This window comes from Chryseobacterium candidae (assembly GCF_004916905.1).
In the GTDB taxonomy this organism is placed as follows: domain Bacteria; phylum Bacteroidota; class Bacteroidia; order Flavobacteriales; family Weeksellaceae; genus Chryseobacterium; species Chryseobacterium candidae.
The window spans coordinates 1-115,343 of record NZ_SDLV01000012.1; the positions used below are offsets into that span (position 1 = coordinate 1).

Genomic DNA, 115,343 nt, shown 5'->3' on the forward strand with positions numbered 1-115,343 from the left:
CAAGTATAATATCCGGGGCTGGATGACCCAGATTAATGATCCTGCCAACTTAGGAAGTGACCTTTTTGGATATAAGATCAATTATAATAAAGTAGAAGGGTTGGAAATTCCTAATGCAGATTATCCAAATCAAAAAGTAAAGCCGAGATACAACGGAAATATAGCTGAAGTATCCTGGAAAACCCTTACAGAAGATAATGAACCCTTAAAAAGATATGGCTACGCATATGATGGTTTAAACAGACTTACAGGTGGTTTTTATCAGAAAGATACAAACCCTTATGCAAAAGAATACAATGAGCTTCTGGCTTATGACATGAATGGAAATATCCTGAATCTGGTTAGAACTCAAGGGTTGCTTCCAGGAAGTAACACCACTTTAATGATTGATAATCTGAAGTACGATTATGCAGGAAATAAATTGGTTAAAGTTACAGATCAGCAGCAGAATTCCTCGGGATATCCTTATTCCTTAACTCCCAATATTATAGGTTATGATAATGATACCGTAGATGGAAATGGAAATATGATCAGCCATCCTGATAAAGGTATTTCATCAATTCAATATAATTACCTAAATTTACCTAAACAGATTACCCAAAGCTCAAAAGTGACCCAATACACTTACAGAGCAGATGGAGTAAAAGTAAAGAAGCTCTTTGGAGATCTGGAGACCCATTATCTGGATGGATTTCAATATAAAACTACGAAACAATCAGAATCATCAGATAGTGGAATAGGTGTTATTGATGATCCTGATGCACCAGCTGAAATAAAGTTAAGGATAATTCCTAACTCAGAAGGATATTATGATGCATTGCTGAATCAGTATATTTATAATTACACAGATCATTTAGGAAATGTAAGATTAAGTTATACCGATACCAATAAAGATGGAGTGATACAGCCAAGGCAATATTTCCAGAGTCAATGTGAAGATATTCCATGGGATCCTTTTAATCCACCCAGCTGTATCAGCATTTGGAAACCAGGAGAAATTGTAGAAGTAAATAATTATTATCCTTTCGGATTATTGCATAATTATACAGCCACAACGCAGAATGCTTATCAGTATAAGTACAACGGTAAAGAGCTGCAAGAGACTGGAAACTATGACTATGGAGCCCGCCAATACATGCCAGACATTGGAAGATGGAGCGTAATTGATCCGATGGCAGAACAATATAGAAGATGGTCGCCTTATAATTATACCGTAAATAATCCTATAAGGTTTACTGATCCCGATGGAATGCAAATTGCTCCTGGTAGTCAAGAACAATGGGATAAACACAAAAAAGATATACAAGATAAAAAAGCAGGATTAGAAAGTGAAAAGGCGGGATTAGCTCAGAAAGCCAAAGATGAAGGATGGAGTCAAAAAAAATTAGCGAGACAAGAAAATAGATTGTCAGAAAAGATATCAAGTTTAGGAGGATCACTAGATAATATGGGTGTACTTGAGGAAAGTGATAACGTATATGCATTAGAAAATTCTAATGGAGAAAATGGAAAAACTTATTATGACTCTAATACTGGGAATATAAATCTTAGTTTTGATGGTAGTACAAGCGAGTTTGTTCATGAAATGACTCATGGATATCAATTTGAAACAGGTTCGTTAGTCCTATATAAAGATGGCTATAGTGCTGGAACTCTTAATAATGAAACAGGTTCATACAAAGCCCAATTTGCATATGATCCCACCAATTTTAACTTTGTTAAAAGAAATACATCCGTATTTGAAAACAATAGAATACAAGATATGTCTGAAATTACAAATAATTGGGTAAGAACTATGCCAAGTGGCTTGTATAGTAATCATCCTAATACACAAGTTACTTTGTCTACCACTAGGGAAGCTTTATTAAAAGCTTTCCCAAAAGGAAATTTACCCCAAAATTATTCTATCATGAATGATCCAAGCGTTGTTATACCTAAAAGATTTTCAAAATGAGAAAAATGATTAATTTATTAATGGTAATATCTTTTGTAAGTTGTACTTCCAAGAGTGTAATGATTCCTATAAATCTTAAAGGTAACTATAGGTATGTTGATAACAAGCAATTCATAAAAATAGAAATATTTGATAGTAATAAAATCACAATAGAAAGAAAAGTAGAAGCCAACAGGGTTAAATGTTTAGGGAATTTTGAAATTATTTCTGATAAAAAAATTAAAGTCAATTGTATGGATGAAAGAGAAGGACACGAAACAAATAGTATTAATGATTTTGTTCCATTAAGATTTAATATTAAAAATGAAATAATTTATTTAGGCTTGAATACTATCGAATACCAAAATCTAATACTAACAAAAAAATAATTTGTAAGTTATCTCCTTTGCTGTTTGTAGCATATTACAGTTTAAAACAATACTATGGTAAAAAAGGATTTTAAATTTTATACAGATTATCATCAATTTTTTATTGAAGACTTCAGCAATGAGGATAAAGGCAGTTCAGCTTCTACTGATTTTTGGAATGAAAAATCTTTTAAAGAAAAACTTGCTTTAACAAACGGAATTATTGGAGTTGGGGTAGAAAGTTATGGTAATGAGATTAAAGGAGAAATTGAAATATTAGAAAAGCCAAATAATAATATTGATTATGACAAATATGACCATATTGTAGAAGGAGGAATCAATATTCAATCTGGCGAAATACAAATATTAAATTGTCCTGATAGTCATTTAGAATTGTCTTTAAAAGTATAAGTACAATGGAAAGGAGCTGCAGGAAACGGGAATGTATGATTACGGCGCAAGGTTCTATATGCCGGATTTAGGAAGATGGGGTGTTGTAGATCCGCTTGCTGAAACATCAAGAAGATGGAGCACTTACACTTATGCATTTAATAATCCTTTGAGGTTTATTGATCCAGATGGTATGCAAAACTATGATATAACATTTGGGAAAAGTGTTTCTGCTGATACACAAAATAAAATTGTAAGTGATTTAGAAAAAGAAACAGGATTGAAATTATCTGTTGGTGATAATGGGAAACTGAGTTACAAAGAATCTTCTGATATGGGAGGAAGTAAAACAGCTCGTGATATGTTGAAAGGCGCTATTGATAATCATAGAACTGACTATCAGATTAATTCAGACAACACTAAAGGATCTTCAATCGAACCCACAGGAGCACGAGGTGAAACAATAGATGGCGTGTATGGTTCAACAGTAACATATGACTTAAATATTAATACTGACCAAGTAAATAAATTTATAGCAGGAACAAGTGAGGCATTAAATCCTCTAACGATGGGATATGGAATGACTACTCTTCACGAAGTAAGCCATGTATATAATAATCTTAACGATCAGGATGTGATTTATGGTGCGCCAGGTCCAAATGAAAAAGTTATAAATACAATTAGAAGAGAATTAGATGCTTCCGGACAATTTACTCAACCATTTGGTCAAAGAGAATCATATAGCCCGACAGATATTCTACGTAATGGTAAGCCCTATAATTTTACGCCTTTTGAAAGAAGTATCATGGATGGTAATTTTAAAAAAATCGATGTGAAGAAAAACCTTTTTATGCTAACTCCAAAAACCAAATAATGAAATATTTAATTATTTTATCTGTATGTATTAGTTTTTCAATGTATGGACAATGTGCATGTGAAAGATATGAAAAAGGGATTGAATACATAAAACAGGATTTTATAAATAAGGGTACAGAAAAGTATTATAAAGATCTTTTAAATCCTGGAGCTTATGGAATCTCTATTTATGAAAGTTTTTTTCCTCTATATAAGTCTGATAGTTATTTTAATTGGTTAAATATTGAAAAAACTAACCCATATAAAAAAAGTAAGTGTTTATCTAAAGTAAATAAAAAAAATTGGGGAAAATTTTGGAAGTCACAAGACTACTATAAAAGCCAAAATGTATTTACAAAAGATAAATTTAAAGGGCCATCTCATATAGCAGTTTTTACTAAATTGAGAAATGATTCTTTAAGAGTTGATGTCATATCCAACTCACATAATGGCTTAAAGTATTGTGGTAGTGTTAATAAATATTTATTGATTTTTGATAAACAAGATAGTATTAAAGAAGCTAAAACATGGACAGCTCATTATGAATGTTTGTAATGATTTTTAATAAACAACCACTGCCTTAGCAGTGGTTTTCTTGTTCTGTTTTGTATATGGAAACAGAACAATAGAAATAAATCTTTGGGATAATGTTTAGGTATAGAATAAAAGGGCTGAATTTTTTATATTTGTGGTACTGAATAAAAAATCATGATGGAAAAGCTAAAGAGTTTACGAAAACAGCGGGGCTACACCCAGGAATATATGTCCAAGATCATATCCACGGATGTATCCAATTACAGCCGTAAAGAAAGCGGTGATGTAAGGATTTATGATGATGAATGGGAGAAGCTGGCCAAGGCTTTAGACGTTCCGGTAGAAGAAATCAAAGAAGAAAAACCTTCCAGTATTGTTCAGAATAATGATAATCTGACCTTCAATGATAACTCCGGAAACTATAATTATTACTGTAGTATTCCCAATCATATTTTAGATAACCTGAATGATTATATTGCCCTGCTGAAAAAGCAGAATGAAGCTTTAGAAGAAGAAAATAAGAAGCTAAAGCCCAATAAAAGAAATTAAACGTTGTCCCAAGCTGCCGCACGAATCCTTTCGTGTGGTAGTATTTTAACAATTAGTTATATTTATCAATACAAAGATCACCTAGGAAATGTCCGTGTGAGCTTTGCCAAAAACAGCACAGGCGTTCTTGAAATTGTAGACAGTAATGATTATTACCCATTCGGTATGAATCATTTAAAAACAGGAAGTGCTTATTTTGGACAGGATAGTTTTAAAAAGTACAAGTACAACGGCAAAGAACTCCAAGAAACTGGCGCTTATGACTTCGGAGCCCGCCAATACTTACCTGATATTGCTCGTTGGGTTGTACCAGATCCACTTTCTGAAAAACATCCTGATTTAAATCCAATGATGTACGCTAATAATAATCCAATAAGATTTGTAGATCCAGATGGAATGGATTGGGTTGAAGCGGCGAATGGAGATATTACTTGGCGAGATGATGTAACAGCTAAAAACCATAAAGATAAGGGAGTACTTCAAAAAGGTGAAACATATAGAGGAACTTACTATGAACGCACTAAAACCTGGGACAATAAAAAGCATAAAGGACTTGTATTAGAAAGTTATCATACATATGGAAAAATGAGTTATTCTGCAGCAAAAGAAATGAGTGTTGAGATAGATGGAGAAATGAGAAACTCTAAAATTGGCGATGTGGATGTAAAGTTAAATGTAACATTTGAGAATGGGAAAACAAAAACATTAGGTTCTTATGATGGTGTTGCAGGAGGTTTTGGAAATGGCGCACCAGAAAATGGGGAGTATACTGTGGATAGTTATCAAGACAGAAGTCCAAATGGATGGTATAACAAAGGAATGAATCGGGACGGAGTCGGATTTAGTTTTAATCTTAATCCACAATTTAGTACAGGTAGAAGTTTATTAAGAATACATCCTGATGGAAATAATGAGGGAACTTTAGGCTGCATCGGAATGTCTGGGGATAAAATTGTTCTAACTAATTTTAGAGATACTCTAAGAAGTATGATAAAAACAGGAGGTCCAGTACCTGTAAATATTAATATTCAGAATAATCCAAATAATAATGGAAAAAGTGGAACGAAAATACCAAATGTTAATGAATAGTCTTTTGTTATTATTTTTTCTGTTTTTTAGTTGTCATCAATCAGAAAAAAAGATACAAGGAAAGATAGAAAATGAAACTGTTATTACAGAGAATTTTTCTAAACCAGATTTTAAAGTGAATCAATTACAATTAAGAGAAGAAAGTTCTATAAATAATTTTTATCCTCAAAATGTAAGATTATTAAATAACTTAAGATATTCTCCTGTGATTGCTTTTACAGATAAAGAAAAAAAAGAATATTTACTTGCCTATCAATATGAGGGAGATGTGAAGAATAGTTTTAGTTGCTTCGAGGTAGGATATTTAAAAGATGACTCAAAACTTGAGAAAGACGTTACAGAAACTAAATACGATAATTTTAAGACAGAATCAGGACTGAAATTAGGAATGACTTTAGAGGAAATAACCAATATAAAAGGTAGTAACTATAAAGTTGAAAAAAAATCTAACGAACAAATTATCAGATATACGATTAAAAATGCTGATGATCCCAAAATAAAACAATATGAAATGCCTCCGTATTTTATGGAATTTTATTTAAAAGATAACAAGCCGTATAAAATTATATTTGGTTTTGAATATCCCTAAAATAAACCCCAAGCTGCCGCACGAATCCTTTCGTGTGGTAGTATTTTAACAATTAGTTATATTTATCAATACAAAGATCACCTAGGAAATGTCCGTGTGAGCTTTGCCAAAAACAGCACAGGCGTTCTTGAAATTGTAGACAGTAATGATTATTACCCATTCGGTATGAATCATTTAAAAACAGGAAGTGCTTATTTTGGACAGGATAGTTTTAAAAAGTACAAGTACAACGGCAAGGAGCTGCAGGAGACGGGAATGTATGATTATGGGGCGAGGATGTATATGCCAGATATTGGAAGGTGGGGTGTATTAGACAATTACAGTGAAAAGTATTTTTCTATTTCTCCATATACTTACGTAGCTAATAACGCTGTTAAATTTATTGATATAAATGGGGAATGGATATATATTAATGATCAGGATGGAACTCAGTACAGATATCATAATAATGCAACACAACATAAAGTAGATGGGAAATGGACAAATGTAGATGCAAATACAAATTTGTCAGATTATGTTGTACAGACTGTCGCAGGGTTAAGTCATTTAGACAAAAATACCTCTATAGGAAATACAATGATTGATTATTTTGATCAGGCACAAGGTACAGATGGAAAAGTAAGAGATATACACTTTAATTATACAACTGGAGAATCACAAATTAAACATGGTGTTAGTAATATTGTTGAACTAAATACATCTCCACATGGTTTATGGACAACATCAGGAATAAATACTGAAAATTCACCTTTATATGCAACTATTGCACATGAAATGGGACATGTTTATGGATACTTTGCTTTAGGAGAAAGGGCAGTCCCAGATGAAAGGTTTGGAAATACAACTGCTGAAATTTATGGGACACATGTCGAAAATATTGTGAGAGCTGAAACAGGGCTTCCGCTGAGAACTCACTATAAAACAATTATAGATGGGGTTGGGAAAAAATTTCCTAGTGAAGGTAGTAGATTAATTGATAGCGCTGGAAGCAGTATATACTATGATTCAAATAGAAGTCAAATAACTCCTATTCCAAGTGTTGATAACGTGCTTAAGGCCAATAAAAAAATATTACAAAACAGGTATAATTATTATGGAGCAGCTGCATACTTTCACTATCAAAGATTTAGAAATAGATCACATTAATATAAATCATAACCAATGAAAAACTATATTTTATTGTGCATAATGCTATTTACTAGCTGTTTATCACAAAGTAAAAGCTCGTTAAAAGAAATAAATCAAAATTTACTCAATAATAACGATGTTTCTTTTAATAGTTCTTATTTAAATTCCAAAGAAAATGAGGGAATGAAAAATGCTTTAACAAAATTTAGATTGTTAGGAATAGAATCTTGTAATATAAATCCTGAAAAAAAATATTCACGTATTTATATTGAAGATGGATTTCATTATGAAGAAGGATTTTACAACGGGATTATTATTTTCGATAATAAAGATGTTTGTGAGATAACAAATAGCCCTTACAAATTGGGAATTGATAGTCTTTCGTACAAAAAAGTAAAAAATGGCAATTTTATATTTTATACGAAAAAAAAATCAATAGAAGACTTTAAAAAGAACAATTTGAATGAATATTATAGATATCAATTAGTAATAGAAAATAAGGTAGATGAATTGAAAAAATGTTTGGAAGTTGATGAGCTTACCCCAAAACCAATTATTTTTACCAAAAATTATTATATCATTGGTAAACAGATTAATAGCTATGGAACTGTCAAGATAAATTATAATGATATTAAAGATGGTGTAAAAGATATTCCTTATTTTAAAAAAGAAAATCAAAAAAGATTTATGGACTGTATTGGAAATCTAAATATTAAGTTTGAGTAAATATTTTTGTTAGCATACCCCGGCGCGAGCATGCTGTTCGTGTCCACTCTAGTATATAAACAACCCTTGGATTCCCCTGCTGCTCAAAATCGGGAGACTTTGAGCTAGCCAAATAAAAACAAAACCACTGCAATTGCGGTGGTTTTATTCTTTTATCCTGTAAAACCGTTATATTTACCAATACAGAGATCACCTTGGGAATGCCAGGGTAAGCTTTTCCAAAAACAGCGAAGGTGTTCTTGAAGTTACAGATACCAACAATTATTATCCATTTGGATTGAATCATATTGAAGGGATGCTTAGCAGTTCTAATTTTGGAGGGTATTATAGTTATAAGTATCAGTCACAGGAATTACAGGAAACTGGTTTTTACTCGTTTAAATGGAGAAATTATATGCCTGATGTGGGAAGGTTTTTCAATATTGATCCTTTGAGTGAAAAATATGCTTATCAAAGTCATTATAATTTTTCTGAGAACAGGGTTGTGAACGCAAGGGAACTAGAAGGCCTTGAAGCGGTTCCTATAAATGGAAATGAATGTGATATCCAATGGAAGGTTAAAATAAATAATAATTTGGGGGCAGATTACAGTAAAACCTTATTAAGTGATACCTCCAAAATATTAAGTCAGAATGGTGTAACTATTAATGTTGTAGAAGATGCGAATGCAACTTTTACTGTTAATTTGGAGAATCCTAAAGTTGATTTGAAAAATATGCAATTAATTAATGGGGAATCAGCAATGGATGGAGACACTTATGGTGGAGCAGTTACCTCTAAAGATAGTCCAAGAACTTTGGCTCACGAATTAGGACATAAAGCAGGACAAGACCATATTTTTGATGATACCAGCAAAGTTCCTAATACTGCTGAAAATAAAGATAATTTAATGAATTCTGGTGGAAATACTAATGAAAGTCTTCAAAGTACAACAGGAACCAAACTTCAGGAAGTACAATCTAATGACATGAAAAGTCATATTAATACAGTTTATCAGAATACACAGAAAATAATAAATAATGAAAAAAATAATAATAAGACGAATTAATATTTTGTTTTTTCTCTCAGGATTTTTGTTTGTTTCTTGTCAAACAAAAATCGTCACAAATTTCGATAAATATGAAAATTTGTCAGTAGATGATAAAAAAGGAGTTAGTCAATATATAGAAGAAGCAAAAAAATCTATTTCCAAACGAGATGATGAGATAATTCTACTGTTTCAATATAACTGTTTTTTCAATGAAACATTAACTATAAATAATAAGTTTGTAGAAAGCTTTCCTAAGCAAGAAAACACTATTCATTATGGACAAAAACAAATTCATTTTCCTAAAAATATGGGTAATATAAAAATTACCCAATCAGATGGTAAAAAAATTACTATTCCTCAAAAAGAAGGTTATGATTATATCACTGTTTGCTATTACAAAAAAGAAGATAAATTTTTCATTCATTATTATGATTTTCCAAAATTATCAATTGTTGAATAGAGTATAAAAATTATAAAATCCCTCTCTTTTTCGAGGGGTTGTGTTACTTATGGGTAACGGTTCAGATTTGGAGTTTTTATCCCTTCGGGATGAACCACCTGAAACCGGATGAATCTGCTTATATTGAAATGGGAAGTTATGTGAATTACAAGTTCTTAGGGGAAGAGTTGCAAGAGACGGGAATGTATGATTACGGAGCCAGATTCTATATGCCGGATGTAGCAAGGTGGCTTTCTGTGGATCCTTTAGCGGAGAAAATGCGTCGTCATAGTCCTTATAACTATGCGTTTGATAATCCTGTAAGGTTCATCGACCCAGACGGAAGACAAGCAGATGATTGGCGAAACAAAAATGGACAGTTAGTTTATGACCCCAAAGCTAACGATGGAAAAGGAGCGTATACAAAGTTTGCTACTGATAAAGACAAAGCATATGGAGATGGTTTGAAAAATTCAGGTAATACAGGTGCCACGCAATTTGATCAATTAGTAACTTCAAAGTTACCAACTACTGTAGAATATAGTAACGAAAACCACCCTTTTTCAATGGGAGAGACGCATCCAATTGAGAAAGATGGCAAACTTGTAGGTTTTGAGATTACAATATATGAGGGATCTAGTGAAGATGCATTTAAAAATCCAGACAAAGTTTTAAATTCTGACGAAGCAGATAATGTGAAGAAGGGAAATTTAAGTGCTTTTGATATATCAACTTCAACTTTTGGTCATGAGATTGCCCATGCAAATGAAAAAAACCATCAACTACTTAAGAAACAGGGAGAAACTGGTATTATTGACCCTAAAAATAACAGCGAAACAACGCCAACAGTTATAGGAAAACAGATTCTTAAAGAATTGAGAGATAATAAAATTAAAAATAAATAATTATGAATAAGTACTTTATTATTGTTTTACTTTTTTTAGTTACTTGTTGTAAATCTCAAAGTATCACCACGTTTTCTCAATTAGAAAATAATATTAGAGAAACACTTTTTCAAAAAGGTTATATATCACAAAATGAGTATTCTCAAAAAAAAGGTTTTACTATTTATGGAACTTATCAAAGAAAAGTTGATGAAAAAAAGTTACGAAATGGTATATATGATCTTTATTTAGGAAATCATAGTCCTCAATTCAAATTTATTTACGAGCGAAATAAAATTATTTTTTTAGATATTTATTCTTTCAAGAATTTTTTAGAATCAATGAGAACACAAATGGTTTATTTATTTGAACAAAGATATTGTAGAGAAATTATTGTTGATTATGTAAAGAGATTGATTAGAACACATTACAGTTTTAATAGAAATCCAAGAGATCTGTTTAATAAAAATTGTGAATTTCGAGAAAAAAGAATACCAAGTACATTTTATTTAAATGAAATTAAGAGTAAAATTATTACCGAAATTGCGCAGAAAGAGGATTTAAAAGAAGAAAATTTGCAACTTGAAAAAATTGAAAACATTGCAGTTAGCGAGTTAAGTGTATATTTTGGTATTAATGAGAAAGAAAAATTGGAAGAAGGAATTTATAGTTATGTTAATATAAATTCTAGTGTTTCTAATAATAGTTATTTTATCCTAAATGGAAATGATATTAAGTTTTTGAAAATGGATTCAGATGAATCATTCATTAAATCAATTCAAGAAATAATTTTATTTGGAGAAGATAAAAATATATGTTCTGAAAAAACTATTTGGTGTATTGAACAATTATTTTCAAATTATATGGAAAACTCTTGTCTTTCTAAAGTTACGAAAGATTTGCCGTAAACAATTTCCTGCTGCGCAAAGTCTCCCGACTTTGAGCTGGCCAAATAAAAACAAAACCACTGCAATTGCGGTGGTTTTATTCTTTTATCCTGTAAAACCGCTATATTTACCAGTACAGAGATCACCTTGGGAATGCAAGGATAAGCTTTGCCAAAAACAGCGAAGGTGTTCTTGAAGTTACATATACCAACAATTATTATCTATTTGGGTTAAATCATATTGAAGGAATGCTTAGTAGTTCTAATTTTGGAGGGTATTATAGTTACAAGTATAATGGAAAGGAACTGCAAGAGACGGGAATGTATGATTATGGCGCGAGAATGTATATGCCGGATATCGGGAGATGGGGTGTGGTGGATCCGCTTGCTGAAACATCAAGAAGATGGAGCACTTACACTTATGCATTTAATAATCCTTTGAGGTTTATTGATCCAGATGGTATGCAAAACTATGATATAACATTTGGGAAAAGTGTTTCTGCTGATACACAAAATAAAATTGTAAGTGATTTAGAAAAAGAAACTGGTTTGACTTTATCTGTAGGAAGTGATGGTAAACTTTCTTATGCCGAGACAGAAAATATGGGAGGAAGTGAAACTGCTCGTAATATGTTAAAAGGAGCTATAGATAATCACAGAACTGATTACCAAGTTAATTCGGATAATACACGAGGTTCTTCTATACAAGAAATTGGAGGCAGGGGAGAAAAAGTTGATGGAGTCGCGGGATATACACATGTTTATGATTTAAATATAAATACGGATCAAATAGATAATTTTATTAAAGGAACTAGTGCAGCTTTAAATCCTTTAACTATGGGTTATGGGATGATTACTCTTCATGAAGTTAGCCATAAGTATAATAATTTAATCGACGGTTCTGTTGGTAGTGACGGAACAGAATATCAAGCTTCAACCATATATGGTATACAAGGAGATAATGTTAAAAAGATGAATATTATTAGAACTGAATTGGATGCTTCTAGTTCTAGTGGGACGTTGCCATTTGGTCAACGAAAATCTTATTCTCCATTAGATGTAAGGGGAGTTAATTTTTATCCATTTAGTGACAGTTCGAAGACATTAGGACCTTCTAAAGTCGATCCTAAGAAAGACTTGTATATTAAAACTCCTCGAAAATAACAAACATAATAGAGAATGAAAGCATTACAAATACTAATATCTTCTATAATTATTATCACTTCTATCAGTTGTAATTCTACGTCAAAAGTTAGATATAATGCAGCATATAAAATAGTAAGTAAAGATTTTCTTAGTAAAGAAGCTTCTTTAAAAGAATTTGGAAAAGATATTTCAGGGTTATATATTTATGATTCAATTTATCCAAATCCTTTAAACGAGAAAGATTATAGCAATATTTATAAAAACATTTTATCCGATAAAGAAGAAATAAAACCATTAGGAAAAGATAAAAATCTGGAAGATTTATCTGATCAAAATTTAAATAATAACTGGGAATTAAGTAAACCATTTAATACCGTGTTCAAGAATATTGTTCAATATAATGAAATCCCAAATGGACCTTTAAATGCAGCTATATTTTCCGAAATTAAGGATAATCAATTAAGGGTGGATGTTGTTCCTTTTTTTGTGGGAAAGCCTAGATATTGCGGATCAATTATCAAATACTATTTTAAATTTGATAAAACTAAAATAATTAATAGTAAGAAATGGAAAGATCACTATGAGTGTTGGTGATAAAGAAAACCCCGCTCCCGCACGATTGTATCGTGTGGCAGATAAAAAAACAACCCTTGCAAAATTGCGAGGGTTTTATGTTTTATAAAGCAGTCGCATTTTTATTAAAATAAGTTTTTAAATTTTTGGTAGTAAGTATAAGTATTTGATCTGCCATTTTAAAGATCATTGATTGAGCTTCCCCCATTAAGCAGGTTTCTTAAAATCCGGTTTATCCTCAAAAGTAACTTCTTAAGAAATAATGCTTTTATAGTTTTTAATCAGATTAAACAGCTTTTAAACATCAGGCCTATAAAAATACTGGGCTTCTGTTCCCTGATATTGACTTAACTCCACAATGGAGGCTTGATTTTGTGCCCACAGCAGAAGGATTTTACAGTTTCACAGAAAACCGTTATATTTACCAGTACAGAGATCACCTTGGGAATGCCAGGATAAGCTTTGCCAAAAACAGCGAAGGGGTTCTTGAAGTCACAGATACCAACAATTATTATCCATTTGGATTGAATCATATTGAAGGGATGCTTAGTAGTTCTAATTTTGGAGGGTATTACAGTTATAAGTACAATGGTAAGGAGCTTCAAGAGACAGGAATGTATGATTACGGAGCCAGATTCTATATGCCGGATATTGGAAGATGGGGTGTGGTAGATCCAAAGGGAGCTGAGTTTCCAGGTTGGTCACCATATAGTTATAGTCTTAATAATCCTATTCGATTTATTGATCCTGATGGAATGGCGCCAAATGATATTGTATTTATTAATAATCGAGGTGTAGAAGTCCATCGTATTAAAAGTGACACTCAATTTAAAACATATATACAAGAATCTACAAATGCAAGTAATAACCCTGCCCAAAGCACTGCAGGCTGGAAGTCAGTTCCTATGCCTAATATAATTCAACATAGACCACAGTCTAATGAAGATGTATCTGGCGCAACTTATCAGGAAAACGACTATCAAATTGCAGCAAGAACAGGCTATTTTAACCAGGCTAAAAATTCTGGACAATTAAATTTAGTAACCGAAGGAGGTAATCCTATTCCAACTGAGGCTACAAAGGGAATTCCTGACTTAGACCCTACTTTAGTTAAAGCTGTTACAATTCAAGAATCGAATGCAGGTACAACAGGTATTACAGATATTATGCAGGCTAATGTTCCTGGAGATTGGTCTAAGATGAAAAGCAGTTACCAATTAACTAAAGGTGAAAAAACAAGCGAAACAAACTCTTTGTATGCGGGAACCAGAGTATTAGCTACAAAAGGATTTAAAGGAGGAGTTTCAGTTGATTCAAAAACAGGAAAAGCTACCTATAAATTTCAAGGATGGGCAAAAGCTGTAGAAGCATATAATGGTGGTGGAACAGCAGGTTATCAAAAAAGTGTCTTACAAATGCAACAAGAATCTAAAAAACCTAAACCCTCAGATTATTAAAATATGAAAAGATTTTTTTTGAGTTTAATTGTAATTTTATTTACGAGTTGTAATAAGTCAGATTTACAGCAGAATAGTAAAAATAAAGTTATTGAAACCAAGTTGGACTATTATGAACGTTGTAGAATATTAGTTTTAGAACAAAATACTCTTAATCAGGATTTTGGATTTACAAAAAAAGGAAAAGAAATTGATGAACAAGTAGTCACATATTTGGGGAATATCATCACCTCTAAAAAAGATACTCTAAAAATTTTAAACTCTGTTCATTACACAGGTGTTTATGATGACTCGAAGAGAGGAAGTGGACAAGTGTATATTTATACTGTACATAATAAGCTTTTAGGCTTTTATAATTTAGGTTCTGCAGATGCAGTACCTAGCAATATTGAGAATAAAGAGTTGATTTTTAAATACAACAATGAGAGTTGTAATCAAACTACCAAAATAAGTTTGAAAGATAGTATTCCAAGACAAATATTTATACAATGTACAAAAGAAGGCGGAGATATATATAATTTAGAAACTGTTCATAACTAAAGAAATCCCGCTCATTTGGACTGCCCCCAAAAAGTGTCTAACTTTTTTGGGGCAGTCGTATTTTGCGAGAACTTTGTTTTATAGCGCAGCTACATTTTTATTAAAGAAGTCTTTATATTTTAAATGGTAAATAGTTTTCGCTTACTTTTGAAGGATTTTACAGTTTCACAGAAAACCGTTATATTTACCAGTACAGAGATCACCTTGGGAATGCCAGGGTAAGCTTTGCCAAAAACAGCGAAGGGGGTTCTTGAAATAACTGATACCAACAATTATTATCCATTTGGATTAAATCATATTGAAGGGATGCTTAGTAGTTCTAATTTTGGAGGGTATTACAGTTACAAGTACAACGGCAAGGAATTGCAAGAGACGGGAATGTATGATTATGGCGCGAGATTTTATATGCCGGATATCGGGAGATTTGGAACTTTGGATAGATTTAGTGAGAAATTCCCAGCTAATTCGGTTTATAGTTATGCTTCAAATAATCCAATTTTATTTATTGATAAAAATGGAGATTATGCAGTATCCGTCCATTATGACATTACCTATAAGCAAATGTTAAAATTGGGATATTCAAAAAGTAGAGCTGATTTAATAGCTCATTACTCAAGCACATATGCGGATCACCCTAGTTCAAATGTTCATTTTGTTGATGGGACACTCCATCTTAAAAACGGAAGTGGCACAGCCTATAGAGCAGGAGTAGGGATAAATTATAATATAACAGCAAGATCACAAGACGAAGCCAATAGTAAATGGCATTCAATGATGAGTGATCAAGAGGCAGAGGATGGAATGACTGAATATCAAGCAATGTCAAGAGGTCTAAGTTTTGGTTGGGATAATATATTCGCATATGCAAATTCATCAGATGATTCAAAAATCGGAAATCTAGGACAAGGTTTACACGCATTACAAGATGCTATAGCGCATAAAGGCGCAAAAACAGATGATCATTTAGGGTTTAATGTGTCATCGGTTAAAAAACTAACAAAAGATATGTATGGATCAACCCAAGAAGCTGCACTCCTAACTAAATCCGCTCTTATTGTTGTAGGGGTTATTAGAGGAGAGAAAGCGGATTTTAAAAAAGGAGAAACTCTGGATTTTCGAGGTATGTCTAAAAATCAGTTCAATCAGTTTGTACAAGCTTTATTGAAACAAGGATTTCAAGGAACAATTAAAAATCAATAAAATGAAAATAGTCTTGGGTATTTTACAATTTGTTTGTATTGCTTCTTTTTTAATTTTTGTCTTTTATCTATTAATGGTACTTGGAAGTAGTCACAAAATTCCACTTCAAACGTATCTTAAAATAATAATTGCAATTGTGATTTCTATAGCTCTTTATTTATATATTCGTTATATTAAAAGAAAAGATTAATAAACAATAAACCCTCGCATTTGCGAGGGTTTATTGTTTTATAGTGCAGCTACATTTTTATTAAAGAAATCTTTAAATTTTTTGGTGGTAAGCATTTTATCAATGATTTTAAAGACGGTGCTTTTATCTTCTTCGTCGAGCTGTTGAATGAGTTCCATTTGTTCGAGAGTCGATTTATCTTCAATTATAATCTCTTTAGGAATTATATTTTCATTGTAATTAATGATCTGATCTGTGGTAAGATTAAAAAGTTTAGCCCCCCCGCTCCCGCACGATTGCATCGTGTGGTGAAGTTATAATTATAAAACCACTGCTCCAGCAGTGGTTTTTATCTTTTATCTCTTACTTTTCAAGCAGCTTTTCCAGCCTGCTCATCATTTCATCCTTTTCCTTCAGCATACGTTCATACAAAGCAATTTTTTCTTCGTGAAGTTGGATAATTTTATCAATAGGATTGATATTTTGTACTTCAATTCTATTATTAAACATTGCATTATCTGAAAATGTGCAGGAAATTAGATTCACAGCCTGTTCCTCATCAAAATTCTGAAAAGCTTCTACAGGAATTTTCAGTACTTCGGATATTTTTTCCAGCAGCTGGTTTTCAATGGTTTCCTTTTGTTCAAGTAAAGAAATTTTCTTTTGGTTCCAGTCTTCGCCCAGATCCATCGCCAATGCTTCCTGCTTGATGCCCAGCATTTCTCTGAAACGTTTTACATTTCTTCCCTGATGTATTTTGTAGTCCATTCTTTAATCAATTTGTGAAGACTCAAAGATAATACATTCTGTAAAGTAAAAGTTAAAAAATATCCGGTAAAATATCCTGTTATACCTGTTAAAGTGCCGGGAACTGGTGTATCAACTGTCTTCAGCAGCTTCGGAAGTGTTTTCGGCTGCTATAGAAAGTGTCTGCAGCTGCTCATTAATTGGTTATAGCCATTTCGTAAACTGCCTGAAGCCATTTAAGAAATGCCTTCACACACTTTGGTAAGTATCTCCGGGCACTTTATCAAATAGGTATAGCTATTTTGCAACCGCCTCAAACGTTTTCATAACCTCCTACAGCCTTTTACTCAAGCAGCTGGAGACCGTTTTAGAACACCCTTCAACCCCTTCGGAAAAGCCTTCAACCCCTTTCTGAACAGTCTCCATACCGTTCTATAAGTCCCTGTCACGCCGTATCCAAGTAGTCGGAGACCGTTATGTAACACCTTTTAGCCCCTTATATAACCGGGTATAGCCCCTTACCCAAGGGGGTAGAGGGAGTTGGTGAAGGGGGTAACTCCATTCTCAATAATTGGATCTGGTGAATGAAAACAGATCAGTTTAAAATATTTTAATTTCCTAACTTTGTAAGAATCAATAATAATCAAATAAATATGTCAATTACCGGCGAAGATCAAATGATCGGAATGCAAAAAGTAAGTGAAGCCGTTGCCTATACGCTGAAGAAAATGATGGATTATGCTGAACCCGGCATCACCACAAAAGATCTTGATGAGTATGGGGCCAAAATTCTTGAAGGTTTCGGGGCAAAATCAGCACCTTATCTGACCTATGGATTCCCGGGCTGGACTTGCATCAGCGTAGATAATGAATTCTGCCATGGTATTCCCACAGATCAAAGGATTTTGAAAGAAGGAGATCTGATTAATATTGATGTTTCTGCAGAGTTGGACGGATATTGGGCAGATAATGGAGGTTCTTTCGTGATCGGAGAAGATATTCACGGACATCAAAAATTGGTGGAAGCCTCCAAAGATATCCTGAGAAAAGCTATAGACAACATAAAAGGCGGCGTAAAAATATCAGATATAGGACACTTAATGGAAACAGAAGCAAAGAAAAAAGGTCTTAAAGTCATTAAGAACCTTGCAGGCCATGGAGTAGGAAGAAGTTTACATGAGCAGCCTGATGAATTACTGAACTACAGAAACCGCTATGATTCCAGACGTTTTAAGAAAAACTCTGTGGTGGCTATTGAAACTTTTATTTCCACGGATTCCAATCTTGCAGTAGAATTAAATGACGGCTGGACTATGGTAGGCAATAAAGGCGGTTACATGGCCCAGCACGAGCATACCATTGTAATCACCGATGGAAAGCCAATCATTTTAACCGAAATGAACGGAATCCTGAATTAATTTTATTCAATCCTTTGTAAAGGCAGATATGAATAATCAGGATACCTGATCTTATTGGTCATTCTATTGCTGAAAATTCTTTGATTTTCTTACATTTTACAATGAAAATCCTTATCTCCCTGTTTTAAACACAAAATAATTAGTAGTTTTTTTATTGATGAAGCTTCATCTGATCAGATGGTCGATTCCCTACTTGTTATTTCTTGCCTAAATTCTTACTGTTAAAAACTTTACGTTTATGATCTGTCAAAAAAAATCATAATCACAGATCGATTTTCCCCATTTTTTGAAAATTTTCAATCACTGTCTCATTGATTAAACGGTTGAAAAAGTAGGGTTTTAACTTGCTAAACAGCAAATACTTTGTTATATTTATAGAATAAAATCACCTCACAAACTATTTGTTATGAAAAAAATTCTTTTAATCCTGTTAGGAATCATTGTTATTCTGGCTGCTTTAGTATTGATCAAAACTTACACCTATCCGTTTAAGAAAAATAATACCGGGGCAGGCGAGGGCTGGAAACCGGTAAAAAATGATTCTGCAGTCATGAGATTTTCAGGAGGAATAAAAGTGCCAACCGTTTCTACAGGGAGTTTGGGGGAATTCGACTATGCGCCGTTTGAACAGTTCAAATCCTATTTAAAAACCTCTTATCCATTAGTCTATCAGAATACCGAAAATGTTGAAGTCAATCAATATGGCTTGGTGTTCAGGCTTAAAGGAAGTAATCCTGCGCTGGAACCCATTTTATTCCTTTCCCATATGGATGTTGTGCCTCCCGGAGATGCTGATATAAAGAACAATGAAGAAAATGTATTCCGCCCGGATGATAAACCGCTGGAGCCTGTTTCAAAAGTTGCTGAAGACTGGGATTTTGCCCCTTTTTCAGGAGCAGTTGCCAATGGAAGAATCTATGGAAGAGGCGCGATAGACATGAAAGGAATGTTATTCTCTCTAATGGAATCCATGAATTCTATGATTAAAAATAAACAGACTCCACAACGTGATATTTATCTTGCATTCGGTTTTGATGAAGAAGTGGGCGGAAAAAAAGGAGCAATGCAGATTGCAGATTATTTTAAGAAAAAAGGATTGAAGTTCGATGCCGTTTATGATGAAGGCGGATTAATTATGAGAAAAGGAAATGTAGCAGGCATAGACAGAGATGTAGCGGTAGTAGGATGTGCTGAAAAAGGGTTTCTTTCTGCGAAAATAAAAGTAAAAGGTTTGGGCGGGCACTCATCAATGCCTCCTATGGAAAGCGCTATCGGAAAAGCAGCTGTTATCATGCAGCGTCTGGAAGATCATCAGATGAAGCCTGTCATCACCCCTTTAATCAAAGAATTTTTTAATAATATTGGAGGTGAAATGCCTTTTACCACCAGAATGGCACTGGCCAATCAATGGCTTTTAAAACCGGTATTGATCTCCCAGCTTACCAAAAGCAATACAACCAATGCTTTGGTAAGAACCACAACAGCTTTAACGATGATGAAGGGAAGTGACGGTACCAATGTACTTTCTCCCGAAGTGGAATTTGTTGTCAATTTCAGATTACTTCCAGGAAATTCGGTGAAAGATGTAAGAGACCATATTGCTAAAGCCACTGAAGGTTTTGATGTTGAAGTAGAAGAAATTGACAATACCAGGGAAGCCTCTGCTATTTCTCCAACCAATACCAAAGCTTTTAAAATAATAGAAGCCGGCGTGAAAGAAATTCATCCCGGAGCCATTGTTACCCCTTATCTTACTATGGCTGGAACAGATGCCGGTAAATATGAAATTGTAAGCAAAAATGTCTATAGATTCATGCCGATCAAGATCAACACTGCCGAACAACAGAGCATTCACAGCACCAATGAATACCTTAGCATTGAAAACTATCTGAAGATGATTCACTACTTTGAGTACATCATGAAGAATTACGACAGGTAAAAGTCAATAGTGAATGGTCAATCCGCTGCGCTTGTGAATTTTAATGTAAGTTCGTATATTATTAAACGCAGTGTTCGCAAAGCTTTCTATGATGTTAAATTTCTTTCGATCGCAGAGGCGTTTCACTCAGCAATGTATACAGTAAGTTCTTGGCTGAACGAATTGCCTTTGCGGACAAAATATAAACGTTATCCAAAAAACTTTGCGAACCTTAGCGTTAATAATGATTGACTATTGATTTTGCATAGCAAAAATTGACTATTGACTTAACAATCTTTCAAATCTTTTCACAAAAAATATAATATGTCAGGTTTTTAATACACATGCCTATTATTAAACGCAGCGTTCGCAAAGCTTTCTATGATGTTAAATTTCTTTCGATCGCAGAGTCGTTTCACTTAGCAATGTATACACTAAGTTCTTGGCTGAACGAAGTGCCCTTGCGAACAAAATATAAACGTTATCCAACAAACCTTGCGAACCTTAGTGTTAACAATGATTGACGATTGACTTAACAATCTTTCAAATCTTTTCACAAAAAATATAATATGTCAGGTTTTTAATACACATGCCTATTATTAAACGCAACGTTCGCAAAGCTTTCTATGATGTTTAATTTCTTTCGATCGCAGAGTCGTTTCACTTAGCAATGTATACACTAAGTTCTTGGCTGAACGAAGTGCCCTTGCGAACAAAATATAAACGTTATCCAACAAACCTTGCGAACCTTAGTGTTAACAATGATTGACGATTGACTTTGCATAGCAAAAATTGACTATTGACTTAACAATCTTTCAAATCTTTTCACAAAAAATATAATATGTCAGGTTTTTAATACACATGCCTATTATTAAACGCAGCGTTCGCAAAGCTTTCTATGATGTTAAATTTCTTTCGATCGCAGAGGCGTTTCACTCAGCAATGTATAAGCTAAGATCCTAGCTGAACGAATTGCCTTTGCGTACAAAATATAAACGTTATCCAACAAACCTTGCGAACCTTAGCGTTAACAATGATTGACGATTGACTTTGCGAAGCAAAAATTGACCATTCACGAACTAAACATCAAAAAACTTTCACAAAAAATATATTGCGTCAAGTTTTGTCGCATTACGCATATAGCTTTGTCATATCAAAATTACAGAGCTATGGAATTACCATTTTACTTAAACTTTAACGACTTTGAAAGTAATTATTACGATAACCTTGAAAAATGGTTTGAAGAATATCATAATACCAGCGAAACAGATTATCTGAAAGCGCTTGCTGAGCTTTACAGGCCCTATGTGTATTATAACTTTGCAGATGATATGCTAAAGCCGGATGCCTCCATTGAAGTGAAAGACTGCTTTTTCCCCTATCATGAAAAAATCGGGATCTCTTTCTGTATTGATAGTGAAAACGGAATTTCCCCATCCAAAGGAATGAATCAGGTATTTGAATTTAAAAATATTTCCATGATGGAGTATGCCCAGCATATTCTGGATAAGATCAATAAATTTTGTTCAAAAAATGCCCACGCTCTGGATGGCCACAAAAATATTCAGGATTATATTAATAATTACACCATTATTACTTCAATGGAAGGTGTAGGGTATTGTATCAGCTACAACCGCCATCAGAAAGCCATTCCTTTTTTGAAGGCATATCTTCCCTACTATGGTCAGACCGTGAATATGGCGGTATACAGAGACTTTCTTTTTTCTGTTGTTCAGATTGCAGAATTTATAGACCAGAAACTGAAAACAGTACACGCTTTTAAACAGACTATTTATGCACGCTCTAGAGCGGAAGCGAAATTCAACGTACAGTTGAGCCGTCAGTTTCTCACATTGTGCAACTAAAATTTTACACCAAACATTCATACTTAATTATATTGCCGAAAACTTATGTTTTTCAACCCAAGATCCCGGTCAGTAATGAACGGGATCTTGTATTAAAAGCTTATAAATAATTACATTATTATACTACCTGCTTTTTCTATAAGGAATATTCCATATCAGATCAGCGGCCAGATAATGAACACCTCCATGATGAATACTTCTGCTGCCTCTGATGAGGTCATCCATATATCCTATATCTACGATAAAAGGAGAGTTGGAAATCGTAAACATATAATAAGCAGCAACACGTATTTCACGATATCCAAACGAACTCCACTCAGCATCCTGCTCATTGAGATGGCTTATAGAAAACAGGGCTTCTGCAGTTAAGGCCAGTTTCTGATTATTTTTAGGAGATAAGTTATAGGTAAGCTGACTTTTGATACGTGTTCTGAATTGAAAATCTTCCTCTGCTTGATGAAATTCTGCATCAAAAAACTTCCTGAATTCCTGCCGTATAGTACTTTTAAGTTTCCATTTCCGGCCAGGATCAAAAGTATAGGCATATCTTCCATACATTCTGAATTCCTGTTCCGTATTTTCCTTAGCATAAGGAGCTGTATTTTCATACTGTGGCTGACGGCGGTAACTTAAAGCATAGCTGTACTGCTGGTGTGGAGCAAAGGAATGATAAACTTCATGATTTAAAACAATGATCGCTTGCTTCGAAAACAGATTATGATCATCCGGACTGCTTTTTCTCCCGATGGCTACATAGCTCAAAGCCTGTTTTTTACCCAAAGAGTCAAGTTGCTGTTTCACTCCGAAGGCTTCCCAGAACGCGTTTTTGGCATCTCCCAATCCAGGTGGGCTGATCTGTGCTTTTATCGATGTTCCTATACATCCCAATAAAAATAATGCTGCAAAAAATTTCTTCATGCTCAATAGTATGGATAGCTGTTTTACTGTTAATTTTAAATGAATTCGAAACCATGAAACGGATAAGGATACTGTTGATACGCAGAGAGAATAGTTTGTGATAGCAAAATTAGAAGCTTTGTTCATAGAATGTTTATTCAAAATCTTATAATACTGTTTAAAAACAAGACAAAGGAAAGCTCTGATTTTGGATAGAATTAGGAATAAAATCTTCTATAGGAAAAATGAAGGGTTGCAATAATATATTAATTGTGGATAAAGTGTGAATAACTCCTTAGTAATTTGTGGAAAAGTCCTTTTGTAGTTTTGGGGGTTGTTGTGTAATTGTTTGATTTTCTATGGTATATGTGCAAAAAAATAAATTGCCACAATATAAATACTGTGGCAAAATGGTTTATGGACTTGGTTTATTTACCTGTTAATTCTGTCTTACTCCGCACATGGCATCCCATGTTGTCCAGAAGTGAGCATTGATAGCTCCGATAGGAGGATTTGTACTGTCTGCAACAATTCCTACCATAGAAGCACAGTTGGAGTTACAGCCTATTTCATTATGACTTCCGGCCTGAGGTGGGATCTGGCGCCATGTACCGGTAGAACCGCTTAATAATTCTACTTTAATTTCAAAGATACCCGAAAGATTGGGAGTCTGAATCTGTTTGGTAGGATTTTCACTTGAGATGAAATCACTCCAGTCTCCCTGTGAAAAAGTTACACGCCATGTAGAAATCATTTTAGAAGTATCGTTTTGTGGGGAAAGATACACCCAGAATTGCGCTCCGTTTCCTAGAACCAACTGGCCTGAAGAATTTGCATTTACACTTGTTGATGTCATATTGATTTGTTTTTTAGGTGATTAGATTATATTTCAAAGTAACGAAGAACAAATAATATACTGTAGCGTATAAATTACCAATTATTAAACTGGGTATAAATACTTATGGAATTGAATGTAGAATAAACCGCGAATCTTAATCACAAAAAAAGCCTGTGCTAATCATTAGCACAGGCTTTGGTTTCTTGCAGAGAGGAAGGGATTCGAACCCTCGATACAGTTACCCGTATACTACCTTTCCAGGGTAGCTCCTTCAACCACTCGGACACCTCTCTTTTTGAGATTGCAAAAATAGTGTATTTTCTGGAATATCCAAATTATTCTTACAATTTAATCTGTAATTTCTCCACAAAGGCTTCTGGTGAAATTATCAGCAAAGCTTCCGGAGTAACTTGGATTATCAATTAAGTGCATGGCTTTGGTGATCGCTGTTTCCGCTGTCATGTCTCTTCCGCTGATGGCTCCGATCCTGGAGAAGATATTACTGTTTTCATACTTTCCGAATGAGATGCCTCCTGAAATACACTGACTTACCACCACAATTTCGGTTCCATTATCCCGGATTTCCTGAAGGGTTTCCTGCGTTTTGGCACTGCTGAAAATGGTTCCTGAACCAAAAACCTGAAGGATTAGAACCTTCATTTTAGGGATTTCTTTGAAGTGGCTTAGATGCATACCTGGGAAAATTCTCCAGAATAAAATATCCTCAGAAATATGTTCATCCACATGAAATTCCACCTCCGGATCACAACGGAACAGGTTATCTTTGATAATATTCAGATGAACTCCGGACTGTCCAAGAATAGGGTAATTCGGGCTTGAATAGGCATCAAAATACTCCGCAGAATATTTCAACGTTCTGTTTCCTCTTAATAATTTGTACTCAAAGTAAACGGCAACCTCCTGAATCACTGCTTCGTCATTTTCATAAAGGCTGGCATAATAAAGGCTGGTAAGAAGATTTTCCTTGGCGTCTGTTCTCAGGTCACCAATAGGAAGTTGGGAGCCTGTCATAATCACAGGTTTTCTTAATCCTTTTAGCATGAAACTTAATGCTGATGCAGTATAAGACATGGTATCTGTTCCGTGAAGGATCAGGAAGCCGTCATAATCATCATAATTTTTTTGAATATAATTGGCGATTACTTTCCATTCTTCAGGCCCCATATCCGAAGAGTCCAGTGGCTTGGCAAAAGGATGAACAAAAACCTCACATTCCATGAGCTTCATTTCAGGCATTTTTTCAAATATATTACCAAAATCAAAAGCACGGAGACTTCCGGTTTCGTAATCTTTTTCCATTCCGATGGTTCCACCGGTATAGATGAGCAGGACTTTTCGCTTCATGTACTGTTTTTAATTAAGAATTGGAGCCCGATTAGGGTTCATAGGTCAAAATTACGTTAATTTGCAAAGATTTGAAAATGAATGAAACGCTTATCGTAAAATTTTGTGAAAATATGATGATATTTGCTGGCGTTTCACAGGGCTATTGAAAAAATAACTAAATGCGGATGAAAGACTTAACGCAAACTTATGAATATTTAAAACAGTTTTTAACCGAAGAAAGACTCGCTAAAATTGAACATTTTTCTCAGGAGAGTTCAGACTTTGTACTTCCGGTAGTAGAAGATGTCTATCAGTTCAGAAATGCAGCAGCCATCGTACGTTCTGTGGAGGCCTGCGGTTTTCATAAAGTAGTGGCTTTGCAGGAAGAATACAGTTTTGAACCCAATCTTCGGGTAACAAAAGGCGCCGATACCTGGGTTGAGGTGGAAAAACTTCCCCGAAATATGGAATCCTTCCAAAATATTAAAGACAGAGGATACAAGATAGTAGCTGTTTCTCTGGAAAATAATGCTAAAATGTTACCTGAATATGAAATTACAGAACCTATTGCTCTGGTTTTCGGAACTGAAATGGAAGGAGTTTCCCAGGAAATTTTAGATTTTGCAGATGAAACACTTGCTATTCCGATGTATGGCTTTACAAGAAGCTTCAACGTTTCTGTAGCCGCATCAATTTGCATGTATGAATTGAAGCAAAAACTGATCAGGTCTGATATTGAGTATAAATTAAATGAGGAAAAACTTTTGAGGATGAAAATCCTTTGGGCTGTGAATTCCATGAGAAGTGGACAGCAGATTTTTGAAAAATACCTGCGCGAAAATAATATTGACTGGAAATAATGTCAGAAAATAAAGAAGAGAAGGTTGATAAGCCTTCTCTTTCTTGTTTATATCATATTATAATAATTCCATGCCGCTACAAAGACACCGGCTGTCTCTGTTCTGAGCCTTTGATTTCCCAGAGATACTGCTCTTACTTTATGTTCTGCCAGAAATGCAATTTCCTTTTCTGAAAAATCACCCTCAGGACCTATTAGAAATATAACCTGTTGCAGTTGAGGGATATTTTTAAGATCAATTCTTTCCAGATTCTCATGGCAGTGTGCTACAAATGTGTGTTCCTGATCAATATTTTTCAGAAAATCACTTAGCTTTACAGCGTCATTGATCACCGGAAAATGAAATCTCAGGCTTTGCTTGGATGCTGCGATCACTTGTTTTCTGATTTTATCGATGTTGATGTTTTTACGCTCCGTTTTCTCAGTGATAATAATGCTTATTTCTGAGATACCCATTTCCACTGCTTTTTCCACAAAGAATTCGATTCTGTCAATATTCTTGGTAGGAGCAATCGCAATATGAAGTTTAGGATTGAATTCCGGCAGATTTTCTTTGATCTCAGAAATTTCAATTCCGGCTTTCTTGCCTTCTATCATAAGTTTTCCGGAAGCCAGTTTTCCATTGCCGTCTGTTACATGAATATCTTCTCCATCTCTCATGCGAAGAACTTTTACGATATGCTGTTGTTCTTCATCGTTGATGATGACTTTTTGATCTGTTATTTCTCCGTAAAATAATTTCATATATCCTGACTTATAAATGCAACTCCTGTTTTGATGGTTGTGTAAATGTCTGTATCACATTCCCGGTAAGAACACATGTATATTTCTTCTATCCAGGTATTATTAATAAATATCAGATTTAAATATTCCTGTTTTCTCAGATTATTTTTGATCGATAAATAATCTCCTTCCTTTGGAGTATAGGGAAAACTAAAAAGATGTTCAGAATTGATTAATTGTAACACTTCATCTTTGATATCCTGAATATATCCTGTTTCTGAACTGGATGGAAAATAATCTAAAGAAATTTCCGGGTTTTCATTTTTTCCTGTAATGGTTTCTAATATCCAGTAATATTTTGAATTCTTTTTAGAATGCGTTCCAAGCACTTTTTCTTCTAAGAGTATTTTCATAAATCGTATTTTGCCGTTGCGGAAGTTCTTAAATCTGTAAATTCTCCCCGCTCAAACTTCAGTTTTGCCACCATGGCAATCATGGCTGCATTATCTGTTGTATATTCAAACTTTGGAATATAAATATCCCAGCCCAGTCTTTCTCTGTTATCTTCCATTGCTTTTCTGAGTGCAGAGTTGGCAGATACACCTCCTGCAATCGCTACCTGATTTACATTGAGATCTTTGGCTGCTTTTTCAAGCTTATTCATCAGGATTTCAATAATAGATTTCTGTACCGAAGCACAAAGGTCATTAAGATTTTCCTTGATGAAATCCGGATTTTTTCTGACTTCTTTCTGAATGAAATATAAAACGGAAGTTTTAATACCGCTGAAAGAATAATCGTAATTTTCCAGCTTTGGTTTGTTGAACTTAAAAGCATCGGGATTCCCTTCTTTGGCAAGCCTGTCGATAATAGGTCCTGCAGGATAATCAAGGTCAAAAATCTTTCCGATTTTATCAAAAGCTTCTCCTGCGGCATCATCTATGGTTTTTCCGATAATTTCCATATCAAAATAATCTTTTACCAATACAATCATGGTATGTCCGCCGCTTACAGTAAGGCATAAAAAAGGAAAGGTAGGCGGCACAGGATTTGCATCTTCGATGAAATGGGCCAGAATGTGGGCTTGAAGGTGATTTACCTCAATTAAAGGTACATTCAGGCTCATAGCCAAAGACTTAGCAAATGATGTTCCTACAAGAAGAGATCCTAAAAGTCCCGGTCCGCGAGTAAATCCTATAGCAGAGATCGCATTTTGTTGTATATTTGCTTTGGAAAAAGATTTTTCAACAACGGGAATAATATTTTGCTGATGGGCTCGTGAAGCCAATTCAGGGACAACGCCGCCATATTCTTTGTGAATGGCCTGGTTCGCGGCAATGTTTGAAAGAATAGAATTTCCCTTGATGATAGCTGCTGAGGTGTCGTCACAGGACGATTCAATACCTAAAATTATAGAGTCGCTCATAATAATGGCAAAGTTAGAGAATAATAACGAGAATGAGAATAAAAAATCAGTAGCTGAAAACCTAGGGGATCAGGTACAGAAAACTGTTGAAAATGTAGAGGGAAAAGTACGGGAAACAATAAAAGAAGCATCTGAGCTGGCTTCAGATGCCATACATCATCCTGTAGAAACAGCTGAAGAGTTTGGGAAACAGGCTGTAAAAGATGTTACCAGCTACACATGGTGGGCGAAACTTCTCTTGATTCTCTTCTGGCTGGGTATTTTCCTTGTAGGTGGAATACTTATTGCCATCAATCTGCCGGTAACGAAAAAATGGGCCGCTGATCAGGCTCTTAAGCTTGTTAACAATGATTTTAAATCTGATTTTTCTACAGAAAGTGTAGAGGTAAATTACTTCGGTAATGTCACGATAAAAGGGTTAAAAGTAAAAGATTATAAAGGATTTAATTTTATTACAGCCAGTGAATTTCGTGCTGATTCAGACTGGATGTCTCTGGCGGTGAATGCCATTTCAGGAAACAGCAATTCTTTAAGTTTTAATTCTCTGGCTCTTGTGAATGCCGATGTAAAGGTGATTACTTATAAAGGGGACAGTATATCCAATTTTGTCAGATTTGTTGACCTCTTCGACGACGGGAAGAAAAGAGACCCTAAGAAACCTCCTTTTCAACTGAATTCCAGAATTCAGATCATTGATTCCAAAGTTTCCATCATTAATGAAAACTCTCCCGGAGAGCAGGGAAAATGGCTTACTGCAACTAAATTCAACCTAAAAGCACCCAACGTAAAAGTTAACGGACCGAATGTTTCGGCATTAATTAATAATATGTCATTTGTAACTTCAAGGTGGGGGAAATCTCATTTTGTAGATACTTTTTCAACAGAACTGTCTCTAACGAAGCAGTTTTTGTCGTTAAAAGACCTTACGCTGAATACGGATCATACCTTGCTTCAGGGAGATATCAAATTTAATCTTCATGACGGATCCTGGGCCGATTTTGCAGACAAAGTACGCTGGGATATGAATATCAAACAGGGAAGTCAGTTAAGCGGCTATGATATCAGTTATTTTGTAACCAACTGGGATAATATCAAACCCTTCAATCTTTCCGGGGTTATGACTGGTCCTTTGAATAAATTCCATCTGGAAAACTTTCTGATCAGAAATCCTGACGTTAATATTGCCACAAAAACGATGAAGGTAGACAATCTGCTGAAAGGAAATTTTGCTATTGAAACAAAAGATCTTTCCACAGATTTTACGTATAAGGATTTAAAAGCTATGATGCCTTCATTCATCTCCACAAAGATGAAGAACTTTGCAGATGATTTCGGAAAACTGAAATATAATGGAACGGCAAAAGTAAATCCGGATCAGATTTACGTAGACAATGGAAATCTGATGACGGGAATCGGACAGGCGAAAATTTCCAAGCTTACTCTAACAGGCTACAGTACTGCAATGCCAAAATATTCCGGTTATCTTGATGTTAAAGACCTTAATACCTCTGTCATTACAAAGAATAAAGCAGTAGGTTTAATTTCCGGTAAATTTGACCTTAACGGACAAAGCTTTGATGTTAATACCATGCGTCTGACGACAAAATCACAGATTACAAGTGTTGAAATCATGGATAAAACGATCAATAATCTGTATCTGGATGGTTTATTGGATCATAAAAAATATAACGGACTCATCACTGTTAATGATGAACAGGCAAAAGCTACAGTGAAAGGATTGATAGATTTCAGTACTTCGAGAATCGCTATGGATGTGAATGCAGATGTCACTTATCTGAACATGAATTACTTCACCAACAAACCTGGTACTCAGGTGGTAAGTGGCCAGATAGAAGGTAAAATGGCGATGTCTTCTATCAACGATCTTACGGTGGATGTGAATGCCAATAACCTTCACTTTGCTACAGCCACCCAAAAATACAATATTCCGAATGCCAAGTTAAAAACATTTATAGAAGCGGGCGGCCGCGTGATTGATGTAGATGCTCCGGGAGCAGCCACAGGCAAGATCTCGGGAAAATACAATCTTGCAGATCTTGCAGGAATGGTAGAAAATGGAGTAGGGAAAATATTAGTAGGACCGCCGCCAAGAAAATTGTATCGTGGGCAGAACTTTGCGTTGAAGTTTGATGTCCAGCAGGGATTGGTAAATTATTTCTTACCTGAATTGAGACTGAATCAAGGAGCTCTTGTAGAAGGAGAATATGACGGGAACTCAAACAATCTGGTTCTGAATCTCGATGCAGCGTCTTTAAAATATATTATGACTAAGGAGGAAGAAATTACAGATGCTGATCAGGCACTGGCATCTTCCAATCCTGATTATAAAATTAATGACCGTAAGAATGTAAGCAGAGATAGTGCAATGGTAGATAGTGTTAAAATTAGAATTAACACAGCAGACCTTAATCAGCAATTGTACGCTAAGATCAATAGAGTCATTTATAATAAAAATGTGATCAAAGATTTTGAGCTTAAAGGAAATAATGAAAACGGAAATACCCTTCATTTAGCCACTGTATTTAAGCATGGAAGTCCTGATGATGAGATTAATGAAAAGCTTAAGGAATATGCCATCAATGTAGATCAGTCTACGGATGCCGCTGGTGATTATGTATTCAGGTTTGAACCTACGGAGGTAAAATTCAATGAAGTTACCTGGGCGATAGATACAAGTCCTGAACTGAATCACTCCATTACCTACAGAAAGAAAACCGGTGATTTTGATATCAGGAATCTGAGGGTTTATTCTGATAAAAGTGCTCTATTTATTAAAGAAGCACAGTTTAAATCAGCAAAAGACTTTTACATAGATGCGGATATTAATGATTTTGCAGTGGAAAAACTTCTGGACATGCAATCCGGAGGAAATACAATGGACATTAAAGGTCTTGCCAACGGAAGTGTTAAGATTAAAATGGATAAAAGCACGTTGCAGCCACTGGTAGATCTTAATATTGATGAAATTAAGATGAATGGCAATGATATGGGGGATATCTCTATTTCTGCCACCAATGGATTCTCATTGAACGTGTATGATATTGATGTGAAAGTTCATTCTGCCGGAGTACTTGGAAACAACAGCCTTAATCTGACAGGAACGGTTAATAATAATACCTCTTCGCCGATTATTGATCTTACTGCAGAAATGCGTGATTTTGACCTGGCATTTACACAGCAGTTTGTGCAGACTATTTTTGGCAACCTTCGTGGAAAAGCAACAGGAGATCTTAAAATCAATGGAAAGCTTAACAATCTTGATTATAGCGGAGATATTGCTCTAAAAGATTTTGGATTAAAACTTTTGTTTACCGGAGTAGATTATTCATTTGATGATACTGTGATTCAGCTTACCAAAGGACTTGCGATCCTCAATAATGTTGAAGTACACGACGGAAGAACCAATTCCAAAGGGAATATCTCCGGGGCAATTCAGTTTGAAACCCTTTCTTCAATGGGGGTGTCTCTCGTAATGAGAGCAGACAACCTGCTGATGCTGAATACCACACAAAAAGATTTTGATCTCTTTTGGGGAAGAGTGTACGGGCAGGGAGATCTTTACGTAGACGGACCTGTTTCGGGATTAAGTATAACAACTCCTAATATGAAGGCACTTAACGGAAGTACCTTTACCTTTAATTCCAGTTCTACTTCCAATGTAGAAGAATTTAAAATGCTGAGATTCCTGAAAGAAGGAAAAGATGGGTTGATTACCCTGGAGGAAAAGAAAAAAACGGGAGCCAATATGAACATTGACTTCAATCTGGCTGTTGATAAAGGAACTACTGTAAATGTACTGGTAGGAGATGATGTAGGGAATATTACGGTAAAAGGATCTGCTGATCCGTTGAGGTTCCATATGAACAGACAGGGCAATATAGCCATGAACGGTACCTATAAAGTAGATAACGGAACATTTGTTTCTAAGGCTATTCTTAATAAGACATTCCAGATTGAAAGAAACAGCAGTATCAGATGGGATGGTGATGCAATGAAGCCTATGCTGGATATTAATGCCAACTATGTCAGAATGGTATCCAATGCAGGAGAATATCTAAGTATGGGAAAACTACAGCCCATCAGTATATTGCTGCAGGCTCATATTACCCAATCGCTGGTAGACCCTCAGATTGATCTTAATGTAACGGCAATGGATGTATCCAGCCAGGTGAGAGAAACACTGGCCGCGAAAATGAGCCAGGAAGGAGAGAAGGTTCTCCAGTTCGGATCTGTATTGCTATTGAGTACCTTTAACGTATCCAATACAGGTGGATTTGATGTAAATGTGGGAAATGTAGCAGAATCTTCCGGATATAATATGCTTTTGAAACAGCTGGGATCTGTTCTTAATACAATGAGTAACGAATTCCAGATAGACCTTAATTATGTAAAAGGAGATCAGAACTCTAATTTTGGAGACAGAGCCAATGCCGGTGTGAGTGTAGCGCTTTCGCCAAGAGTCAATATCAAGACTGGTTTGGGTATTCCATTATCAAAAACAGATGGGGCACAGAATAATTATCTTTCCACGGAAGGATCTGTAGAATATGATCTGTCTAAAAAGAATGACGGTTCTTTGGTAATACGTGCGTATTCCAAACCTACAAACATCGGAATGGTGAGTACAAACGGTTCTGCTAATCAAGCTTATGGCGGAGGGGTAGTGTGGAGTAAAAGCTTCAATTCTTTGTTTAAAAAGAAGAAAAAAGACAAAAAAACTTCAGATGCAAAAGGTGAAATAAAAACAGATTCAATAAAATCGAATGGTAAATAATTAGAATATTTTAATGATTTTTATCATCTGTGTTAATTATTGTTAATATTTGATATATATTTTTTAGTTAAATTATTTTTCGTAAATTTGCAAAAAATACATAGATTTTTTAAAGAAATTGTAATTTAACTAATATGAACTATCAACTGGACGAAATAGACAAGAAGATTCTTGATTTCTTAGTAGAAAACACAAGAATGCCTTTTACTGAAATTGCAAAGCAGATGGATGTTTCTGCTGGAACAATTCACGTAAGAGTGAAAAAGATGGAAGATGCAGGTATTATTTTGGGATCATCTCTTAACATTGATTATGGTAAGCTGGATTATCACTTTACAGCTTTCATAGGTATCCTTTTGACAAAATCCAACCGTACTCAGGAAGTATTGAAAGAATTGTCAACTATCCCTAACGTAATAGAGGCTAGCGTTATTTCAGGAAAATATAATATTTTCTGTAAAGTAAGAGCTAAGAATACTGATGATGCTAAAAGAATTATTTACCAGATCGACGATATTCAGGATGTAATGAGAACTGAAAGTATGATCTCTATGGAGGAATTCTTAAGTGACAAAAACAGACTGATCAACGCAATCTCTGTGTAAGTCAAATTTTAAACGAATAATTATAAAAGAACTTATGAAATCTCTCATAAGTTCTTTATTTTTGTAGATATGGAAGAATACAGCTATTTTGACGAAGATCCGAAAAAAGGATGGGGATTTATACTGGCGTTTGCGGCCTTAATGTTGTTTACTATAATGGGACTTGGAATAGATGTGGATGAATATCTGCAGCATGAATACCTTCAGATTCCGAGGTGGTACTTCTATGTGATTTTTTCCATTGATGTACTGATGATGATAGGGCTGGTGCTGATGTTCTTCTACAGAAAGGCAGGAATTTTTATGTTTCCGGCTTTACTGGTGCTGCATTTTTTTATGCACAATTACTTCCTGTCTACATTTCTGTATACGGATGTTACCAATCTTTTCCTGTTTACAGGTTTCGGAATGCTTGCCATTATCCCGAAATGGAAGTTTTTTAAGTAAAGCTTAATTAGAATAATATAACAAACCGCTTTTAAATTTAATTTAAAAGCGGTTCTCAATTAACAAGGGCAATGAAAAAAAAAATTATCTGAGTTCAAGAGCATGGAAAATTTCTTGTTTTAAAGGATTTTCAGACCAGTCATCCCACAAGCCTGTATAGGGATTATAGCCGCATTTCAGAGGTTTTGATATATTCAGTCCTTCTTTGTTTTTTAGAGAGTTTTCAGTATATGCCCGGCAGTCTGTGCAGATGTAACGGAACTCACAGTCTTTACATATTTCAATTTGGTCTTTAGTGAGGTTCCAGTATTTTCTGAAATCAGGGTGATTGATAGCTTCTTCAAGGTTTTGTTGATAGATATTTCCAAAGCTCTCATTCATCAGCGGACAGTTTTTGATGTTGCCCTTTTTATCAATACCTATCTTTTTATACAGGCAGGAATTATGGTTAACGGCTTCTATCACTTTATTAATATTGGTATTGAAGTACTTCAGTTCCACTTTTCCACATGCAGATATCTTCAGATCATCTTTCACAAAATGTAATGAGAATCTATATTCATCTTTAGCTTTGAAAGGAGGTTTCGAACAATTGAAAAAAATGAGACGGTATATTCTGACTGTATTTTGTTGAAGAGCCTGTATAAAAGATAGGTTGACTTCCTGGTGAAATGGTGAGAAAATTTCTATTCCTGATAAAACTGAGGTTTTAAAAGTTTTGTCAATTTCTATGAATTCCTTTACTGTTAATGGTTTCAGACTGTAAATGACCAAATGCTTAATCCCAAGATTTTCTATTGACGGATATATTGTCTTTATAAGCTCAATATCTTCCATTTCGATAAAGAGATTAGTGATAGCATTGGCTTCATGATGTTCATAAGAGAGAGGTGGAAAATTTCTGTCCCAATCATTTTCGGTAATAAATCCGTATTCTTTTTCTAAAAGTAAATTCATATACTGCTGAAAAATTTCTTTGGATTCATAATCATATTCAGACAATACTTCGTCTATAGATTTTATTTTTAATTCTTCTATAATATCATAAAATTCTAAAGGATATAATTCGGATGTATTTCTTTGCAGATCAGAAATGAGTATTCTGCCTGCACCTCTTGTTATTAAGATATTGCTGAATAAATTGAAATGCTTCATAGTAATCTTATAAGTGACTTTGTAGGTTTTATTCTCATTAAAAAATCAGTTTGATATTCTATAGAGGTAACATAATTAATCTTATGGCTATCTTGTATTTCAACTGAAGCATCTCTAAAGTTTTCTATATACTTTAGAATAAGAGGAAGCTTATTTTTTTCTTTGAATTTCTTTTTCATAAGTATTCTGCTATTTCTTTTTCAAGTAAATAATTACAAATTGCAGATAATCCTAAAAACTGACCAACAGGGTTTATTTCTAAGAAGTAAAAATCATTTTTGTTTTTTATAAAATCAAGTGAGCCACAGTTTATATTGAGTTGTTGCATAAGGGTATGTATTTTTTCTTCAATCTCTTTGGGAAGGTTATATCTAACATTCCGATTGGGCATCTCATGATTATATTTTCTATGATCGATTTGGGTTTTCTTATCATTTTGAGAAAAAATGGCAGTAGCCCATATTTTACCATCAAGATAAAAGGCTCGTACTTCAAAATCTTTTTCAATCATCTCCTGAAAAAAGGTAATAAAGAAATTTTCCTTTTCCTTTTCTATAACAAGTGAAGTATACAAAATGCCTTCAGAAAAATTATCAACTGATTTTAATATTATATTTTCAGCAATAGATTTTGTAATAGTCTTATTCACAATTAGCTGATCTGTGTTTTCTGCCAAGTAGTATTCCGGGACTTTCAAGCCTGCTTTTTTTGCCTGTTCAAGTACTAAAAGTTTATTCAAATGACTGTTGCTTTGCTTATTAATATGTTTTTTTGTCTCAAGCGTTTTTATAACATAATCTTCAAGCCAATATTGAGTTTCATTCATATAAGCATTAATCGAAGGGTTATCATATTCTTTTCTTATAAATTGTAGTCCTCCTCTTCGATACCAAACACTGGTAATATCATCAATAAAAAAACTATGTCTTTGACTTTTCAAAAAGATTCTTTTTTGATATTCTTTTATTTCAAAAATTTCATCTTCATGTATACGAATAAAGGCTTTACCTAATGCTTTGAGCCACTTAATAACTTCATTTGTTGTTGTTTCCTGATTGGTAGAAAGAATAAGAATCATTTTTTCTTAATTTTATCTTTTCTGATTTTAGATGAATGCTTTATACTAGGAAGTCCAATACTTTTTCGGTTGCGGTTAATCCGAACAGAATCCTCGTTATTGTTCCTTAAGCTGTATCGTACAGCAGTATTTCTATAGTAGTCATATGTGTCGGACATTAAGGCATATTCTTGAGGAGAACAATTGCCTGATTTTACATATTCGAATAATTTTTTTCTGAATTCAGGATATTTTTTTGAGCCAATCATATGGCTCAACAACGTAGGCATAGCAATGAAAATGTCATTGTTTCCTAATCTGCCTATTTTTTGTCCATCAGGAAATCCATAATGTTCAAATGTCCAGAAAAAAAGATCTGCATTTTTTTCAATGTTCTTATTTACAAGGGCTATATTTTCTGGTCTTCCCTCCTGGTCACGGATCATAGCAATACTAAAGGAGTCTATTAGTCTTTTATTCAGACTCTTTTTCCAGTCGACTACTTTTTGGTCTGCTTCCAGACTATCTATCCCATATTTCTTGCAAAGCGGATAAAGCTTTTTATATTCATTAGGATAGGGAGCTACCAATATAATAAGTTTATAAAGACTCTTTTTTCCACCAAAGTTTTTGTGATACTGATCTGCAAGCTTAATATAGGTTTTATATTCTTCAGTAAGCTCCTGGTTTTTAGGTTCATACTTCTGAAATAATTTTTTGAATTTTTTTATGGCTTGTGCAGGTTTATTAGCCATTCTGTAAATACTGTCAATTTCATTTACTCTGTTGTAATAAGTAATGTAGTTCACTTCCCGGTTTTTGCAAGATAATAAAGAGGTCAAAATAAATAATAGGATATAGTAAGTATATTGTTTCATATGCCTATAAAGAAAATTAACTTGAAGAATGAAAAAGGAGGGCAGAGCCCTCCATACATTAGTCTACTGACTGTGTTGGATTGCACACAGTAATTCTACCTATATATGTGCCTCCTGGGCTTGTATAGGTATCATATTCTTCACAGCCTTCTCCAACGGAAACGTTAGATTTAACATTATAGCTGCCTCCTTGAATTGTTTTAAGATCTTTCAGTTTCTTGTTTTCCAAAGAAGAGAAATCTCTCTTCATTCCTTTTAATTTTTTCATGTTGGTAATTTTGTTGTTTATGTTATTCATTTGTGTTAAATAAACCCTGGCTTAGGGCGGATAATTCTACCTATTTATCATGCACTGTACACTTGCACTTTAAATTTTAAGAATGTATTTCATCAACGTTGATGGGATAAAACTATAAATATTTACATCACTTATATGGGATAAAATGTGTAATTTTTTTGTTTTTTTCAGTTTGCTTTTTTATGTGTACAATTGTACAGATTGCACTTATGCTTATATAAAAGAATTTTAATAAAAAATGAATTCTTTTAAAATTATAAGAGCCTTATAGATATACTAAAAAAATGAATTTGTAACAAGTGAAATAGAAACTGAATTATTTTCTATTGTGCAAAATACTTAATCAACTTGAGTATGTGTAAGAATTGCATACAGAGCAAATAGGATCACAATTTATATATGAATTTGCATATAAAAAATACAAAAAAATGATTGCCGAATTCTTTGTGAAAACTTATGAATCCCTACAAAGAAAATTTAAGTTTTGATACTTTTTCATTCCAAATCCATCAAAAGTCCTAAAATAAGATAGCCATAATCATGAAATTGAACAGCCTTTATAAGAAGATAATGTGCTGAATCAAAAGGATAAAGGTAATTTTACCACCCATTTTAAAAAAGAAAAGAAGTATGAATTTTGAAATTGTGAAACAACAGATTGAATATGCAGCCAGAAAAGCTTTTTTAGAAGTGTATGAAAAACATGGGGCAGAGGGAGTTTACAGTTTTGCTCTGTACAGCGATGAGGGAGCAATGACGGTTTGTCCTGCTGCCAATACATTGAAAGTAATGGAGAATGCAGATGAGGACGATGCTCTTTATTTTAAATATGAACCGGCAGAATGGACTTACGAAATGGTAGAAGCCAATAGAGAATTTGATCTGATCTGCACTCAACTGAGAGAAGAACTTAAGAAACACGATGACGATGATCTGTGGTTTGATGGCTTTCAGGCTAAGTTATATTCTACCTGCATTGAAGTGTTGGAAAAGCTTAAAAATGAGAACTTTTTTACCGGGATCACAGGAAAAGATATTTTCCTGATTTTCACGGTTTCAGATTATGAATTTGAGAAGAAGGATCTTAAAGATCTTATCATCAGACTTAATGATAATGAATACAAAAGTGAATATCTGAACTGGATGGCTACCTGGGGCAATTAAAAATATGAAGAATTAAAAAAACACTTCAAATATATAGATATGAAGCCCGGTAAAATAATTGCCTCAGAAGCCTCTTATAAAAGTAATGACCCTAATGAAATTATTAACTCCAATATTTCTGTTGTAAATCTTTTACTTGAATAAAGGAATTGAACAGCATGATATGTCTGATGATTCAATCACCAGCTATTGGGATATCATACCACTCATAAAAACGGAATTTTTCACAGTTTGTCTGGAATTCCGGCTGGTCAGCAGAGTTCTATAAAATCATCAAAGAAGGATTAAAGAAATTAATGCACCCAAACATCTTGAATTGTTTTTGTCATAATCTTTAAAAGTGGAAAATCTGAAAGATGGTGTGCTGAAACCTTTTGGAAAAAGAATATTCGGACCAGAAGAGGCTATGCGTAAAAAAAAAGTCCGGCGGTTTCGGAGGAAAACGCCGGATTTTTTTTATATAAAAGACTTATATTAAGCTAAAATTTTCTTTACAGCTTCTTTTACTGCAGCAGCATCAATTTTATACTTCTTCATCAATTCTGCCGGTGTGGCAGACTCTCCGAAAGTATCATTTACCGCTACAAACTCCTGTCTTGTAGGTCTTTTTCTTGCAAGCATACCCGCAACAGATTCTCCTAAACCACCAAGGTAGTTATGTTCTTCAGCTGTTACAATTTTACCCGTTTTTTCAACAGATTTTAAAATGATCTCTTCATCAAGAGGTTTGATCGTGTGAATGTTGATAACCTCACATGAAATACCTTCTTTTTCAAGCTCATCAGCAGCTACAAGAGATTCCCATACAAGGTGTCCTGTCGCAACAATCGTTACATCAGTACCTTCCTGAAGCATAATTCCTTTTCCAATTTCGAAAGGCATATCTTCAGGGATGAATACAGGAACTACCGGTCTTCCGAATCTTAAATATACAGGACCTTCAAAATCTGCAATCGCAAGAGTCGCAGCTTTAGTCTGGTTGTAGTCACAAGTATTGATTACTGTCATTCCAGGAAGCATTTTCATCATACCGATATCTTCAAGAACCTGGTGAGTAGCTCCATCCTCTCCCAAAGTAAGACCCGCGTGAGATGCACAGATTTTTACATTTTTATTAGAATAAGCGATAGACTGACGGATCTGGTCATATACTCTTGAAGTAGAGAAGTTAGCGAAAGTTCCTGTAAAAGGAATTTTTCCTGTGATACTAAGACCAGCCGCAATTCCCATCATGTTTGCTTCTGCAATACCAATCTGAAAGAATCTTTCCGGAGCCTTCTCAATGAATTTCTCCATCTTCAAAGAACCGATAAGGTCTGCGCAAAGTGCTACTACATTAGGATTTTTGTCAGCCAGTTCAGCTAATCCTGCCCCGAATCCTGAACGAGTATCCTTTTTTTCTGTATATGTATATTTCATTTTTATTTTATTAATAGAGAGGTTAAGATATTAGTAATCAGCCGGAGCTTCTAGGTATAATTGCTTGAATGCTGTTTCCAACTGTTCGTCATTAGGAGCTTTACCATGCCATGCATGAGATCCCATCATATAATCAACTCCGTAACCCATTTCTGTATGAAGAAGAATGGCTACCGGTTTTCCTTTTCCGGTTTCTGTTTTTGCCTTCTCAAGGATTGCAATCACAGCTTCAAGATCATTACCATTTTTTTCTTCCAGAACAATCCATCCGAATGCTTCCAGTTTAGCATGAAGATTTCCCAAGCTTAATACATCATCTGTATCACCATCAATCTGGCGACCGTTATAGTCAATTGTAGAAATGATATTATCCACTTTTTTGGCAGCTGCATACATCAATGCTTCCCAGATCTGACCTTCCTGAAGCTCACCGTCTCCGTGAAGAGAGTAAACAAGAGACTGATCACCATCCAGCTTTTTTCCATCAGCCACTCCCAGAGCTACAGAAAGTCCTTGTCCAAGAGATCCTGATGCGATTCTGATTCCCGGAAGTCCTTCATGAGTAGTTGGATGCCCTTGTAATCTTGAATCTAATTTTCTGAAAGTACTCAGTTCTTCCACAGGGAAGAAACCAAATCTTGCTAAAGTAGAGTAGAATACCGGAGAAATGTGTCCGTTTGATAGATAAAAATGATCTTCATTTTTGCCTTCCATTGTGAAAGGAAGTTTATAGTTCATCACTCTGCCATAAAGGGCTGTGAAGAATTCTGTACAACCTAAGCTTCCACCAGGGTGTCCTGAATTTACAGCATGAACCATTCTTAAAATGTCTCTTCTGATCTGCGTAGTAAGAGTTTTTAACTCTTCAATACTTTTACTCATTATATCTGATTTATTTGCATGCGAATTTACAATTTTTTGCCGGCTTACGGAAATACAAAAATCCGGATATAAAAACCCGGATTGGATATGATCTGATAATTTTTCTGCCTTTAACAGCCTTTATGATGTTTTTCTTCTCTCTACCAGAGCTCATAAGTTTTGTTTCTGCAGCTTTTTCAGCCTCAACCTTTGGCTTAAAGACTTTAAACGGTTCTATTCATAATGTTGATACTTCAAATTTTCCTGAGTATTGATGTCTGTAAATGTGAATGAAGAGTAAGATATTTTTTTCATGGTTTTTTAATTTCTTTTTCTTTATTTTTTGATTGTGTTTATATCATTCGGATCAAAGATAACTACAATACAAAAGTCTATAAAACCGGTTATTTTAATAAAGAAGAGTTGCGTATTGAGCTGAATGCTTTGTGGTAGCTTAATTGTTGGTTTTTTGCTACGGAATATCATTTTTTTTTGAATTTTAGTATGTAATATTTGATAAAATTAACTAATTTTATAATTCAATAGCGTTTGAATTATAAATCTTTAACTAATTATTCTTTAGCTTTTGGCTCTAAGGATTAAATTAATAAAAATTACATACCATTATATATGAAAATTAAACAACTATTTTATTTAGGGATATTTATTATATCCGTTTCCTTGGGAAAAGCACAGGATTTTTTTACGGTGATTAATGAAAGATCTATTAAAGCTGAACCTAAAAACAGAACCGTACAACCGGAAAAGTCACTCACCTATACATTGGATGTGGCGGGAATGAAAAGTTATTTTAATTCAGTTCCGGAATTGAAAGACAGTGATCGTAAAGATAATGCCCCGATTATTGTGCTACCAATGCCTGACGGTACGAAAGCAAAGTTCAGAATCTGGAAATCTTCCGTGATGGCTCCGGGATTAGCCAGCCAGTTTCCTCAGATTGTTACTTTTACAGGACAGGGAATTGATGACAGATATGCTACTCTAAAACTTGATTTTACAGAATTGGGCTTTCATGCGCAGATAAAATCTATAGTAGCTGGTGATTCTTATATAGATCCTTATGCAAAACAGGATATCAATAATTATATCATTTACAAAAAAAGTGATTTGATTGATAAAAATCCGAGATCATGTGGAGTAAAAGATGAATATGATACCCCAGCCGGAAAAAAAAACGCTCAGAAAACCACAGCTCCAAGCGTAGGAACGCAAATTAGAGTTTTCAGACTAGCGGTGGCTTGTACAGGAGAATATGCGGTAGCAGCAACAGGTTCAGCTACACCTACTGTTGCGCAGACCCTTTCCGCCATTGTAACATCAGTAAACAGAGTAAATGGAGTATATGAACAGGAAGTAGCTTCAAGATTGATATTAGTTGATAACGAAGCCAATGTAGTCTTTACCAATGCAGCTACAGATCCATTTAACGGAAATAATAACGCCGGAACATTAATTAACGAAAGCCAGACTCAGATTGATTTACTGATAGGAAATGCCAATTATGATATTGGTCATACCTTCAGTACCGGAGGTGGCGGATTGGCTGGATTGGGAGTAATCTGTAACAACTCCAATAAAGGAAGAGGAATTACCGGTTCTCCTAATCCAGTGGGAGATCCATATGATATTGATTATGTTGCCCATGAGGTGGGACATCAGTTTGGAGGTCCTCATACTTTTAATGCTGTTACAGGCAGTTGTAATGGAAACCGTAGTGCAGCCAATGCAGTAGAGCCAGGAAGTGGAATTACCATTATGGCGTATGCAGGAATCTGTGGAAGTACTAATAATTTAGCTGCTAACAGTATTCCTACGTTCCATACCAAATCATACCAATCTATTACGACAAAAGTTCAGTCAACAACATGTCAGGTAACACTTCCCAGCAACAATTTCGCTCCTACAGTAAATGCGGGAGGTGATTATACCATTCCTAAAAGCACACCGTTCAGATTAGAAGGATCTGCTGCGGATATTGATAACAATCCACTTACTTACAGCTGGGAACAGAATGATACAGGACCGGCAGGTGACTGGAATGCTCCAACATTAAATGCTCCTCTTTTCAGATCATATGTACCTGTAACCGTTCCTTACAGATATTTTCCAAAACTTACCGATGTAATCAATGGTACTGTTTCCAAAGGAGAGGTTAGACCATCTTATGCAAGAACGATGGAGTTCAGGCTGACTGTAAGAGATAATAATGCGGGTTGTGCTGGGGTAGCCAATGATGATGCTATTATTACCGTTGATGGAAATTCCGGACCTTTTAATGTCACTGCGCCTGCAACGGCAGTAAACTGGGCGGGTAATTCAACGCAAACAGTAACATGGGATGTAGCCAATACAACTGCATTTCCTGTGAATGCTGCTACTGTCAATATTTATCTTTCAACAGATGGCGGTCTTACATATCCTACCCTGATTCTGGCTTCTACTCCCAATGACGGTTCTGAAGCTGTTACTATTCCAAACGTAAATACTACACAGGCCAGAATTATGGTGGCGGCAGAAACGAATGTTTTCTACAACATTAATCCAATCAACTTTACCATCACTCAGACATTGGGCGTTAATGAGGCCGCGGCCAATAAAGAGGTGTTTGTAGTATATCCTAATCCAAGCAAAGGACTTCTGAATGTGAAATTTACCAATTCAAATGAAGTGTATGATATTACAGTTTACGACGTAAGCGGTAAATTAGTGTTCACTCAGGCTAATAATAAATTGAATCATGATAAGACAGGTACTTTTGACTTGTCGCACCTTGTTCAGGGAGATTATCTGATTAAGGTTAAATCTAAGAATCTGGAGAAAACAATCAAATGGATTAAAGAATAATCTATTTCATTTGATCAAAGTAAAAAAGACTGCCTTCAATTGAAAGCAGTCTTTTTTATTTGAATTGAAACCCATGGGGAAATCTGGTTTTTGGGGGCTTTTCAGAAAATACAAGCTTAAAAGATTTTAATGATTAATGTGAATTAATGGATAATTATTTTTCGAATCGTAGTATTTGCTATATTTTATGTTGATTATAGAGGTTTTTGCTTGTAAAATACTGTTATTCATTGTGTTATGATTTTTATTCTTATATTTAAATTTTTTAAAACATTATCATATGAAAATTGAAAAATTATTTTATTTAGGGATATTCATTTTATCAATTTCTCTAGGAAAAGCTCAGGATTTCTTTACTGAAATCAGTGAACGTACACTTAAAACAGAATTTAAAAGCAGAACGGTACAGCCCGAAAAATTTCTTACCTATAAGTTGGATGTAGCTGGCTTGAAAAGCTATCTGGCTTCAATTCCGGAGCTGAGAGATAATGAACGTAAAGATAATGCCCCAATTATTGTTTTGCCAATGTCTGATGGAACTAAAGCTAAATTCAGAATATGGAAATCCTCAGTAATGGCTCCGGAGTTAGCCGGTAAGTTTCCCCAAATTATCACGCTGACAGGGCAGGGTGTAGATGATCAATATGCTACTATAAAACTCGATTTTACAGAGTTAGGATTCCACGCTCAGATAAAATCAATAGTATCAGAAGATACTTACATTGATCCTTACGCAAAACAGGATATCAATAATTATATCATTTACAAAACAGGTGATTTAATTGATAAAAAGCAAAGAGGCTGTGGATCAAAAGATGAGAATTTTAAATCAGGAAAAAAAAACGTCCAAAAAACAATAGTTCCAGGCGTAGGAAATCAAATTAGGATTTTTCGGTTAGCGGTAGCCTGTACGCACGAATATGCAGAAGCAGCAACAGGATCAGCTGCTCCTACTATTGCACAAACTTTGTCTGCTATTGTAACAACTGTAAACAGGGTAAATGGAGTATACGAACAAGAGGTTGCTGTAAGATTGATCCTCATTCCTACTGAAAACAATATTATATTTGTAAGTAATACAAATGATCCTTTCACAGGAAATGATGATGCAGATATACTAATTGATGAAAGTCAAACGGTAATCGACTCAATAATAGGAACAGCTAATTATGAAATAGGACATACCTTTAGTACCGGAGGTGGTGGATTAGCTGGTTCGGGTATATGTGATTCTTCATACAAGGCCAACGGAATTACCGGTTCACAAAACCCAGTGGGTGATCCTTACGATATTGATTATGTAGCCCATGAAATGGGACACCAGTTTGGGGCTCCGCATACTTTTAATGCAACAACAGAAAGCTGTGGAGGAGGAAATCGTGAGGCTTCCCATGCTGTAGAACCCGGAAGTGGAATTACGATTATGGCATATGCCGGGATTTGTGGAAGTACCAATGATTTAGGCTCTAATAGTATTCCTATTTTTCATACGAACTCGTTTGAATCCATTACTTCAGAAGTTCAGTCTCTCACATGTCAAGTGACAACAGCAGTGGCTAATACTGCGCCTGCTGTTAATGCAGGAAATGATTATACAATCCCAAAAGGAACCCCATTTAAGTTAACAGGCTCTGCAACAGATACTGAAAATAATCCACTTACCTATTGCTGGGAGCAGAATGATGCAGGGCCGGCAGGGGACTGGAATACGCCATCAGGAAATGCTGCTATATTCAGATCATTTATGCCTGTAACCGTTCCTTACAGATATTTCCCGAAACTTACCGATGTAATCAATGGTACTGTTTCCAAAGGAGAGGTTAGACCATCTTATGCAAGAACGATGGAGTTCAGGCTGACTGTAAGAGATAATAATGCGGGTTGTGCAGGAGTAGCCAATGATGATGCTGTTATTACTGTTGATGGAAATTCGGGGCCTTTTAACGTAACTGCACCTGCTACAGCCGTAAACTGGATAGGTAATTCTACTCAGACAGTAACATGGAATGTAGCCAATACAACTGCATCTCCGGTGAATGCAGCTACTGTTAATATTTACCTTTCCACAGACGGTGGTCTTACGTATCCTATCCTGATCCTGGCTTCCACTCCAAATGATGGTTCTGAGACAATCACTATTCCAAACGTAAATACTACACAGGCCAGAATTATGGTGGCGGCAGAAACGAACGTCTTCTATAATATTAATCCTGTTAACTTCACTATCACTCAGACATTGGGTGTGAACGAGACTGCTGCCAATAAAGATGTGTTTGTAGTATATCCTAATCCAAGTAAAGGATTACTGAATGTGAAATTCACCAGTTCAAATGAAGTATATGATATTACAGTATACGACGTAAGCGGCAAATTAGTATTCACTCAGGCAAATAATAAATTGAATCATGATAAGAAAGGTACTTTTGACTTATCTCATTTGGTTAAAGGCGACTATCTGATCAAGGTTAAATCTAAGAATTTGGAGAAAACAATTAAGTGGATTAAAGAATAATCTGTTTCAATTGATTCCCATCAAAAGAAAAGGCTGTCTTCATTGAAAACAGCCTTTTTTATGCTTTATAAAGTATTAAACGACTTTTAAATGTTGTTTGTTTTTTACCAGCCACAGACCGATGAAGGTCAGCAATCCGTTAAGAACAATCAGTTCTACACCAATTTTATAATCTGTATAAGTGGTAACAGCAAGATTGATTAAATACGTCAGGATTGGGGCTAAAATAGTCACCGCAAGAATTGAATATTTTCTTGAAATCTGGAACTTTGTGAAAATTCCAAAGGCGAAAAGCCCTAAAAGCGGTCCATAGGTATATCCTGCAATTTCCATGATCAGATACACAATAGATTTATCATTCAATGCTTTGAAAACCATGATCAGGATGAAGAAAACGACAGTGAATGTTAAATGTACTTTCATACGGAGACGTTTCTTCTCTTTTTCAGTTTTGGTTTTATCCTCATTAAGGTTTAATAGATCTACACAATATGAACTAGTTACAGCAGTTAAAGCTCCGTCTGCAGACGGAAATAAAGCAGAAATTAATCCAATAATGAAAATAACAGAAATAGCCATAGGGAAGTAACCCTGAAGTGATAAAGCCGGGAAAAGATCGTCTCCCATTACGTTTTTAATGTTTCCGGCAGTATCTTTAAATCCGAAAATATTTGTGACTGTTTCACCGTTTATAGTTCTATATTCTGCACCATGCTGCAGTGCAAAAAGGTATAACAATCCTCCCAGAAATAAGAATGCAAGATTCACAATAAGAAGCGTCCCCGCAAAGGTCAGCATGTTTTTCTTTGAATTCTTAAGGTTGTCCACAGATATATTTTTCTGCATCATTTCCTGATCTAATCCTGTCATAGCAATGGTAATGAAAATTCCACCCAGAATTGTTTTCAGGAAAAAAGTTTTGGAATTAGGATCAAAATTGATGAAATGAGTGTAATTTTTCTGTTCCAGAATGGTATACGCTTCCCCAAACGATAGATTCAGATTGGATAAAATATAAACAATACATGCTACAAGACTGATGATCATAAAAGAAGTCTGCAGCGTATCTGTAATAACGATGGTCTTTACACCGCCTTCAAAAGTGTACAGAAGTACCATTAACAGAAGTACAAGAGAAGTTACCCAGAATGGGACTCCCAATCCTTCAAGTAAAAATATCTGTAAAACATTCACTACCAGATATAATCTTGCGGTAGCTCCAATGGCTCTTGAAATAATAAAAAAGATAGAACCTATTTTATGCGCCTCCACATTGAATCTTTTTCCCAGATACGTGTAAATAGACGTCAGGTTCATCTTATAATAGAGTGGGAGCAATATTGCTGCAACAATAAAATATCCGATGAAGAAACCGATCACCATCATATAGTACTCAAAACCTCCGTAAATATATTCTGAGCCGGTCATTTTTCCGACTGTTCCCGGAACGGAAATAAAAGTAACCCCGCTTAAGCTGGTTCCTATCATACCGAATGCTACGAGCCACCATTTACTCTTTTTGTTACCGATAAAAAAAGACTGGTTGTCCGAATTCCGGCTGGTGAAATAAGAAATCACCAAAAGACCGATAAAATAGACGAAAACAAATAACAAAAGGATAGTTCCTGGATTCATTCTTGATTTTTAAATTTTAGCAAATATATAAAAAAGATCAGTCGTGGCTCATGAATTTAAAATCCTGTTCATTTCATAACAGATTGCAATTGTTAATTTGCTTTCAGTCAATGTTTTTTATTAAAAATACAACCCTTCCAGAGACTGTTCTGAAAGGGTTGTATTGTAAGGGTGTAATACAGTGACTAATTCACTAAAACATCCTGAAGTTCCTCACTTTTCTGAAAACTTGCTTTAGCAAAAGGGCAGAGGGGAATAATTTTCTTATTATTTTTTCTGGCAAAATCTACCGCAGCCAGAAGCATTTCCTTGCCCACACCTTTTCCGTTGTAGGCTTCTTCCACCTCGGTGTGGTCTATAATAAATCTTTCTTCTCCGGCCCAGGTATACGTCATCATTCCTGCGCGTCTTCCATCTGTGAAAGCTTCAAAACTTCCGTGTTTTTCGTCGTTGTTTTGTTTTACTTCGATCATGTTATGAGAATTTAGTTAGTATTTCTATGTCGTTGGTTAATATTTTATGAACAGGGCATGCGTCCGCAATAGTGTGCAGTCTTTTCAGCTGCTCATCATCCAGAACACCTTCAAAACTGATGTCTCTTTTGAATACGGCTCTTTTTGTTAATGGAAAATTTTCAAGCTCTACTTCAACATGAATGTTTTCCACGTCCCATTCTTTTCTTTCAATATACATTCTCAAGGTAGCTGCTGTACAGCTTGCCAGTGATGTAGCCAGGATTTCCATAGGATTAAGACCTTTGTTCTGTCCGCCTTTATCAATCGGTTCATCCGTAATGATTGTATTTTCGCCAGCTGTTACTTCTGTATAATATTTTGTTTTTCCCAGACTTGCTTTTACGGTTATCGCCATTATTTTTCTGTATTGAATTTATAACTTAATGCACCGGAAGGGCATAAGTCGATCTGATTTTTAAGTTCTTCGGGATTGGCGTTTTCTGCTTTTATCCAGGGTCTTTCTTTAGGATTGTAGACTTTCGGAAGTGTTTTTACGCATATGGCAGAGTGAGTACATTTCTTAGGCTGCCAGATGACGGTAATGTTACCGTTAGGATATTCGTGTGTTTCCATATCAATTTTCTTTTAATATTTTTTCAATTCTTCGGTCCGGAATCAGCCATATAAGAGCCACGATATAATAAAAACCTATGGCAATATAAGGATAAAAAAATGAAGTTGCGATTCCAAGGACATAAAATATAATGGAGATATACTCTTTATATTTCGAATGAATAGCTTCTTTCAGCTTTGATTCTTCACCTTCAAACCTGATGATGCTATGTTCCAGAATCGTATAAGCAATAGCCGACATAATGAGACCGATACCATAGACCGCAACAGGATTTTTTGCAAAACCGGTAGCCCCGATCCATTCCGTAGCAACAGGCATCAGAGAAAGCCAGAACAGAAGGTGAAGATTAGCCCAAAGGACGGCTCCATTTACTTTCTTTACCGTCTGAAACAGGTGATGATGATTGTTCCAGTAGATTCCTACATAAATAAAACTGAAAATATAGGCCAGAAACTTAGGAAGGAGAGGTTTGAGGTCTGCCCAGCTGTTTCCTTCCGGTACTTTAAGTTCAAGTACCATAATAGTGATGATAATAGCAAGAACACCGTCACTGAAAGCCTCAAGTCTTCCTTTAGTCATTCGTTTTAACTTGATTTTTAAAATTTTGTATTTTACTTTTCAGATCATTCAGCATATCGGGGTTGATCACACCGCTTTCCAAATCGAAATTTTCGTAAAATTTAGGCAGTGAAAAAGTATCCTTGATGTCTGCTGCAAACTGAGGGAAAAATGTTTTGGCCGTATTCATTACATTTCCGCCGCCATAACCTCCGGGAGAGGTGCTCATCAGCAGCATGGGCTTGTTCTGGAATACTTTTACATTAATCCTCGAAGACCAGTCAAAGACATTTTTAAATGCGGCGCTGTAAGAACGGTTGTGTTCCGCCAGCGAGCAGATGATCACATCACATTCCTCAATAGCTTTTAAAAACTGGTGGGCTTCCTCCGGAAAACCCTTCTTTTCAAGGTCTACAGAGAATACTGGCATGGTGAAATCGTTGAGGTCGATCAGATTGATTTCCTCATCCTGAAAATCTTTCAGAACAAATTTTACCAGTTCCCTGTTGATAGAAGTGGAAGACGTACTTCCGGCAAATGCTAATATTTTCATGTTAATCTGAGCTGAAATTATTTTCTGTTTAAAATAGCCTTTGGAAGCGGAACATATTCGTTTTCATCACCCGGAACCAAAGGAAATGCTTCGTGATTCTGGTCATTCCAGTTTACTTTTGCCTTTTCAATTAATTCTTTATCAGAGTTAACAAAATTCCAGAATATAAAACGCTCTTCATCAAATGGTTCACCACCGAAAAGATATACCGTTCCGTTTTCACTCATCTCAAATTCGCAAAGTTTGGTATCTTTGGCGATCATCAGCTGTTTTGAACCATAAGAATTTCCATCAGTAGTTACGGTTCCATCCAGAACATACATAGCTGCTTCTCCGTAAAGATCTTTCCCGATGCTTATTTTCTTCGCCTCTTTTGTCTTGATTTCAAGGAAAAATAATTTGCTGTGCACCGGAACCGCAGACGTTCTTCCAAAAGCTTCGCCGGCAATTAATTTATACTGAATACCATCTTCTTCCCAAACCGGAATTTCATCCGCTTCAATATGATGAAAAGTAGGTTCAGACTGCTCAAGATGCTTCGGAAGACCTACCCAGATCTGAAAACCGTGAAGTCTTTTATCACTGTGTCTTAAATATTCAGGCGTTCTTTCTGAATGTACAACTCCTTTTCCGGCAGTCATCCAGTTAACAGCACCCGGTTTTATTTCTATAGCACTTCCGATACTGTCTCTGTGAAAGATGGAACCTTCCAGCAGGTAAGTTAATGTAGATAATCCGATATGCGGGTGTGGCGGAACATCAAGATTCTGATAATCTTTCAATTCTGAAGGGCCCATATGGTCTATAAACACGAAAGGGCCAACCGCTCTTTTCTCACGGAAAGGAAGAAGTCTTCCTACCAGGAAATTTCCGATATCTGCTGCTTTTTCTTCAATAATAAGTCCAATATTTGACATGGTAATGTGATACTTTTTAAGATATTGTTTTTTTAATCAATTGATGAGTTCTGATGAAGATTTAAAGTTTATCATAGCCTTCAAATTTCTCATCCACGATGCGTTTCCATTCAGGATGTTTTTTGATAAAAGCGAAAACATAAGGACAGAATGGAAGAAGCTTTTTTCCGTTTTCTTCAATATAATTCAATGTTTTCTCTACTACCGCAGCAGCTGCACCTGTTCCGGCCAGTTCCGGTTCTGCTTCTGTATGTACTAAAGAAATCTGGTGCATGGTTTCACGGTAATCAATAAATGCATAATGCCCGTTGAATTCTATTTCAAATCTTTTTTCGGCTTTTACAAGAGGTATATTTTCAAATTCTGGTTTCATAATATTTGTACTAAAAATGCTATGTTTCCTATATAGAAGGAAATTGCGTATTAAAACAATTAAACCTTACAGGTTCATAAAACCTATAAGGTTTGTCATTATATAAAGTTAATAAAAAAAGGAATAATCAAAGATTAAGATAAATTTAATTCTTTTTAATCTTCCAGGTATCCGAATTTTCCGGTATTAAAATCCTCGAAAGCCTGCATGATTTCTTCTCTGGAATTCATCACAAAAGGACCATGAGGATAAATAGGTTCATTGATAGGCTCTCCGCTGATGATTAAAACAACAGCATCTTCTTCTTTTGCTTCGATAGTGAATGTTTCGCCTTCATTTTTAAATAATACAAAATGATCCGATTTAGCGGTTTCTTCTCCATTAATGATAATACTTCCTTCAATTACCAAAGCTGCAGTATTGAAATGGGCAGGGAAATTAAATTCCGCTTTTCCTCCTGTCTTAAGCTTTGCATTCATCATGTGGAGCGGAGTAAAAGTGCTTGCAGGTCCTTTATGACCATTATATTCTCCGGCAATTACCTCTACGTAGCCATTTTCACCCAGATCAACTTTTTCCATTGCAGCGTTTTCTATAGCCTGGTATTTTGGGCAGCTCATTTTATCCTTTGCCGGAAGATTCACCCAAAGCTGAACCATCTGAAAGATTCCTCCTTCTTTTGCCCATTCTGTTTCATGGTATTCTTTGTGAAGAACTCCTTTGGCTGCTGTCATCCATTGAACATCACCTTCACCGATAATACCGCCGCCGCCAGCACTGTCATGGTGTTCTACCTTTCCGCTATAGGCTATGGTTACCGTTTCAAAACCTCTGTGAGGATGCACTCCGACACCTCTCGGCCTGTCTGATCCGTTGAAATGAAATTTTGAATTGTAATCCAGCATAATAAACGGATCCATTCTTTTCATATCCAATCCAGATATTCCAGGAATGAAATTATGAACCCTGAATCCGTCGCCTACAAAGTGTGCAGGTCTTGGAGATACTACGATTTCTATTTTTTTAGTTGCCATCACATTGTTGATTTATGTAAACAAAATTACCATTGTTATATGCGAAAAGCATTGATCTGTGTTAAGTTCGTAGGGGAGTAAAATATGAAAAGTAAAAGGTCGGATTGGGGGCTATTCTTCCTTAGATTTCATATTCTTTCCATCCGAAATATGCAGTCTTCTGAAAACAAATCCGGACAAAATTGTCAGTATTCCTACCGTGAGAAAGGTTAACCGGAATGCGTTGTGAATTTCTCCTTTAATCAGATCTGTATTTTCAAATAGTTTTAAAACAATCAGTCCAAAGGCAATTCCGAAACCGATGGCTAATTGCTGATTAACGGAAATTAATGAGTTTCCGCTGCTGGTCTGAAAATTTCGAAGATCAGCAATAGAAATGGTGTTCATGGAGGTGAACTGTATCGAGTTGAAAAAGCCTAACACCGCAATAATGGGAACAAACCAGTATAGGGAAGTATGAATGTTCGGAATGGCGAGAAGACATATTAATGTTCCGATGATAAATGTATTCACCATTAAAGTCTGACGGTAGCCATATTTATCTAAAATTTTTATAACAGAGGATTTTCCGAAGATGGCCGTTAAAGCCATGGGAGCAATGATCCAGCCCGAAGTTACTGCAGACTGTTTATAGGCAACCTGAATCATCAGCGGAAGCAATAACGGAACAGAGCTGATTCCCAATCGGGTGGCCAGGTTTCCTACAATACCCACACGGAAAGTTCTTACCTGAAAAAGATTTAATGGGAAAATAGGATTTCCTCCTCTTTTTGCATGTTTGTAATAATAGTACAGAAACAGAAATCCCATGATAAACACCAGTAAGACCGGTGTAATATTCTGCATGTCTCCAAAGAGTTCCAATGAGACAGAAAGCAGGAGGGAAGCAGCTGCAAAAATCAGAAAACCTTTTAAATCAAAATCAACATCATCGGATTTGTAATTGGGCATGAATTTCAATCCTAAAATAATTCCTAAAAAACCAATTGGAATATTGATCAGAAAGATCCAGTGCCAGGAAAGATAATCTACCATATAACCTCCTACTAATGGACCGAGTACAGGACCGATAAGTGCCGGGATGATAGCGAAATTCATGGCTTTGAGCAGTTCATTTTTGTCAAATGTTTTGATCAATGCCAGTTTTCCTACAGGAGTCATCAGGCTTCCTCCAACTCCCTGAACAACTCTTGAAATAACCAAATGGGTGAGATTTTGAGAAAGGGAACAAAATAGTGAGCCTAAACTGAAGAGGATTAATGAAAAGATAAATACTTTTTTTGTTCCAAACCGGTCTGCCAGAAATCCACTGGCGGGCATAAAAACGGCTAATGTCAGAACATAGCTGATGATGGCGTTCTGCATGTTAAGCGGAGACTCTTTCAGGTCTTTAGCAATAGCAGGCAGGGAAGTGTTCAGAATAGTTGAATCCAGCATTTGCATAAAAATAGCAGTGGCCAGAATCAGGGGAAGTATTTTTTTTATGGATGTCTGTTGTATGCTTGTTTCTGTCATTTTGTATAGGCTGAACATTGAAAATATCCAGGCTTATTTTTATTTGAAGAACTTGTTTGCTTTAAGCGGTCTGATCCTTAGATCATGAAATCCATATAAAATTAAAAAAGTCCTGCGAGATTTCACAGGACTTTTTGATTTATTTTCTAGGTTTTTCTACTCCTTTCCATTCATCACCGGCTTTTCTATACTGGCTTAAGGTAAAAGTTTTGAAATCCTTTGTTTTATATTCGATGTTATCGGTATTCTGCTCAAATGGCATGATATAGTAATATTCGATATCTGTTTTATCAGATTTGTTTCCTTTTTTTACAGAAGGAACGTATTTTGAAAATTTATAGCTTGGAAGATATTGTTTCAATCTTGTGTAGAAAGCTTTGTCTTCTTTTTCGCTAGGGATGATATCTACAATATTCAGATCATCCTTTTTCTTATCGATCCAAAGGTAATATGTTTTTTCTTCTCCTATATTTCTGTTGAATGAGTTGAAAGCAAATAATTCCTTCGGTACAAGTTCCTTGATTTTTTCCGGATCTACTTTAGTATAATACTGACCTTTTGAAGGATCTACATATGTTTCAAGGTTATACATTAAAACAGAATTATTTTCAAATTTTTTATTTTTAAAATATTGATTTAATGATAATTCGGCAGTTGCTCTCAGCTCTTTACCTCTTGCATCCAGTTTTTTTGTCGGGTTCTGAGGGTTTACATATTTTACAAATTCATATAAAACGACAGGCTTTATATCTTTAAGGTGAGGATAAGTTTTCAGTTGCTCTGCTTTAACCAGCCAGTAGAATTGTTGATAGTAGTCATCCTTATCTTGGTCTTTCACACTCTTATAAGCCAAAGCAAGCTTCTTTGAATTCAGATATTTGCCATATTTTCCCTGTCCAAAAGCAAAACTTATGGCTAATAAGGCAAATAAAACAGTAAGGTTTCTTCTCATTTTTTTATAATTGATATTTTCGTTTTCCAAATATAATTATTTATTAGATATTATTTTGAATTGTGAGTTAAATTATGCCATATTGTTATTGTTAATTCAAGAAAAAATCCTGTATTGCTACAGGATTGATAAATTATAACTGAGGGAGTTAGATGTTTAAATGTGAAAAATATACATATCAATAACGAATTTTGCTTTACAAGTGAATGGTCAATAGTGAATTTTTGCTTCGTATGTGAATATTAAACTCATAATCTCGAAAACCCGAATCCCGCAACAAATTCACAAACGCAGCGGATTGACGATTGACTATTCATCAGTTTTCCTCTCTAATACGAAGTTTCATGTACCTTCACCGCTCTTCCGCTTGGATCGTTCATTTTTTTGAAGGCTTCGTCCCATTCCAAAGCAATAGGTGTGGAGCATGCCACAGATGGAACAGACGGAACCGTGGCGGCAGCAGTTTCACTTGGAAAATGTTCTTCAAAAATAGTTCTGTATCGGTATTCTTCTTTATTCTGAGGAGTGTTCAGCGGGAATCTGAATCTTGCATTCGCCATCATTTCATCCGTTACTTCTTTTTCGGCTACTTCTTTTAAAGTGTCGATCCATGAATATCCTACACCATCAGAGAACTGTTCTTTCTGTCTCCATACAATAGAATCCGGAAGAACATCTTCAAAAGCCTTTCTTAAGACCCATTTTTCAATTTTTCCTTCAGCGGTATTGATCATTTTATCCTGAGGGTTAACGGTCATCGCAATATCCATAAACTCTTTGTCAAGGAAAGGTACTCTTCCTTCAATTCCCCAGCTCATCAAGGCTTTGTTAGCTCTTAAGCAATCATAAAGGTGAAGTTTGCCCAGTTTTCTCACTGTTTCATCGTGGAATTCTTTTGCATCAGGAGCTTTATGGAAATATAGATAACCTCCGAACAATTCATCAGAACCTTCTCCTGAAAGAACCATTTTAATTCCCATAGATTTGATGACTCTTGCTAAAAGATACATCGGGGTGGATGCTCTTATGGTGGTTACATCATAAGTTTCGAGATGATAAATTACATCACGTACGGCATCCAGACCTTCCTGAACAGTAAAGTTAACCTCATGGTGAACAGATCCAATGTGTTCTGCAGCTTTTTGAGCCGCTGCAAGATCCGGAGAACCCACCAATCCTACTGCAAAACTGTGAAGTCTCGGATACCAGGCTTCCTGTGTATCGCCGCTTTCTATTCTCTGACGGGCAAATTTCGCTGTGATGGCAGAAATGACAGATGAATCTAAACCTCCTGAAAGAAGCACTCCATAAGGAACATCACTCATCAGCTGTCTGTGAACGGCATCTTCAAGACCTTTTCTCAGTTTTGAGATATCGGTCTCATTGTCTTTTACATGATCAAAGCTGTCCCAGTCTCTTGCATACCATTGCTGAAGCTCAGCGCCGTCTTTGCTGTAAACAAAATGGCCAGGCAGGAATGTTTCTATTTTTTTACAGATGCCTTCAAGTGCTTTTAATTCTGAAGCAACGTAATAATTTCCGTTTTTGTCCCAGCCCTGGTAAAGCGGACAGATTCCCATATGATCGCGCGCAATAAGATAAATATCGTTTTCAGTATCATATAAAGCGAAGGCAAAAATTCCGTTGAGTTTTTCTACGAAATCTTTTCCGTATTTTCTGTAAAGGGCTAGAATCACTTCACAGTCCGACTGGGTCTGAAATTCATAATCCGGAAATTCTTCTTTGAGTTCTCTATGGTTGTAGATTTCGCCGTTTACAGCTAATACTACTTTTCCGTCTTTTGTAAATAAAGGCTGTTTTCCGGAGGTAGGATCTACAATAGCAAGTCGTTCATGGGAAAAAATTACTTTTTCGTCCTGAAAAACGCCACTCCAATCCGGTCCTCTGTGACGGATTTTTTTTGACATCTCCAATACCTGAGGTCTTAATACTTCGGTTTTTTGTTTGGCGTCAAATAAACATACAATTCCACACATAATTTTTATTATTTATGGGACAAATGTAGAAGTGATGTTTATAAATAACAATTAAAAATGTTTGAATATGAATTTTTTTAATCAATTTATATTTTTAAGTTAAAAATTTTAACTATTTATTGAAATTGACAAGTGTTTAATTAATTTTTTTCGCTGAGTAGAAAATAGAAAAACTTCTATACGAAATAAAAATGACATATTTATTAATATATGGTAATTAATTATATGAAATTTACCCCTTACTTTGTGGCTCGAAATAATTTTTTTTCATCATTTGTGTTTTTACCTTCTTGCAATTCTCATGCAAGAAGGTTTTGTTTTTATTGAACCCCCAGTAATATTCCCGAAACATTCCATGAGCTGAAGCTTGTTCCTTCGGTAGGGCCTTGTGGAATTTTTACCTGAATCGTATGTTTTCCCGCTTTCAGATCTCCCAGAGGAATGAAATCAGGATTGGTAACCGTTCCCGGACACCAGTTTGATCTGCTGAGGTCTGATGACGAAAGGCCGTCCTGAAAATTTCCGGAGGCCGGATTGTATAATCGGTACGAACCACAATCTGTTCTCCAAGGTACAAAAGAAAATACAGCGTTTCCATCCACGAATATAGAATTCGCTTTAGGAACAAATTCATCACCATTTTCCCAACCGCCGTGTCCTGTTGTGGTATATCTTAGCTGAGCATTTTTCAGATCTTTATCCAAAGTGAAATCCACAAGAAGGCCTTTGTCCTTATTGAACATGGTAGAATAGTCCTGTCCGGCCATTTCCATAATGTTTAAGGTGTTGAATAAAGGGATGGCTGTATTATTTTTATTAACAGTTTGATCGCTTTTATGTATCGTAATATCAAGACTTACTCTGTGTCCTCCTTTATCATAATTTCCGATAAAAGTTCCTATCCACAGTTCTTTTCCGGATATAGCAGGCTTTAATTCAGTAATATCCTGCCGGTAAGGGCTGATGGTCTGCCAATCTTTGCCCTTAAGCTGAATATGATTGAACTTCTGAATACCAAAAGCGGTGAAGAAACGCATCATTTCCATAGCAGGGCTGTAGTTGTCAGTAGCGGTAACTCCGTAATATTGCTTTCCGTTTCCATTTTCGTAGACAGGAAGCGCTTTTACTCCTTTTTCCAATCCATCAAAAAAAGACTTTTCTTTATCCTGCGGAATGAAAAATACGGTTCCGGTTCTGTCATAGGCATCTCCGTTGGATTGCTGTTTCAGCTCTACGAAAATATTTTCACCTTCTGTAATCTCAGGAAATTTTATTTTTTTCAGAATGATGGTTCCGTTGGCATATCTTTTAATCTTGTCGTCAGATTTTGAAGCATCAGAAAAATTGATGGTTTCATTTTCAAAAACATTCAGTGTGGTAAACCTGCTTTTCCAGAGAAGGTCTTTATATCCGAGCTGATCTGTTGTCTGTATATTTCCTTTGATAATATTTTCAATTCCGGTAGTCTTGATCTTCTTGATTGAACTGGCTGTAATTAAAGAATTTTTATTTCTCTCCACTTCCAGAACCAATCCTAAATTTTGTCCCAAAACAGAAGGCCCGCCTTTCAGTTTTAAATCATTGGTGTACCAGACTTCAATGGTATTTGAATTGACTTTTGTCACTGCTTTTTTACATTGGTAGCCCAATATTTTTTTGGTTTCATTGGTCAGTTCAAAATTCTGTTTTCCTACAGATTCAGTGTCTGATGATGAAATAATTGATCCCGGTTTTAAAAATGCGTAAGATACAATAGTGTTGGAAGACTTTTCTACTTTTGTTATCTCATAAGGATAGCTGCTTTTTTGTTCTTTGATTGTGCTGTTGAGAATGAAGTTTTCTTTCTCATTAACCCAAACGATGGTAGAAGGCTGATCTGTTATTGCTTTTCCGTTATAAGAGCTGGTATAATGAATTTCATAGGTCTGTGCAGAAAACAGACAGTATAAAAAAACAGCCACAAAATTGAAAACGATTCTTGTATGCATAAATAAATGAGTTTGCTGCAAAGGTATTCTAAACTTCTTACAGCGTCAAACCGGTTTTAATCTATACAGTTAGTAGACAATAGGTGTGAAATGTTACAAAAATTGTTACAATTTTTTCAGAAAGTTTCTGAAACAAAAAAACTACTCTGGAAATAGAGTAGTTTAATGTATTGTTTGTTGGATTTGGATTAAGAAACTCTCTCAATCAAAGCCATATAGAATCCGTCATAGCCTTCGCTAGGCATTACTTTTTCATCTTTAATCATTTTGAATCCAGGATTGTTTTTGACAAATTCTTCTACCTGAAGATTGTTTTCAGATGGAAGGATGGAACAGGTAGCGTATACCATTTTTCCTCCTTTTTTAAGCATTTTAGAATAGTCCTGAAGGATCTGCTGCTGCTCCTTTTTAATTCTGTCAATAAAATCCTGATCAATTTTCCACTTACTATCCGGATTTCTTTTCAAAACTCCAAGACCTGAACACGGTGCATCAATCAGAAGTCTGTCAGCTTTTTCATGAAGACGCTTGATCACCTTGTTGTCAGAAATCATACGGGTTTCAATATTGTGGGCTCCGGCTCTTTTGGCACGACGCTTCAGTTCGGCAAGCTTCCATTCGAAGATGTCCAACGCTACAATCTGCCCTTTGTTTTTCATTAATGCTGCCAGGTGAAGTGTTTTTCCACCAGCACCAGCACATGCATCTACTACTCTTTGTCCTTCTTTTACATCAAGGAAATACCCGATTTTCTGAGAAGAAGCATCCTGAACTTCAAATAATCCTTCTTTGAAAGCTGTAGTAAGGAAAACGTTTTTCTTTTCTTCCAGCTGAACAGCATCAGGATAATTTTTAATAGGAAAAGAAACAACACCCTCGTCTGAAAGATCGGAAATAAGTTCTTTGGTTGTAGTTCTTAAAGAGTTTGCTCTTAATACGGTAGGAGCCTGCTCATTTAAAGCAGCCATTTCTTTTTCCCAGCTGGCACCCAGTTCTTTTTCAAGTGTTTCAGCCAGCCATTCAGGAATAGAGTGTTCTATTGCTTTTGTAGGAACAGTGTTCTTTTTAAGTTTAGTAAGAATATCGGCGATTTTGATTCCGTCAAATTCTTCAAATTTTTTATAATTAGTTTTACTCCAGAGTAAATACGCAATAATCAGTTTGTAGATATTATTGGGTTTCACGCCTTCACCCATGTAGTATTCAAGGCGTTTTTTCCAACGGATAATATTGTAAAAAATTTCAGAAACAACGGCTCTGTCCTGGCTTCCCCATTTTCTGTTTGCTTTCAAAAGTCTTTCGATAACTTTATCGGCATATTTGTTTTTTTCAAAAAATGTCTCCTGTAAGGCATCGTGAATTCCGATTGCCAAGTTTCTGTGAATAAGTTCCATAAATTTGCTTCGCTGTTTGAATCTGCAAAAATACGACTTTTAATTGAGAGTTGAGGATTGAGTTGCTGAGTTTGGAAATTGAAGGATTTTAGTGTACAGGAGTAGGGTGATCTGATAGTATTAATGAAGGATCAGCCTGTTTATTAATTTTTTAAATGGTAGAAATAAATTGTAGTGCTGAATTTGTAAAGATTTTCCGAATATTTATATTTTTTATTTGCTGACAATAGCCTTTCACTCTAAAACGAATAAAGCTATGTTTTTTGCTTAATGAAAAATATTTGCTAACAAAATCTGCACTGTTCATTAGTATCCTTTATTTTCTTTGCAGCAAGTTTATTTAATTTGTATTAATTCACCAGTGTGTGTGAAATTAACATACGCTTATTATCTATTATACTGAACTTTATCTCTTGACTTCAACGTCTAAAAAGCTCTACCTTTGCAAAAAATAAAAATATGAGTGATACAGTACTTTGTCCAAAATGCAGCTCTGAGTTTACCTATCCGAGCGATAATATGATGGTGTGTTCCCAGTGTTTCTACGAATGGGATCCGGCAGAAGCAGCTGCTGAAGCAGCCAATGAAGGGAAAATATTGGACTCCAACGGAAATGAACTTCAGGATGGCGATTCTGTAGTGGTAGTAAAGGACCTTCCTGTAAAAGGAGCACCAAAACCGGTGAAAGCGGGGACGAAAGTGAAAAATATCCGTCTGAGACCGGGAAGTGATCACAATATTGACTGCAAAATTGATGGTTTCGGGGCTATGGCTCTTAAGTCAGAATTTGTAAAGAAAGCATAAGAAAACGTTGTTTTTCTATGTCCTAAAAAAAAGAAAAGGAAAAAATTGGACAGTGTAATCTTTCAACAGACTTAATTGCAAGATTGCTAATGTCCGTCTGGAAGGCAGAAAGAGAATTAACCAAAAATTTCCTTATACTTTAGAAGTACAAATGTAAGAAAAAGTTTGACAACAGCTTCTTATGTTTGTATTTTTTTATTGTTAAGTGTAAGTGAATGTATGAGTTATGGGTGATTAGCCTTTTGACTGAATAAATGAAACAGAGATCGTTCCCGATATTTTTTCATCCGTATAAATAACAAGTTCCTTTCCTTTTGACCTTAATTTATTCCAATAATGATTTACTGCAAAACGGCTTTCAAGGACTTCGGCTTCAAGACCGGTTTCTGTGATTTTGATTTCCTTGGGATAATAAGAAAGTTTGGAAAGCTGGAAATCTTCAGCTTCTGTTTTACTGAAAATATTCACTTCCCCGAATAATTTAGCAACATAAGAATTGTAAGGATTTCTGTAGGTTTCTTCCGGACTGTCATTTTGAATCAGTCTTCCTGCCTGCAGAATAACAATCTGGTCCAGCCATGGCATAATATCCTGAAGCTCATGAGTGGAAATAATGAGAGAAACGCCATTTTGTTTTACATATCTGAAAAGTCTTTCTCTGAGTTCAATTTTTCTTGGGAAATCCAGATTACTGAATGGTTCATCTAAAATAAGAAGCTTGGGAAGTACGGATAATGCTCTGGCAATAGCCACTCTCTGCTGCTGTCCGCCGCTTAGATATTTTGGAAGTACGTTGGCAAAGTCCTGAAGACCCACTACCTCAAGAAGTTCTGCTACGGTTTCTTTTTTTTGTTTTAAATTGATATTTGAAATAAATTTTCCTACGTTTTCAGCCACTGTAGCATAAGGCATCAGGTCAAAATTCTGTGCTACGAACTTCATTTCAGGCTCTCCGGGAACAAGATTTCCTTTCGGTCCCAAAAGCTTTGTTCCGTTAAAAATAATCTCTCCGCTTTCCCAATCCAAAAGACCATAAATAAGGTTGAGAAGAGTGGATTTTCCACACCCGCTTTCACCGGCAAGAGCTATAATTCTGTTTTCTTCAAACCTTAGATTAAGGTTCTGAAACAGGGGATTTTCTTTGTTGTGAGAGAAAAATAAATTGTTTATTTCTAATAGCATATTACAAATGTAAGGTTTTTATGAAAACATAATTTTTTTTATTATATTAGCGGAACTAATAAAAATAAATCAAAAATGAGAAAAAAACTGTTTTCGTTAGCTATTCCTGCATTATTTTTTGCTGCTGTAATGGTTTCTTGTAAAAAAGACAAACCACTTACCAGTGAGAGTAATGAAGTGACAACTACCAAAGAAGGTAGCCAGTTCACTTTGGATACGCTAAACAGTAAGGTTGAATGGAAGGGATATAAAGTATTTAAATCTGAAAATACGAGCCATTTTGGAACCATAAAGTTTGAAAGTGGAGATGTAACGGTGAAAGACGGAAAACTGGAAAGCGGAAAATTCGTTGCTGATATGAACTCTTTAACTTCTGTGGACTTGAAAGACAGCCCGGAGGATTTAGGAAAATTAAATGGCCACCTGAAGAGCGGCGATTTCTTCGAAGTTGAAAAATTCCCGACAGCTTCTTATGAGATTACAAAAGTTACTCCGGCTACAGAAGGTGATTATAATACTATTTTGGATGGTAATTTAACCATTAAAGGAATTACAAAACCTGTTCAGTTTAAGGCTAATGTTTCTGTGAAAAATGGAGAGGTGAGTGTAGCTACTGAACCGAAAGATATCAAGAGAGAAGAGTTTGGGGTGAAGTTCCAGGCTCCTGCTGCAAACGGTGTGATCAAAGATGAGGTAACTCTTCAGATCAGCGTTAAAGCTTTAGAAAAGAAATAATTTTTTTATTTAAGTGAAATAAGTGATTGAAGTCTGCCTCCGAAAAAGAGGCAGATTTTTTTTTGACGGACTTATTATTCAACTTAAAATCGTATTTTTGCAAAACATTTTGAAAGGGTAAAATAATGATAGAAAAGATAGAAGAATTACTGGTCGAAGTAAATGGCTTCAATGCTACCTCTAAGGAAGATATCGAAAACTTCCGAATCAAGTACAATGGTAAAAAAGGAGTTCTTAATGATTTTTTTGAAAAATTTAAAGAAGTTCCTAACGACCAAAAGAAAGAATTCGGACAGAAGATCAATACTTTGAAGCAGGCAGTTGCCGTAAAACTGGAGGATTTGAAAAATGCTTCAGCATCTTCTGTTGTGGTTGAAAAGGAAGATCTTACAAGACCCGCTTTTCCATTGGAATTGGGTTCCAGACATCCGATCAATCTCGTTAAAAACAGAATTATTGAAATCTTCAAATCGATTGGCTTTGCTGTAGCAGACGGACCTGAGATTGAAGATGACTGGCATAACTTTACAGCGCTTAACCTTCCGGAATATCACCCGGCAAGAGATATGCAGGATACTTTCTTTATTGAGCAGAATCCGGATATTCTTTTGAGAACACATACTTCTTCAGTACAAACGCGTTATATGGAAGAAAATCAGCCGCCGATCAGAATTTTATCTCCGGGAAGAGTGTTCAGAAATGAAGCAATTTCTTCACGATCTCACTGTATTTTCCATCAGATTGAAGGATTATATATTGATGAGAATGTAAGCTTTGCTGATCTAAAGCAAACGATTCAGTTCTTTACCACTGAGCTTTTTGGAAAATCTAAAATCAGAATGAGACCTTCTTTCTTCCCGTTCACAGAACCTAGTGCTGAAATTGATGTGTATTGGGGATTAAACTCTGAAACAGATTACAGAATTACAAAAGGGACAGGATGGCTGGAGATTATGGGATGCGGAATGGTAGACCCTGCCGTACTGAAAAATGTGAATATCGATGCTGAGAAATATTCAGGATATGCATTCGGAATGGGTATTGAAAGAATTACGATGCTTCTTTACCAGATGAGTGACATCAGAATGTTCTTCGAAAACGACATCAGAACACTTGAACAGTTCAAAACACTATAAAAAATCAAACCTCCGGAACTCCGGAGGTTTTTGTTTTTAATTACTGACCTAAGAAACAAAACGTAATTAAAAACTGATCTTATTGAAAAATTTACACGTGTCTGTTTCTTATGCCCATACTTAGGATCAACTGCTGTTGAATCGAAGTATTGACATGTCGCAGTTCTTTACCTGCCTCTATTATAAAGACAATAAGAAATAGGTATCTGTTACATTATAAATTATAAAAATACTGTAAAAAGCTAAAAATTACCTTTTTACAATACGGAAAGCAATATCTCTTCCCATTCCCTGAATAATGGCAAGATTAATCCAGGACAGCGCGAACTTTTCAAGTAACTCCACTTTATCACCTTTTCCAAAATCGTAACACTTTCCAAATCCACAGGCTAAAGCAAGTTCTTCTGCTGTTTTTTTTGCTTTTTCACTGTCTCCGGCCATCAGCATATCGATAGGCTCGCCATTATAAAAAGGATCGAGTATATTTTCATATCCTGTAGTATTGAAAGCTTTCACCACTTCAGCATTACAGGTGTCAGACAAATAATGGTAGACTGTAGGATAAGGATCAGGTTTTTTTCCAATAGAATTGGTAGCATCTATGATGATTTTCCCGGAAACATCTCCCCAGCTTCCTGCAATTTCTCCTATCACCTCAGGTGGGGTTGCTATCAGAATTATCTCGCTCTGCTTTACTGCATTTGCAACTGTTGTGAAACGGTCTTCTCCTATCTGGGTAGCCAGTTTAATATTTTTTTCACTCAGCGGAAATTGTGATCCGATTAAAACGTTATATCCTTTTTTGATCCATTGTTGAGCCAATGCTCCGCCGACATTTCCACTTCCGATAATTGTAATTGTCATAAGGTATATTTAATGTATTATTGATGTAAAAGTGATATAACCAATTCAGCAGCTGCGGCACCTGAATTCTGCTGCTGTCCTGTAATAAGATTACCATCCTGTATAGCATATGAACTGAATGGTGCTGCTACTTTAAAAGTGGTATCAGGAATTTTTCTCGCTTCAGCTTCTATTCTGTAAGGCTGAATTTTTACCCCTGCTGCCTGATCTGCAAAATCTTCCTCTGCATCAGCAAATCCGGTCCATATTTTATTTTTTACAATCAGATCATTATTGCTGGTTTTTGCTTCGAGCAATAATGTTGTGGAATGGCATACTGCTGCACTGGGTTTTCCTTTTTCATAAAAGCTTACAAAAAGATGCTGCAGATCTTTGTTGCCTCTAAACGTATACATTGGTCCCTGTCCGCCTACCAGAAAAATAGCATCATATTCTTCATGGTTTACTTCTTTAATACTTTTTGTATTTTTGAGAAGACTGTTAAAATCTTCTTTCTGCATATATCCCAGACTGATAATATCCCCGGCGGAATATCCGCTCGTATCTGTAGGATCTGAATAATTGTCCATTTTCAGATCTCCTCCTTCTGTAGATACAATTTCGGTTTCATATCCTGCTTCCTGAAATACATAAAGAGGATGAGTAAGCTCGGAGGCCCAAAAACCAATAGGCCAGCCCGTTTGTTCGCTTACAGCCGGTGAGCTTGCTACCATTAAAATTTTCCCTTTGTACTGAGCATTATGAAAATGCACATATTTGTTTACTTCTTTTGTCATTTTTTGATCATTTTGTATTCTAAGTTTTACCTTGCAAAATTGTATATAATATTTATATTTGTAAAGTACTTAACGAATAAGTATGATACTTACTTTTAGGAAAGTAATGATCAATTCATCAGTTTTCGATAATGCCGGATTTTATCTATAAAGGAAAAATTTATTATAATCCTGTTCAGTTAGTTATTGAGCAGGTAGGGGGAACCTGGAAAGCACCCATTCTTTGGAGACTTAAAACAAAAGTTTTAAGATACAGCGAGCTGAAAAAGGACATTCCTCATATTTCAGACAAGATGCTTACAACACAACTCAGAGAATTGGAAGAAGATGGATATATCCTCAGGAAAGTTTTCGCTCAAGTACCGCCAAGAACGGAATATTCACTTACAGAGAAAGGGGTGGAGATTGTTGCGATTATTGAAGTGGTAAGAAATTTCGGACTTAAGCTCATCCAAGAACAGCAAAAAGAGTAAAATACCATCATTGGCACACAAAAATACCTGCATGATCGCAGGCATTTTTATTTTTACGTGGTATTATTTTATAAACTTTAAAGGATATTTTACATTCTTGTAATCATCAATGCTGGCTTTCAGTGAGCCTACTGCAAGCTCTGCTTTCAATAGCATTGGAACATGGTTAGCATCATTGGAAACCCACATGGTAACGCCTTCTTTTTCTTTAAATACTCTTCCGCTTTTTACAGAAGGAATAATCTTCAAACAGTTAATAGTACCGAATTTTGTCTTTAAATTTTCTGTTCCGGTTACTTTTAACTGGAAAGGAAACATTTCGTCATCAATCCATACATTCATATTAATGATCGTTCCTACTTTCAGTTCATCCGGGCTTTTACTTCTTAAATAATAAAAGCAGGAAAGCATATCCTGAACACCTTTTACGGATTTTAAAACCTTAGAACCATTGGCCGGTGTCTTTTTATCTGTTAAAATCAACGTATTATTATCGTGATTAAAAACGGTTTCAAAATGCTGGCGATAGCTTCCCTCACGTACATTTCTTACATAGAAACTTGGTAATCCCGTTTCTGTATTGATAAAACTTTCATATAAATCTTCTACTTTGAAGAATGCTTTTACAGCACCTGTTGTCTGTCCTGTTCCTTTTACATAGAGATGAGGAACCCCTTTGTAGGTAGTTTGCTTTGTAGTAAGGTTGGCAGTTCCTGCATTAAGGAAACCGTAGTGAATTCTAAGAGTAATAGATTCGCCGTCTGCGATATTATCAATCTGAGCCGAGCCTAAAAAGAATATAAATACAGCAAAAAGGTTCAAAATTTTATTCATAACAAGACATTTACAAAAACACTGCCAAATTTAAAATCTTAAATGATAGATATTTGACAAATCTCAGGTTTTTATTTAGAATCAATTAAATATGCTTCGCATTAAAATTAGTAAATTTGCAGTTACATGTCTAATTAAATTATCTTAAAGATTATGATAACCACTGATATATTGATCATAGGTGCGGGACCTACAGGACTTTTTGCAGTTTTTGAAGCTGGTTTATTAAAAATGAAGTGCCATATTATTGATGCGCTTCCTCAGCCGGGAGGGCAATTGGCTGAACTTTATCCTAAAAAACCTATTTTCGATATCCCTGGTTATCCTTCAGTAAATGCCGGAGAATTGGTAGATAATCTGATGGAGCAGATCAAGCAGTTTCAGCCTGGATTTACCTTGGGTGAAACAGCTGTTTCTTACACTAAAGTAGATGATGAGTGGTTTGAAGTGATCACGAATAAAGGAACTGTTCACAGATGTAAAGCGATTGCGATTGCAGGTGGTTTAGGTACTTTTGAACCGAGAAAACCTACTTTTGAAAATATTGCAGATTACGAAGAAAAAGGTCTTGAATATTTCGTTAAAGAACCTGAACACTTCAGAAATAAAAAGGTTGTTATTGCTGGTGGTGGAGACTCGGCACTGGACTGGAGTATTTTCCTTTCTAATGTTGCCAGTGAAGTAACTTTGATCCACAGAAGAAACGAGTTCAGAGGAGCTTTGGATTCTGTAGAGAAAGTTCAGGATCTGAAAAATCAGGGGAAAATCAAATTAATTACGCCTGCGGAAGTTACCGGTATTAAAGGGGACGGAAAAGTAGAAGCGATCACTGTAGAAGTAGAAGGGCAGGAAGCTTACGATATTGAAACAGATTATTTCATTCCTTTATTCGGATTGACACCAAAATTGGGTGAGATCGGAAACTGGGGATTAAATATCGAGAAAAATGCAATCGTTGTAAATAACGCTTTGGATTATCAGACCAACATCGATGGTATTTATGCTATCGGGGATATCAATACTTATCCAGGAAAACTGAAGTTGATCCTTTGTGGTTTCCACGAAGCTACTTTAATGTGTCAGAGTGTGTATAACAGACTCAATCCGGGTAAGAAATTCGTATTAAAATACACAACGGTAAGCGGAGTAGACGGATTTGACGGAAGCCGTAAGGAAGCAGAGAAGGCAGTTGTGAAAAAAATTGACTAATTTTGCAGGATTATGTCAGACGTTAATATTAAAATCACCGACAGAGAAGGGGTAACCCACGAAGTTGTAGCGCCTACGGATATGTCCATGAATCTAATGGAAATTATCCGTTCGTATGAATTGGCAGAAGAAGGTACTATTGGGGTATGCGGAGGAATGGCGATGTGTGCTTCATGCCAGGTATATGTAATTAACGATCCCGGTCTGGAACCAATGGGAGATGAAGAAGATGCCATGCTGGCTGAAGCTTTCCATGTGAAAGACAACAGCAGACTGGGCTGTCAGCTGCATATTGCCGATGCCATGGAAGGACTCGAAGTGGAAATTGCTCCTTATCCTTAGAAAATATTTTTTAATCTTAATAAGAAACCCGCCCGGATTTTCCGGACGGGTTTTGTTTTATATTTATTTCTGAGAACATATATATTCGTGTCTGATTAGAGTGTCTTCTTTAATGATTTCTAAGTAACTTTCATCTTCATTCTTTATAAAGTAATCTCCCTGTTCTATTTCATCTTTATAGGAAACCCACCATTGGCCGTTGTCATAACATTCACAAGGTTGAATGCTTTCAGGAATAGTTCCCTTTAATTTAAGAGATTTTATACCTTCAATACTTTCGACTCTAATTTTACATTTTTGCTTCTTAACTCTTTCCATCGCAGTCTTACAATCTTCCATAAAATAAGAAGAAAGAGCAGGAACAATAACGAATATCGTTACAAATACTGTGGTAACTCCGAGCATTTCTTTATTAACGTTGTAGTTATTCATGTAAAAGACTATAAAACTTAAATTTCTTCCTTAGAAATCCACTTCCCAACCGTAGGAGCCTTGTAATTTCTCATCTTTTCCAGCAAATCATCAATGGTATTGCTGATCAGCAGTATGTCTCTGTTGATTTGCTTTAAAAATCCTTTATCTACCATGGTCTGAACCAGTTTGATCAGATCATCATAAAAGCCGTCAATATTCAACACTCCGATGGGTTTTTTATGAAGTCCAAGCTGTGCCCATGTGATCATCTCAAAGAATTCTTCCAATGTTCCGTAACCACCGGGAAGAACGATGACTCCATCACAAAGTTCGTTCATTTTGGTTTTTCTTTCGTGCATGGTTTCCACAATGATAAGTTCTGTCAGGTTTTTATGGGCAATTTCTTTGGATTGTAAAAACCGGGGTAAGACTCCTGTTACTTTACCTTTTTCACTTAAAGCACCGTTAGCAATTGTTCCCATTAAACCAGTTTCCGAACCACCATAAACCAGTTGTATATTTTCTTTTGCTAAAGTTTGTCCCAGCAGAAATGTCTGTTCTTCATAAATTTTATCTGTGCCGAAACTTGAGCCACAGAATACGGTTATACTTTTCATTGTATATGATTTGTTTTTTATGGTTTAGATGCTTCGACAAGCTCAGCATGACATCTCTAATACTAATGTTTTTTTTAGAGATAATTTTTAGCAGTGTCATGCTGAGCCTGTCGAAGTATCTTTATTTCAATTAAAACTAAAAATATCCAAAATCATAAGACTTTGGATATTCAATATACTCATTTTACTATTCTATTTCTGAGGAATATTCGCTAAAATATCTTTCAGGAAGCTCCAGAATTTTTGTGCTGAAGGGATGTTGGCTCTCTCATCAGGTGAATGTGCTCCTCTGATGGTTGGTCCAAAGCTTACCATTTCCATTTCAGGATAGTTGGCACCGATGATCCCGCACTCAAGACCTGCGTGGCAAGCTACTACATGGGGTTTTTCAGTGAACTTTTCAATATAAAGTTTCTCCATCAGCTGTACAATCTCTGAACCAGGTTTTGGTTTCCATCCCGGATATGATCCGCTGAATTCAACATTCATTCCAGCCAGCTCTGCTACCGATTTCAATTGTTCTGCTACTGAATATTTGGAAGAATCTACAGAAGACCTTGTAAGGTTTAAAATCTTGAGTTCTCCGCCTTTCAGTTCTACTCTTGCTACGTTGTTGGACGCTTCTACAAGATCAGCCACATCAGGACTCATTCTGTAAACTCCGTTGTGAAGAGCCTTTAAAGTGAGGATCACTTTTTTAGAATCTGTCTCTGAAATAGCTTTGTCGGAAGAAGTAGAGTTTTCAATATTGATCTGGATTCCCGGTTCTACAGTAGCAAATTCTTCTAAGATCTCTTTTTTAAGAACCGTTACATTTTCAATAAATTCCTGGGCATTTCTCACAGAAATTATTGCAACTCCTTCTCTTGGGATAGCATTTCTCAACCCTCCGCTGTCGATAGAGATCAATTCAATATTCTGGTTTTCCAGTCCGGTGTAAAGAAGTCTTCCCAAAATGATATTGGCATTTCCGAAGCCTTTATGGATATCCATTCCGGAGTGTCCACCCTGTAGCCCTTTTACTTCAAGTCTTACAATTTGTCCTTTTGAAGCTTCTGCAGTATAGGTTTGAGTGATTGTCACGTCTACACCTCCTGCACAACCGATATCAATTTCATCATCCTCTTCCGTATCAAGATTCAATAGAATTTGTCCTGCCAATTGTCCTGGTTTTAATCCTAAAGCACCTGTCATTCCTGTCTCCTCATCAATCGTGAAAAGAGCTTCCAATGCAGGGTGTGGAATATCTGAACTTTCAAGGATAGACATGATGGTTGCTACTCCTAAACCATTATCAGCTCCTAAAGTAGTTCCTTTTGCCTTTACCCAGTCACCGTCAATTTCCATTTTAATTCCTTCGGTTTCAAAATCGAAATTCACATCATTGTTTTTCTGGCAAACCATATCAAGGTGCGATTGAAGCACAATAGATTTACGGTTTTCCATTCCTGCCGTGGCCGGCTTCTTAATAATAACGTTTCCTACTTCATCTACCGTAGTTTCCAGTCCTAAATTTTCACCAAATCCTTTGATAAATGCGATCACTTTTTCCTCCTTTTTTGAAGGTCTTGGAACAGCATTTAATCTGGAGAAATTTTTCCATATAATCTGCGGTTCTATATTAGATAATTCCATTGAAATTTATTTTTCTCAAATTTACGAATAAAAAAATGCTTCCGTGAGATACAGAAGCATTTTTGTAGGATTTCGCTTGTATTAACACCCACACTCTCCATAGATCGGAGTGGTAAATGTAGTTCCGTCCGGTTTCTCTATAGTCAGAGTTCCTTCAAACAGTAAAGCCTCTTCGCCCTTTATTTTTTTACCTTTTACAGAAATTTTATAATCATCATTTTCTATTTCCTTGGTCAGCAGTTCATCTACTTCCATGTCACTTGATGAGATAAGATTCATAGCAAGCCTTTTGCCATCCAGCATCATATATGCAGTTTTTCCGGCATCATCTGCGTAGATATATCTTTCATTTTCAAAATCAGATTTACTGGCTGCAAAATAGCAGGAACATTCTTTGATTTCTTGTGGAAACGGAATCGTCCCCACCAGAATATTTCCTGAAGAAGAAGCTCTTGCAGTTGAATCTTTGGCAACATGCAAAGAATCAGCAGTAGTGGAGTCTGAAACAGTTTCTTTTTCCTTTTTACAGGCTGCCAATAGAAATGCGGAAAATACAATGATTACATATTTCATGTCTTTGTGGTTTTATAATTTGTTTATCCTCTTGCTCTTTCAAGAAGTGTCATCATCAATAAAGAAAGGATTACCAGGCTTTCTTCCTCATCATCAATATCGATCAGTCTGTCCAGCTGGAATCTTCTTCCGAAGAATGAAGGCATTTTTTTAAGCTTAAAATAAGCCTTTCCGTCTATCCCTGTTACCGTATATGATGGATTAAGGAAATATCCAGTAAACATCCCGATGATAGGAAGTTCTCCTACAAAGCTGTCCCAGAATCTTACCCATGCACTGTCTTCCTGAATTTTAAACTTAGGCTGATCATGTGCATCCAGAATATCATAACTTGCTTTCCAGATAGAACGCATTCCTTTTCTGGCTAATCTGCCAAAGTTTTTATTGTCAATAAGATCATTTAAAGAATATGAAGCGTTGAAATCAATCCATTGATTGGCTCTGATTCTGAAAAGTTCCTTAGACTTGCTTTCATCATTAAAAACAATAACGTCTTCTTTCAACTTGAACATTTTCTGACGAACATATGCCACATAATTTCCATTTTTGTCAGTAATGTTAAAGTCACTTGCTAAAGTAGTGATTTTGAATTTGAAATCCAGAGGATAATTTAGATTGTTAAGTACCATGTTAGTTAATTTTTTTCATATTTAATTTAAGCCGCAAATATAAAGGTTTTTTTAGTGTTCTCAGGTATGGGAGAAATATAAAATATCATCATGGGACATTAATCTCATGGTCAATTGTCAATTTTTGCTGCGCAAAGTCAATAGTCAATAATCACTTTATACAAATTCACAAACGAAGGGAATTGACGATTCACTATTCACTATCAATTATCAACTTTAATCCTTATTTTTGTACCTATGGATTACCCTAGTAAAGTATTGGCAAAGGCAGTGGACGAGATTTCCGGGCTGCCAGGAATTGGCAGGAAAACGGCTTTGAGATTAGCATTACATTTGTTAAAGCAGCCCAATTCCAGAGCCGTAAGCCTTGGAAACTCCCTGATCAATCTTGTTAATGAAATAAAATATTGTAAAGAATGTCACAATTTCTCGGATTTTGACATTTGTGAAATATGCAGCAATGAAAAGAGAAATGGAGAACTGATCTGTATCGTTGAAGATGTACGGGATGTAATTGCCATAGAAAATACAGGAAAGTATACAGGGAAATATCTGATTCTTGGCGGTAAAATTTCTCCGATGGAAGGAGTAGGGCCTGGCCAGCTGAATATTCCAAGTATTGAAAAGAAACTGAATGAAGGAAAGGTAAAGGAATTTATTTTTGCTTTGAGTGCTACGATGGAAGGAGACACTACAGCTTATTATATTTACAAGAAATTTAAAAACTTCAATGTGAATTTCTCCAGTATTGCAAGAGGAATTTCTGTAGGAGATGAACTGGAATATGCTGATGAGATTTCTTTAGGAAGATCTATTATCAACAGGCTGCCATACAACGAAAAGGATTAATATGAAGCTGTCCGTTATTATAGTTAATTACAACGTCACCCAATTGCTAAGAAGCTGCCTCCTGTCCCTACGGAAGTATATACAGGATATAGAGTATGAAGTAATGGTGATTGATAATGCTTCAACAGATAGTTCCTGGGGAGATCTTATTCCTGAGTTTCCCGAAGTACATTTTATATCATCTGAAACCAATGGCGGGTTTTCAAAAGCCAATAATCAGGCTGTACAAACTGCGAAAGGAGAATATATATTGCTTTTGAATCCTGATACGGAATTGGAGGGCTTTTATATGAAAGAATTGCTGGATTTTGCAGATGCGCAGGCTTCATTCGGATGTCTGGGCGTAAGAATGCATGATGCAGAAGGGAATTTTCTTCCTGAAAGCAAGCGCTCAGTTCCGGATATGTTTAATTCTTTTGAAAAGCTCTTTACCAACTTTAAAAAGAACAACTCGAAATCTTATTACAGAAATGATATAGAAGAAAATGCGGTTGCAGAAGTGGAAGTTCTCACCGGAGCATTTTTATTGGCTAAAAAAGACGTTTATGAGAAAATAGGAGGATTGGATGAGGCTTATTTTATGTACGGAGAAGATATCGATCTCTGCTATACCTTTCTAAGAAACGGATATAAGAACTTCTATTATGGAAAAGTTTCTATTCTTCATCATAAAGGAGAAAGTACAATCAAAGATGAATTATATCTCAACAGATTTTACGGAGCGATGCAGATCTTTATTGATAAGTATTATAAGGAATCGAAGCCTTTACAGTATTCTTTTTTGAAAGCAGGATTAAAGCTCCGGCATCAGATTGAAAAGATCAAGCTAAAATAAAAAAGCAACTCAATTGGAGTTGCTTTTGTTATATGTAAGATGATATTCTTCTTATTTTACCGGAGCAGGAGTCTGTGCCGGAGTTGTTGTAGAAGAAGCAGGAGCTGACTGTTTTGCAGGAGCTTCTTTCTTAGCTGGCTGCTGTTGTGCAGGAAGTGCCTGAGACGGCTTACCTGTAATAACAACGCTTAAAAGGATAAGAACAATGATAGTTCCGCCTAGAGTCCATGTTGCTTTTTCCATGAAATCATTGGTTCTTTGTACCCCGAACTGTGCAGATGATGCACCTCCGAATGTACTGGAAAGGCCTCCTCCTTTTGGATTTTGTGCCATAACGATAATTACCAATAAAACACTGGCAACCATAACAAGAACCATCAATAGTGTAAATATAGTATCCATTAATTCTGATATCTTTTTGAATGGGCAAATTTAATCTTTTTTTACTGAATGACAAAAAAAGATGTCGCCAAATGTTGATAAAAATAAAAACGGCAACAATTGTTGCCGTTTTTTCTATAAAAATAGGATGTTGTTATTTAAAATCAGCATCTGTAGCCTTATTGATCTCATAAGACTTTACAGTCATGGTCATGTCCATTCCCATCTGACTTACAGAGATGGTAAAAGGCATTTTTACACCTTCAACATCTTTATAATTAGAGAATGTTGTCGGAATTGTCATTTCCTGACCTTTAGCTTTTACCTTTTTAGTTTCTCCGGTTTTTAATCCTGTTGCAACGCTGTAGTAATACGTAGTATTTCCACCTTTAATGGCGTAAGAATCTTCACCTCCGATTTTTTCAATTCCGCCTAATTTATAATCAGCAGATTTTGTAAATCCTAATTCTTCGAAAATTTCAGAATTTTTTTGTTTTTCAGCAATTTCTTCCGGTGTGATATCAACTCTTTGTCCCATTTGCATAGAATAACCGGTTTTTCCATCGAAAACCTGCTTCTGAACAACCTGTCCCATTGCTGTTACAGTGGTAAGCTCCTTTCCGCCTTGTGCTTTAACGATTTTAAAATCGATGTTTTGTCCCTGCATAGACATGGAAGCATTGGTTGTATAAGAAGTGATCTTTGCCAGATTAGCTTTTCCTCCGATAGCATTAATATACTTATCAACAACAGAGGCAACCGTTACATTGGCATCCACTTTTTGTACAGTTGGTTTCGCAACAGGGTTAGCTTCCTTATCGAAATATTTTACAGGATAGCCCAGTTTTTCCAATCCTTCAGAAATATCAGATGCTTTACCAGCGATGAAAATTCTGCTTTGGTTAGGTAATATGGTAGCTTTTACAGCATTGGAAACATCTGCAGCCGTTACTTTATCAATAGATTTTAAGTAATTGGTATAGAAATCAGCAGGTAAATCCTGAACTTTTTGGTTTAAAGCAAATCTTGCAATGGTAGCCGGCTGCTCCAAAGACATGATGAAAGATCCTTTCAGTTTAGCTTTAGCATTGGCTAATTCCTCAGGTTTTACAGTAGAAATAGCATTAAGCTCATTCATGAATTCTTTAACAGCTTTGTCTGTAACCTCATTTCTTACGCTTGCACTTGCAGAGAATTGTGGAGAGTACTTGCTGGCAACCATACTTGAATAAGCCCCATAGGTAAATCCGTTTTTCTCACGAAGATTCATGAAAAGTCTAGCTTCACCACCGCCGCCGAGAATATAGTTGGCGATTGTTGCAGGGAAGTAGTTCGCATCTTTCATTTTCAAAGTGTTCAGGTTGTTTAAAGAAACAACAGACTGTACTGCAGAAGGAACATCTACTACGTTGATCTCCGTTTTCGCAACATTAGAAGCAGGTTCTAACTGTGCAATAGGTGTGTTCGCTTTTTTCCAGCTACTGAAAGCTTTTTCAATCAAAGGTTTTACCTGGTCAAACTTCACGTCTCCTACAATTACTAAGTAAGCATTGTCCGGAGCGTAGTATTTTTTATAAGTGTTCTGAACGTCAGCAAGCTGGATTTTATTGATAGACTCAACCGTTTCAAATTCACCTCTTGACGTGTTTTTTCCATACATCAAAGCGTTGGAAACTTTTGAAGCAATAGAAGATGCATTTTTTTCTTCAGACTTTAATCCCTCGATAGCTCTTTCTTTAGAGTTTTGAATTTCTTCAGCAGAGAATTTAGGATTAATAATGGCATCAGCCATCAGTCCTAATACTTCAGGGAAATATTTTGAAAGTGAATTGGCTGAAGCTCCTCCTGAAGAAAAATTAAGGTTCGCTCCAAGGTAGTCTACTTTTTTGTTGAAATCATCTTTGCTGATGTTGGTTGTTCCGTTTTCGAACTGTTCAGCCATAATTTCGCTTACTCCGGTTACTGCTCCTTCGTTGTACGGAGGTCTGTCCATAGAAAGGCTTGCACTTACTCTTGGTAATTTGTTGTTCTCAACCACCATTACTGTAAGACCGTTGCTTAGCTGGAAAGTTTTTGGCTTCGCAATGTTAATTGCAGGAGTAGGTCCTGGTTTTGGCATTGCATTAAGATCTATTTTTTGTGCTGAAACCATTCCTGTAAAGAAAAATGCTGCAGCTATATATGTTAATTGCTTTTTCATTTGTAAAAATTTAATTTTTAATAATCATATTATCACCTAAGAAGTTGAAATGATTACTTTTTCTCAGGTACGTAATTGATGACTATTCTTTGGTTGGAATTAAGATACTTTTTAGCTGCATTCTGAAGATCCTGTCTGGTGATAGATCTGTAAATGTCGATTTCTTTGTTGATCAAATTCGTATCCCCCATCAATACATGGTTGGTTGCCAGTGAAGCAGCAATTCCCTGAATGCTTGAGTTGGCATTTACAAACTGGTTTTCGTACTGGTTCTGAAGTTTTTGATAATCTTCTTCAGAAATTAAAGTCGTCTGAAGTTTTTTGATCTCAGCATCAATGTCAGCCTGTAAAGCCTGCTTTGTAGTCTGTCCCATAGGAATGGCGAAGAACGCAAAAATACTGTAATCTTCAAGCCCCTGGTTGAAAGCAGCTACCTGAAGCGCTTTTTTGTCCTGGTCAACTAATTTTTTATATAAAACAGAAGATTTTCCATTGCTTAAGTAAGAAGAAAGCATATCCAAAACATAAGCATCTTTCTCTTTGTTAGCAGGAGTTCTGTATGCAAATACATAAGCCGGAAGCTGGATATTCGGGTCAGTAGCAGTTACTTCTTTTTCCTGTGTGATAGGAGTTTCTTTCGGGAAATCTTTTGGATAAAGGGTTCCTTTTGGAATGCCTCCGTAATAGGTTTCAATCCATTTCTTAGTCTGTTCAGGTTTGATATCTCCTGCCACCACTAAAGTAGCATTATTCGGAACGTAATATTTCTTGTAGAACGCCTGAAACTCTTCTAATTTAGCAGAGTTCAGATCTTCCATAGAACCAATTGTTGGCCAGTTGTATGGGTGATTGGTAAATAAATTTTTCTGAATAGTCGTGAAAAGATTTCCGTAAGGCTGGTTATCCATTCTTAATCTTTTCTCTTCTTTTACAACCTCTCTCTGCGTATCCACACCAATCTGGTTGATTACAGCGTGGCGCATTCTTTCTGCTTCCATCCAAAGTCCAAGCTGTTCGTTATTGGAAGGAAACGTTTCGTAATAATAAGTTCTGTCATTAGTAGTGTTGGCGTTGTTCTGACCTCCGTTGGAAGAAACGATTTTAAACCAGTCTCCTCTTTTGATGTTAGGAGTTCCTTCGAATAAAAGGTGTTCAAAGAAGTGAGCAAAACCAGTTCTGCCTTTTATTTCATCTTTTGCACCTACATGGTACATTACACCCGTCGTTACAACCGGTGCCGAGTTATCCTGATGAAGAATTACGTGAAGACCATTGGGAAGGTCATACTCTTCGAATTTGATTTGCTGTGCATTCAGCATTAGCCCGAAGAAAGCTACGGCAGCAGCAGAAATAAGTCGCTTTTTCATAAAATTTAGAAATTGTTTATCAATTAGTATGAAAAGTGAATTAAATGTTACAAAATATATTGAAATATATGATTGCATTGAAAAAATTTTCAGAAATTAAAAACTAAAATGAATGGTGAATGGTGAATTCGCTTGTGAATCTTTTACGTTTTGTATTAAGTTTTTGGGAATACATAATTTTTCTTTACAGTTAAGTTTAACAATAGCCATTCACCATTCACTTGAGAAGCAAAACTGACCATTGACAAATACTATTAGTACAATCTTACTACTTCAAATCCCTAACTTCTTTATGAAAGTTTGAATTCTGCTCCGAATACCTTAATTTTGTGTTCCCAAAATTTTTTGCTGTATGGACTATTTGAAAGGACTCAACGAATCACAATATGAAGCCGTTACCTCTTTACAGGGACCTCTCATGGTACTTGCCGGAGCAGGTTCCGGGAAAACGCGTGTATTGACCATGCGTATTGCCCATTTAATACACAACGGAATAGACCCTTTCAATATCCTGGCGCTTACCTTTACCAATAAAGCGGCACGGGAAATGAAAGAACGTATCGCGAAGGTAGTAGGAGACAGCAATGCGAGAAGCCTTTGGATGGGAACATTTCACTCCGTTTTTGCAAGAATTCTGAGAATTGAGGCTCATTATCTCGGATATCCTTCCAATTTTACCATCTATGATCAGCAGGATGCCCTGAATGTGATTAAAAAAGTTCTGAAGGATATGAATATCGATGCCGATCTTTATAAACCTAAAAAAGTTCAGGCAAGAATCTCAACCTATAAGAATAATCTGATTACCGTAAAAGCATATTTCAACAATCCTGAACTGATGGAAGCGGATGAAAAAGCGAATATGAAATTCATCGGGCAGATTTATCAGAAATATGTGGATCAGTGTTTCAGAAACGGATCTATGGATTTTGATGACTTGTTGTTGAAAACCAATGAATTATTAACCCGTTTTCCGGAGGTATTGGCGAAATATCAGGACAGATTCCGATACATCATGGTAGATGAGTACCAGGATACGAATCATTCTCAGTATCTTATTGTAAAAGCATTGGCTTCAAAATTTGAGAATATCTGTGTGGTAGGAGATGATGCACAGTCTATCTATTCTTTCCGTGGGGCAAATATCTACAATATCTTAAACTTTAAAAAAGATTATCCGGATGCTATAACGGTATCTCTGGAGCAGAATTACCGTTCCACACAAAATATTGTAAATGCAGCGAATGTTGTTATTGCTAAAAACCTTCAGCAGTTTAAGAAAAATGTATTCAGTGATAATGAAGAGGGGGACAAGATCAAAATTTACCGTTCTCTTTCTGATGCTGATGAAGCGAACTTTGTGGCAGGAAATATCTGGGAACTTCGTAACCGCGATCAGAGGAAATACAGTGATTTTGCCATTTTATACAGAACCAACTCTCAAACACGTGCTTTTGAAGACGCCCTGAGACGTAAAAATATTCCGTACAAAGTATATGGAGGTCTTTCTTTCTATCAAAGAAAAGAAGTAAAAGACCTTATTGGATACCTTCGTCTTCTGATCAATGAAAATGATTCGGAAGCATTGATGAGGATTATCAATTATCCGGCAAGAGGAATTGGAGAAACAACACAGAATAAACTGATCGTTTTTGCGGATGCCCACAATATTGCGGTTTCAAAAGTATTGGAAAATCTTCCGATGTATGCACCGCAGCTAGGTCTGAACAATGGAGTTTTAAACAAACTGAACGATTTCTGGTCCATGATCAAAGCTTTTCAGGTATTGCTGAAAACAGAAACAGCTTACAGTGTGGCTATGGAAGTAGCAAAGCGAAGCGGATTAATCAAGTTTTTAAAAGATGACCAGACTCCTGAAGGGATTTCCAGAGTAGAAAACGTTCAGGAATTGATGAACTCCATGCAGGGGTTCATTGAAGAGCAGATGCAGCTTGAAGACGGAGATCCGAGTCTTTCCAACTTCCTGGAAAATATTGCCCTTTCTGCAGATACTCAGGATAAAGAGTTGGAAGATGATATGGTTTCTCTGATGACCATTCACCTTTCAAAAGGATTGGAATTCCCCGTGGTTCACCTGGTAGGGCTTGAAGAAAACCTTTTCCCAAGCTTTATGAGTTCAGCCACCAGAGAAGATCTGGAAGAAGAGAGAAGATTATTCTATGTAGCATTAACAAGAGCCGAAAAACAGGCTTTCTTCTCCTATGCTGTTTCACGTTTTCAATGGGGAAAAATTACGGATGCTGAGCCTTCAAGATTTTTAAGTGAAATAGATGATGAATATATTGAATTCCTTAATCCTGCTTTGGAAAAAAGATTTATCAATAATTCAGGAGTGAAATCCAATATCTTTGATGAACATCCTTCTGAAATAAAATCTTTCAAAAAGGTTGAAAAGAAGACCATTGACAGAGGTGATACTTCCAAACCTGCTCCTGAAGTAAGAAAACTGAAACCTGTAAGCACTGCTAAAATTATCAATCCAAGCGGAGCTTCTTCTCAGGATATTGAAGTAGGTGATAAAGTGAGACACGACCGTTTCGGAATAGGAGAGGTGACTTTCCTGGATGGAACAGATCCTCAGAATATCAAAGCAAAAGTAGTTTTCATGCATGAAGGAGAGAAAAACCTGATTCTAAAATATGCTAAACTGACTAAGATTTAATTTCAAAATAAAAATATAAAAGAAACGGATTCAATTTTTGGATCCGTTTTTTTATTTGAACGCGAAGCTCGCAATTTGATTATCTAGATCTACTATTTTCGATCGCGAAGGCGTTGCACTTAGCAAAGACAAATCCTCTGCTGAACGAAGTGCCGTTGCAACCGGAAGAATAATCAATAAGCAGTTTATTTCTTCGCGTGCATAGCGTTTTCACTATTTGTTTTGAAGTTAACCTTTTATAAAACAATGTTTTGTATGTGTGTTACCTTAATTTATCATAACTTTAAATGAGGGATAGAAAGAAACGATAACTGTTTTTTACAAAAACAAAGTCTATTGGTTTTGTAGACTAATAAATATATTTTACATTTGCACCTTGTAAAAAACATAAATGTTAATCAAATTCTAACCTATGATAAATAAGAAAACTATTCTTTCGGCCTCTGTTTTATTTTTTCTCGGCGTGTTTACTTACGGACAGGAAAAAGACAGCATAAAAGCACATAAAGACACCATAAAGACCAATAATGTAGAAGAAGTGGTAGTATTGGGTTCAAGAGCCGGTGCAAGATCTAAAACAGACAGCCCGGTTCCCGTAGATGTATTCAATGTAAAAGAATCTTCAATTATCCTTCCACAAACCAATATCGGACAAATTCTGAATGCGGTTGCTCCTTCATTTACTTCTACAATTCAAACGAATTCAGATGGAACAGATCACCTGGATCCTGCACAGTTAAGAGGTTTGGGACCAGATCAGGTTTTGGTTTTGGTAAATGGAAAAAGAAGGCATACTTCAGCATTGGTGAATGTAAACGGAACACCAGGAAGAGGAACTGTTGGTACAGATTTGAATGCTATTCCTTCTTTTGCTTTAAACAGAATTGAAGTATTAAGAGACGGAGCTGCTGCACAATACGGCTCTGATGCCATTGCCGGCGTGATCAATCTTGATCTGAAAAGAGATACAGGAAAACTTGCAGGACAGATCAGCTATGGTGGAAACCTTACCCCAGCGGCTAATGACCATACCGGGGATTTTGACGGACAGAATATTCAGCTGGATTTAAACTATGGGAATAAAATCGGTACTAAAGGTGGTTTCTTTAATATTACCTGGTCTTCACAATTCAGAAATCCAACGTACAGAGCAGGTACTGAAAGTGGAAAAATCTACAACGCTTATAATGCGATTGAACAACGTGCCTTGAATGACGGAGTCAATCTTTCTTCTCTTTTTACCAATATAAATAATACTCCCAATTCACAGCAGATTATTGATTATGTACATCAGTATGCTCAGGGAGTAAACTATTTTAGTGCAACTCAGCTCTCTGATATACAAAATGCAAATACATTCAAAGACATTACAGATGCCTCAGGGAATGTTCTTCAGAAAGGACTTTGGTCTTTACTGAGTGCTGATGTGACAGATCAGGAACTGGCTTACAGAGGACAGGGCAGAAAGGATTTTAATATGCAGGTAGGACAATCTAAACTGAATAATCACCAGCTTTTTGTGAATGCAGAAATCCCTGTAAGTGACAACTGGAAAGTATATACTTTTGGAGGATACAGTTTAAGACATGGAACTTCCGGAGGATTTTACAGAAGACCTAGAGAAAGCAGAACTTTTACAGGATTGTATCCTAACGGTTATCTTCCACAGATCGGAACAGATATTCAGGATATTTCATTAGCAGCGGGAATCAAAGGAAACTGGGAAGGATGGAATATTGATTTCAGTAATACGTACGGACAGAATTCATTTACCTATAATATTCAGAATACAGGAAATACCTCAATGCGTTTTGCTTCACCAAGAGAGTTTAATGCAGGAGGGCTGAGATTTTCTCAAAATACGATCAATTTAGATTTCTCTAAAAAATATGATGTGTGGGAAGGAATCAATGTAGCATTTGGAGCAGAGCACCGTTATGAGAATTTTAAAATTACTCAGGGGGAAGAAGCTTCATATGCAACCTATGATGTTTCAGGAAACGTATGGAACGGAAATTCTGTGAGACCTACAGATTTCTTCGGAGCATTACTTCCGGGAGGATCGCAGGTATTCAACGGATTTAAACCAGGAAATGCCGTGGATAAAAACAGACAGTCGGTAGCTGCCTATGCAGATATTGAATTTAACTTTACCAACTGGTTATTGGTAGATGCTGCAGCGAGATATGAAAACTATTCAGATTTTGGTTCTACATTCAATTATAAGTTGGCTTCAAGAATCAAGGTAGCACCTGATTTCAATGTGAGATTTGCAGGTTCTACAGGATTCAGAGCACCATCTATCCACCAGATTTATTATAATGTAACCTCTACATTGTTTACCAATAATCAACTTTTGGAAGTAGGAACTTTCAGCAATGATTCTCAGCTGGCAGGATTGCTGGATATGCCAAAACTGAAACAGGAAACTTCCAAATCAGCAAGTGTAGGATTTACTTACAGAATTCCTTCGGCAGGACTTAGTTTTACTGCAGACGGATATTTCACGAGAATTGATAACCGTATCATCCTTACTGACCAGTTCTTAAGAGCAAGTGTTCCTCAGAAAGCTCAGGAGGCTTATGATCAGTTGGGAATCAATGCTGCCCAGTTCTTTACCAATGCCATTGATACAGAAACAAAAGGAGTAGATGTAGTGATTTCACATCATGCAAGATTCTCAGGATTTAAACTGGATAATAACTTTGCCATTAACCTTAATAAAACAAAACAGGTTGGTGATATCCATTCTGCAGGGCTTTTACAGTCGCCACAATTGGAAAAAGTTTATTTCTCTGAAAAATCGAGAGTATATCTTGAAGAAGCTGTACCAAGAGTGAAAGCCAGTCTTTCGCACACACTTTCATGGAAGAATGCAAGCTTGTATCTGAGAAATACCTACTTCGGAAAAGTGACAGGTGCTGATATTATTGATGTGAACGGAGACGGAATTATTGATTTTAATGAACATCAGCAAATCGGAGATAAGATCATTACCGATCTATCTGCGGCCTATCAGTTTACCAAAAATGTAGGACTGACTTTAGGGGTAAACAATTTGTTTGATATCTATCCAACAAAAAACCTTACCGCTTCTACCAATAACGACCAGTTCATCTATTCACGTTCCACTTCACAGTTTGGACAGAACGGAAGATATGTTTTTGCAAGATTGAATTTCAATTTTTAAATACATACAAAAGATAATGCTTATAAAAAAACAGTTCAGAAATCCTGAACTGTTTTTTATGAAATTTTATTTTTGAAGCCTTAAGATTCAAAAAGAGTTTAAGAGCCTTAATATGAGCTTCGCTTTAAGCTTAAAAATCAGAATGATTCCTCTTAAGTAAACTTTATTTCTTAAATCCTTCTTAATGTCTTTTCATTTATATAATTTGAATTTTATCTTTCTACCAATTCTTTCACTGGCTCACCATAATGGTCAATTTCTGTGGTATTGATCTGAAGAAGCTGATACCATTTCCTGAAAGCTCCCGCAAACACAATCAGCATAAGAACCATTGCGGTTACTGCTAAAGCAGCCAGCAAGTACTGTCCTTTAGGAATATAAATGTCCTTCACCTGTATATAGCCTGCCCAGAAAGTAATTCCAGCCATAAAAACACCCGGAATAGCCGAGCATAAAGCATACTTTCCTCTGTTCATTCTTATCAGCATCGTTGTACACACAATAAGTCCGCAGGCTGCCAACAGCTGATTACTGATTCCGAATAACGGCCAGATACTGTTTACATTTCCGGTATACACCAGATATCCCCAGGCAAAAGTGAAAAGAAGACTGCTGATAATAATTCCGGGAATCCAGTTTTTATCATTAAATTTTGGAACAACAGACCCCAGCATTTCCTGTAAAAAGAAACGTCCCACTCTTGTTCCGGCATCAATGGCAGTAAGAATAAATACCGCTTCAAACATAATGGCGAAATTATACCAGTAAGCCGTCAGCTGATCCATATATGGGATTTTATTAAAGATATGAGCCATTCCCACCGCCAGAGATACTGCACCTCCGGTTCTGCCATAAAGATCGATACCTATTTTTTGTGAATAGTAATCAATATCTACTCCGTGCAAAGTAGGATGCGCTGCTAAAAATGAATCATAAGCCTCTTTGGGAGTATTGATAGCAAAATAATCACCGGGCATCAGCGTACATGCAGCAATAAGTGCCATTAATGCTACAAATCCTTCTACTAGCATGGCACCATATCCTACAAAAAGGATTTCTCTTTCTTTATTCAACATTTTAGGAGTCGTTCCGGTAGCAATCACTGCATGGAATCCGGAAATGGCTCCGCAGGCAATTACAATGAAGATAAAAGGAAGTACCGGACCGCCAATAATGGGACCACCACCATTAACAAAAGCTGTAATAGCAGGCATCTGTATCGTAGGATGAATAACAATGACTCCGATAGCCAGCATAATAATAGTTCCTATCTTTAAATAAGTAGAAAGATAATCTCTCGGAACCAAAAGAAGCCATACAGGCAATACAGAAGCAATAAAACCATAAAGAGGAATAGCAATGGAAATCGTTGTAATATCCCATGAAAATAAACCATTCATTGTAGGGTTCTGCATCAGCGTATGGCCTCCGATAATCCCTGCTATCAAAAGAATGCCGCCTAAGATACTTGCAAACAGAACGCTGTTCTTTTTATAGCGCATGATCAGCCCCATAATAACAGCAATGGGCATGGTAATGATTACTGTAAAAAGAGACCATGAAGCTTCATGCATTGCATTGATACAAGCTAAAGATAAACCTGCCAGTGTAAGAATCAAAATGAAAAGGATGGCAAACCCTGCAACTGTACCTGTTGCCTTCCCGATTTCTTTGGAAGCAATAGTAGCTAGGCTCTGTCCTTTATGTCTTACCGATGCAAAAAGTACGATCATATCGTGTACTCCGCCTCCCAGTACGCAACCTATCAATATCCATAATGCGCCGGGAAGATAACCGAATTGTGCTGCCAGAACAGGTCCTACTAAGGGTCCTGCGGCGGCAATAGCGGCAAAATGGTGTCCGAAAAGTACATTTTTATTGGTAGCTACATAATCTTTACCGTCTGCAAATTCTACAGCAGGTGTGGTATTTCCGTCATTGAGCCGGAGAACTTTATTCGCAATGAAGATACCATAAAAACGGTAAGCTATCGCAAAAAGAAGAACAGATACAAAGATGAGAGTAAGAGCGTTGATATTGTTTAAAGATTCCATATCACTTATTTTTGTTGATGAAAAATTAAATTATTGGTGTTTTTGTTGTTAATAATTTAAACAATAGCCAAGGTAATTAATTCTTAATGAAAAATATCAATATGTATATCAATCTAGCAAATTTGTATTTGTTCTGTATATTATTAATTTGATTTACAGGTTTTTTAATTATATTATCGTCTGTAGATGTATATCTTATTTCTTTTGTGAAAGAACAAAATCAACCATCTGATCGGTAAGTTGATCCAGATAAGTTTTATCCGTAGTACCAAAGCCGTGTACTCCGCCATCAACGATGATCAGAGAGCTCTGTATTTTGGCTTTGTTTAATTTTCTGTGAAGTTTTCTAGACTGGCTTAAAGGAACTATTTTGTCATTATTTCCCTGAACAATTAAAGTAGGTACTCCCTCTGAAACAAAATAAACGGGAGATATTGTTTTAAGGTAATCAATAGCTCTGTCCTGGTCTTTTCTGATATCATATCCGGAAATTCCTTTCACCAGATTTTCCTGTAAACCGACAATTTTTTTGGACATTAAACCGATCAATCCCACCGGAATTGTTCCTAATCTTGTATGAAAAAGCTTGTTAAGATCTGCCGGCCCGTAATGATCTATCACATAATTTACTTTGGCAGAATAAGACGAAAGTTCCGGATTACCCAGATAAGTATTGTCTGGTGTGTAAGCTGCCATCATGGAAAGATGAGCTCCGGCTGAAGCCCCGAAAAGCCCTATATTGTTTGTGTCTAGGTTGTATTTTTCAGCATTCTTTCTGACCCATCGTACAGCATCTTTGGTGTCTTCCAAAGGCAAAGGAAAATGAATGCTGTCACTTAAAAGCGTATAATTGATACTGATGACTGCATATTTTTTGTCTATCAGTTTTTTTACAGTCGTTTCAAGATAATTATCGGCATTAACCACTTTGTCACCTTCTACCCATCCGCCTCCGTGAATGTAGATCAATACCGGAAGCTTTTCAGCGCTGGTGTTCTTAGGAGTATAGAGATCAAGAGCCAGAGGTTGGCCTTTTCTGCTGGTTTTGTAGACGATATCTTCGGAAACTGTTGCAATTTCAGGGAGTAATGTACTTTTTACAGCAGAAGCTTTGGTTGGCCTTAGTGGTAAATCTTGTGAAAAAAATAAATTTGTAAAGCTTAAAAATAAAATAAAAAACAGGTTTGTGGAAAACCTGTATGTTGATATATTGTTGATTTGTGATTTCATAATAAATTTTTAAGGAATATTATTTTACTAACTCCTCAAAAAGCTTACCAAAAGTAGCATTAAGATCTTTTGATTTTCCCGGATGAGGTCTGGAGGTCTGCACCACAGAACTTCTTACTGCTGTCAGCCATCGGAAACGTTCCGGAATATCCATAAAGGCAATAGGACCGCCATCTTTCTCACCATTAGCAATTTTTTTAAAACTTTCCAGATTATGAATAATATCATCATAATCCAGTTTGCTGTGCATCAGCTTAAATTTATCCGGACACAAATAGAACTCCACTCTGATGAATTTCTCCTTCTTGGAAAACATCACCAGTCCGATATTGAAAAATTCTTCTCTTTCAACTTTAGGTACCAGGCGTATTACCGCATACTCATATATTTTATCCTCTTGCATTTTTCGCTTCGTTTACAAAGATTTGAGAATTTTCTAATCGGGTTTTCATAAACTGAAAATAGATCTCACGGATTTCTTCCGGTGTTTCATCCGCATCATTCCAGTGTAACCAGTCTTCAGGAATCATATTGACAATATCCCTGAAAAGCGTGTCATTCAAAACTTCATGGGCAAATTGATCAGCTTCATCAAGCATTTTTGCCTTAGGAAGAAGCACGTGGTCTTTCACATATTTGAAAGGTGTTTTGGCCGCTGTATCAAAATTCTGCCAGGAGTGGTGAAAATAGAACGAAGCACCATTATCAATGATCCAGAGTTCTTTATGCCACATCAGCATATTGGTGTTTTTAAAAGTACGGTCAATATTGGTAATGAATGCATCCAGCCATACAATTTTGGAAGCCAGAAGCGGATCTACACTGACTCCCGGATCATACGTAATAGAGCCGGACAGATAATGTAGCCCAAGATTCAGACCTTCAGAAAACTTCAGAAGATCCTGTATTTCCTCATCAGCTTCCGTTCTTCCGAAATCAGCATCAAGATTAACGAAAACAAGTTCAGGAATTTTAAGTCCCAAAGCTTCGGTAATTTTACCGCCCAACAGTTCGGAAATCAGCATTTTTACCCCATGGCCTGCACCACGGAATTTTAATACATATTTGAAATCATCATCAGCTTCTGCCAGAGCCGGAAGAGATCCTCCTTCTCTTAGTGGCAGAATGTAACGCATCACGGTTACAGTTCTTAAATTCTGCATACAGCAAAAATAAGCTTATTTTTTAATAATTTTTTTAGTGAATTCCTTTTCGTCTGTTTTATATTGCAGGAAATAAATACCGCTGGCCAAATGCTGAAATGAAATACTGTAACCATTTTCTGTCTTATTCAAATGATAAGGCATGACTTTTCCTGAAGCTTCTGCAAGTGAAATTACTTCAAATTGTTTTTTAGAAACAATGTTAACAATGTTTTGAACAGGATTTGGATACATTTGAAGTCCGTTTTCTATAGTTATTTCCGCTGTATGTAATGTATTTACAACCACCAGTTTTGTTTTGGTAGTGATTACTCCACAGGCATTGGTTGTCAGTTTAACATGATAACTTCCAACCGCATTATAGGTATGTGTTGGATTTTCCAGAGTAGAAGTGATACCGTCACCAAAATCCCACAAATAAGCAGCTGCATTCTGTGTGGTATTTGTAAACTGAACGGTTCCTGCTCCGGTAAGCTGATAAGTGAATCTGCTGTGAACATCATTGTTGGTTACATACCATTTATCAGGCTGGTTATACACTTCTGTTTTCACAATATCTTTGATCAGTTGAGCCTGTGCAGAAGTAAGATTTCCGTTAAAAGGAATCTGGGTAGGATCTTTTTTGAATATAATCGTATAGAATGTATAGGCTGCCGCCATAGAACCTATATAACTGGGATGAGATTCATCCTGATCATACAATTCAATGGCTGGATTTTGCTCTCTGATTGTTCTCCAGACTTTGCCTACCGGAGAGACAATTCCTTCATTACTGAGTGCCATCTCCATATAGCGGTTATAAATTTGAGTATCCATTCCCTGATAGGTACAAACAGTAGGAAGCCCTGGACAATTGGCTGCATCACCGTTTTTACGACCCCAGGTCATATAGAAAATAACATTTCCACAAGGATTGGCTGTTTTAATTAAATTGGAGAGCTGAAGGGCATAAGGATACACCTGACTTTGAACCTGTGAATCTGGAAACGAAGGAAGCTGGCTTTGTTCCTGCAATACCACATAATCCCAGTTTCCCTGATTGATGTCTGAAATGACATTCGGGTTATTGAAGTGATCCTGTAGCGTAGCACCTCCCGGAGTCTGGCTGTGATGCTCGAATACATCGCCATCAGATGCGGCAATGCTTTGAATAAGACCAGGTAAATTATTGACGTACGTATAACTGTTTCCAATAAAAAAGACCCTTTTAGTCGTCTGGCTCAGGATCAAAGAAAAAGTAATTAAAAATAAAGAAAGTAGAGTTTTTTTCATAAATTTCAGTTTGAATTAATTCCATAAATATAAATAATATTAAATAAAACCCCTTTATTTATGAATTTGATTAGTGAAAAGAATGTATACTTAGAAAATAAAGAAACAAAAAGTTTTCTTGCAGATATTTTTTATCCGGATACTGAAAAAAAACTTCCCCTGGTTGTATTTGTTCACGGCTATAAAGGGTATAAAGACTGGGGCGCATGGAACCTGATGGCAGAAAAGTTTGCTGAAGCAGGTTTTTTCTTTGTCAAGTTTAATTTTTCACATAACGGAACAACGACAGAGGATCCGTTTAACTTTGGAGACCTTGAAGCTTTTGGAAATAATAATTATTCTAAAGAACTTTCTGACCTTGGCGTAGTGATTGATCACTTTAGCAAAGATTCTCATGTGGATGATGAAAAAATTATATTGATCGGCCACAGCAGGGGAGGAGGAATTTCTATCATTAAAACATTCGAAGATGAAAGGATCAACGGATTGATTACTTTGGCCAGTGTGGATACATTAGATCGTTTTCCAAAAGAAGAAGCTTTTGAGAAATGGAAGAAAAACGGAGTCTATTATGCCCTGAACGGGCGTACCCAACAGGAAATGCCTCATTATTATCAGTTCTATGAGGACTATGAAAAAGATATTCACCGTTTTGATGTGGAGCGGGCTGCAGAAATGGCTAAAGCTCATATGCTGATTATTCATGGAACAGAAGATGAAGCGGTAGAAGTAAAACAGGCTGAGCATCTTCATATTCTCCACCCCAATTCTGAGCTGTTTCTGATTGAAAATGCCAACCATACCTTCGGCGCAAAAGAACCGTGGACAGAAAATGATCTACCTAAAGACCTGCATATTGTCACTGAAAAATGTATTGATTTTATAAAAGAAAAATTGAAATAAAACGCTTAAAACTGCGTTATTAGAATTAACCACCATACAGTATAATTATGAAAAAAACTATTGCAGGCGCATTTGCGCTTTCACTATGTGTTGTTTCATGTAAAAAAGAAACAAAAACAGAATCTTCTGTAAGCAGTGATACTTTGGCTACAGTAATGCCTGAGGATTCCGTAACAAACCCCAAAACAGATTCAACATCAATTGCAGCATCTTCTTCTGCTCCCGCTACGGAAAATATTATCACCAAAAATGTAGGCAAATATCCTCATGATATTAAATTCTTTGAAGATAAAAGTATTTCAGAAAGACTTAAAAAACTTACCGGTGCTCAGTATGACGAAATGGTAAAGAATTTCAATGTGGAAAGCCCTGTTTCTTCAGAGAACGGAATTTACAAGCTGGCAGGATGCAAACAGCATGACTGTCCCGGATATGCGACAAGCATTTTTTATGATTCTAAAAATGATAATTTTAACGTTTCCATAGATAAAAACGGTAAGGTAACAGATTTTGCTGAAAAAGGAAAAATTACTGTTTCAGAATCGCTTAAATCCAAATAATAAAAAAAGGAGTGAAACTTTCACTCCTTTTTTTATTGATTTTCAATAGATATCTTTAGTTCGTTTTAACAGCATTCTTTTTTACTGCCTTTAAAAGACTTCGAAAGTTTTTCATAGTCATCATTTCTGTTGTAGGAGTAAAAATGGTTGCTTTCTGATCTTTATCTACAGAAACTTCCGAATATGCTTTTAAAGAATATATCTTTTTCATGGTTGTAATATCATAAACATCCATCATTGCAAAAGTTTCATTTTTTTTGTATTCATACTGGGTTCCAATGGAATTGTCCAGGCAGTTTCGTACTTTCATTGTGTAGATGTTTACCAGAAAATTAAAATCAGAATTGTTTTTCAATTCCTCAAGATCTTCATTTTCCGGTTCAAATGGAATATCATTTTGAATGAGGTTCCCCGCTTTTGCCATTTTTAAATCATATGCATTACCATTGCTTAAATTTTGAAATAGCTGAAGAGTTTCTTTACCCATCATTTCTCTGTGGTGCGAATCTCCCCCTGTTCTGATATCATTAATCAACCATTTTTTGTCTTTAGAAAACACTAATGCTTTACTGTAAATACCATAATCTTTCCTTACCGGATAATAGCATGACTGTAAAGCTATGAATAGAAAAAAGATAAAGAAAATATATTTTTTCATGAATGCAGCTCAATTATTTGATTAGTAATTTCCACGCTTCTTCAATTTTACTTTCCAGAAGTAACTTCTGGGCCTCAAGATGGATATTTTCATCGGCATGAAAGTCACCGGCAGGTAATACTTCGGTGTTGGCAAGCATTCCAAGGTCATTTCCTGTAAACACTTTGCTGTATTTGATAGAGTCTGGCAGCAGATCGAAACCGATTCCTTTTGTTACCAAGGGTTTTGGTACTTCAAAAAGACTGTTTTCGTTGCTTCTGGAATACCAGTTGCTTCCCAGACGGGCTACCATATCCAGTTTTTTCTGATCCAGATTTCCGTCTTCATTCAGATATTCTTCTCTGATGTGAATTTTCTGAACTTCACAGATGACAAGATTTCCTGCACCACCCTGATCACCCAATGATTTTACCTCTAAAACTTTGCATTCGAAGTTAACGGGGCATTCTTCAATCAGCTTAGGCTGAACAAGGTCTGCCTCTTTCATGGTAAGACCGGATTTGATAAATTCATTCACTCCGGTTTCGTATTCTGTAGATGCTAAAGAGATCTGCTGTACAATTGGAAAGTTCACTGTTCCAATTACCACTTCAGGTACTTCAAGAACATTTTCCAGCGTATGTTTGGTGGTATTGTCACGAACTCTTCTTGATGGTGAGAAGATCAGAATCGGAGGAACCGTACTGAACATATTAAAAAAACTGAACGGAGACAAGTTATTATTACCGTCTTTATCTACAGTAGATGCCAGTGCAATCGGTCGTGGTGAAACGGCTGTCTGCATAATGGTCTGTAATTGTACGGAGGTTATCTCGGAGGGGATTACTGTTTTCATGTTTTTCTTTTTAACACTTAATTCAACTTAAGTATTCAAATGATATTAAAAGATGCTTCGACTCCGCTCAGCATGACACTTCTAATACTAACTGTTTAGCAGTATATTTCTAGTGATGTCATCCGCCAAACCTTATAGGTTTTCAAAACCTATAAGGTTTAATAGTAATATTGTGCAGAGTTAAAATTTAGATAAAAATTAAAGTGTTGGAATGATTTTACCGGAAACTTCCCCGAAACCTACTCTTATCCCATCTTTTTCAGCCCATGCCTTCATGGTAACCGTATCATTGTCTTCAATGAATTTTCTCTCTTCACCGTTGCTTAATGATAAAGGATTTTGTCCTCTCCATGTCAGCTCAAGCATAGAACCGAAAGATTTTGGATCACTTCCGGAAATGGTTCCGCTGGCATATAGATCACCAACTTCCACATTACATCCGTTTACGGTGTGGTGTGCCAGCTGCTGGGCCATATTCCAGTACATATGTTTGTAGTTGCTTTCGCAGATCAGGTTTTGATCTCCGTTTTCAGGCTGGATATATACTTCAAGGTTGATATCGTAGTTTTTATCACCTTCAAATTTTAAATACTCTAAAACTTCAGGATCCTGAGTTGGAGAAGCGGTTCTGAATGGTTCTAAAGCTTCAATCGTAACTACCCATGGAGAAATAGAAGAACCGAAATTTTTGGCAAGGAATGGGCCTAGCGGAACATATTCCCATGCCTGGATATCTCTTGCAGACCAGTCATTGAAAACCACCATTCCGAAGATAGCATCTTCTGCATCTTTGGTAGAGATGCTTTCTCCCATCTCTGTATTTTTATTGATGATGAAAGCCATTTCCAGTTCAAAGTCCAGCTGTTTCGATGGTCCGAAAACAGGTTTGTCTGCGTCTGCGGGTTTCGTCTGACCTTTCGGACGGTTGATCTCCGTTCCGGAAACTACGATAGAGGATGCCCTTCCGTGGTAACCTACCGGTAAGTGTTTCCAGTTGGGCAATAAAGCATTGGCCGGATCACGAAACATTTTGCCTACGTTGGTAGCATGTTCGATGCTGCTGTAGAAATCGGTGTAATTCGGGATGTGAACAGGCATCATCATTTTTATCTTATCCAGATCATAGAAAGCTTCTTCAATCGTTTTCTGATCTTTTGATAAAATAGAACCTTCCTGTAATAAGGTTTGGATTCTGGTACGGACCGCATTGGTAACCGGTTTACCCAGTTCAATAAATTCATTAATGGTATACGCTTCAAAAACATTGTCGTCTAATCCTTCAATATCTTCAAAATAACCAAGATCGTACAAGGTAGCAAGATCAATGACCTGATCTCCGATTCTTGTACAACATCCGATATATTCTTTGTTAAAAACTGCGACTCCGAAAGGAATATTGTGTATAGAAAAATCCGAATTTGAGGAATAGTCTACAAATGATTTCATAAGTTTAGATTTTAGTTAGATTAAGTATCATCCGGAGAATTCCCCGGAACATTTATTTTGCCTTTTTTGAGTAAGATGCTTCATCGATCCACCTGTCTCTGGTATTGACATCGATAAGGTACAGAATATTGTCCTGTTGCGTCAGCAATAAAGTTTTCGTGACAGGTATTGGGATTTTTTTATTTTCAAGCATATCTGCTCTTAAAGAAATAATATTTTTTTTTCTGATGACATCACCGCTGAAAACGTTAGAACTGCTTTCTCCTGTTGCTTTATCATCGAAAACTTCTACATAAGTGGCATTATTCCCTTTGATAATAATAAAGTCCCGTTCCGTATGATCGGCTTCATCCTTGATGAAAACAAACTTTTTGTTATCAATATTTACATTTTCAAGATGCTGATTGATGCCTTTTCTTTGTTCAAGCCGGTTGAGGATTTCATTCAAAGTTCCATATTGAGCTTTAAGTCCCAAAGTTCCAAGGAGGAAAATCCCGATTAAAAGTTTTCTCATATACTGTGTTTTATAAAAAAGTTTTGCCAGAATACGGTATCCTGACAAAACTTATATTTTTAATGTAAAATTAAAGATTACCTCTTCTTTCCTGCTCTCTTTCTAATGCTTCGAACAATGCTTTGAAGTTTCCGGCACCAAAACTCTGTGCACCATGTCTTTCAATAATTTCGAAGAATAGAGTAGGACGGTCTTCTACAGGCTTGGTAAAGATCTGTAATAAATACCCTTCCTCATCATGATCAATAAGTATACCTAACTCCTGAAGTTTTTTAAGATCTTCATCAATATGACCTACTCTTTCAGGAACCATATCGTAATATGCTTCCGGTGGAGCAGAAAGGAACTCTACACCACGCTTTTTCAGTTCAGTTACGGTGTGGATAATGTCTTTTGTAGCCACAGCGATGTGCTGTACACCTTCTCCTTCATAGAAATCAAGGTATTCTTCTACCTGAGATTTCTTTTTACCTTCTGCAGGTTCGTTGATCGGGAATTTTGCATATCCGTTTCCGTTTGACATTACTTTAGACATCAATGCAGAATATTCTGTATTGATTTGCTTATCGTCAAAAGAAAGGATATTTACAAATCCCATTACTTTTTCATACCATTCTACGGTTGGGATCATTCTGTTCCAGTCAACATTTCCTACACAGTGGTCTACGTATAATAAACCTGCTTCTTCAGGCTTGTAATCACTCTCCCAATTTTCATACCCAGGCATGAAAGCTCCGTTATAATTTTTTCTTTCAACAAACATATGAACGGTTTCTCCGTACGTGTAGATACCGGACATTCTTACCTCACCATGCTCATCAGTTAATGTAACAGGCTCTAAATAAGGTTTTCCCCCTCTTTTAGTTGTTTCTTCGAAAGCTGCATAAGCGTCATCTACCCAAAGTGCCAAAATTTTTACTCCGTCACCATGTTTTTTTACATGCTCGCTGATAGGAGAGTCAGATTTAAGTCCTGTTGTTAATACCAATCTTATTTTTCCTTGTTGAAGCACATAAGATGCACGGTCTCTTACTCCTGTTTCAGGACCCGCATAAGCTACAGACTGAAAACCAAAAGCGGTTTTGTAATAATGGGCAGCCTGTTTTGCATTTCCTACATAAAACTCAATATAATCTGTACCGTTAATCGGTAAGAAATTTTCTGCTTGAGCTATTTTCTCGGCAAATGTAAGTGTTGACATATTTTCTCTTTTACTTTTATTTTATTGGTATGCAAATTACAAAATTCTTAGATATGGCGAAAATATTCCTACGGATTCATTGAATATATTTAACATAACGTTAAAGAAGAGTTTACTTAAGTATATTTAAGTTTCTTAAGTTTAAAATCCTCTACCTACATTTGTTATACAAAAGACAAGTGAAAAAAAATATTTCGAAACATGAAAGCCGTAGATACTCTCTACGGCTTTCTTATGTTAGATTGTTTCAATTCTTTATTCAACATTCCTGCATCGGGATTATAATTATCCCATATCTTCCAGATACCATTTACTTTTCGGATAAAATAGATCTGGGTACTCAGTTGATTCACGAAATGTTCTTCTCCGGTTTCTCCCACTTTAAACAGTAAATTCCAGAACTCCTGGGATTCCAGAATTTTTTTTTCAGGTTCATCAGTAACCACATGGATATCAAATACCTCATAGTTGGATCTGTTGTTTTTTGTTACCAGATGGAAATCCTTATCACAGAGTTCTTTACTGAATTGTGAGGCTCTTTCTAGAAAAGGAGAATCTTCAAATACCAGGTCTTTTAAAGGTTCTGTGTTGTGGGTCGGAAACCGCTTATAAAATTCAAAAGCGGCGGCACAGTAATCATAGACCATTTGTGTAAGATAGGATTGTTCATCGGCTTCCTCGTCATGCTCTTTTCTGTATCTTATCGTAAGAATATAATCATTAAGATCTTTATATCCCAAGAAGATGCAAATCTTATCCAATGTTTTTAAAAATCTGAGGTCATTATGGGTTTTATCCTGATAATCGTTTTCAAAAAACCGTTGAAGGGTAACATGGGAAATGGTATTTCCGATTTCAAATTTTTTTCCTCCTTTCAGTTCTTCAGCTTCGGAGAGTTCGTCTTTGATGATTTCGGAAAGAATAATATAATGGCTTCTCTTCCAGTCATTCACATTCCCTAAAACAGAATTCCTGACCTTGGAATGTTTCACAATTTCTTCTCGTATCGAATTATATATAGTTTTCAATTTCCTTGTTTTTGAATGAGTTTTATCAAATATACTGCCAAGATATTAATATTTTCGTACGATTTGATGGTATTAAATTCAAAATTTATTTTAGATTTTCAGATTCAAAACAAGTTTTTAAAACTTTATGGTTTGATTATCAGTGTTTAAATCTTTCAAAAGCAGCTCTTTCCAGCATTTCTCTATCATCAGGATGCGCAATGCTGATTAGTTCCTGTGCTCTCTGGCGAAGGTTTTTCCCATAGAGATAAGCCGTTCCGTACTCAGTAACAACATAGTGAATATGACCTCTTGTAGTGACTACACCTGCGCCTTGTTTAAGGAAAGGAACAATTCTGGAAATTCCCTTTTTTGTTCTTGCGGTAATGGCTATGATAGGTTTTCCGTCATCACTTAAAGCAGCACCACGCATAAAGTCCATTTGTCCTCCAATTCCGCTGTACTGCAGAGTTCCGATAGAATCTGCACATACCTGTCCTGTAAGGTCTATTTCAATGGCAGAGTTGATGGCTACCATTTTTTTGTTTCTCATAATGTTGATGGGGAAATTAACTTCACTTACATCACGGAAAGCAAATACGGTATTATCATCCACATAATCATAGAGTTTTCGGGTTCCGAAACAGAAACTTGTAATGGTTTTGTTATCGTTGTAGCCTTTGTATTTATTGTTGATCACATCGTCCTGGATCAGGTCAATAACACCGTCACTCAGCATTTCTGTATGAATACCCAGATCTTTATGGTTGGTAAGGCATTTCAAAACTGCATCAGGAATAGTTCCTATACCCATCTGAAGGGTTGATCTGTCTTCAATAAGTTCAGCTACATTTTTTCCTACAAGCATTTCTTCAGGACCTACTTTGGAACTATAATCTATGGTTGGAAGTTCTTCTTCATGCCAAACCAGTTTATGAATTCTGCTGATGTGGATCATTCCATCTCCGTGGGTTCTCGGCATTCTCGGATTAACGATGGCAACAATGATTTTGGCTGTATCTACTGCGGCCCTTGCAATATCCACAGAAGTTCCCAAAGTACAGAAACCATGTTTATCTGGTGGAGAAACAGTGACAATTGCTACATCCAGAGGAAGGATATTCTTTCTGAATAAAATAGGAATCTCACTTAGGAAAACGGGAACAAAGTCTCCGCGGTCAGAATTCACAGCATCACGCACAGGAGTGGAAACAAATAAAGAATTGATGAAAAAGCTGTCTTTGTATTGTGGTTTTGCAATTTCCACATTTCCCTGCTGGGTAATAGAAACCATTTCCACATTTTGCAACCGGCCGGACTGTCTTGCCAGTTCATCAATCAGATAATTCGGGGTACACGCACTGCCGTGAAAAAAGACACGGTTTCCGCTTTTTACCGTATATATTGCTTCTTCTGCGCTGATGTAATTATTCATATATTGTCTTTTTAAAAGGGTACTAAGAATATTTTTATAGCTCATAAAAATACCTCTCTTCTTCCAAAGATAATCTTTATAATTTTATATTCATATAAATTTTTTAAGGATATTGTAAAGACTTTTGTCATATGAATTAACCTGATGATCTAACAGGAAAAAGGACTGAATGCGATGGCATTCAGTCCTTTTTGTTTTATTTATTGTTTGATGTAAATCTTAATTAGCAGTTTCTACAGCTGTTTTCTGCTTCATGCTTCCGGTTTCTGCAAATCGTAAATGCCAGCTGAAAGCTTCCTGTAATAAATGAGGAGTATGACCTCCTTTTTCACAGGCTCTGTCGAAGTAAGATTGTAATTCTTCTTTATAATCCGGGTGAACACAATTGTCTATAATTTTCTGTGCTCTTTCTCTTGGTGCCAATCCTCTTAAATCTGCCAATCCGACATCTGTTACCAGAATATCTACATCATGTTCTGTATGGTCAGTATGAGAAACCATGGGAAGAACGTGGGAGATATTGTTGCCTTTTGAAGCTGCCTGAGTCACAAAAATACTTAAGTAAGCATTTCTTGCAAAGTCTCCGGAACCTCCGATTCCGTTCATGATTTTTGTTCCACCGATATGAGTAGAGTTTACGTTTCCATAGATATCAAATTCAATGGCTGTATTGATGGCTATCACACCCAATCTTCTGATCAGGCCCGGAGTATTGGAAATATTCTGAGGTCTTAAAACAAACTTGTCTTTATACTTTGAAAGATTCCCCAACACTCTTTCATAACATTCCTGGGAAACGGTAATGGAAGATGCAGATGCAAAGCTTAGCTTACCGGAATCTATCAGATCAAATGTACTGTCCTGCAGCACTTCTGAAAACATGGTGAGATCATAAAAATTACTGTCTTTGAATCCTGTCAGAACAGCATTGGCTACTTTACCGATCCCTGCCTGAAGCGGAAGTAACCGGTCTGTAAGGCGCCCCAGAAGAACTTCATTTTCAAAGAATGCAAGAAGGTGTTTGGCGATAGCTGTTGTTTTTTCGTCAGGCTCTGCAATATCAGCAGGGCTGTCTTTACGGTTGGTAAAAACAATGGCTTCAATTTTTTCAGGATCTACGGGAATGCTTTTTCTCCCGATTTTATTCCAGGGAGCAACAATTGGGATCACATTTCTGTAAGGATAATCTTCTGCCTGGTAAATATCATGAATACCGTAGACTTCTTCAGGAACTTCGGTATTGATTTCAATGATCACTTTTTTAGCCAATGCCGCAAAAGTCACAGAGTTTCCCACAGAAGTGGTAGGAACAATACTTCCGTCTCTTTCAATATAAGCAGCTTCGATAATGGCTACGTCAATGCTCTGAAGATTTTTAGTGTGAAGAAGCTCGGCACTTTCGCTTAAATGCTGGTCGATGAAGAGAATTTCACCATTGTTGATTTTATTTCTTAGAACAGGATCTACCTGGAAAGGCATTCTTTTTTTCAGGACGTTGGCTTCAGCCAGTTTTCCGTCGGTCCCATGGCCTAGTGAAGCTCCGGTCATTAAAGTGATTTTCAGGTCTTCAGTTTTTCCTCTTTCTGCCAGTGCCGGCAAAATGGCTTTGCTGTCACCTGCTTTTGTAAATCCGCTGGACCCGATGGTCATACCGTCTTTAATGATTTTTACAGCGTTTTCAGCTGTAGTAACTTTTTCGCGTAAGCTTTCTAATCTGATTCTTTCTAACATGTAATATTGATTTTGTTTTAAACCACCATTACTTAGGATGCGTCATGAAAAATAATGATGGTTAATATGGTAACCATACCTCACAAATTTACGAAAAAAGACGCTTTAAATAAAGGTTTTAAAGCGTCTTTTGTATGTATTCAGTAATACTTTTTGATAATTTTTACTGTTTTATTCTAACCATGAAGTTTTATATGAAGGATCTTCTACTTTTAAAGCTTCTTCAGTAATTTTTAAAGGACGGAATGGATCTACCATTACCGCATATTCTTCTGTGAATTTTTTTCCGATACTTCTTTCCATAGCGCCAGGATGAGGTCCGTGCACAATTCCTCCCGGGTGAAGGGTAAAGTCCATCAAATCAATGTGGTTACGGCTCATGAAATCACCTTCTGTGTAGAATAATACCTCATCAGAATCGATATTGGAGTGATTGTAAGGAGCAGGAATAGCCTGTGGATGGTAATCATACATTCTTGCACAGAATGAGCATACTACGAAATTGTGTCCCTCAAAATTCTGGTGAACCGGTGGCGGTTGGTGAATTCTTCCGGTAATCGGTTCGAAGTTTTTAATATTGAATTTATAAGGATAAAAATATCCGTCCCAGCCCACCACATCAAACGGATGCGTTGCGTAGATAAAGTCTGTAATTTGGTTTTCTTTTTTTACTTTAATCAGGAATTCTCCTTTTTCATCTACTGGTTCTTTGAAAGTAGGGGCAATCATATCTCTCTCACAGAATGGAGAATGTTCTAAAAGCTGTCCGAATTCGTTTCTGTATCTTTTCGGAGTATAAATAGGTGAGTGGCTTTCCAATATAAAAAAGACGGTATCATCAGACTTCAGTTCTACCTGATAGATGGTTCCTCTTGGAATAATAAGATAATCTCCGGTCACGAATTCCAGATCTCCTACAAATGTTTTTAAAATTCCTGTTCCGTTATGGACATACAAAAGTTCATCACATTCTGCATTTTTGTAGAAATAATCCATCGATTTTTTTGGCTTTGCCAATCCCATTTTCAGGTCGTTGTTCATCAAAAGGATTTTTCGGCTGTCCATAAAATCGTCTTCAGGAGTGACATTCATTCCCTTAAACATTCTTGGAGCAACATTTTTTTCCACAGCGATTTTGGGAGTGACATCTTTCGGCTCACCGATAGATTTAATCTGTGTAGGGCGGTGGATATGATATAACAGAGAAGAAATACCATGGAAGCCTTCTGTACCGAAAAGCTGTTCATAGTAAAATTGATCTTCAGGAGACTTAAAGATTGTATGTCTTTTTGGTGGGATATTTCCCGCTAGATGATATCTCATTTTACTTTCATATGTAGTTTCTCAAATTTAATCATTTTTCATGAATTCAATCCATCTATATTTTTAAATGAAGTTTTGTATTTGAAAAATAATTGTTAGTTTTGTCTAACAATTTTAATTTCATGAAGCGAATATTATTTTCTGTGACTTTTTTATCAACCTACTGTTTTGCGCAGGAGACTGACAGTTTGAGTGTACAGTATACTAAAAGTGTGGATTCTGCAAAAGTTATGAAGAGGGAATTTAAGACAAGTACCATCGAAGATGTGGTGGTTACCGGAACCATCAAACCGATGAGCAGATCGAAAAGTCCTGTGGCGGTTGAGATTTACAGTCAGAAGTTTTTCCAGAAAAACCCTACTCCCAGTATTTTTGAGGCCATTGCGATGGTGAATGGCGTAAAGCCTCAGCTGAACTGTTCTGTTTGTAATACGGGAGATATCCATATCAATGGACTGGAAGGGCCTTACACGATGATTTTGATTGACGGAATGCCGATTGTAAGCTCACTTTCCACTGTATATGGTTTGAGCGGAATCCCCAATAGCCTGGTGGATAGAATAGAGGTGGTAAAAGGTCCTGCATCTTCTATCTATGGTTCTGAAGCAATGGGAGGAGTGATTAATATTATCACTAAAAATGCATTAACCGCTCCTCAATTGAGTGTTGATATGATGACGGGTACGTGGAGTGAAAATAATCTGGATCTTTCCACTAAATTCAATGTTGGAAAAAAAGCGGCTTCATTATTAAGTTTGAATTATTTCAGTTTTCAGGAAAGAATAGATCAGAATAAAGATAATTTCACCGATGCTACTTTACAGAGCAGGATTTCGGTTTTCAACAAATGGAATTTTAAAAGAAAGGAAAACAGACAGGCAAGTTTTGCGATGAGGTATCTGTATGAAGACCGTTTTGGGGGAGAAATGCAATGGAATAAATCTTTCCGTGGAAGTGATGAAATATATGGAGAAAGTATTTATACCAACAGGGCAGAGGTTTTCGGTTTGTATGAATGGCCAATGAAAGAGCATATCGTAACCCAGTTTTCTTACAACTATCACGATCAGAATTCATTTTATGGATCAAACCCCTTCAATGCTACACAAAAAGTAGCTTTTGTACAGACGTATTGGGACAGAAGTTTCGGGAAACATGATATCACTGCAGGACTTACTTTCAAAAGAACTTTTTACGATGACAATACACCGGGAACTTTAGCAGCAGACGGTATCACCAATGCCCCGATGAAATCTCCTATCTGGGGAGCTTTTATCCAGGATCAGTGGGAAATCAACGATAAGAATACTTTGTTAATTGGCTACAGATACGATTACGATAAAGTACATCATTCTGTACATTCACCGAGGTTTGCGTGGAAATTCAATCCTAATCCTTATCATACCTTACGTTTCAACTTTGGAACAGGATTCAGAGTGGTTAATTTGTTTACGGAAGATCATGCTGCATTAACAGGTTCAAGGGAAGTTGTGATAAAATCAGATTTGAAACCGGAAAGATCTGTCAACGGAAACCTGAATTATATCTGGAAAATTCCTGTAGGTAACCGAATGGTGAATCTTGATGCATCTGCATTTTATACGTATTTCAGTAATAAAATTGTAGGGGATTTTGATTCCGATCCTGATAAAATTATTTATGATAATCTCCACGGATATGGAATTTCAAGAGGAGCTTCATTGAATGTGGATTTTAGTTTTCAGTTTCCTTTGAGTGTTAATCTGGGAGTAACATATCTTGATGTTTATCAGAAATTTGATAACGAAAATCAAAAAACACAGCAGCTGCATGCCCCAAAATGGAGCGGTACGTATAACCTGACTTATAAATTTCCAGGTAATCTGACTATAGATTTTACAGGACAGTTCTACGGACCAATGCGACTTCCTGTTCTGGTAAATGACTATCGCCCTGAATATTCACCCTTTTATTCTCTGGCTAATATTCAGGTGTCCAAGAGTTTCAAATCCGGATTTGAAGTGTATTGCGGGATTAAAAACCTATTCAATTTCAGACCTAAAGATCCTTTGATGAGACCATTTGACCCCTTTGATAAGCATGTTGATGATCCTGTCAATAATCCTAATCATTATACTTTTGATACGGCATACGGCTATGCACCCATGCAGGGGATCAGAGGTTTCATGGGAGTAAAATATACTTTAAAATGAAAAAAATAGCTTTATTTTTAATGTTAGTGCCCTGTTTTTATCTGTCTCAGATGAAGACAGGCACTTTTTCTGATCTTGAGATTCAGCAGAAAGAAAATCCGAAGCCGGTTGTGATCCATCTGTATACAGATTGGTGTGCGGTCTGCAAGATTGAGTCCTATCGTTTGAGTAAAGATAAAGAGGTGGTAAGTATGATTAATGATCATTTTTATTTTGTCAATTTCGAGGCAGAAAAGACGAAGGAGAAAATTCATTTTCAGAATCAGGAGTTTGAATATCTGCAGAACGGAAATTCCGGAATTCATGAGTTGGCGCTGGCTTTGTCTAAGAATAAAAATCAGCCTGTTTATCCTTTATGGGTATTTCTGGATAAGCATCAGAATCTGGTGTATTATCAGGAAGGGCAGATGACACCTGAGAAAATGAAGCAGAAGCTGTTGGAAATTTCGGCTTTATAAATTGGGAGTTTTGCTGGAAAACGCGAAGATTTCTATGTTAATACGCAAGATGGATTTAAATTTTTTAATGACACAAATTCTTCTCCTTGTAGAAATGGCTGTTTTCTATTGATGACACTATTATTCTGTGTACTAACTTCCATTTTCCATCTTCCAGCCTCAAATCTTCATTCCTACTGGAATACCATCGCTATTTTCTCTATTTTTGCTCAAAGTTAAAAAATCATGTCACAATATATCAGACTGGCTGCAGCAGAGGATTATCCAAGAATTATGGAAATATGGGAGTCAGCAGTAAAGGCAACACACGATTTCCTTGCTGAAGAAGATTTCAATTATTTTAAAGAAGTGATTCCAAGAGACTATCTTCCTCATCTGGAAGTGTATGTAATTACTGAAAACAGTGAATCGAAAGGTTTTGCATCAGTAGAGCAAGGCAATCTGGAAATGCTTTTTATTCATAATGACATGCGTGGAAAAGGTTATGGAAAAACGCTTTATCAGTTTATGAAAGAGAAAACCGGACTGACCAAAGTAGACGTGAACGAACAAAATCCACAGGCCATCGGGTTTTATGAAAAAATGGGTTTCAAAAAAATCGGAAGATCAGAGAAAGATGGTTCAGGAAAGGATTATCCACTTATTCATATGAGTCTGTAATGGAAGATTTTACTTTCAGTCTATTTAATTCCGATCCGGAAATTCCTTATCATCTCTTGCTGCTGGCGGATGAAACCAAAGAGGCTATTGACCGGTATATTTTCAATTCTGACATCTATCTTTTGCATGACGGTATTGAGGACATTGCGGTGATGGCACTGTACAAGAACAATGATACAGAGCTTGAAATTAAAAATATCGCAGTCATTGAAAGCTATAGAAGCAAAGGGATCGGAAGCATCCTGATCAATAAGGCAAAAGAAATTGCGAAAGAAAATCACTATAAAAAACTGACTGTCGGAACATCGGATACCGGATTCCAACAGATCAGATTTTATGAGAAGAACGGATTCGTTCAACGTGGAATCCTGAAAGGTTTTTTTATTGAAAATTATCCGGATCCAATCTATGAAAACGGTTTACAGATGCACGATATGATTATTTTAGAATTTTCTTTATTCTAAAACCTCCTAACAAACGGCTTTTCAATTGTATAAATAACGCCTTTTTGCCCACTAAAATCAAATTCTTTCTCAAAGGTCAACCCAAGTTTTTGTAATACTTTTATGGAAGCTTTATTTTCAGACATTGCCCTGCCGATAATCTTTTGAAGATTTAATTCGTCAAATCCATAATTAAGGCAGGCAGCAGCACTTTCTGTAGCGAATCCCATATTCCAGTACTTTTCAAAAAACCGGAATCCGATATCAGTTTCGTTCTTAGATATAGTATATTTTAAGCCACACCAACCAAGAAATTCATTGTCAGATTTACTTATAACAGCCCACCTGCCATAACCATTCTCTTTATAATCATTATAATTCCGAAGAAAACACAGTGCTTCTTCTACATTTACAAATGCTGAATCTCCCGTATAATGTATTACTCTGGGATTGGCATTAAGTTCATAAAAATCAGCGGCATCATCAATCGTGAGTTCTCTTAATAAAAGTCTGTTGGTTTCTAATATTTTCTTTACCATAATTAAATATTTAGCCTTTCCCCATCACCTTACGGAATAAGCCTTTAATATGTTCTATTTCCGTTTGGTAATTGGTTTTCTTACGGCATCCGAAATACAGGGTGTTTTCCAGCTTCTTTTTGCCTTCCCAGATCAGTTGGACTTCACCGCTTTCGATATCTTTCCTGCAAAGAAAATCAGGAACAACGGCTAATCCTGTTCCTCCTTTCAGACAACGGATGATTGAGTTCATGTTGGGGACAATATAATTAGGACGGAAATTAGGCTTATGACCAAAATTCAATACCCAGAACTGGAAAAGATGTTCCATATCTCCGGTAGTTCCATACCATTTTTCGTTTTTCAGCCATTCTTCAATCTGCTCAGCGTCTTTTATTTTTAAAACTTTACTGAAAGCCGCTTTATCCACTTCTTTTCCCCCTACCAGAATGATCTGCTCTGAAGAGAATGCTTCATGTTCAATATTGGGCGAAGACCCTTTTTTCGGTGTAATGATAAGATCCAGAATTCCTTTATCCAGCTGATCCAGCATTTCAGGATATTCTCCAAAACTGATAATGAGATTAAAAGGCAGGGAAGAAACGTATTGCTCCAAAGTAGTCTGAAAAGTTTCAAAACACATCCCCACACTGATGGTTGGAGTGTGCTTCTCTGTAGATTTCTGGAAATTCTTCTCTACATCTTCCAGTTTGTTAATAGGCTCTGCAACAGCATTAAACAAAACTTTTCCGCGCTCTGTAGGAATCATTTTTCTGCCGGTTCTGTCGAAAAGTTTATAACCTACATAAGCTTCCAGTGAGCTTAAATGCAGGCTTACTCCCGGTTGTGAGATGAATAAAGCATCCGCAGCACCTGTCAATGTCCCGGTTTTATAGATCGCTTTAAAAGTACGATACCATTCCAAATTAACCATGACTTTATTATTAATATTATAATACGAAATTACAAAATAATTATAATTTTAATATATTTTTATTCTTCAAAAATAATGCATAATAATCCGGAATACTGCTTTCCTTTATCTGGCGGGCTGTTTCATCAACTGAATAAGGCAGCTGTACAATTTCCGGGGTTATTTTTTCTTCATCCAACGTCAGTATTAGATAGGAAGCCTGTCTGTTTTCTTCTTTAGAGCGTCCTACAGAGCCACAATTAACAGCCCAGGTATTATTTTCAAACGGTTTTTAATTTAAAAATCTATAATTTAAATAATACTTTACTATAATTTATATTATTTTTATTATGCCGATATCCATTATAACTTTGCAGAGTAAAATTTAAACAATCATAAAAAAATGAAAAAAGTACTAATCATCAACGGAGGACAGAATTTCGGACATTCCGGAGGAAAATATAATCAGACTATTACAGACAATACATTAGCCGTTCTTAAAGAATTTGATAACGTAGAAGTAAAGATAACCAATGTAAGCGAAAACTACGACAAAAATGAAGAAGTGGAAAAATTTGTATGGGCAGATTACATTATTTACCACACTCCTATCTGGTGGTTTCAGCTTCCTAACGGATTGAAAAAATATATAGACGAAGTTTTCACAGCAGGCCATGCAAAAGGAATTTATATGAGCGACGGAAGAAATGCTGAGAATCCTGAAATCAACTACGGGACTGGAGGAATGCTTGGCGGAAGAAAATATATGCTGACTACAAGCTGGAACGCTCCTGCAACAGCCTTTACTCTTCCCGGAGAATTTTTCAATGAAAAAAGTGTGGACGAAGGCCCGTTATTTGGTTTTCACAGAATGAATGCCTTTGTATCATTAGAAAAAATGGAAAGCTTTCACTTTCATGATGTAGAGAAAAATGCTAATATAGAGCGTGATATGAAATTATACAGAGACCATGTAAGAAATGTATTTGAAAAAGAATTAAAAACCGAGTTAGTATCATGAAAATTCACCTTACCGCAATAGTTAAATCCAAAGAAGAGCATCAGGCTGAAGTATTGGAAGTTCTTCAGAATATGGTAAAAGAGACAAGAAAAGAAGAAGCATGTGAACTTTACAGCCTGCATCAGGGAATTGAAGACAAAAACCAGTTTGTTTTCTACGAAATCTGGAAAAGCGAAGAAGGATTAGTTCAGCATAATCAGCAGCACTATATCCGGGCTTTCGGGGCTTTGGTGGATGAAAAGCTTCAGGAAAAACCACAGATTTATATCACCAATCTTATTTAATAATGAAAAAATTAGCATTTTTAATGCTTGCGGTCTTTACACTAGGATTCGCTCAGGCACAAACCAAAAAATCAAAGAATATGAAAAAGAAAATATTATTCGTTGTTACCAGTCATGATAAAAAAGGTAGTACCGGTGAAGACACAGGATATTATCTGGGTGAAGTTTCTCATCCCTGGGAAGTTCTTCACAAAGCAGGATACGAAATTGATTTTGTAAGCCCGAAAGGCGGAACTCCTCCGGTAGACGGCTTTGATCTGAAAGACCCCGTAAATAAAGAATTCTGGGAAAATAAAGAATACAAAAACAAGATTGATCATTCTATGAACCCATCTCAGATTAATCCAAAAGAATATTCAACGATATTTTATGCAGGAGGACACGGTGCTATGTGGGATTTTGCAGACAATAAGGAACTGGCAGATATAGCTTCCAGGATTTATGAAAACGGAGGAATTGTAGCCGGTGTATGCCATGGCCCTGCAGGTTTGGTGAATATCAAACTGAATAACGGGAAATATCTTGTAGACGGAAAGAAAATCAATGCTTTTACCAATGAAGAGGAATCTGAAGTAAAACTAACCAATGTTGTTCCTTTCTTACTGGAAGATAAGCTCAAAGAAAGAGGAGCAAAGTTTGAAAAATCAGGACTTTGGCAGAATCATGTGGTAACAGATCAAAGAGTGATTACAGGACAGAATCCACAGTCTGCAAAAAGCGTTGGAGAAGCTATTCTGAAAGAATTAAAGAAATAACAGATACTTTTTAACCACAAAAAGCACAAAAGTTTTTAAATACTTAAGTTTTTTCAGAACCAGGCCTTATGCGTAATAAGTACACCTAAGTTTTGTGAAAATCTTTGATTTTCATCTTGTGTGAACTTTTCTGCGGTATCATTTTAAACTTACTTAAGTGAACTCAAGTGTTTTAAAATGAAACCTTTGTAACTTTTGTGGTTTGGTAAAGTTTAAACAACTCTTATATCTGAGAAACGAAGAGACAATGTAATTCCGCTTTAAAAAATAAAAATCAACCTTAGAATTTATTTTAGAATTAATACCCAAACGGTGTTACACTCTCACTTTGCATCTTGCATTAAAACGGCCTTTCAAAATTTGAAAGGCCGTTTTAAAATAAAGTAAACAACCTTAGATGAAGCAGTCTTCATTGACTTCCATCTTCCAGACTTCACTATTTTGCAATCGGAAGATGAGTACTTACTGCAATTCTGTTCCAGGCATTGATGGTAATGATCGCCATAATGATCTGAGCAATCTGGTTATCATCAAAGAATGACTTTGCTTTCTGATACGTTTCTTCAGTTAATCCTTTATCACTGATCAGCGTAATTTCTTCTGTCATTGCCAATAGCACCTGCTCTTCTTCAGTGAAAAATTCTTTAGCTTCTGTCCATCCGTTCAGAATAAATATTCTTTGAGGATTTTCTCCGTATTTGATGGCATCTTTAGTGTGCATATCAAGGCAGAACGCACATTTATTGATCTGTGAAGCTCTGATTTTAATCAGCTCCTTCTGAATGTGTGTTAAAGAAATAGTTTGTAAATACCCTTCCAATCCAAGCATTGCTTTATAGGCTGCGGAATCTACTGTTGCAATATTCAATCTTGCGCTCATAATATGTATTATTTTTTGGTTAATTGATCTATACTTAAAGAATAATGTTGCTGTACTGCCAGTAAAAGTGCGGCAGCACTTCCCACCCATACAGAATAATTAAGTGAGGCCTTGGGTCCTGATGCAATAGTCATGGATAGGGCAAAAATCAATAGCAGGATACAGCTTCCAAAGGCCGCAATTTTTGTTTTAAATCCCAAAATCAGCATCAAAGGAAAAAGGATTTCTAAGAAGGTAGCCGCATACGCTGAAAACGTACTTAAGGCTTCAGGAAGGAAAAAAGTAAGCTGTCTTGCATATTCTTTAAAACGCTCCATATTTCCCCATGATGAATTTTCTTTGCTCCACCAGCCGAATCGGTCTGCCACTGCAGAAAGCATGGTAACGGCAAGAGCCAGTCTTAAAAAAAGTTGTGGAAATTGATTTTTTTGATCTGTCATTGCATTAGCTTTTAATCACATGACAAATTTCCGGCTTCTGATCCGTAAAAAACTTAAACTGGTTTAAGATCGTAATTTTGCTCTGATTTCACTCAGATATTCCGGAGTAAGATTCAAAAAGGAAGCTATAAGATATTGAGGGATTCTTTGAATAAACCAAGGATATAATGTACTGAAATGCATAAAAAGCTCTTCTCTGGACATTTCATACAAATACCGGATTCTGCGTTCTGAAGCGGCATACGCCCTTTGGTAGATCATCCTGAAATAGCGCTCCATTACGGGATGTTTTTTCAACAATTCTTCCTGACGCTCAAGATCAATCACCAGAATAGAAGAATGCTCTACCGCCTGTATTGAAAAGTCCGTTGATATCTGTCTTTCGTAGGCAAATGTATCCGTCATCCACCAGTTTTCAATAGCGAATTCCGTAGTTTGTTCTACCCCTTTTTCATTAATAAAAAATTTTCTCAGACATCCTTTCACCACAAAATACATCGTCCGGCAGATTTCTCCTTCCAGCACCAGATTTTGTTTCTTTTTCACATCCATTACCTTAAAAAAGGATGCAATAGAAATATACTCCTCGTCAGTTACAGTAATGAATTTATTTAAATGTGATTTGAATGAGTCCATCTTACAAATTAATACTCAAACTTAACTTTATTTTTTTAGTTTTACAATGAGAAAAATATTGAATCATGGAAATTGTTGCTAAAATTCTGATCGCTGTTGTTGCACTGGAACATCTTTATATCCTTTGGATGGAAATGTTTGCATGGGAAACCAAAGGAAAGGAAGTTTTTAAAGCAGCCCTGCCTGCAGAAATGTTTAAACCTACCAAAGGACTTGCTGCCAATCAGGGACTTTACAATGGCTTTTTGGCAGCCGGATTAATCTGGTCATTTTTGATTAAAGATCCGCAATGGCAGGCAAATATAGCTCTATTCTTTTTAGGGTGTGTAGTCGTAGCCGGAATCTATGGCGCAATTTCTGCTGCTAGAAAAATATTTTTCGTTCAGGCTTTACCTGCTATTCTTGCCATTATTGCTGTTTTACTGAAATAATTTACCGGATCCTACCGGCAATATTAATCTTCTCTTGACTTTAGTTATAAGAGAAAAATTACTGTGAATTTCAATCTGTGAATATTATTGAAATTCAATTAGTTACATCTGTAAAAATCCATTTAATATAAAATCCGTAAATTTGCACCGTCATAAAAAATTGATATACAGTTTTTTGATGCTGGCAAGCATTTTGATCAAATGTAGCCATTCAAGTTGTTCAGTACACATATCTGTAATTACCTCATCAGTAATTTAATTGTAGAATCTATGTAAAAGATAAGCTTCTTTTTACATAATGCACTCTTTTTCTAGAGTATAATCTATTGACATATTTAAAATAAACATAAGTCCATCAGGTCTTTATGGTATTATTTTTTTTGTTAAAGCTTTTTATCACTAAAAGCTCAGCAAATTATTTTATCCTATTCTCAACAGCAGAACAACGAAAGCTAAATGTATATAATGAATTGGTGTACAATTTTTTATATCAAATTATTAATTGAAAAATTCTGAATATGGAAAAAAATAAAAACACTCGAAAAGTAAAACTTAAAGTGGAAGACCTGACGATCATCTTTGGTAAAAACAAAGAAAAAGCACAGGAACTTCTGGATAAAGGTTTTTCCAAAAAAGAAATTCTTGAAAAAACGGGCTGCACCATAGGAATCAACAAAGCCAGTTTTGAAATTTATGAAGGAGAATTTTTTGTCATTATGGGGTTGTCAGGAAGCGGGAAATCTACCTTATTACGCTGTCTTAACAGGCTGAATGAACCCACTTCAGGAAAAGTATTCATCAATGATGATGACATTACCAGTAAAAACAACAAGGAACTGCTGGAAGTAAGAAGAACGGAAATGAGTATGGTATTTCAGAAATTCGGATTACTTCCTCATCATACTATTTTAGATAATGCTGGTTTCGGTTTGGAAATCAGAGGGGAAGACAAAGCTTCCCGTGACCAAAAAGCACAGAAAGCATTGGATATTGTAGGTTTAAACGGATTTGAAAATCAGTATCCTTCCCAGCTTTCAGGAGGAATGCAGCAGAGAGTGGGATTGGCAAGAGCTTTGGCTAACGATCCTGAAGTCTTACTGATGGATGAAGCTTTCTCCGCACTCGATCCATTAATAAAATCTGAAATGCAGGATCAAATGCTTGAACTGCAGAATACATTACAAAAAACCATTGTTTTTATTACCCACGATTTGGACGAAGCCATTAAAATCGGAGACCGTATCGTCATCATGAAAGATGGGGTGATAGAACAAATAGGAACGGCCGAAGATATTTTAACCAATCCTGCCAGCGACTATGTAAAAGCATTCGTAGAGAAAGTAGACCGTAAAACGATTATCACCGCAAGATCTTTAATGTTCGACAAAGCTACGGTGGTACGTTTCAGAAAAGATGGTCCTGAAGGTGCTTTAAGAAAGATGAGAGCTACAGGCCTGGAAAATTTGCCTGTAGTAGATTTTCAGAATAAATTTCTTGGTTTTGTAACCCTTAATGATGTGGTACGCATTGCCAAAAAGAAAGAACCTACGGTAGAATCAATTATCAACAGTAATGTTCCTTCAGTGTATCCCGAAGTGACGGTAGAAGAAATGCTGCCGTTGATTTCCGGAAGTAAATCAGCCATTGCGGTAATTGATGAAGACAATAAATTTTTAGGTCTTGTTACCCAGTTATCACTTGTCATAGAAGCCACCAAGTTTAATGAAGAAGAGATCATAGAATTAAAAGAAATCGCAAACAACCAATAAGATGAATAAAACTATAGATATAGGCCAATATGTAGAAACTGCAATCAATTGGCTCACAGAAAACGGAAAGCCTGTATTTGATGTCATAAAACATCTGGGAAACTCTTCCATTATGGGAATTGAATGGGTTTTAACAAACACTCCTTTTTATGTAATCATTCTCTTTTTTACCCTTTTGGCATTATGGAAAGCCGGAAAAGGAATCGCTGTGGTAACCGCAGCCGGACTGAGTTTAATATTTCTTATGGGACTATGGAAAGAAACTATGGAAACGCTGGCGCTTATCTTTGTGTCCACCATTACCGCTCTTATCCTTTCTATCCCTTTGGGAATTTTAGCTGCGAAAAGCAAAATAGCAGACAAAATCATTCGTCCTTTGCTGGATTTGATGCAGACTATGCCCGCATTTGTCTACCTGATTCCGGCTGTACTGTTTTTCAGTATCGGTAAAGTACCGGGTGCTTTTGCAACCATCATTTTTGCCATGCCACCAGCAGTTCGATTAACAACATTGGGAATTGAAGCCGTTCCGAAAGACATTGTAGAAGCGGCAAGGGCTTTCGGTGCTACCAACCGCCAGATCCTGTTCAAAGTTGAACTTCCTTTAGCGATGAAAACGATTTTAACGGGAATCAATCAAACCATACTGCTATCCTTATCCATGGTGGTTATTGCAGGAATGATTGCAGCAGGCGGTTTGGGAGAGAAAGTACTGGAAGGAATTAATAATCTGGATATCGGATTAGGATTTGAAAGTGGTTTATCCGTAGTGATTTTGGCCATTATCCTGGACCGTATTACCCAGGGATTTGTAAAGAAAAAGCAATAAGATGAAACAATTTAAATATCTGTTTTTGCCCGTTTTAATGTTCATATTAACAGCATTAAGTTCGTGTGAAAACATAAAAAAATCAAAATACATCACCATAGGCATGGTAGACGGCTGGGCAGAAGATGTTGCCATGACGCATGTTGCTAAAGCCATTCTTGACAAACAAGGTTATCATGTTATTATTCAAAAAGCTTCTACGGATATGATCCTGGCTTCGATGAATAATGAAGATACAGACCTTTTCATGGGAGTCTGGCTTCCTTACACCCACGCTAAAAAACTGGCAAAATTTCCGGGATTGACTCATCTTGGAACCAATTACGATAACGGCCGCATAGGATTGGTTGTGCCGGAATATGTCCCGATTAAATCCATTGAAGAACTTAATCAGCAGAAGGATCAGTTCAGTCACAGAATTATTGGAATTGAAAAAGGAGCCGGATTAACCACCGGAACAGATAAAGCTATTATTGATTATCAGCTGGATTATCAACAGATCAATTCCTCTACCATTGCCATGATCACCGAATTACAGAACGCTATCCAACGTAAGGAATGGATTGTGGTAACGGGATGGCAGCCCCACTGGATGTTTGGTAAAATGAAACTTAAGTTTCTTGATGATCCCAAAAAGATATTTGGTGAAGCAGAACAGATTAAAACCTATTCCAGAAAAAGCTTTGCTAAAGATCATCCGGAGCTGGCAAAATTCTTTTCCAAAGTTCATTTTGATGATGAAAATATGTCTGATCTTTTAATGAAAATGGAACAGAGTAAAAATAAAGAAACCACTGCCAAAGAATGGGTAGAAGATCACGCTGAATTGGTACAATCATGGTTAGATAAAAATTAATAAACAATTTGGTAGTATTTAAAATCCTCAACTCTAAACGGGTATGAGGACTTTTTATCTATAGATCAGAAGAATTCATTGATTCTTTGATTTTCTCCTGATGATGGTCAGAATTAAATAATTAAAAGATTTAATCATGTAAAAAATTGAAGACTGGAATGGATCTCACAAATTTCAAAAATACATTAAAGAAAAAATATTTAGGATCTGTATAATCTGTGGGAAAGAAAAAAACTTTTAAAGTTGGAAAATCGCAAAGGGGTGCAAGAAATCTTTCTAAAGATGGATACATAAGGCGCAAAGATTTTTATCCTCGATAAAATTGATTAATCAGAATAACCAACTCTACAACTTTACATTTTTTAACCTGTTCCGGAGCTAATAAAATACTTTTCTTAGAAGAAAAACAGTAAAATTGGTAAGCATAATTTTCAATTTTTTATCGCAAATTTGTTCATCACTTTATATTAATAACTAAAATAAAGATTTATGCAAAAGAAAACCTATACAGGGCAGCCAGTGGTAACATTAAATAACGGAGTGGATATTCCGGCTTTAGGATTCGGAGTATGGCAGATGGAAGATCTGAAGGAATGTGAAAATGCAGTAATCAA

General features: G+C 36.0%; 111 protein-coding genes, 1 tRNA gene and 1 pseudogene (1 of these 113 running past the window's edge). 53 read left to right on the forward strand and 60 right to left on the reverse strand.

Translation table 11 applies throughout. The features are described 5' to 3' along the window. From EK417_RS06400 to EK417_RS06490, 19 genes and pseudogenes are all read left to right on the forward strand, one after another. A partial coding sequence (locus EK417_RS06400) for an RHS repeat domain-containing protein (RefSeq protein WP_136521664.1) occupies window positions 1-1,954 on the forward strand: 1,954 nt, incomplete at its 5' end. Window positions 1,955-1,959: 5 nt separating this feature from the next. Next, window positions 1,960-2,322: a hypothetical protein gene (locus EK417_RS06405; RefSeq protein ID WP_136521665.1), complete on the forward strand. Its 363-nt coding sequence runs from the start codon at window positions 1,960-1,962 to the stop codon at window positions 2,320-2,322. 54 nt (window positions 2,323-2,376) lie between these two features. Beyond that, complete coding sequence (locus tag EK417_RS06410; protein ID WP_136521666.1) at window positions 2,377-2,712, forward strand: hypothetical protein; 336 nt, start codon at window positions 2,377-2,379, stop codon at window positions 2,710-2,712. Next, window positions 2,705-2,887 (forward strand): annotated as a pseudogene (locus tag EK417_RS06415) (RHS repeat-associated core domain-containing protein); the annotation flags it as partial. The gene EK417_RS06410 and the pseudogene EK417_RS06415, both read left to right, overlap by 8 nt. 677 nt (window positions 2,888-3,564) lie before the next feature. Beyond that, window positions 3,565-4,101, forward strand: coding sequence for a hypothetical protein (locus tag EK417_RS06420; protein WP_076598010.1), 537 nt, complete (start codon window positions 3,565-3,567; stop codon window positions 4,099-4,101). Between the two features lie 153 nt (window positions 4,102-4,254). After that, window positions 4,255-4,629: a helix-turn-helix domain-containing protein gene (locus tag EK417_RS06425; RefSeq protein ID WP_317129495.1), complete on the forward strand. Its 375-nt coding sequence runs from the start codon at window positions 4,255-4,257 to the stop codon at window positions 4,627-4,629. A 3-nt stretch (window positions 4,630-4,632) separates the two neighbouring features. Continuing rightward, a complete protein-coding gene (locus EK417_RS06430) occupies window positions 4,633-5,718 on the forward strand; it encodes an RHS repeat domain-containing protein (RefSeq protein WP_136521667.1) in 1,086 nt (361 codons plus the stop codon). Next, entirely contained in the window at window positions 5,678-6,307 is a 630-nt protein-coding gene (locus tag EK417_RS06435) for a hypothetical protein (protein WP_136521668.1), read from the forward strand. Before EK417_RS06430 ends, EK417_RS06435 begins: the two co-directional genes overlap by 41 nt. 96 nt (window positions 6,308-6,403) lie before the next feature. Next, window positions 6,404-7,453, forward strand: coding sequence for an RHS repeat-associated core domain-containing protein (locus tag EK417_RS06440; RefSeq protein ID WP_228457896.1), 1,050 nt, complete (start codon window positions 6,404-6,406; stop codon window positions 7,451-7,453). Between the two features lie 15 nt (window positions 7,454-7,468). Beyond that, complete coding sequence (locus tag EK417_RS06445) at window positions 7,469-8,161, forward strand: hypothetical protein (RefSeq protein ID WP_136521670.1); 693 nt, start codon at window positions 7,469-7,471, stop codon at window positions 8,159-8,161. Window positions 8,162-8,333: 172 nt separating this feature from the next. Continuing rightward, window positions 8,334-9,209 (forward strand): RHS repeat-associated core domain-containing protein, encoded by an 876-nt coding sequence (locus EK417_RS06450; RefSeq protein ID WP_136521671.1) that lies wholly within the window; start codon window positions 8,334-8,336, stop codon window positions 9,207-9,209. Then, entirely contained in the window at window positions 9,181-9,651 is a 471-nt protein-coding gene (locus EK417_RS06455) for a hypothetical protein (RefSeq protein ID WP_136521672.1), read from the forward strand. Before EK417_RS06450 ends, EK417_RS06455 begins: the two co-directional genes overlap by 29 nt. 89 nt (window positions 9,652-9,740) lie before the next feature. Further along, the gene (locus EK417_RS06460; protein ID WP_136521673.1) at window positions 9,741-10,535 is read left to right on the forward strand and encodes an RHS repeat domain-containing protein; all 795 of its coding nucleotides are present in this window, start codon (window positions 9,741-9,743) and stop codon (window positions 10,533-10,535) included. Window positions 10,536-10,537: 2 nt separating this feature from the next. Further along, window positions 10,538-11,422, forward strand: a complete 885-nt coding sequence (locus tag EK417_RS06465) for a hypothetical protein (RefSeq protein ID WP_076597997.1) — start codon at window positions 10,538-10,540, stop codon at window positions 11,420-11,422. A 227-nt stretch (window positions 11,423-11,649) separates the two neighbouring features. Next, window positions 11,650-12,564 carry an RHS repeat-associated core domain-containing protein gene (locus tag EK417_RS21640; RefSeq protein WP_317129496.1) on the forward strand — a complete coding sequence of 305 codons (915 nt, stop codon included), beginning with the start codon at window positions 11,650-11,652 and terminating at the stop codon, window positions 12,562-12,564. A 15-nt stretch (window positions 12,565-12,579) separates the two neighbouring features. Further along, window positions 12,580-13,140 carry a hypothetical protein gene (locus EK417_RS06475; protein ID WP_076598006.1) on the forward strand — a complete coding sequence of 187 codons (561 nt, stop codon included), beginning with the start codon at window positions 12,580-12,582 and terminating at the stop codon, window positions 13,138-13,140. A gap of 353 nt (window positions 13,141-13,493) precedes the next feature. Beyond that, on the forward strand, window positions 13,494-14,576 hold the full coding sequence (locus EK417_RS21645; protein WP_317129497.1) for an RHS repeat-associated core domain-containing protein: 1,083 nt from the start codon (window positions 13,494-13,496) through the stop codon (window positions 14,574-14,576). Window positions 14,577-14,579: 3 nt separating this feature from the next. Beyond that, window positions 14,580-15,116 (forward strand): hypothetical protein, encoded by a 537-nt coding sequence (locus EK417_RS06485; RefSeq protein WP_136521676.1) that lies wholly within the window; start codon window positions 14,580-14,582, stop codon window positions 15,114-15,116. A 225-nt stretch (window positions 15,117-15,341) separates the two neighbouring features. Beyond that, on the forward strand, window positions 15,342-16,316 hold the full coding sequence (locus EK417_RS06490; RefSeq protein WP_228457898.1) for an RHS repeat-associated core domain-containing protein: 975 nt from the start codon (window positions 15,342-15,344) through the stop codon (window positions 16,314-16,316). 228 nt (window positions 16,317-16,544) lie between these two features. On the opposite strand, the gene EK417_RS06495 is transcribed toward EK417_RS06490, so the two are convergent. Both EK417_RS06495 and EK417_RS06500 read right to left on the reverse strand, forming a co-directional pair. Then, a complete protein-coding gene (locus EK417_RS06495; RefSeq protein WP_136521677.1) occupies window positions 16,545-16,787 on the reverse strand; it encodes a transcriptional regulator in 243 nt (80 codons plus the stop codon). Window positions 16,788-16,848: 61 nt separating this feature from the next. Continuing rightward, entirely contained in the window at window positions 16,849-17,253 is a 405-nt protein-coding gene (locus EK417_RS06500) for a helix-turn-helix domain-containing protein (protein WP_136521678.1), read from the reverse strand. Window positions 17,254-17,885: 632 nt separating this feature from the next. Between EK417_RS06500 and map the strand changes: the two genes are divergently transcribed. The 3 genes from map to EK417_RS06515 all read left to right on the forward strand — a co-directional run bounded on the left by map (window position 17,886) and on the right by EK417_RS06515 (window position 22,433). Then, on the forward strand, window positions 17,886-18,650 hold the full coding sequence (map, locus tag EK417_RS06505; protein WP_110367819.1) for a type I methionyl aminopeptidase: 765 nt from the start codon (window positions 17,886-17,888) through the stop codon (window positions 18,648-18,650). Between the two features lie 406 nt (window positions 18,651-19,056). Continuing rightward, on the forward strand, window positions 19,057-20,589 hold the full coding sequence (locus EK417_RS06510; protein WP_136521679.1) for a M20/M25/M40 family metallo-hydrolase: 1,533 nt from the start codon (window positions 19,057-19,059) through the stop codon (window positions 20,587-20,589). A gap of 1,148 nt (window positions 20,590-21,737) precedes the next feature. Further along, complete coding sequence (locus EK417_RS06515) at window positions 21,738-22,433, forward strand: hypothetical protein (protein WP_110367821.1); 696 nt, start codon at window positions 21,738-21,740, stop codon at window positions 22,431-22,433. 123 nt (window positions 22,434-22,556) lie between these two features. On the opposite strand, the gene EK417_RS06520 is transcribed toward EK417_RS06515, so the two are convergent. The 4 genes from EK417_RS06520 to EK417_RS06535 form a co-directional block, all read right to left on the reverse strand. Next, the gene (locus tag EK417_RS06520; protein ID WP_168801940.1) at window positions 22,557-23,351 is read right to left on the reverse strand and encodes a DUF2490 domain-containing protein; all 795 of its coding nucleotides are present in this window, start codon (window positions 23,349-23,351) and stop codon (window positions 22,557-22,559) included. 418 nt (window positions 23,352-23,769) lie between these two features. Beyond that, complete coding sequence (locus tag EK417_RS06525) at window positions 23,770-24,186, reverse strand: hypothetical protein (RefSeq protein WP_034696971.1); 417 nt, start codon at window positions 24,184-24,186, stop codon at window positions 23,770-23,772. A gap of 188 nt (window positions 24,187-24,374) precedes the next feature. After that, window positions 24,375-24,461 (reverse strand) — tRNA-Ser (locus tag EK417_RS06530). Between the two features lie 55 nt (window positions 24,462-24,516). Then, window positions 24,517-25,533, reverse strand: a complete 1,017-nt coding sequence (locus tag EK417_RS06535) for an asparaginase (protein WP_136521681.1) — start codon at window positions 25,531-25,533, stop codon at window positions 24,517-24,519. A 161-nt stretch (window positions 25,534-25,694) separates the two neighbouring features. Here EK417_RS06535 and EK417_RS06540 point away from each other — a divergent pair, with 161 nt between their 5' ends. After that, a complete protein-coding gene (locus EK417_RS06540) occupies window positions 25,695-26,375 on the forward strand; it encodes a TrmH family RNA methyltransferase (protein ID WP_136521682.1) in 681 nt (226 codons plus the stop codon). A 47-nt stretch (window positions 26,376-26,422) separates the two neighbouring features. Here EK417_RS06540 and EK417_RS06545 read toward each other — a convergent pair whose 3' ends face one another. The 3 genes from EK417_RS06545 to tsaD are packed head-to-tail and all read right to left on the reverse strand — an operon-like array spanning window position 26,423 to window position 28,523. Further along, complete coding sequence (locus EK417_RS06545) at window positions 26,423-27,118, reverse strand: RsmE family RNA methyltransferase (protein ID WP_136521683.1); 696 nt, start codon at window positions 27,116-27,118, stop codon at window positions 26,423-26,425. Then, window positions 27,115-27,510, reverse strand: coding sequence for a hypothetical protein (locus tag EK417_RS06550; RefSeq protein ID WP_076596171.1), 396 nt, complete (start codon window positions 27,508-27,510; stop codon window positions 27,115-27,117). The genes EK417_RS06545 and EK417_RS06550 overlap by 4 nt, the downstream gene beginning before the upstream one ends. Next, a complete protein-coding gene (gene tsaD, locus EK417_RS06555) occupies window positions 27,507-28,523 on the reverse strand; it encodes a tRNA (adenosine(37)-N6)-threonylcarbamoyltransferase complex transferase subunit TsaD (RefSeq protein ID WP_110367826.1) in 1,017 nt (338 codons plus the stop codon). The genes EK417_RS06550 and tsaD overlap by 4 nt, the downstream gene beginning before the upstream one ends. 4 nt (window positions 28,524-28,527) lie before the next feature. On the opposite strand from tsaD, the gene EK417_RS06560 reads away from it, so the two are divergent. The 3 genes from EK417_RS06560 (at window position 28,528) to EK417_RS06570 (ending at window position 34,370) form a co-directional block, all read left to right on the forward strand. After that, window positions 28,528-33,318, forward strand: a complete 4,791-nt coding sequence (locus EK417_RS06560) for a translocation/assembly module TamB domain-containing protein (RefSeq protein ID WP_136521684.1) — start codon at window positions 28,528-28,530, stop codon at window positions 33,316-33,318. Between the two features lie 134 nt (window positions 33,319-33,452). Beyond that, window positions 33,453-33,923 carry an Lrp/AsnC family transcriptional regulator gene (locus EK417_RS06565; protein ID WP_002984446.1) on the forward strand — a complete coding sequence of 157 codons (471 nt, stop codon included), beginning with the start codon at window positions 33,453-33,455 and terminating at the stop codon, window positions 33,921-33,923. Between the two features lie 69 nt (window positions 33,924-33,992). Further along, window positions 33,993-34,370 (forward strand): hypothetical protein, encoded by a 378-nt coding sequence (locus EK417_RS06570; RefSeq protein WP_136521685.1) that lies wholly within the window; start codon window positions 33,993-33,995, stop codon window positions 34,368-34,370. Window positions 34,371-34,454: 84 nt separating this feature from the next. On the opposite strand, the gene gwsS is transcribed toward EK417_RS06570, so the two are convergent. The 4 genes from gwsS to EK417_RS06590 all read right to left on the reverse strand — a co-directional run bounded on the left by gwsS (window position 34,455) and on the right by EK417_RS06590 (window position 37,758). Further along, a complete protein-coding gene (gene gwsS, locus EK417_RS06575) occupies window positions 34,455-35,525 on the reverse strand; it encodes a grasp-with-spasm system SPASM domain peptide maturase (protein WP_136521686.1) in 1,071 nt (356 codons plus the stop codon). A gap of 175 nt (window positions 35,526-35,700) precedes the next feature. Continuing rightward, entirely contained in the window at window positions 35,701-36,603 is a 903-nt protein-coding gene (gene gwsG / locus EK417_RS06580; RefSeq protein WP_136521687.1) for a grasp-with-spasm system ATP-grasp peptide maturase, read from the reverse strand. Continuing rightward, window positions 36,600-37,391 carry a hypothetical protein gene (locus EK417_RS06585; RefSeq protein ID WP_228457900.1) on the reverse strand — a complete coding sequence of 264 codons (792 nt, stop codon included), beginning with the start codon at window positions 37,389-37,391 and terminating at the stop codon, window positions 36,600-36,602. Before EK417_RS06585 ends, gwsG begins: the two co-directional genes overlap by 4 nt. A 127-nt stretch (window positions 37,392-37,518) precedes the next feature. Beyond that, entirely contained in the window at window positions 37,519-37,758 is a 240-nt protein-coding gene (locus tag EK417_RS06590; RefSeq protein ID WP_136521689.1) for a TIGR04139 family peptide modification target, read from the reverse strand. A gap of 630 nt (window positions 37,759-38,388) precedes the next feature. On the opposite strand from EK417_RS06590, the gene EK417_RS06595 reads away from it, so the two are divergent. Then, entirely contained in the window at window positions 38,389-38,922 is a 534-nt protein-coding gene (locus EK417_RS06595) for a DUF4303 domain-containing protein (RefSeq protein WP_136521690.1), read from the forward strand. Window positions 38,923-39,396: 474 nt separating this feature from the next. On the opposite strand, the gene EK417_RS06600 is transcribed toward EK417_RS06595, so the two are convergent. Both EK417_RS06600 and EK417_RS06605 read right to left on the reverse strand, forming a co-directional pair. Further along, window positions 39,397-40,341: a transketolase family protein gene (locus EK417_RS06600; RefSeq protein ID WP_076596181.1), complete on the reverse strand. Its 945-nt coding sequence runs from the start codon at window positions 40,339-40,341 to the stop codon at window positions 39,397-39,399. A 30-nt stretch (window positions 40,342-40,371) separates the two neighbouring features. Further along, window positions 40,372-41,256 carry a transketolase gene (locus EK417_RS06605; RefSeq protein WP_228402540.1) on the reverse strand — a complete coding sequence of 295 codons (885 nt, stop codon included), beginning with the start codon at window positions 41,254-41,256 and terminating at the stop codon, window positions 40,372-40,374. 576 nt (window positions 41,257-41,832) lie between these two features. On the opposite strand from EK417_RS06605, the gene EK417_RS06610 reads away from it, so the two are divergent. Beyond that, a complete protein-coding gene (locus EK417_RS06610) occupies window positions 41,833-44,067 on the forward strand; it encodes a reprolysin-like metallopeptidase (RefSeq protein WP_136521691.1) in 2,235 nt (744 codons plus the stop codon). A gap of 280 nt (window positions 44,068-44,347) precedes the next feature. Further along, window positions 44,348-46,579 carry a reprolysin-like metallopeptidase gene (locus EK417_RS06615; RefSeq protein ID WP_136521692.1) on the forward strand — a complete coding sequence of 744 codons (2,232 nt, stop codon included), beginning with the start codon at window positions 44,348-44,350 and terminating at the stop codon, window positions 46,577-46,579. Window positions 46,580-46,654: 75 nt separating this feature from the next. Here EK417_RS06615 and EK417_RS06620 read toward each other — a convergent pair whose 3' ends face one another. From EK417_RS06620 to EK417_RS06685, 14 genes are all read right to left on the reverse strand, one after another. Next, window positions 46,655-48,214 (reverse strand): sodium:solute symporter, encoded by a 1,560-nt coding sequence (locus EK417_RS06620; RefSeq protein WP_136521693.1) that lies wholly within the window; start codon window positions 48,212-48,214, stop codon window positions 46,655-46,657. A gap of 185 nt (window positions 48,215-48,399) precedes the next feature. Further along, complete coding sequence (locus EK417_RS06625; protein WP_170872074.1) at window positions 48,400-48,687, reverse strand: GNAT family N-acetyltransferase; 288 nt, start codon at window positions 48,685-48,687, stop codon at window positions 48,400-48,402. 1 nt (window position 48,688) lies between these two features. Further along, window positions 48,689-49,084, reverse strand: a complete 396-nt coding sequence (locus EK417_RS06630) for an OsmC family protein (RefSeq protein ID WP_076596187.1) — start codon at window positions 49,082-49,084, stop codon at window positions 48,689-48,691. Beyond that, a complete protein-coding gene (locus EK417_RS06635) occupies window positions 49,084-49,302 on the reverse strand; it encodes a (4Fe-4S)-binding protein (RefSeq protein ID WP_076596188.1) in 219 nt (72 codons plus the stop codon). Before EK417_RS06635 ends, EK417_RS06630 begins: the two co-directional genes overlap by 1 nt. Before the next feature lies 1 nt (window position 49,303). Continuing rightward, window positions 49,304-49,882, reverse strand: coding sequence for a TMEM175 family protein (locus EK417_RS06640; RefSeq protein ID WP_076596189.1), 579 nt, complete (start codon window positions 49,880-49,882; stop codon window positions 49,304-49,306). Continuing rightward, entirely contained in the window at window positions 49,875-50,414 is a 540-nt protein-coding gene (locus EK417_RS06645; protein ID WP_136521694.1) for an NADPH-dependent FMN reductase, read from the reverse strand. The genes EK417_RS06640 and EK417_RS06645 overlap by 8 nt, the downstream gene beginning before the upstream one ends. 17 nt (window positions 50,415-50,431) lie before the next feature. Continuing rightward, complete coding sequence (locus tag EK417_RS06650; protein ID WP_076596191.1) at window positions 50,432-51,331, reverse strand: pirin family protein; 900 nt, start codon at window positions 51,329-51,331, stop codon at window positions 50,432-50,434. 61 nt (window positions 51,332-51,392) lie between these two features. Continuing rightward, window positions 51,393-51,704, reverse strand: a complete 312-nt coding sequence (locus EK417_RS06655) for a GNAT family N-acetyltransferase (protein WP_076596192.1) — start codon at window positions 51,702-51,704, stop codon at window positions 51,393-51,395. Between the two features lie 155 nt (window positions 51,705-51,859). Next, window positions 51,860-52,738, reverse strand: a complete 879-nt coding sequence (locus EK417_RS06660; protein ID WP_136521695.1) for a pirin family protein — start codon at window positions 52,736-52,738, stop codon at window positions 51,860-51,862. A 111-nt stretch (window positions 52,739-52,849) separates the two neighbouring features. Beyond that, window positions 52,850-54,253, reverse strand: coding sequence for an MFS transporter (locus EK417_RS06665; RefSeq protein ID WP_136521696.1), 1,404 nt, complete (start codon window positions 54,251-54,253; stop codon window positions 52,850-52,852). Window positions 54,254-54,392: 139 nt separating this feature from the next. After that, on the reverse strand, window positions 54,393-55,235 hold the full coding sequence (locus EK417_RS06670) for a hypothetical protein (RefSeq protein ID WP_034697012.1): 843 nt from the start codon (window positions 55,233-55,235) through the stop codon (window positions 54,393-54,395). Window positions 55,236-55,534: 299 nt separating this feature from the next. Beyond that, entirely contained in the window at window positions 55,535-57,202 is a 1,668-nt protein-coding gene (gene asnB / locus EK417_RS06675) for an asparagine synthase B (RefSeq protein ID WP_136521697.1), read from the reverse strand. Window positions 57,203-57,522: 320 nt separating this feature from the next. After that, window positions 57,523-59,190 carry a GLPGLI family protein gene (locus EK417_RS06680; RefSeq protein WP_136521698.1) on the reverse strand — a complete coding sequence of 556 codons (1,668 nt, stop codon included), beginning with the start codon at window positions 59,188-59,190 and terminating at the stop codon, window positions 57,523-57,525. A 188-nt stretch (window positions 59,191-59,378) separates the two neighbouring features. After that, entirely contained in the window at window positions 59,379-60,584 is a 1,206-nt protein-coding gene (locus EK417_RS06685; RefSeq protein ID WP_076596198.1) for an RsmB/NOP family class I SAM-dependent RNA methyltransferase, read from the reverse strand. Between the two features lie 459 nt (window positions 60,585-61,043). Here EK417_RS06685 and EK417_RS06690 point away from each other — a divergent pair, with 459 nt between their 5' ends. Beyond that, the gene (locus tag EK417_RS06690) at window positions 61,044-61,388 is read left to right on the forward strand and encodes a zinc ribbon domain-containing protein YjdM (RefSeq protein ID WP_076596199.1); all 345 of its coding nucleotides are present in this window, start codon (window positions 61,044-61,046) and stop codon (window positions 61,386-61,388) included. A 234-nt stretch (window positions 61,389-61,622) separates the two neighbouring features. On the opposite strand, the gene EK417_RS06695 is transcribed toward EK417_RS06690, so the two are convergent. Beyond that, window positions 61,623-62,570: a sulfate/molybdate ABC transporter ATP-binding protein gene (locus tag EK417_RS06695; RefSeq protein ID WP_136521699.1), complete on the reverse strand. Its 948-nt coding sequence runs from the start codon at window positions 62,568-62,570 to the stop codon at window positions 61,623-61,625. A 75-nt stretch (window positions 62,571-62,645) separates the two neighbouring features. Here EK417_RS06695 and EK417_RS06700 point away from each other — a divergent pair, with 75 nt between their 5' ends. Then, window positions 62,646-63,305: a YceI family protein gene (locus EK417_RS06700; protein WP_076596201.1), complete on the forward strand. Its 660-nt coding sequence runs from the start codon at window positions 62,646-62,648 to the stop codon at window positions 63,303-63,305. Window positions 63,306-63,430: 125 nt separating this feature from the next. Beyond that, window positions 63,431-64,441, forward strand: a complete 1,011-nt coding sequence (gene pheS / locus EK417_RS06705) for a phenylalanine--tRNA ligase subunit alpha (protein WP_076596202.1) — start codon at window positions 63,431-63,433, stop codon at window positions 64,439-64,441. Window positions 64,442-64,690: 249 nt separating this feature from the next. On the opposite strand, the gene EK417_RS06710 is transcribed toward pheS, so the two are convergent. Further along, window positions 64,691-65,305: an NADPH-dependent F420 reductase gene (locus EK417_RS06710; protein WP_076596203.1), complete on the reverse strand. Its 615-nt coding sequence runs from the start codon at window positions 65,303-65,305 to the stop codon at window positions 64,691-64,693. A 17-nt stretch (window positions 65,306-65,322) separates the two neighbouring features. Beyond that, window positions 65,323-66,081, reverse strand: a complete 759-nt coding sequence (locus EK417_RS06715) for a type 1 glutamine amidotransferase domain-containing protein (protein ID WP_136521700.1) — start codon at window positions 66,079-66,081, stop codon at window positions 65,323-65,325. A 131-nt stretch (window positions 66,082-66,212) separates the two neighbouring features. Here EK417_RS06715 and EK417_RS06720 point away from each other — a divergent pair, with 131 nt between their 5' ends. Then, window positions 66,213-66,554: a winged helix-turn-helix transcriptional regulator gene (locus EK417_RS06720; RefSeq protein ID WP_076596205.1), complete on the forward strand. Its 342-nt coding sequence runs from the start codon at window positions 66,213-66,215 to the stop codon at window positions 66,552-66,554. Between the two features lie 63 nt (window positions 66,555-66,617). Here EK417_RS06720 and EK417_RS06725 read toward each other — a convergent pair whose 3' ends face one another. Further along, window positions 66,618-67,388, reverse strand: coding sequence for a DUF3108 domain-containing protein (locus EK417_RS06725; RefSeq protein ID WP_136521701.1), 771 nt, complete (start codon window positions 67,386-67,388; stop codon window positions 66,618-66,620). Between the two features lie 153 nt (window positions 67,389-67,541). Between EK417_RS06725 and EK417_RS06730 the strand changes: the two genes are divergently transcribed. Both EK417_RS06730 and EK417_RS06735 read left to right on the forward strand, forming a co-directional pair. After that, a complete protein-coding gene (locus EK417_RS06730; protein WP_076596207.1) occupies window positions 67,542-68,597 on the forward strand; it encodes an NAD(P)/FAD-dependent oxidoreductase in 1,056 nt (351 codons plus the stop codon). 12 nt (window positions 68,598-68,609) lie between these two features. Continuing rightward, window positions 68,610-68,939, forward strand: coding sequence for a 2Fe-2S iron-sulfur cluster-binding family protein (locus tag EK417_RS06735; RefSeq protein WP_136521702.1), 330 nt, complete (start codon window positions 68,610-68,612; stop codon window positions 68,937-68,939). Between the two features lie 63 nt (window positions 68,940-69,002). Here the strand turns inward: EK417_RS06735 and EK417_RS06740 are convergent, their stop codons facing one another. The 5 genes from EK417_RS06740 to EK417_RS06760 form a co-directional block, all read right to left on the reverse strand. Further along, the gene (locus EK417_RS06740) at window positions 69,003-69,371 is read right to left on the reverse strand and encodes a hypothetical protein (protein WP_136521703.1); all 369 of its coding nucleotides are present in this window, start codon (window positions 69,369-69,371) and stop codon (window positions 69,003-69,005) included. Window positions 69,372-69,388: 17 nt separating this feature from the next. Then, the gene (locus EK417_RS06745; RefSeq protein ID WP_136521704.1) at window positions 69,389-69,970 is read right to left on the reverse strand and encodes an LOG family protein; all 582 of its coding nucleotides are present in this window, start codon (window positions 69,968-69,970) and stop codon (window positions 69,389-69,391) included. A gap of 192 nt (window positions 69,971-70,162) precedes the next feature. Beyond that, window positions 70,163-71,605: an aminoacyl-histidine dipeptidase gene (locus tag EK417_RS06750; RefSeq protein ID WP_136521705.1), complete on the reverse strand. Its 1,443-nt coding sequence runs from the start codon at window positions 71,603-71,605 to the stop codon at window positions 70,163-70,165. 81 nt (window positions 71,606-71,686) lie between these two features. After that, entirely contained in the window at window positions 71,687-72,178 is a 492-nt protein-coding gene (locus EK417_RS06755) for a hypothetical protein (protein ID WP_076596212.1), read from the reverse strand. A gap of 23 nt (window positions 72,179-72,201) precedes the next feature. Then, the gene (locus EK417_RS06760) at window positions 72,202-72,807 is read right to left on the reverse strand and encodes an LURP-one-related/scramblase family protein (RefSeq protein WP_076596213.1); all 606 of its coding nucleotides are present in this window, start codon (window positions 72,805-72,807) and stop codon (window positions 72,202-72,204) included. Window positions 72,808-73,044: 237 nt separating this feature from the next. On the opposite strand from EK417_RS06760, the gene recR reads away from it, so the two are divergent. Both recR and EK417_RS06770 read left to right on the forward strand, forming a co-directional pair. After that, a complete protein-coding gene (recR, locus tag EK417_RS06765) occupies window positions 73,045-73,656 on the forward strand; it encodes a recombination mediator RecR (protein WP_136521706.1) in 612 nt (203 codons plus the stop codon). Beyond that, window positions 73,652-74,491 (forward strand): glycosyltransferase family 2 protein, encoded by an 840-nt coding sequence (locus EK417_RS06770; protein WP_136521707.1) that lies wholly within the window; start codon window positions 73,652-73,654, stop codon window positions 74,489-74,491. Before recR ends, EK417_RS06770 begins: the two co-directional genes overlap by 5 nt. A 51-nt stretch (window positions 74,492-74,542) precedes the next feature. Here the strand turns inward: EK417_RS06770 and secG are convergent, their stop codons facing one another. The 3 genes from secG to EK417_RS06785 all read right to left on the reverse strand — a co-directional run bounded on the left by secG (window position 74,543) and on the right by EK417_RS06785 (window position 78,439). Continuing rightward, a complete protein-coding gene (gene secG, locus EK417_RS06775; protein ID WP_076596216.1) occupies window positions 74,543-74,893 on the reverse strand; it encodes a preprotein translocase subunit SecG in 351 nt (116 codons plus the stop codon). Window positions 74,894-75,026: 133 nt separating this feature from the next. Next, window positions 75,027-77,072, reverse strand: a complete 2,046-nt coding sequence (locus EK417_RS06780; RefSeq protein ID WP_076596217.1) for a M16 family metallopeptidase — start codon at window positions 77,070-77,072, stop codon at window positions 75,027-75,029. Window positions 77,073-77,125: 53 nt separating this feature from the next. Continuing rightward, window positions 77,126-78,439 (reverse strand): M16 family metallopeptidase, encoded by a 1,314-nt coding sequence (locus EK417_RS06785; protein ID WP_110367847.1) that lies wholly within the window; start codon window positions 78,437-78,439, stop codon window positions 77,126-77,128. A gap of 352 nt (window positions 78,440-78,791) precedes the next feature. Between EK417_RS06785 and EK417_RS06790 the strand changes: the two genes are divergently transcribed. Together EK417_RS06790 and EK417_RS06795 are read left to right on the forward strand one after the other, a co-directional pair. Beyond that, entirely contained in the window at window positions 78,792-81,122 is a 2,331-nt protein-coding gene (locus tag EK417_RS06790) for an ATP-dependent helicase (protein WP_076596219.1), read from the forward strand. A gap of 412 nt (window positions 81,123-81,534) precedes the next feature. Beyond that, complete coding sequence (locus EK417_RS06795) at window positions 81,535-84,312, forward strand: TonB-dependent receptor plug domain-containing protein (RefSeq protein WP_136521708.1); 2,778 nt, start codon at window positions 81,535-81,537, stop codon at window positions 84,310-84,312. A 212-nt stretch (window positions 84,313-84,524) separates the two neighbouring features. Here the strand turns inward: EK417_RS06795 and EK417_RS06800 are convergent, their stop codons facing one another. From EK417_RS06800 to EK417_RS21650, 5 genes are all read right to left on the reverse strand, one after another. Next, entirely contained in the window at window positions 84,525-86,366 is a 1,842-nt protein-coding gene (locus tag EK417_RS06800) for a carbon starvation CstA family protein (protein ID WP_181416139.1), read from the reverse strand. A 195-nt stretch (window positions 86,367-86,561) separates the two neighbouring features. Continuing rightward, a complete protein-coding gene (locus EK417_RS06805) occupies window positions 86,562-87,596 on the reverse strand; it encodes an alpha/beta hydrolase (protein ID WP_136521709.1) in 1,035 nt (344 codons plus the stop codon). 19 nt (window positions 87,597-87,615) lie between these two features. After that, the gene (locus EK417_RS06810) at window positions 87,616-87,999 is read right to left on the reverse strand and encodes a DUF3037 domain-containing protein (protein WP_076596222.1); all 384 of its coding nucleotides are present in this window, start codon (window positions 87,997-87,999) and stop codon (window positions 87,616-87,618) included. Next, complete coding sequence (locus tag EK417_RS06815) at window positions 87,986-88,759, reverse strand: HipA family kinase (protein WP_076596223.1); 774 nt, start codon at window positions 88,757-88,759, stop codon at window positions 87,986-87,988. Before EK417_RS06815 ends, EK417_RS06810 begins: the two co-directional genes overlap by 14 nt. Before the next feature lie 15 nt (window positions 88,760-88,774). Beyond that, window positions 88,775-90,031 carry a T9SS type A sorting domain-containing protein gene (locus EK417_RS21650; RefSeq protein WP_136521710.1) on the reverse strand — a complete coding sequence of 419 codons (1,257 nt, stop codon included), beginning with the start codon at window positions 90,029-90,031 and terminating at the stop codon, window positions 88,775-88,777. A 60-nt stretch (window positions 90,032-90,091) separates the two neighbouring features. Here EK417_RS21650 and EK417_RS06825 point away from each other — a divergent pair, with 60 nt between their 5' ends. Beyond that, complete coding sequence (locus tag EK417_RS06825; RefSeq protein ID WP_136521711.1) at window positions 90,092-90,934, forward strand: alpha/beta hydrolase family protein; 843 nt, start codon at window positions 90,092-90,094, stop codon at window positions 90,932-90,934. 47 nt (window positions 90,935-90,981) lie between these two features. Beyond that, window positions 90,982-91,494 carry an Ivy family c-type lysozyme inhibitor gene (locus tag EK417_RS06830; RefSeq protein ID WP_136521712.1) on the forward strand — a complete coding sequence of 171 codons (513 nt, stop codon included), beginning with the start codon at window positions 90,982-90,984 and terminating at the stop codon, window positions 91,492-91,494. Between the two features lie 55 nt (window positions 91,495-91,549). Here the strand turns inward: EK417_RS06830 and EK417_RS06835 are convergent, their stop codons facing one another. From EK417_RS06835 to EK417_RS06875, 9 genes are all read right to left on the reverse strand, one after another. Continuing rightward, on the reverse strand, window positions 91,550-92,152 hold the full coding sequence (locus tag EK417_RS06835) for a hypothetical protein (RefSeq protein WP_136521713.1): 603 nt from the start codon (window positions 92,150-92,152) through the stop codon (window positions 91,550-91,552). A gap of 13 nt (window positions 92,153-92,165) precedes the next feature. Continuing rightward, window positions 92,166-92,987: a flavin reductase family protein gene (locus tag EK417_RS06840; RefSeq protein ID WP_076596228.1), complete on the reverse strand. Its 822-nt coding sequence runs from the start codon at window positions 92,985-92,987 to the stop codon at window positions 92,166-92,168. 198 nt (window positions 92,988-93,185) lie between these two features. Beyond that, window positions 93,186-94,433 carry a fumarylacetoacetase gene (gene fahA / locus EK417_RS06845; RefSeq protein WP_076596229.1) on the reverse strand — a complete coding sequence of 416 codons (1,248 nt, stop codon included), beginning with the start codon at window positions 94,431-94,433 and terminating at the stop codon, window positions 93,186-93,188. A gap of 52 nt (window positions 94,434-94,485) precedes the next feature. Continuing rightward, window positions 94,486-94,947, reverse strand: a complete 462-nt coding sequence (locus tag EK417_RS06850; RefSeq protein WP_076596284.1) for a hypothetical protein — start codon at window positions 94,945-94,947, stop codon at window positions 94,486-94,488. A 70-nt stretch (window positions 94,948-95,017) separates the two neighbouring features. Then, a complete protein-coding gene (gene hppD, locus EK417_RS06855) occupies window positions 95,018-96,148 on the reverse strand; it encodes a 4-hydroxyphenylpyruvate dioxygenase (RefSeq protein ID WP_110367856.1) in 1,131 nt (376 codons plus the stop codon). Between the two features lie 221 nt (window positions 96,149-96,369). Then, window positions 96,370-97,176 (reverse strand): hypothetical protein, encoded by an 807-nt coding sequence (locus tag EK417_RS06860; RefSeq protein WP_110367857.1) that lies wholly within the window; start codon window positions 97,174-97,176, stop codon window positions 96,370-96,372. 139 nt (window positions 97,177-97,315) lie between these two features. Beyond that, the gene (locus EK417_RS06865; RefSeq protein WP_076596232.1) at window positions 97,316-98,590 is read right to left on the reverse strand and encodes an acetyl-CoA hydrolase/transferase family protein; all 1,275 of its coding nucleotides are present in this window, start codon (window positions 98,588-98,590) and stop codon (window positions 97,316-97,318) included. 219 nt (window positions 98,591-98,809) lie between these two features. Continuing rightward, the gene (scpC, locus tag EK417_RS06870) at window positions 98,810-100,321 is read right to left on the reverse strand and encodes a succinyl-CoA:acetate CoA-transferase ScpC (protein ID WP_136521714.1); all 1,512 of its coding nucleotides are present in this window, start codon (window positions 100,319-100,321) and stop codon (window positions 98,810-98,812) included. Window positions 100,322-100,492: 171 nt separating this feature from the next. Then, window positions 100,493-101,644 carry a homogentisate 1,2-dioxygenase gene (locus EK417_RS06875; RefSeq protein ID WP_136521715.1) on the reverse strand — a complete coding sequence of 384 codons (1,152 nt, stop codon included), beginning with the start codon at window positions 101,642-101,644 and terminating at the stop codon, window positions 100,493-100,495. A 122-nt stretch (window positions 101,645-101,766) separates the two neighbouring features. Here EK417_RS06875 and EK417_RS06880 point away from each other — a divergent pair, with 122 nt between their 5' ends. From EK417_RS06880 to EK417_RS06895, 4 genes are all read left to right on the forward strand, one after another. Further along, window positions 101,767-103,836 carry a TonB-dependent receptor plug domain-containing protein gene (locus EK417_RS06880; protein WP_181446070.1) on the forward strand — a complete coding sequence of 690 codons (2,070 nt, stop codon included), beginning with the start codon at window positions 101,767-101,769 and terminating at the stop codon, window positions 103,834-103,836. Then, window positions 103,833-104,294 carry a thioredoxin family protein gene (locus EK417_RS06885; protein WP_076596236.1) on the forward strand — a complete coding sequence of 154 codons (462 nt, stop codon included), beginning with the start codon at window positions 103,833-103,835 and terminating at the stop codon, window positions 104,292-104,294. Before EK417_RS06880 ends, EK417_RS06885 begins: the two co-directional genes overlap by 4 nt. Before the next feature lie 225 nt (window positions 104,295-104,519). After that, window positions 104,520-104,954: a GNAT family N-acetyltransferase gene (locus tag EK417_RS06890; protein ID WP_136521716.1), complete on the forward strand. Its 435-nt coding sequence runs from the start codon at window positions 104,520-104,522 to the stop codon at window positions 104,952-104,954. After that, complete coding sequence (locus EK417_RS06895) at window positions 104,954-105,418, forward strand: GNAT family N-acetyltransferase (RefSeq protein WP_136521717.1); 465 nt, start codon at window positions 104,954-104,956, stop codon at window positions 105,416-105,418. Before EK417_RS06890 ends, EK417_RS06895 begins: the two co-directional genes overlap by 1 nt. Here the strand turns inward: EK417_RS06895 and EK417_RS06900 are convergent. Both EK417_RS06900 and EK417_RS06905 read right to left on the reverse strand, forming a co-directional pair. Continuing rightward, window positions 105,415-105,936 (reverse strand): GNAT family N-acetyltransferase, encoded by a 522-nt coding sequence (locus EK417_RS06900; RefSeq protein ID WP_136521718.1) that lies wholly within the window; start codon window positions 105,934-105,936, stop codon window positions 105,415-105,417. The two genes, EK417_RS06895 and EK417_RS06900, sit on opposite strands and share 4 nt — an antisense overlap. Window positions 105,937-105,946: 10 nt before the next feature. Beyond that, complete coding sequence (locus tag EK417_RS06905) at window positions 105,947-106,849, reverse strand: LysR family transcriptional regulator (RefSeq protein ID WP_076596240.1); 903 nt, start codon at window positions 106,847-106,849, stop codon at window positions 105,947-105,949. Between the two features lie 382 nt (window positions 106,850-107,231). Between EK417_RS06905 and EK417_RS06910 the strand changes: the two genes are divergently transcribed. Genes EK417_RS06910 through EK417_RS06920 form a run of 3 tightly spaced genes read left to right on the forward strand, consistent with a single transcriptional unit; the run spans window position 107,232 to window position 108,888 of the window. Next, window positions 107,232-107,849: an NAD(P)H-dependent oxidoreductase gene (locus EK417_RS06910; RefSeq protein WP_076596241.1), complete on the forward strand. Its 618-nt coding sequence runs from the start codon at window positions 107,232-107,234 to the stop codon at window positions 107,847-107,849. Further along, window positions 107,846-108,133 (forward strand): putative quinol monooxygenase, encoded by a 288-nt coding sequence (locus EK417_RS06915; protein WP_110367864.1) that lies wholly within the window; start codon window positions 107,846-107,848, stop codon window positions 108,131-108,133. Before EK417_RS06910 ends, EK417_RS06915 begins: the two co-directional genes overlap by 4 nt. Window positions 108,134-108,135: 2 nt before the next feature. After that, complete coding sequence (locus tag EK417_RS06920) at window positions 108,136-108,888, forward strand: type 1 glutamine amidotransferase domain-containing protein (protein WP_228457901.1); 753 nt, start codon at window positions 108,136-108,138, stop codon at window positions 108,886-108,888. A 436-nt stretch (window positions 108,889-109,324) separates the two neighbouring features. Here EK417_RS06920 and EK417_RS06925 read toward each other — a convergent pair whose 3' ends face one another. From EK417_RS06925 to EK417_RS06935, 3 genes are all read right to left on the reverse strand, one after another. Next, on the reverse strand, window positions 109,325-109,768 hold the full coding sequence (locus tag EK417_RS06925) for a carboxymuconolactone decarboxylase family protein (RefSeq protein ID WP_062675364.1): 444 nt from the start codon (window positions 109,766-109,768) through the stop codon (window positions 109,325-109,327). Window positions 109,769-109,776: 8 nt separating this feature from the next. Next, the gene (locus EK417_RS06930; protein WP_168801942.1) at window positions 109,777-110,208 is read right to left on the reverse strand and encodes a DoxX family protein; all 432 of its coding nucleotides are present in this window, start codon (window positions 110,206-110,208) and stop codon (window positions 109,777-109,779) included. Window positions 110,209-110,271: 63 nt separating this feature from the next. Further along, window positions 110,272-110,844: a Crp/Fnr family transcriptional regulator gene (locus tag EK417_RS06935; protein WP_136521719.1), complete on the reverse strand. Its 573-nt coding sequence runs from the start codon at window positions 110,842-110,844 to the stop codon at window positions 110,272-110,274. A gap of 65 nt (window positions 110,845-110,909) precedes the next feature. On the opposite strand from EK417_RS06935, the gene EK417_RS06940 reads away from it, so the two are divergent. From EK417_RS06940 to EK417_RS06960, 5 genes are all read left to right on the forward strand, one after another. Continuing rightward, window positions 110,910-111,275, forward strand: coding sequence for a DUF1304 domain-containing protein (locus tag EK417_RS06940; protein ID WP_076596245.1), 366 nt, complete (start codon window positions 110,910-110,912; stop codon window positions 111,273-111,275). Window positions 111,276-111,793: 518 nt separating this feature from the next. Then, window positions 111,794-113,044 (forward strand): quaternary amine ABC transporter ATP-binding protein, encoded by a 1,251-nt coding sequence (locus EK417_RS06945; protein ID WP_136521720.1) that lies wholly within the window; start codon window positions 111,794-111,796, stop codon window positions 113,042-113,044. Window position 113,045: 1 nt separating this feature from the next. Then, window positions 113,046-113,873 carry an ABC transporter permease gene (locus EK417_RS06950; RefSeq protein ID WP_110367868.1) on the forward strand — a complete coding sequence of 276 codons (828 nt, stop codon included), beginning with the start codon at window positions 113,046-113,048 and terminating at the stop codon, window positions 113,871-113,873. A 1-nt stretch (window position 113,874) separates the two neighbouring features. Next, window positions 113,875-114,729: a glycine betaine ABC transporter substrate-binding protein gene (locus EK417_RS06955; protein ID WP_076596248.1), complete on the forward strand. Its 855-nt coding sequence runs from the start codon at window positions 113,875-113,877 to the stop codon at window positions 114,727-114,729. Window positions 114,730-115,218: 489 nt separating this feature from the next. Next, on the forward strand, window positions 115,219-115,343 hold the start of the coding sequence (locus tag EK417_RS06960; protein WP_136521721.1) for an aldo/keto reductase. It continues 751 nt past the right edge of the window; only the first 125 of its 876 coding nucleotides appear in the window; the start codon lies at window positions 115,219-115,221; its stop codon lies beyond the right edge, outside the window.

What these genes read in the sequence shown, in the direction of transcription:
- EK417_RS06405 (WP_136521665.1), top strand. Translation starts at nt 1,960, where the DNA reads ATGATTAATTTATTAATGGTAATATCTTTTGTAAGTTGTACTTCCAAG.
- EK417_RS06410 (WP_136521666.1), top strand. Translation starts at nt 2,377, where the DNA reads ATGGTAAAAAAGGATTTTAAATTTTATACAGATTATCATCAATTTTTT.
- EK417_RS06420 (WP_076598010.1), top strand. Translation starts at nt 3,565, where the DNA reads ATGAAATATTTAATTATTTTATCTGTATGTATTAGTTTTTCAATGTAT.
- EK417_RS06425 (WP_317129495.1), top strand. Translation starts at nt 4,255, where the DNA reads ATGATGGAAAAGCTAAAGAGTTTACGAAAACAGCGGGGCTACACCCAG.
- EK417_RS06435 (WP_136521668.1), top strand. Translation starts at nt 5,678, where the DNA reads ATGGAAAAAGTGGAACGAAAATACCAAATGTTAATGAATAGTCTTTTG.
- EK417_RS06445 (WP_136521670.1), top strand. Translation starts at nt 7,469, where the DNA reads ATGAAAAACTATATTTTATTGTGCATAATGCTATTTACTAGCTGTTTA.
- EK417_RS06455 (WP_136521672.1), top strand. Translation starts at nt 9,181, where the DNA reads ATGAAAAAAATAATAATAAGACGAATTAATATTTTGTTTTTTCTCTCA.
- EK417_RS06460 (WP_136521673.1), top strand. Translation starts at nt 9,741, where the DNA reads ATGAACCACCTGAAACCGGATGAATCTGCTTATATTGAAATGGGAAGT.
- EK417_RS06465 (WP_076597997.1), top strand. Translation starts at nt 10,538, where the DNA reads ATGAATAAGTACTTTATTATTGTTTTACTTTTTTTAGTTACTTGTTGT.
- EK417_RS21640 (WP_317129496.1), top strand. Translation starts at nt 11,650, where the DNA reads ATGCTTAGTAGTTCTAATTTTGGAGGGTATTATAGTTACAAGTATAAT.
- EK417_RS06475 (WP_076598006.1), top strand. Translation starts at nt 12,580, where the DNA reads ATGAAAGCATTACAAATACTAATATCTTCTATAATTATTATCACTTCT.
- EK417_RS06485 (WP_136521676.1), top strand. Translation starts at nt 14,580, where the DNA reads ATGAAAAGATTTTTTTTGAGTTTAATTGTAATTTTATTTACGAGTTGT.
- EK417_RS06495 (WP_136521677.1), bottom strand. Translation starts at nt 16,787, where the DNA reads ATGCAATCGTGCGGGAGCGGGGGGGCTAAACTTTTTAATCTTACCACA.
- EK417_RS06500 (WP_136521678.1), bottom strand. Translation starts at nt 17,253, where the DNA reads ATGGACTACAAAATACATCAGGGAAGAAATGTAAAACGTTTCAGAGAA.
- map (WP_110367819.1), top strand. Translation starts at nt 17,886, where the DNA reads ATGTCAATTACCGGCGAAGATCAAATGATCGGAATGCAAAAAGTAAGT.
- EK417_RS06510 (WP_136521679.1), top strand. Translation starts at nt 19,057, where the DNA reads ATGAAAAAAATTCTTTTAATCCTGTTAGGAATCATTGTTATTCTGGCT.
- EK417_RS06515 (WP_110367821.1), top strand. Translation starts at nt 21,738, where the DNA reads ATGGAATTACCATTTTACTTAAACTTTAACGACTTTGAAAGTAATTAT.
- EK417_RS06520 (WP_168801940.1), bottom strand. Translation starts at nt 23,351, where the DNA reads ATGAAGAAATTTTTTGCAGCATTATTTTTATTGGGATGTATAGGAACA.
- EK417_RS06525 (WP_034696971.1), bottom strand. Translation starts at nt 24,186, where the DNA reads ATGACATCAACAAGTGTAAATGCAAATTCTTCAGGCCAGTTGGTTCTA.
- EK417_RS06535 (WP_136521681.1), bottom strand. Translation starts at nt 25,533, where the DNA reads ATGAAGCGAAAAGTCCTGCTCATCTATACCGGTGGAACCATCGGAATG.
- EK417_RS06540 (WP_136521682.1), top strand. Translation starts at nt 25,695, where the DNA reads ATGCGGATGAAAGACTTAACGCAAACTTATGAATATTTAAAACAGTTT.
- EK417_RS06545 (WP_136521683.1), bottom strand. Translation starts at nt 27,118, where the DNA reads ATGAAATTATTTTACGGAGAAATAACAGATCAAAAAGTCATCATCAAC.
- EK417_RS06550 (WP_076596171.1), bottom strand. Translation starts at nt 27,510, where the DNA reads ATGAAAATACTCTTAGAAGAAAAAGTGCTTGGAACGCATTCTAAAAAG.
- tsaD (WP_110367826.1), bottom strand. Translation starts at nt 28,523, where the DNA reads ATGAGCGACTCTATAATTTTAGGTATTGAATCGTCCTGTGACGACACC.
- EK417_RS06560 (WP_136521684.1), top strand. Translation starts at nt 28,528, where the DNA reads ATGGCAAAGTTAGAGAATAATAACGAGAATGAGAATAAAAAATCAGTA.
- EK417_RS06565 (WP_002984446.1), top strand. Translation starts at nt 33,453, where the DNA reads ATGAACTATCAACTGGACGAAATAGACAAGAAGATTCTTGATTTCTTA.
- EK417_RS06570 (WP_136521685.1), top strand. Translation starts at nt 33,993, where the DNA reads ATGGAAGAATACAGCTATTTTGACGAAGATCCGAAAAAAGGATGGGGA.
- gwsS (WP_136521686.1), bottom strand. Translation starts at nt 35,525, where the DNA reads ATGAAGCATTTCAATTTATTCAGCAATATCTTAATAACAAGAGGTGCA.
- gwsG (WP_136521687.1), bottom strand. Translation starts at nt 36,603, where the DNA reads ATGATTCTTATTCTTTCTACCAATCAGGAAACAACAACAAATGAAGTT.
- EK417_RS06590 (WP_136521689.1), bottom strand. Translation starts at nt 37,758, where the DNA reads ATGAATAACATAAACAACAAAATTACCAACATGAAAAAATTAAAAGGA.
- EK417_RS06595 (WP_136521690.1), top strand. Translation starts at nt 38,389, where the DNA reads ATGAATTTTGAAATTGTGAAACAACAGATTGAATATGCAGCCAGAAAA.
- EK417_RS06600 (WP_076596181.1), bottom strand. Translation starts at nt 40,341, where the DNA reads ATGAAATATACATATACAGAAAAAAAGGATACTCGTTCAGGATTCGGG.
- EK417_RS06610 (WP_136521691.1), top strand. Translation starts at nt 41,833, where the DNA reads ATGAAAATTAAACAACTATTTTATTTAGGGATATTTATTATATCCGTT.
- EK417_RS06615 (WP_136521692.1), top strand. Translation starts at nt 44,348, where the DNA reads ATGAAAATTGAAAAATTATTTTATTTAGGGATATTCATTTTATCAATT.
- EK417_RS06620 (WP_136521693.1), bottom strand. Translation starts at nt 48,214, where the DNA reads ATGAATCCAGGAACTATCCTTTTGTTATTTGTTTTCGTCTATTTTATC.
- EK417_RS06625 (WP_170872074.1), bottom strand. Translation starts at nt 48,687, where the DNA reads ATGATCGAAGTAAAACAAAACAACGACGAAAAACACGGAAGTTTTGAA.
- EK417_RS06630 (WP_076596187.1), bottom strand. Translation starts at nt 49,084, where the DNA reads ATGGCGATAACCGTAAAAGCAAGTCTGGGAAAAACAAAATATTATACA.
- EK417_RS06635 (WP_076596188.1), bottom strand. Translation starts at nt 49,302, where the DNA reads ATGGAAACACACGAATATCCTAACGGTAACATTACCGTCATCTGGCAG.
- EK417_RS06640 (WP_076596189.1), bottom strand. Translation starts at nt 49,882, where the DNA reads ATGACTAAAGGAAGACTTGAGGCTTTCAGTGACGGTGTTCTTGCTATT.
- EK417_RS06645 (WP_136521694.1), bottom strand. Translation starts at nt 50,414, where the DNA reads ATGAAAATATTAGCATTTGCCGGAAGTACGTCTTCCACTTCTATCAAC.
- EK417_RS06650 (WP_076596191.1), bottom strand. Translation starts at nt 51,331, where the DNA reads ATGTCAAATATTGGACTTATTATTGAAGAAAAAGCAGCAGATATCGGA.
- EK417_RS06655 (WP_076596192.1), bottom strand. Translation starts at nt 51,704, where the DNA reads ATGAAACCAGAATTTGAAAATATACCTCTTGTAAAAGCCGAAAAAAGA.
- EK417_RS06660 (WP_136521695.1), bottom strand. Translation starts at nt 52,738, where the DNA reads ATGGCAACTAAAAAAATAGAAATCGTAGTATCTCCAAGACCTGCACAC.
- EK417_RS06665 (WP_136521696.1), bottom strand. Translation starts at nt 54,253, where the DNA reads ATGACAGAAACAAGCATACAACAGACATCCATAAAAAAAATACTTCCC.
- asnB (WP_136521697.1), bottom strand. Translation starts at nt 57,202, where the DNA reads ATGTGTGGAATTGTATGTTTATTTGACGCCAAACAAAAAACCGAAGTA.
- EK417_RS06680 (WP_136521698.1), bottom strand. Translation starts at nt 59,190, where the DNA reads ATGCATACAAGAATCGTTTTCAATTTTGTGGCTGTTTTTTTATACTGT.
- EK417_RS06685 (WP_076596198.1), bottom strand. Translation starts at nt 60,584, where the DNA reads ATGGAACTTATTCACAGAAACTTGGCAATCGGAATTCACGATGCCTTA.
- EK417_RS06690 (WP_076596199.1), top strand. Translation starts at nt 61,044, where the DNA reads ATGAGTGATACAGTACTTTGTCCAAAATGCAGCTCTGAGTTTACCTAT.
- EK417_RS06695 (WP_136521699.1), bottom strand. Translation starts at nt 62,570, where the DNA reads ATGCTATTAGAAATAAACAATTTATTTTTCTCTCACAACAAAGAAAAT.
- EK417_RS06700 (WP_076596201.1), top strand. Translation starts at nt 62,646, where the DNA reads ATGAGAAAAAAACTGTTTTCGTTAGCTATTCCTGCATTATTTTTTGCT.
- pheS (WP_076596202.1), top strand. Translation starts at nt 63,431, where the DNA reads ATGATAGAAAAGATAGAAGAATTACTGGTCGAAGTAAATGGCTTCAAT.
- EK417_RS06710 (WP_076596203.1), bottom strand. Translation starts at nt 65,305, where the DNA reads ATGACAATTACAATTATCGGAAGTGGAAATGTCGGCGGAGCATTGGCT.
- EK417_RS06715 (WP_136521700.1), bottom strand. Translation starts at nt 66,081, where the DNA reads ATGACAAAAGAAGTAAACAAATATGTGCATTTTCATAATGCTCAGTAC.
- EK417_RS06720 (WP_076596205.1), top strand. Translation starts at nt 66,213, where the DNA reads ATGCCGGATTTTATCTATAAAGGAAAAATTTATTATAATCCTGTTCAG.
- EK417_RS06725 (WP_136521701.1), bottom strand. Translation starts at nt 67,388, where the DNA reads ATGAATAAAATTTTGAACCTTTTTGCTGTATTTATATTCTTTTTAGGC.
- EK417_RS06730 (WP_076596207.1), top strand. Translation starts at nt 67,542, where the DNA reads ATGATAACCACTGATATATTGATCATAGGTGCGGGACCTACAGGACTT.
- EK417_RS06735 (WP_136521702.1), top strand. Translation starts at nt 68,610, where the DNA reads ATGTCAGACGTTAATATTAAAATCACCGACAGAGAAGGGGTAACCCAC.
- EK417_RS06740 (WP_136521703.1), bottom strand. Translation starts at nt 69,371, where the DNA reads ATGAATAACTACAACGTTAATAAAGAAATGCTCGGAGTTACCACAGTA.
- EK417_RS06745 (WP_136521704.1), bottom strand. Translation starts at nt 69,970, where the DNA reads ATGAAAAGTATAACCGTATTCTGTGGCTCAAGTTTCGGCACAGATAAA.
- EK417_RS06750 (WP_136521705.1), bottom strand. Translation starts at nt 71,605, where the DNA reads ATGGAATTATCTAATATAGAACCGCAGATTATATGGAAAAATTTCTCC.
- EK417_RS06755 (WP_076596212.1), bottom strand. Translation starts at nt 72,178, where the DNA reads ATGAAATATGTAATCATTGTATTTTCCGCATTTCTATTGGCAGCCTGT.
- EK417_RS06760 (WP_076596213.1), bottom strand. Translation starts at nt 72,807, where the DNA reads ATGGTACTTAACAATCTAAATTATCCTCTGGATTTCAAATTCAAAATC.
- recR (WP_136521706.1), top strand. Translation starts at nt 73,045, where the DNA reads ATGGATTACCCTAGTAAAGTATTGGCAAAGGCAGTGGACGAGATTTCC.
- secG (WP_076596216.1), bottom strand. Translation starts at nt 74,893, where the DNA reads ATGGATACTATATTTACACTATTGATGGTTCTTGTTATGGTTGCCAGT.
- EK417_RS06780 (WP_076596217.1), bottom strand. Translation starts at nt 77,072, where the DNA reads ATGAAAAAGCAATTAACATATATAGCTGCAGCATTTTTCTTTACAGGA.
- EK417_RS06785 (WP_110367847.1), bottom strand. Translation starts at nt 78,439, where the DNA reads ATGAAAAAGCGACTTATTTCTGCTGCTGCCGTAGCTTTCTTCGGGCTA.
- EK417_RS06790 (WP_076596219.1), top strand. Translation starts at nt 78,792, where the DNA reads ATGGACTATTTGAAAGGACTCAACGAATCACAATATGAAGCCGTTACC.
- EK417_RS06795 (WP_136521708.1), top strand. Translation starts at nt 81,535, where the DNA reads ATGATAAATAAGAAAACTATTCTTTCGGCCTCTGTTTTATTTTTTCTC.
- EK417_RS06800 (WP_181416139.1), bottom strand. Translation starts at nt 86,366, where the DNA reads ATGGAATCTTTAAACAATATCAACGCTCTTACTCTCATCTTTGTATCT.
- EK417_RS06805 (WP_136521709.1), bottom strand. Translation starts at nt 87,596, where the DNA reads ATGAAATCACAAATCAACAATATATCAACATACAGGTTTTCCACAAAC.
- EK417_RS06810 (WP_076596222.1), bottom strand. Translation starts at nt 87,999, where the DNA reads ATGCAAGAGGATAAAATATATGAGTATGCGGTAATACGCCTGGTACCT.
- EK417_RS06815 (WP_076596223.1), bottom strand. Translation starts at nt 88,759, where the DNA reads ATGCAGAATTTAAGAACTGTAACCGTGATGCGTTACATTCTGCCACTA.
- EK417_RS21650 (WP_136521710.1), bottom strand. Translation starts at nt 90,031, where the DNA reads ATGAAAAAAACTCTACTTTCTTTATTTTTAATTACTTTTTCTTTGATC.
- EK417_RS06825 (WP_136521711.1), top strand. Translation starts at nt 90,092, where the DNA reads ATGAATTTGATTAGTGAAAAGAATGTATACTTAGAAAATAAAGAAACA.
- EK417_RS06830 (WP_136521712.1), top strand. Translation starts at nt 90,982, where the DNA reads ATGAAAAAAACTATTGCAGGCGCATTTGCGCTTTCACTATGTGTTGTT.
- EK417_RS06835 (WP_136521713.1), bottom strand. Translation starts at nt 92,152, where the DNA reads ATGAAAAAATATATTTTCTTTATCTTTTTTCTATTCATAGCTTTACAG.
- EK417_RS06840 (WP_076596228.1), bottom strand. Translation starts at nt 92,987, where the DNA reads ATGAAAACAGTAATCCCCTCCGAGATAACCTCCGTACAATTACAGACC.
- fahA (WP_076596229.1), bottom strand. Translation starts at nt 94,433, where the DNA reads ATGAAATCATTTGTAGACTATTCCTCAAATTCGGATTTTTCTATACAC.
- EK417_RS06850 (WP_076596284.1), bottom strand. Translation starts at nt 94,947, where the DNA reads ATGAGAAAACTTTTAATCGGGATTTTCCTCCTTGGAACTTTGGGACTT.
- hppD (WP_110367856.1), bottom strand. Translation starts at nt 96,148, where the DNA reads ATGTCAACACTTACATTTGCCGAGAAAATAGCTCAAGCAGAAAATTTC.
- EK417_RS06865 (WP_076596232.1), bottom strand. Translation starts at nt 98,590, where the DNA reads ATGAATAATTACATCAGCGCAGAAGAAGCAATATATACGGTAAAAAGC.
- scpC (WP_136521714.1), bottom strand. Translation starts at nt 100,321, where the DNA reads ATGTTAGAAAGAATCAGATTAGAAAGCTTACGCGAAAAAGTTACTACA.
- EK417_RS06875 (WP_136521715.1), bottom strand. Translation starts at nt 101,644, where the DNA reads ATGAGATATCATCTAGCGGGAAATATCCCACCAAAAAGACATACAATC.
- EK417_RS06880 (WP_181446070.1), top strand. Translation starts at nt 101,767, where the DNA reads ATGAAGCGAATATTATTTTCTGTGACTTTTTTATCAACCTACTGTTTT.
- EK417_RS06885 (WP_076596236.1), top strand. Translation starts at nt 103,833, where the DNA reads ATGAAAAAAATAGCTTTATTTTTAATGTTAGTGCCCTGTTTTTATCTG.
- EK417_RS06890 (WP_136521716.1), top strand. Translation starts at nt 104,520, where the DNA reads ATGTCACAATATATCAGACTGGCTGCAGCAGAGGATTATCCAAGAATT.
- EK417_RS06895 (WP_136521717.1), top strand. Translation starts at nt 104,954, where the DNA reads ATGGAAGATTTTACTTTCAGTCTATTTAATTCCGATCCGGAAATTCCT.
- EK417_RS06900 (WP_136521718.1), bottom strand. Translation starts at nt 105,936, where the DNA reads ATGGTAAAGAAAATATTAGAAACCAACAGACTTTTATTAAGAGAACTC.
- EK417_RS06905 (WP_076596240.1), bottom strand. Translation starts at nt 106,849, where the DNA reads ATGGTTAATTTGGAATGGTATCGTACTTTTAAAGCGATCTATAAAACC.
- EK417_RS06910 (WP_076596241.1), top strand. Translation starts at nt 107,232, where the DNA reads ATGAAAAAAGTACTAATCATCAACGGAGGACAGAATTTCGGACATTCC.
- EK417_RS06915 (WP_110367864.1), top strand. Translation starts at nt 107,846, where the DNA reads ATGAAAATTCACCTTACCGCAATAGTTAAATCCAAAGAAGAGCATCAG.
- EK417_RS06920 (WP_228457901.1), top strand. Translation starts at nt 108,136, where the DNA reads ATGAAAAAATTAGCATTTTTAATGCTTGCGGTCTTTACACTAGGATTC.
- EK417_RS06925 (WP_062675364.1), bottom strand. Translation starts at nt 109,768, where the DNA reads ATGAGCGCAAGATTGAATATTGCAACAGTAGATTCCGCAGCCTATAAA.
- EK417_RS06930 (WP_168801942.1), bottom strand. Translation starts at nt 110,208, where the DNA reads ATGACAGATCAAAAAAATCAATTTCCACAACTTTTTTTAAGACTGGCT.
- EK417_RS06935 (WP_136521719.1), bottom strand. Translation starts at nt 110,844, where the DNA reads ATGGACTCATTCAAATCACATTTAAATAAATTCATTACTGTAACTGAC.
- EK417_RS06940 (WP_076596245.1), top strand. Translation starts at nt 110,910, where the DNA reads ATGGAAATTGTTGCTAAAATTCTGATCGCTGTTGTTGCACTGGAACAT.
- EK417_RS06945 (WP_136521720.1), top strand. Translation starts at nt 111,794, where the DNA reads ATGGAAAAAAATAAAAACACTCGAAAAGTAAAACTTAAAGTGGAAGAC.
- EK417_RS06950 (WP_110367868.1), top strand. Translation starts at nt 113,046, where the DNA reads ATGAATAAAACTATAGATATAGGCCAATATGTAGAAACTGCAATCAAT.
- EK417_RS06955 (WP_076596248.1), top strand. Translation starts at nt 113,875, where the DNA reads ATGAAACAATTTAAATATCTGTTTTTGCCCGTTTTAATGTTCATATTA.